Origin of the sequence: Pseudomonas sp. GGS8, assembly GCF_024168645.1 — a bacterium.
Classification (GTDB): domain Bacteria; phylum Pseudomonadota; class Gammaproteobacteria; order Pseudomonadales; family Pseudomonadaceae; genus Aquipseudomonas.
Genome location: NZ_JALJWF010000001.1, coordinates 1,195,288 through 1,310,630 on the forward strand (window position 1 = coordinate 1,195,288; position 115,343 = coordinate 1,310,630).

The following is a 115,343-nucleotide window of genomic DNA, read 5'->3' on the forward strand; positions in this document are numbered from 1 at the left end:
CAAGGCGACTTTTTATGCCCACTGCCCTTTACCGCTTCATTCTCGCCATCATGCTGTTATTGCCGATGGCCACCCACGCCGGCGACGCCGAAGACTTCGTCGCGGCCAATCCCGTGCAGCAAGCCAAGCTTCTGGAAACCTGGGCCGCGCAGCCCGATCCGATCCGTATCGAACTGATCAACGCCCTGCAACAAGGCGAACTGACCGTCGATGGCCAACCGAAAACCCTGCGCCTGAACAATCGCCTGCGCGGTCTGATCGACACCGCGTTGGCCAGCCACCAATTGCTCGCCGCCGACGCCAAAACCCGTCTGACCGCCGCGCAGCAATTGCAGAAAAGCGCCAAACCGGCGCAGTTGAAATTCCTCGACCAGCAACTGGCTGGCGAAAAAGACGAAACCGTTCACGCCGCCCTGAGCCTGGCGCTGGCCAATCTGCAACTGGTCGACACCGACCCGGCCGTGCGTCTTGCGGCGGTGCGTTTACTCGGCGAAACCGGCGACCCGCTGGCCCGCACCCGCCTCGAAGGGTTGCTGGAACCTGGCGTCGAAGCCGATGCCGGCGTGCGCACCGCCGCCGAAACCAGCCTGGCCCAGGTCAAACGCAAACTGCTGATCGGCGAAATGCTTGGGCAGGCTTTCAGCGGCATGTCTCTGGGTTCGATTCTGCTGCTGGCGGCGTTGGGGCTGGCGATCACCTTCGGCCTGCTCGGGGTGATCAACATGGCCCACGGCGAGATGCTGATGCTCGGCGCTTACTCGACGTACGTGGTGCAGTTGATGTTCCAGCGTTTCGCGCCGCAAGCCATCGAGTTCTATCCGCTGATTGCCCTGCCGGTAGCATTTTTCGTCACCGCCGCCATCGGCATGGCGCTGGAGCGTACGGTGATTCGTCACCTCTACGGTCGCCCGCTGGAAACCCTGCTCGCGACGTGGGGCATCAGCCTGATGCTGATCCAGTTGGTGCGCCTGGTGTTCGGCGCGCAGAACGTCGAGGTGGCCAACCCGGCGTGGTTGTCGGGCGGGATTCAGGTGCTGCCCAATCTGGTGCTGCCGTACAACCGCATCGTGATCATCGCCTTCGCCTTGTTTGTGGTGGTGCTGACCTGGCTGCTGTTGAACAAGACCCGCCTTGGTTTGAACGTGCGCGCCGTCACCCAGAACCGCAACATGGCCGCTTGCTGCGGCGTACCGACCGGGCGTGTGGACATGCTCGCTTTCGGCCTCGGCTCCGGCATTGCTGGCCTCGGCGGCGTGGCGCTCAGCCAGATCGGCAACGTCGGCCCGGACCTCGGCCAGAGCTACATCATCGACTCGTTCCTGGTGGTGGTGCTCGGCGGTGTCGGTCAACTGGCCGGTAGCGTGCTCGCCGCCTTCGGGCTGGGGATAGCCAACAAGATTCTCGAACCGCAGATCGGTGCGGTGCTGGGCAAAATCCTGATCCTCGCGCTGATCATTCTGTTCATCCAGAAACGTCCGCAAGGCCTCTTCGCACTGAAAGGACGGGTGATCGACTGATGAACCAGCCTCTGCTCGTTACCGCGACAAAAAAAGCCGGCCCCAAAGTCACCATCGCTGTTGGCGTGGTGATCCTTGTCTTGCTGTTGGCGTTGCCACTGCTGTCGCTGTTATCGCCCGTCAGCGTTTTTCACGTCTCGGCCTACACGCTGACGCTGGTGGGCAAAATCCTTTGCTACGCCATCGTCGCCCTGGCCCTCGATCTGGTCTGGGGCTACGCCGGTCTCTTGTCCCTCGGTCACGGTCTGTTCTTCGCCCTCGGCGGTTATGCGATGGGCATGTACCTGATGCGCCAAGCCTCGGGTGATGGCTTGCCAGCGTTCATGACGTTCCTGTCGTGGACCGAATTGCCATGGTACTGGACCGGCACCAGCAGCTTCCTCTGGGCCATGTGCCTGGTGGTATTGGCGCCGGGATTACTGGCGCTGGTGTTCGGTTTCTTCGCCTTCCGCTCGCGGATCAAGGGCGTGTATTTCTCGATCATGACCCAGGCCCTGACCTTCGCCGGAATGCTGCTGTTTTTCCGCAACGAAACCGGGTTTGGCGGCAACAACGGCTTCACCAATTTCCGCAGCATTCTCGGCTTTGGCATCACGGAACCAGGGACTCGCGCGGTGTTGTTTTTCGCCACGGTGCTGTTGCTGGTGGCGAGTCTGTTCATCGGCTGGCGGCTGGCGCAAAGCAAGTTCGGTCGGGTGCTGACCGCATTACGGGACGCGGAAAACCGCCTGATGTTCTGCGGCTACGACCCGCGCGGCTTCAAGCTGTTTGTCTGGGTATTGAGTGCGGTGTTGTGTGGCCTGGCGGGGGCGTTGTATGTGCCGCAAGTCGGGATCATCAACCCGAGCGAAATGTCGCCGACCAACTCGATCGAAGCGGCTGTCTGGGTTGCCTTGGGGGGGCGCGGCACGCTGATCGGGCCGCTGCTCGGTGCCGGCGTGGTCAACGGCATGAAGAGCTGGTTCACCGTGGCGTTTCCGGAATACTGGCTGTTCTTCCTCGGCGCGCTGTTCATCGTCGTGACGTTGTATCTGCCTAAGGGTGTGATCGGTCTGCTGAAGAAAAGGGGCGAACAATGAGGATCACTGCAACGGCTGAATTCATGCTCGAACCGGTCTTTTTTCCACCAGAGCCCAACAAGGACGCCGGCAGCAGCCGCGATGCCATCGGCCTCGGCCAACGCGTCGGCCCAGGCCTGAATACGCGTCACGGCACCATCCTGACCCTGGAAGACATCAGCGTCAGCTTCGATGGCTTCAAGGCCCTGAACAATTTGAACCTGTACATCGGCGTCGGCGAATTGCGCTGCATCATCGGCCCCAACGGCGCGGGCAAGACCACGCTGATGGACGTGATCACCGGCAAGACCCGCCCCAGTCACGGCAAGGCCTGGTTCGGTGAAACCCTCGACCTGACGCAGATGAGCGAAGTGCAAATCGCCCAAGCCGGTATCGGTCGCAAGTTCCAGAAGCCAACCGTGTTCGAAGCGCTGAGCGTGTTCGAAAACCTGGAGCTGGCGCAGAAAACCGACAAGTCGGTGTGGGCCAGCCTTCGAGCTCGCCTGAGTGGTGAACAAAAAGATCGCATCACCGAAGTGCTGGAAACCATTCGCCTGACCAGTTCGGTCAATCGCCCGGCGGGACTGTTGTCCCATGGCCAGAAGCAGTTTCTGGAAATCGGCATGCTGCTGATGCAAGACCCGCAACTACTGCTGCTCGACGAGCCGGTGGCGGGCATGACTGATGCCGAAACCGAATTCACCGCAGAACTGTTCAAGCGCCTGGCGGGCAAGCATTCACTGATGGTGGTGGAACACGACATGGGCTTCGTCGGCTCGATCGCCGACCACGTCACCGTGTTGCACCAGGGCAGCGTACTGGCCGAAGGGTCGCTGGAGCAGGTGCAGGACAATGAACGGGTGATCGAGGTCTACCTCGGCCGCTAGACCAGCAAATACAAAACCTGTGGGAGCGGGCTTGCCCGCGATGAGGCCTGCACATCCAACATCTTTGTTGAATGACACACCGCCATCGCAGGCAAGCCAGCTCCCACAGGGTTCTGTGTGGAACAGAAGGAATTTTGAACATGCTGCAAGTCGACAAGCTGCACCAGTACTACGGCGGTAGCCACATCCTGCGGGGCCTGACGTTTGAGGTGAAGGTCGGCGAAGTCACCTGCCTGCTCGGGCGCAACGGCGTAGGCAAGACCACCTTGCTCAAATGCCTGATGGGTTTGCTGCCGGCCAAAGAAGGCGCGGTGAACTGGGAAGGCCAACCGATCACCACGTTCAAACCGCACCAGCGGGTGTATGCCGGTATCGCTTACGTGCCTCAGGGTCGGGAAATTTTCGGTCGATTGACCGTGGAAGAAAACCTGCTGATGGGCCTGTCGCGGTTTCCCGGCTCCGAAGCCAAGGAAGTCCCGGCGTTCATTTACGAGCTGTTCCCGGTGCTGCTGCAAATGAAACAACGGCGTGGCGGTGACTTGTCCGGTGGTCAGCAACAGCAGCTGGCGATCGGTAGAGCACTGGCCAGCCGACCACGGCTGCTGATTCTCGACGAACCCACCGAAGGCATTCAGCCGTCGGTGATCAAGGAAATCGGCGCGGTGATCAAAAAACTCGCGGCCCGTGGCGACATGGCGATTTTGCTGGTGGAGCAGTTCTACGATTTCGCCGCCGAGCTGGCCGATCAGTACCTGGTGATGTCCCGGGGTGAAATCGTGCAGCAGGGTCGTGGCGAAAATATGGAAGCCGAAGGTGTGCGCGGACTGGTTACGATCTAACCTGCAGTGTCCTGACGATAATTAGAAAATCATGAATTTACCTGCCCCTATCACGCTGTTCACCCCAAGCTGGCATGCCGAGCTGGAACTGGGCTACGCCCGTTTCGGCGATAGCACCCGCCCGGTGCAGCGCCGTCATAAAGGCCCGCTGCGGGTGCAGAAGCACTTGTATGCCGAAGGTCCCGAAGTGTGTCAGCACATCATCGTCCACCCACCGGGCGGGATTGCCGGCGGTGATCGGCTGGACATCTCGGCCAGCGTCGGCACGCACGCTTGGGCGCAAATCACCAGCCCCGGCGCCGCCAAGTGGTATCGCGCGGCCGGGCCGGCTTATCAGAAACTCGACTTGCGCGTGGCTGCCGGTGCTACGTTGGAATGGCTGCCGCAAGAGACGATTATCTTCAGCGCCGCTCAGGCTGAACTCAGCACGAGCATTGATCTTGAGGGCGATGCCCGGCTGTTCTACTGGGACGTGGTGGCGCTGGGTCGCCCGGCCAGTGGCGAACGCTTCGACCTCGGACACTTCCAGGCCCACCTGGACCTGCGCCGCGACGGCCAATTGCTGTGGCACGAACGCCAGCGCATTGTCGGGGCTGACGGTTTGCTCGATTCGCCGATCGGGCTGGATGGGCAACCGGTGTTTGCGACGTTGCTGGTGACCGGGGAGATTGATAGCGAACTGTTGGAAAAGTGCCGCTCGCTGCCCAATGAGGTGCGCGGTGATCTGACGCAATTGCCGGGGCTGTTGGTCGCCCGGTGCCTGGCCAGCGAGGCGTTGTTGGCACGGGGTTGGCTAATTGATTTGTGGCGATTGCTCCGGCCTGCGTTGCTCGGCCGCGAAGCCGTCCCGCCAAGAATATGGAGCACCTGATGTGTGCTTTTTGTGGGAGCGGTGGTGCGACGATTCGACTTGCCCGCGATAGCGGTCCTACAGTCAACATCTCTGCAAGATGTCATGGCCTCATCGCGGGCAAGCCCGCTCCCACAGGTTTTGTATTTACAGATCCGAATACCTTTTTATCTGCCCTGATGGATTTCTACGATGGACCTGACCCCACGCGAAAAAGACAAGCTGTTGATCTTCACCGCCGGCCTCGTGGCCGAACGGCGTTTGGCTCGCGGCGTGAAACTCAATTACCCGGAGGCCATGGCCTACATTTCCGCGGCGCTGCTCGAAGGCGCGCGTGACGGCCAGACCGTGGCCGAACTGATGCACTACGGCACCACCCTGCTCAGCCGCGAACAAGTGATGGAAGGCATCCCGGAAATGATCCCGGAGATCCAGGTCGAGGCGACGTTTCCCGACGGCACCAAACTGGTCACCGTCCACCAACCGATCGCCTGAGGCCGCGCCATGACTTACCACATACGTGATGCGCTGCACGCCGATCTGCCGGCGATCCGCGACATCTACAACGACGCCGTGGTCAACACCACGGCGATCTGGAACGAACAGGCCGTGGACCTGGGCAACCGCCAGGCCTGGTTCAGCGCCCGGCAAGCCCAGGGTTATCCGGTGCTGGTGATCGTCGACGGCGACAACAGCGTACTCGGCTACGCTTCATTCGGTGACTGGCGGCCGTTCGACGGGTTCCGCCACACGGTCGAGCACTCGGTGTACGTGCGCAACGACCAGCGCGGCAATGGCCTCGGGCCGCGACTGATGGAAGTGCTGATCGAACGCGCCAAAGGCTGCAACAAACACGTGATGGTCGCCGCCATCGAAAGCGGTAACGGCGCGTCGATCCGGCTACATGATCGGGCCGGTTTTGTCGTCACCGGCCAAATGCCGCAGGTGGGTACCAAGTTCGGCCGCTGGCTGGACCTGACCTTCATGCAACTGATCCTCGACCCGGGCGCAATGCCACCTGGTCCCCACAAGGAGTGATACGCCATGAACGCCGCCCAACTGCGACGCGTCAATGTTGAAAGCTTTGCGCACTATCGTCAGGGATTGATTGATCTGCTGCTCGACGCCGTCGGCTATGGCGCCAGCGTCGGGTTCATGGCGGATCTGGACGCAGCGCAGGCCCGCGCCCATTTCGATGAAGTCCAGGACAACCTGAACAAAGGCAACGTGCTGCTGTGGGTGGTGGTCAAGGACGAACAGGTGCAGGCCAGCGTGCAACTGAACCTGTGCCAGAAAGCCAATGGGCTGAACCGCGCCGAAGTGCAGAAACTGTTGGTGCGTGAACATGCCCGTCGTCGCGGCCTGGGCCAACAGATGATGCATGCCGTTGAGCTCGCCGCCCGCCAGCACAAGCGCGGCATGCTCTACCTCGACACCGAGGCCGGCTCCCCCGCCGAAGACTTCTACAAGGCCCTGGGTTACACCCGTGCCGGTGAAATCCCCGACTACGCCTGCGACCCGAGCGGCCACTACAAACCGACCGCCCTCTACTACAAGATTCTCCAAGGAGCCCATTGATGATTCCCGGTGAATACCAGATCCAGCCCGGCGACATCGAACTCAACGTTGGCCGCCGCACGCTCAGCCTGAAGGTGGCCAACAGCGGCGATCGGCCGATCCAGGTCGGCTCGCATTATCACTTCTTCGAAACCAATGACGCCCTGACCTTCGACCGCGCCGCCAGTCGCGGCATGCGCCTGAACATCCCCGCCGGCACCGCGGTGCGCTTCGAACCGGGGCAGAGCCGCGAGGTCGAGCTGGTCGACCTGGCCGGGCATCGCCGGGTGTTCGGGTTTGCCGGCAGGATCATGGGTGAGCTCGACTGACACCGTCCCTGTGGCGAGGGGGCTCGCCCCCGTTCGGCCGCGCAGCGGTCGTAAAACCTGCCACCCCGGTTCATCAGACAAAACCTCATCAATTAGATTGCGAGCGCTTCGCACTCGAACGGGGGCAAGCCCCCTCGCCACAATAAATTTGTGCAAGGAATTCCAATGAAGATTTCCCGTCAGGCCTACGCCGACATGTTCGGTCCCACCGTCGGCGACAAGGTCCGTCTGGCCGATACCGAGCTGTGGATCGAAGTGGAAAAAGACTTCACGACCTACGGCGAAGAAGTGAAATTCGGCGGCGGTAAAGTCATCCGCGACGGCCAGGGCCAAAGCCAGTTACTGGCGGCCGAAGTTGTCGACACGTTGATCACCAACGCGCTGATCGTCGACCACTGGGGCATCGTCAAAGCCGACGTCGGCCTCAAGGACGGCCGCATCGCCGCCATCGGCAAGGCCGGCAACCCGGACATCCAGCCCAACGTCACCATCGCGGTCGGCGCCAGCACCGAAGTGATCGCCGGTGAAGGCATGATCCTCACTGCCGGCGGCATCGACACGCACATCCACTTCATCTGCCCGCAGCAGATCGAAGAAGCGCTGATGAGCGGCGTGACGACCATGATCGGCGGCGGCACGGGACCTGCCACCGGCACCAACGCCACCACGTGTACTTCAGGGCCGTGGCACCTGGCGCGCATGCTTCAGGCCGCCGACGCGTTCCCGATGAACATCGGCTTCACCGGCAAGGGCAACGCGAGCCTGCCGGAACCGCTGATCGAACAGGTCAAGGCTGGCGCCATCGGTCTGAAGCTGCACGAAGACTGGGGCACCACGCCCGCGAGCATCGACAACTGCCTGACAGTGGCCGACCAATACGACGTCCAGGTCGCCATCCACACCGACACCCTCAACGAGTCCGGCTTCGTCGAAACCACCCTCGCCGCCTTCAAGGGCCGCACGATTCACACCTACCACACCGAAGGTGCGGGCGGCGGTCACGCGCCGGACATCATCAAGGCCTGTGGCTTTGCCAACGTGTTGCCGAGTTCGACCAACCCGACCCGGCCGTTCACCCGCAACACCATCGACGAACACCTCGATATGCTGATGGTCTGCCACCACCTGGACCCGAGCATTGCCGAAGATGTGGCCTTCGCTGAAAGCCGCATCCGCCGCGAAACCATCGCCGCCGAAGACATCCTTCACGACCTCGGCGCGTTCTCGATGATCAGCTCCGACAGCCAGGCCATGGGCCGCGTCGGCGAAGTCATCACCCGCACCTGGCAAACCGCCGACAAGATGAAAAAACAGCGCGGTCCGCTGCCACAAGATGGCGAAGGCAACGACAACTTCCGCGCCAAACGCTACATCGCCAAGTACACGATCAACCCGGCGATCACCCACGGCATCAGCCATGAAGTGGGCTCGGTCGAAGTGGGCAAGTGGGCGGACCTGGTGCTCTGGCGTCCAGCGTTTTTCGGGGTAAAGCCAACGCTGATCCTCAAGGGCGGTGCCATTGCGGCCAGCCTGATGGGTGACGCCAACGCGTCTATTCCAACGCCGCAACCGGTGCACTACCGCCCGATGTTCGCCAGTTACGGCGGTTCGTTGCATGCCACCAGCCTGACCTTTATCAGCCAGGCCGCGCAGGAGGCGGGCTTGCCTGAAGCCTTGGGGTTGAAGAAGAAAATCGCGGTGGTCAAAGGCTGCCGCGAGGTGCAGAAAACCGATTTGATTCACAACGATTACCTGCCGAACATCGACGTCGATCCGCAGACTTATCAGGTCAAGGCCGACGGTGTGCTGCTGTGGTGCGAGCCGGCGGATGTGTTGCCGATGGCTCAGCGTTACTTCCTGTTTTGATATTCGGCCAGGTATAAAAAACCGGCACGAAGCGCGTCAGTCTTCGTGCCGGTATGGTTATTGGTCAGGTCAATCAGTTACTCGGTTCGACCGTAAAGGGAATCTCTACCCTTTGCAGCTTTGCCCGATCCATCGCCTGCTGGGTCAGGGTCTTCATCAGCGTTTTCATCTCGGTGTTGATCGCATCCAGCTCGGCGGCATAAGCCTCGTCTGTCATGACCGCTCCCGGAGCAATCGCGCTTTCCGGTTTACCCAACTCTGCGGCGAGGACCCTCAATTCTTCTTTAACAGAAGCCTTTGCCTTGACCGATAGATTCGGTTCGGTCGCGCGCTTATCAAGCGCCATGTAAAACTCCGTCGTCGCATCGATTCGGCGCCTGAAGACTTTGAAGGCGCTTCGATTCAAGCGCTGGATGAACGTGTCCCAGAACGGCTGTTCGATGATCGAATCACGCAACAAGTCGCCGGCTTCCAGAGCCAGTACCCGCTGATAGGCACTTTCGATCATCTCGGGGGTGACACCTGTGTGCGTGCGAAATTGCAAGTCACGGGATTGCCAGGGCAGATCCAGCCGTTCGGCCAGGTCCGTCATGTAAGCCAGGTGGACCTCGACCTCATCGATACTTCCCGAGGCTCGGCCGTTGGCATCGAGAACCCTGAATTGCTCACCGTTCTGCAGTCGCTCGGCGACCTCCTTGTGGGCAATCCGGCTCAACTCATCCAGTCGGGATTTACCTCTGGCCAACTGCACCAGTTCCGCCTCCACCAGAGCCGGATTGCCCAGCGCATAGGCCTCGTGGATCAGCACCTCAACCCCCATCGCGTTGAACAGCTGTGCCCCGGCATCAACACAAAGGGTGACCTCATCCTTGCCCATGACAAAAAGATTGCGCCGCAGTTCGCTGTCCTTGGACATCGCTTCCAGCATTCTCCAGACCTTGCTCGTCATGTCCGTCCTGAATGCGAGGTCGTGCTTGAAATGGCTGGACTGGGTCAGTTGCCTGATCTTGTTGAAAAAAGGTACTGAACCGAACTCATCCTCAACGCTGTTCCAAACATCCTGTTTGGCCACCCACTCAGGTCGCGTCAAGCCTTCCTCCCAATCAAGGCTGTCGCGCACACCACGAGGCGGATACGGGCGATCGGGGTCCAGGCCGACGGACCTGATGTAGTTTCTGAGCGTGTCCAGATTCTCCGGCGACAGCCATGGCTGCTCACGATTCAATACCGTTCGCGCCACCAGCTCCGCCTCCACAGAGCCGGCCGTAACCTGAGGGATGACCGTCAACAAATTGCGCTGCAGGTTCAAGTAAAAATGTCTGAACCGGGGTTGAGAAAACAATCCGTCCGGCCAGGTATTTATACCGGTCTCACCCAGCATCACCGTATGCAACATGCGCATACCGCCGATATCCGGCACTCGCCCTAACGGGTTTCCCTGCAAATCGATACTTTGAAGTTGGGTAAGCCATCTAAAGTACGAAGCTCCCTGCATATCCAGCACAATCCGGTTATCGCCGAGATACAACTCCGTCAGCCCCCGCATTCGCCTCACGGCACGAGGAAATTGCGTGAGCTGGTTGCCGGTAAGGTTGAGCGAACGGAGTCTAGGGAAATGATCAAGAAAGGCGGCGTGTGCGTCGGTCATTTCAGTGCCCAGCAAGTTCAGGCTGGTCACGTGCTGAAAATTGGCGTCCAGAGGGGGCATGGTCCCCAAGTGCCGCCCCAAGGGCATATTTCTGAGGTCAAGCACCGTCCCCTGTAGATTCCCGAAAGAGTCCACATCCCTGGGCGCGGTTTGCTGCCAGCACTGCCGAATGGCCTTATACAGTGAGTTTCTGGACTGCCACTCAGCCCTCCCGGCCGCGCTATACCTGAAGGCTTCGGTCGGCGAATCCAGCCAGCGCCGGAAATTGGCGTTGAGGCGATTGAATTCGGCTTCAAGTGCACTTGCTCGCTGCTCTGGATGGCTGCCCTGACCGCCTGCATCCAGATAAGCCTGAGCTTCGGCCTCCGTCCAACCCGGTCGCACACTCCTGACCCGTTCCTGTGGGGTCAGTCGCCCGGTGAGTCGCTGAATGCCTGAAGAAGCTTGCATACCACCGCGCAGCTTCATCGTCTCGGGATCGTAGGCGGGCTTGCGCAAAGGATTTTCCACCAGCATCGGACGCAGCTTGTCACGCGCCAACGGTGCATTTTGAACAGTGCGCTTGAGCGTCGCGCCCTGATTGATTTCATAGCCCAGTGCTCTGCGCTCAACGTCAGGCAAGGCGTGCAGTACCGATGAAAACAGGTCATCGACGCCATGCAGATGGTGATCATCAGCATCCCGCGCTTCATAACCCTCGTCCGTGCTGATCAGCACTTTGCGCACCTGCGCATCTTCAGGGCCAACACTGTCGCGCAGACGGCCGGTCAGCGAATGCTCGCGGATTTCGATGCGCACATCGCTCGGCCAGTTCGGCAAGGTTTCCAGGGTGTGTAGCGCCAGCCTCTCTGTGTCCAGAGCATGCAGTGAATCAAGGAAAAGCCCTTCATAGGCACGCGCCAGACGCAACTCCAGCAAAGCGGCTCGCACCTGTTGCTGCAAGTGCAACCCAATGCGCTTTTGTTCGGCAAGCGCCTTCAAGTCAGCCGGTTCAGCGGTGCTCAGCAGTTCCTCGGCCATGTGGGCGGGCAATTGGGTATAGGCGTCCTGAAGCACCAGCGCGCCGGCATTGCTTGAGCGTGGCAGACCATTCGCGGGCAGCTTTCCCGTGTCCGTCCATGTTTTGAACCGGTTGATCTCGTCGATCAGCAATGCTGGCGGCGCTTCGTTTTCGACATGCAGCTGACGCAACATCGCTTCTTCAACACCACTGGCAATACGGATGTGCTCAAGCATCGCATCATCGAACGCATCGACTATTGCCCCCAAGCCTCGCATGAGCTCGGTCTTGGTCCATTCAACGGGGCGGTCGAACTCGGTGTGCCAGGTGCCAGCATTGTTGTGCTCGAGTTTTGGCTTGTACGCCGTCGGCCGGCCGGGATGCTGGATTCGCGATTGCCCCGTCTGCGGATCGTCTTGTACGGCGAAGTATTTGCCATCGCGTGACAGAAACTCCTGATCGTCATGCCGATGCAAGCCTCGCTCGTTAAGCGCTGAATCCGGAGCCAAATCAACCTGACGCTCGTAAGGGCTCAAGTCAGGATTCCACAAACGGGTCTTGCCATCGTCAAGCACGACCGGCTTCAATTGGTCGACAAACGTCGAAGGCTTGACCGCTGCCGCCGCGCCCGTTGGTAGAACATGCCCTGCCGCCATGATTGCCAGCTGGGCAGCATTGATCAGGACACCGCTCAGGAGTGCTGCCGCTTCATCCTTGTCTCCCTTGCTCCAGTCTTCGATGCCCTCCATGGTTTCGAGCACCATTTGCCCGACCATGATGCCCAGCATGGCCTCTCCCAAACCCGGCACCAGCATCGCGCCGAAGTTGAATACGTTCCAGCCGATGCTCGCGTAACTGTTTAGTCGTGCCCAACGGGCATTGGCATCTTCATCGTCAGTGGGAACGGCGATATTTCGCGCATCGGCGATGGCCTTGTCGCACCGCCATTGACTGAGCTGAGGCCAGAGCGCGCCTTCAATCACGTTGGTGATCGGCTCTGCATCGGGGTTTTCCACTGCAGTTTCCCGCCACCATGGCCCCATGCTCAACGGATCCCGCTGCTGCCAGGTGAAAGTGCTGAAGCGTTCCCTGACGCGTGCGAAAAACCTGCCCTTGTCTTTTTGCGGTACGAACCGACTGAAGAACTGCTGATAGTCCGACGAGCGCAATTGGCTCGTCAGCTCCTTCATGAAATCGGTGAAGGACGGGTATTCCTTCAAAGGATGTTCAGGGTCTTCAGGTACGTAGGCGATCAAGGCGCCATCGAGCCGGCTCTGCGTGAAAATATCGTTCCTACCCTGTATCTCGTCGACCACACCGCTTGGCCCGTTGGCAAAAAAGGCCTTGAGTAGTTTGAATTGATCAAACTCCTGCCCGGGCAAAATGGCCAGTTTGCGCGACCACTCCATCATTGTTCGTTGGTGGGTCGGAACCAGGCTATTGTAGATTCGCTTTACTTGTGTTGAATCAGCCACTGCACTGAACAACACGATACCCGACAGTTTCACACCCAAAAGAGACAGTCGATGAGACTGTAACGGGCGATTGCCCATCGTGACGTTTTCCTGATTATCCCGAAGTTGCTGCAACTTGCCGTATGCATAAGAAGTGATATCACTCTTCAAATAGGCAATCAGCGCTGCCTCAGCGAACGCAGCCTTTTCTGTCCCGATGAAGTGCTGCTCAAGTGAGGCCTTGGCATCAACCGCCGAAGGGGCCAGCAACCCTTTGATGTGTCGCTGATATTGCGCACCGAGATCCAGCTCCCTGCAAAGACTCGCAAAACTTTCGATGGTCAATGAATGGCGCTTCAGGGCTCCTTCGGCGTCGGTAATGAAAATGCCGGAGCCATCACGAAAGGCGCCAGCACGGGTTTCAGACTCCTCGAAGTTATGGAGTGCGGCCTCCAGCAGCGTTGACCGCCTGAGCCGACTGGCATTGGTGTCGATGCCAAAACCCAGAAGGGCCGGAATATAAAGCCGTACCGATGTCGCATGAACATCCAGATCCAGGTTCAGCTTTTCTTTCAGGGCCTGAACAAGCAAGGGTTCGGCGAACTTATTGATGTCCTTTTGTAAATTGCCCAGTGTGTCATCCAGACTGTCCTGCAATCGCCAGCGCTCACTCATGAGTTCCTTGAGATACTGACGGTCGATAGCGCTGGCCTTGACGTACCACTCTGGAAAGTCGGGTGGCTGGATTGCATTTGATACAAGTTTTGATACCGAGGGTTTATTTATTAACGCCGGGACTTTGGTTGCAAGATAATTCAGATAAATGTTTTCACCGACAGCGAGCACTGGAGAAGTGCCCGAAACAGATCCTTCTGATATTTCATTCATTACGCATGTATCCCTATGCGATCAACAGAACGCCCAGCTTATTCAATGACGACAAAAATAAAAGCTCAAATAGTTAGGAAAAAGCGATAAAACCAACAACACCACTCAACTTGAGAATCTAAAAAATAATTAAATACCACCCGCAAAACTCGCAAGCCTGATCCGCCTTGTCAGCGGTAGTTTTTACCCGTCGGCAAAGGGGCTAAGATGCCAAGAGTTTCCAGTCAGGTGTGCCGGCCATGCGCTTATCCGAATTCATCAGGCAACACGTGGACCGCATCGTCGATGAATGGGAGCAGTTCGCCAGAACGATCACCCCGGCGGCCGAGTGCATGGATCGAGCAGCCTTGCGCGACCACGCCAAGGCGATTCTGCTAGCCGCCGCGCGAGACATGACCACTGCACAAACCGCCAGCGAACAACATGCCAAAGCCAAGGGTGAAGGCCCGGAGAAGACCCCAAGCCTGGACGAGGCCGGCGCCAGCCATGGAGAACTGCGCCATACCGTGGGTTTCGACCTGGTGCAGATGACCTCGGAGTTCCGTCATCTGCGTGCGTGCGTGATCCGCCTGTGGGTCAATAGCCTGGACGCCCCCGACATCGCCTATTTTCAGGACATGATCCGTTTCAACGAAGCCATCGACGAAGCCCTGGCCGAATCCACCGAGGCTTATGCCGAGCAGGTCAATCGTTCCCGGGACATCTTTTTGGCGATCCTCGGCCATGACCTGCGCGCACCGCTGCAAGCAGTGAGCATGTCCACGGAATTGCTGCTACGCAAAGCCGCTCTCGAAGGCGACGCGCTGACGTGCGCAATCCATATCCAACGTGGCGCTCGGCACATGGCGGTGATGGTCGGCGATTTGCTGGAGCTGGTCCGCAGTCGCCTGGGCAAGCGCCTGCCGATCGAGCCGGCGCCCATGGACCTGGCCGAAACGGCGCGCGAAGCGATTGCCCAAGCCTGCGCTGCCCATCCGCAATGCGATCCGACGCTGAGCGTTGAAGGCGATACCCAAGGTGTATGGGATGGCCGAAGGCTCGCTCAAATGCTGCAAAACCTGATCGGCAATGCGTTACAACACGGTTCGAACCACCGCGCGGTCAAACTGACCCTCAGGGGTGAAACGGACAGCGTTCACCTCACCGTGCACAACGACGGTACGCCGATTCCACCCGAGGTGATCGGCACGATCTTCGATCCGCTGGTACGCAGTGCCGACGAAGAGCTCGGCGGGCCGAGCACCAGCCTCGGTCTGGGGCTATTCATCGTCAAGGAAGTGGTTGATGCCCATGAAGGGACGATCGAGGTCAGTTCCAGCGCCGAGCAGGGCACGCTGTTTACCGTGGTGTTACCCAGGAAGGTGTGACGGCGCAAGACCGCGTTGTGGCGAGGGGGCTTGTCGGAACGGCGCATGAGGTCAGCCTGAAGAGCCGCAATGCGCGGACTTGGGGTCGCTACGCAACCCAACGAGGGCAAGCCCCCTCGCCACAGGTTTAGTGTTTACAGCTACTCGATCACTAGCCGCCCCAACCGCTGCTTGAGCATGCGGTTCTCGGCCCGCAGTTGCTGGACCTCGTCAAGCAGGTCCAGCGCCAGGGCGACGCCTTCCCATTCCAGCTCCAGATCGCGCCGCAGCTTGGCGGCGCGCTTGGCCAATGTCAGTTCGTAGTCGGTGAAACGCCAATCCCTGGGCTCTGTCCCCTGTGGTTCGAGGATGCCGTGTTCAACGATCTCGATCACATGCACGTCCGACAACTCGGTCGCCTCACAGAATTCTGCCAGGTCCAATAGAACGATCACGGGGTCGCTCATGATTGGGCTCCTCCTTATCTTGGTATCAAAAATTCTCTCGCGGATCGAAAGCGGCTTTTTTCGCCAACTCCTCCCACAACGCCTTGACGTCATGGTCGAGTTTTTTCGGCATCACCGCCTTGAGCTGCACGAACAGGTAACCACGGTGGCCGGCCTTGTGCATCAGGCCGTGGCCCTTGGCGCGCATACGCTGGCCATTCTGGCTGCCGGCCGGCACCTTGAGGTTGATCTTGCCGGTCAGGGTCGGCACCGCGACTTCGGTGCCTAGCGCCAGTTCCCACGGCGCCAGCGGCAAGGTGATGATCAGGTTCTCGCCCTCGACATCGAATTTGGGGTGCGGCGCAAAACGAATGGTCAGGTACAGGTCGCCATTGGCCCCGCCACCGATGCCCGGAGCGCCCTGGCCCTTGAGCCGGATGCGCTCGCCGTCGGTCACGCCGGCGGGGATCTTCACGTTCAGGCTTTTGCTGGTATTGCTGACATGCTGGCCGGCAGCGTTGTGCTGCGGCACCTGGAAGCTGACCTTTTTCGATTCGGTCGAGAGCGTTTCTTCCAGAAAAACCGGTAATTCCATTTCCACGTCTTGCCCTCGACGACCGGCGCTATGGCCCGACCGTCCACCACCACCGAAACCCGAACCACGGTTGCCGAAGATCGAACTGAAGAAGTCCGAGAAATCGCCCGTGTCCTGACCACCGCCACCGAAACCACCACGACTCTGCCATCCCGGTGGGCCCTGGAACGGCTGGCCGTGGTGACCGTATTTGCGCAAGTCGTCGTATTCGGCACGCTTGTCGGCGCTCTTCAGCGCTTCATAGGCTTCCGACGCGTCCTTGAACTTGGCCTCGGCGTCCTTTTCCTTGCTGACATCGGGGTGGTATTTGCGCGCCAGCTTTCGATAGGCGGCTTTGATCGCCTTATCGTCCGCGGTCGGCTCCACGCCGAGAATCTTGTAATAGTCTTTGAAGTCCATCGAGGGAATCACCATCCATTATCGAAATCGCGCCACTCGGTACAGCATGCTCTGGTTTACAGCGTCTTGATTGATCAATCTCAATTTTGTGACCGGGCAGCGCATCAGTAGTTTATCGGCAGCCGGGCGCAGTTCTTGCTGTCGCCCAAGGATTGCCAAACCTATGCAGGGAAGTTTGGGGGTGATGACGCATCTTTCAAGCGCAGATCAATGTGATTTAACAGATAGTCGGCCTTCGAATCTGCGTCGCACTGACATACACTGCGCGGCCGTTTTTTAACCGGAACTTGAAAGACATGAAAAACGCATCTCCAGCCCGTGCCTGTGGTATCGACTTCGGCACGTCCAACTCCACCGTCGGCTGGCTGCGCCCCGGCATGGAAACGCTGATCGCGCTGGAGGACGACAAGATAACCCTGCCCTCGGTGGTCTTCTTCAATATGGAAGAACGCCGCCCGGTGTACGGCCGGCTAGCGCTGCACGAGTACCTGGAAGGTTACGAAGGCCGGTTGATGCGCTCGCTCAAGAGCCTGCTGGGCTCCAAGCTGATCAAGCACGACACCAGCGTCCTCGGCACGGCGATGCCGTTCAAGGACCTGCTCGGGCTGTTCATCGGCCAGTTGAAAAAGCGTGCCGAAACCGCCGCCGATCGGGAGTTCGAGGAAGTGGTGCTGGGCCGTCCGGTGTTTTTCGTCGATGACGACGAGGTAGCCGACCAGGAAGCCGAGAACACCCTGGTGGACGTGGCCCGCGCCATCGGTTTCAAGGAAGTCTCGTTCCAGTACGAACCCATCGCCGCGGCGTTCGACTATGAGTCGACCATCGAAAAGGAAGAGCTGGTACTGATCGTCGACATCGGCGGTGGTACGTCCGACTTCTCGCTGGTGCGCCTGTCCCCTGAGCGACGCGGGCACGACAACCGTCATGACGACATCCTCGCCACCGGCGGCGTGCACATCGGCGGGACCGATTTCGACAAACAGCTGAGCCTGCAAGGCCTGATGCCGCTGTTCGGCTACGGCAGCCGGATGAAAAGCGGCGCCTACATGCCCACCAGCCACCACATGAACCTGGCGACCTGGCACACCATCAACTCGGTGTACTCGCAGAAGTCGACCCTGGCCCTGGGCAGCATGCGTTACGACATTGAAGACACCGGTGGCATCGATCGCCTGTTCAAGTTGATCGACCAGCGCGCCGGGCACTGGCTGGCCATGGAGGTGGAAGAAACCAAGATTCAGCTGACCCACGCCGACAGCCGCCATGTGCCGCTGGACCGCATCGAGCCGGGGTTGAGCGTGGAGTTGAGCCGGGCGCTGTTCGAATCGGCCATCGACAATCTGCTGGAGCGCGTGCGCAACAGCGTCACCCAACTGCTGAACGACGCCAATGTGCGGGTCGATCAGGTGGATACGGTGTTCTTCACCGGCGGTTCGAGCGGGATTCCGGCGCTGCGCAACAGCGTCTCGGCGATGTTGCCGAACGCGCAGCATGTTGAGGGGAATATCTTCGGCAGCATCGGTAGCGGGTTGGCGATCGAGGCGGCCAAGCGTTACGGCCCGATGGATTGACCTGAAACCCTGTGGCGAGGGGGCTTGCCCCCGTTGGACTGCGCTGCAGTCCCTTCTTTTGGAGATAAGGGGGGCCGCTTCGCGACCCAACGGGGGCAAGCCCCCTCGCCACTGTAGATCAACACTGGATCAAACCATCCCCACCTGCTTCAACTCACTCTTCAGATACGCGTAATAAATCGGCCCCGCCACCACCCCCGGCAGGCCGAATGCGGCTTCGAACACCAGCATCGCCAGCAGCAACTCCCACGACTTGGCACTGATCTGCCCGCCTACGATGCGCGCGTTGAGGAAGTATTCGAGCTTGTGGATAAAAATAAGATAACCCAGTGCCGCCACCGCCACCCAGATCGACAGCGACAGACCGACGATGGTGATCAGGGTGTTCGACATCAGGTTGCCGATCACCGGCAACAAGCCGAGCAGGAAGGTCAGCACGATCAGGGTTTTGGTCAGCGGCAGCTTGATCCCGAACATCGGCAGGACCACCGCGAGGAAAATCCCGGTGAAGAAGGTGTTGAGCAGCGAAATTTTGATCTGGGCGAACACGATGTTGCGAAACGCCTGGACCAACAGGTGCAAGCGGTCGAACAGCGCCGCGGCCAAGGGCTTGCGCTTGGTCAGGTCCGGCACGCGCTGCAAGGCGATGATCGCCCCCAGCACCATGCCGATCAGCAGCGTCACGAACATGTGCGCCGCGTCCTTGCCCACCAGTTGCAAGTCGCTCAGGTGCTTGCTCATCCACTCGCCGATGGCCACTCGGAACTCGGCGGCACTGGCCGGCAGATAAGCGTCGATGAACGGCGGCAGCTGCCCGCGTGCGCGGTCGACCACGCCCATGAATTTATCGAGGGAAGCACCGGGGTTTTCCGCCTCGTGCAGCAGAAAACTGATCGCACCGGCAAAGATCAGCGCCAGCACACTGACCACCAATGTCCCCAGCAATGCCACCGCCAACCAGCGCGCACGGCGGCCCTCGATCAGCCGTTGCAATTGCGGCGTGAGCATGTTGACCAGTTCGAACACCAACAACCCGGCCAGCAGGCTGGGCAGCAATCGCAGAGGAATCACCAGCAGCAAACCGCCAAAGATGATGACCCAACTGATGAGCAACAAGACCTGACGCTGAGAAAACGCTGACATACAGCCTCAAAACGAACGACGTGAAAGGATTGGCAGTCTGCCAGCGTTCCGGCGCCGAAGCGAGCGGATGACCCATAAGCGGCATCACCCCGAAAAGATCGCAACCTGCGGCAGCTCCTACAGGGAGCGCGATCTCATGCAGGAGCTGCCGCAGGCTGCGATCTTTTGATGTTTATTTTTTCTTCAGGCACTCGCTCATGAAGGCTTTGCGCGCATCGCCCTTGAGGGCCTTGGTAGCGGCATCGGCGTTACAGGTTTTCATTTTTTCTTGTTGAGGTGTCATGGGCTTGGTGGCATCGGCGGCCGGTGCGGCTTTGAGGCAGGTGCTCATGAAAGCTTTGCGCTCGTCGCCTTTAAGGCTCTTGGCGGTGGCGTCGGCATTGCAAGTGGTCATTTTGTTCTGTTGGGCAGTGGCGGCGAAACCCTGAGAGCAGAGCAGCAGACCGATCATCAACAACGGGGCACGCAACATCTTCATGGAGTTTTCTCCTTGTTACCGTACCGATGGGTACGGCCTCGCTCTGGAGTGTAGACAAAGCCTGTTACACGTTCATCTGCTATCGAGGTGGCTGCGCCGATACTGTTCCGGCGTGCACCCGGCCTGGCGCTGAAACATCGCGATAAACGCCGAGCCGGTGCTGTACCCCATGTCGAAGGCGATTTCCTGAATGCTGCGGTGGCTGTCCAGCGCGTCGATCGACGCCAGAAACCGCAATCGTTGCCGCCACTCGCCGAAACTCATGCCCAACTCGCGGACAAACTGCCGGGACAAGGTGCGTTCACTGACGTGAATCTGCCCGGCCCAATACGCCAACGGCCGGTTATCCCCAGGCGTGGCCTGCAAAGACTCAAGGATACCGAGTAATCCGGGACTGCTGGCGTAGGGCAAATAACACTCATGCACCGGAGCCTGCTGCAGTTGGTCCACCAGCACTTGAGCCAGACGGTTGTCCGCGTCGTGCTCGGGAATTTTCACATCGCGAGTGGCGAAGTCTTTCAGGATCGCCTTGAGGATGTCGCTGATCGCCAAGGTGCAGGCTTGTTGCGGCAGATTGCGGCACAACGCCGGCGCCAGGCAGACCGAGCGGTAGTTGATCGGCTGAAGGCTATAGAAACTGTGCTCGGTCTCGGGCGGCACCCACACCGCGTACTGCGGCGGTGACATGAAGCGGCTGCCGTCGACATCCATGTGCAACACACCATGGGCTGCGTACTCCAGCGTGCCCCACGGATGCCGGTGAGGCGCGGCGTATTCGTGGGCGTTGAAGTCGGCGTAGCGAAAATACACCGCCGACGGCAGTTCGCTGAAATCCAGCAGGTCGATGTGTTTACTGCTCATGCTGTCCGGAATCAGAGGCAGGTTGTCTGGATCGAAGTATAGGCTTTGATCCAGACAAGTGGATAATCGCCCTTCATTAACGTTCTGGCTTTTTCCCGATGCAATACGCATATCCCCTGCTGGCCATTTTCATTTGGGCCGGCAACACCGTGATCAACAAACTCGCGGTGGGCGCAATCTTCCCCGCCGAAATCGGCTTCTACCGCTGGCTGCTGGCCGGAATTCTGTTCACGCCTTTCATGTTTAAACCGGTGATCGCCCATTGGCCGGTGATCCGCCCGAACCTGGGGAGGATTTTCATCCTTGGTGTGCTGGGCATGGCGGTTTATCAGAGCCTGGCCTATTTCGCCGCGACGCTGACGTCGGCCACTAATATGGGGATCATTCTGTCGCTGATGCCATTGATGTCGCTGGCCATGGCCATGGTCAGCCTCGGGCAGCGCCTGACCGCCGGTGCCCTGGCCGGTGCAGTGCTGTCGTTTGCGGGGGTTTTGGTGGTGGTCTCGTCCGGCAGCCTTGGCGCGTTGCTGGAGCATGGGGTGAACCTGGGCGACGCGATGATGCTGATCGCCACGCTCGCTTATGCGGTTTACAGCACCTTGCTGAAAAAATGGCAGCTGCGCTTGCCGCCGCTGGTGTTGCTGTATTTGCAAGTGCTGGTTGCAGTGGTGGTGCTGTTTCCGCTGTTCCTCGCCTCACCGAAAATCGGCCCGACCCTGCATAACATTCCGCTGGTGCTTTACGCCTGTCTGCTGGCCTCGATGCTTGCGCCGCTGGCATGGATGCAGGCTGTGGTACGCCTGGGCCCGAGCCGGACCACACTGTTTTTCAACCTGCTGCCGTTGATCACCGCGCTGATTGCGGCGGTGGTGCTGCATGAGCAGTTGGCGCTGTATCACCTGGTGGGCGGGGTGTTGACGTTGGGTGGGGTGATTTTGTCGGAGCGGTGGACCACCGTGCTTGGCCGCAAGATCAGCGCCGCCTGACCGGACGCCTTCGCGGGCAAGCCACGCTCCCACAGGTTTGGCGTCGTGCTCATTGCCGGCGTCCGACACAAAACCTGTGGGAGCGTGGCTTGCCCGCGAAGAACGATAACGCGGTCTCACTGCCGTTCACACACCGGCCGCCTTCAACCGCGCCGCATGCTCGACAAACAACCGCACCGGCTCTGCGCCCTTGCCCACCAACCCCAACGATTGGTTGACGATATCGAAGTGATCCATGGGGTATTCATCGCCAATCACCGTCCCCAAATGCGAGCTGTAACGTCCGACCATCCCGTCGCAATGTCCTGCTTCACGCACGAAGGTTCTGGCAAACAACCGGCAACTGCGGTTGGTGCCGTCGAACAGGTTGCACCCGCGATCGGTCTTGCCCGGCTGCAAAGTCCCGGACCAGGAGTAATAACGCACGCCATTGACCACTTCCGGGCCGTGCCCACCCCAGGTGTCAGGCAGCCCCTGTGGATAACGCTGATTGAACAGCGCCACGCCGGCCGTGGTCAGCGATTGGTGCGAAGCCGGAATATCCACCGGCAGTCGCGGCCCGCGATAACCGGTTTCCAGCAGGCACATCAACGCGCTGATCAGCCACAGCAAAAAGCTGAGCAACCGGCCCCTGGCGCTGTCAGCCGGATAGTGATCGTGCAAGTAGTCCGCCAGTTCCGAACCGTGATTCGGCCCGGCCACCGAGGTCACCGACGCCACCTGGTCCGGGCGTTTTGCGGCGGCGTAACGGGCGGTGAGCGAGCCCTGGCTATGGCCGATCAGGTTGACCTTCTCGGCCCCGGTGTCGCGCAGGATTTCCTCGATTCGTGCCAGCAATTGCTCACCGCGCACCTCGGTTGAGTTGAGCGGCGAAACCTGCACCGCGATCACCGTCGCCCCATCCCGGCGCAATGCCGAAATGATCCCGAACCAATACGGATAGATCAGCAAACGGATAAACCCGAGCATCCCCGGGACCAGCACCAACGGGTAACGCGTGGCGGAGCCTTGCGACATGGATGAACATCCTTGTGATCGGTGAGATGAAGCAAGGCCGGATGCAAGGCATCAGCCAAGCATCGCCACCCAAGATGACAACTCGACGACCAGTCGATGACATCCACCCTACTTCAACCCCACCACGCCCGCCACAATCAGCCCGACCGACACCAGCTTGAGCGCGGTGAGGCTTTCGCCCAGTAGCGCAAAGCCGAGGAACACCGTGCCCAGTGAACCGATGGCGGTCCAGATCGGGTAAGCGATGCTCACCGGCAATTCGCGCATGGCCAGGGTCAGGAAATAAATCCCGCCGATCGCCGCCACCACGGTGATCACCGAAGGCCAGAACCGGGTGAAGCCTTCGGCGTACTTCATGCCCATGGCGAAGGTGACTTCGAACCCGGCGGCAATCAGCAAGAACAGCCAGGCCATCTAGAACTCCCTGGCCAGCGCCAGTAAACGCTGCTCGGCCTCGGCCACGGAAACCTGGAAGGTGCGCTCGGCGGATTCTTCGCCCTCGGCGGCGACGACCGTGACGTCAGTGATGCCGATGAACCCCAGCGCCGTGCGCAATAACGGATCGGCATGGTTCATCGCTTCAAGCTCGCCACCGGGGCCGAAGCCAAACCCGCCGCGACTGGTGACGATCAACGCTTTCTTGCCCCGCAGCAGCGGTTCGTACTGCGCGATGCCGTTGTCCAGGGTGTGATTGAACGTCAGCCCGAGCCGCACAATCTGGTCGATCCAGGCCTTGAGGCCGCTGGGCACGCTGAAGTTGTACATCGGCGTGGAAATCACCAGCAGATCATGGCCGAGCACCTCTCCCACCAACTCATCGCTGAGTGCCAGGTCGGCCTGCATCGACAGCGGTCGCGCTTGAGGCTCCGGATGAAAAGCAGCCGCTACAAAGGCTTCGTTGACGGCCGGAATCAACGTCCGGCCGACTTCACGACGGGTCAATTGCGACTGCGGGTTACGGACCTGCCAGGCCGAAATAAACACCTCGGCCAACCGCCGCGAATGAGAGCGTTCGCCACGGGGGCTGGAGTGAATGGCAAGAATTGTGCTCATCTGAATATCCTTAAGGGCTAAACTGAAACGGCTTGTGCTTGCAGCTTGAAGCGCATAGCCGCCTGCCTTCAAATGAGCAAAAATCAGTCTGGATGAATCTATTTCATCCATGGAGTTTTAAATGTTTGCCTCGTTGCCATTGACCGCCCTGCGCGCCTTCGAATCCGCCTCGCGCCTGCTGAGTTTCAAGGCTGCCGCCGAAGAGCTGTCCGTGACGCCGACGGCGGTTTCCCACCAGATCCGCTCCCTGGAAAACTGGCTCGGCGTGGCGCTGTTCGAACGACTGCCACGCCAGGTGCGCCTGACCGGGTGCGGCGAACGGCTGTTCCGCAGCCTGCATGGGGCCCTGCTGGAAGTGGCGCAAAGCGTCGATACCTTGCGCCCGCAACGCAGCGGCACGAGCCTGACGATCTCCACCACCGCCGCTTTCGCCGCCCTCTGGCTGGTGCCTCGGCTCGGACGGTTTTATGCCCGGCATCCGAACATCAACGTGCGGCTGGACACTCACTGCGAAGTCATCGATTTGCATCAGGACGCCAGTGTCGATCTGGTGCTGCGCTACAGCCTCGACGATTACCCGAACCTGTATGGCTTGTGCCTGTTCGACGAATCCTTCGGGGTTTATGGCTCGCCTGAACAAGTGGCCCTGGCGGCCAGTCGGACGCCGACGTTGATCAGCGTGCGCTGGCACAACTCCAAACTGTATGCCCACGGCTGGGAGGCCTGGTGTGCGCAGTCCGGCGAAACCTGGCTGACCGGGCAGCCAGCGGTGCGTGAATACGACGAAGAACATTACGCCCTGCAAGCCGCCATCGCCGGGCAAGGCTTGGTGCTGGCGAGCAATATTCTGGTGTCGGAGAGTGTGGCCAGTGGTTTGCTGGTGCCTTATCGGGGAGAGATTCAGGTCGATGGGGCTGGATACAGCGCACTGTGCGTACCGGGACGCGAGCGGCATCCGCCGGTCCGGGCGTTTTTTGCGTGGTTGCAGGAGGAAGCTCGATTGTCTGGTCTGTTGCCAAGATCGCAGCCTGCGGCCGCTACAGGGGAACGCATACCCATGTAGGTACTCTGTTCGCGGGCAAGTCCGCGAAGGCGTCATAACAAACGCCAATGTTTACTTGGTGGGCTTGACCGTCACCGGCGCCTTGCCCGCCTTCATTTGCTCCAGCAACGGCGCACACTGATTCGGCTCGCCAGCGCTCGGCGCGATCAGCGCCAGCAAACCCGCCGCTGGCGCGGCAATCACACCCAGTGCCACCATCCCGGCCCCCCGCAGCATCAGCGGCACCGGTTTCACCCCTGCGTCCGGCTTGATGAACTTGCCCCGTACATACAGCGGCGAACGCAGTGAAATCAAGCGCCAGCCCTTGGATTCCGGGCTGATGGTCAGGTCCAGTTGCTCAGTCGCCATGTTCGCCGTGCCATCGATGTAAACGATCGCGTTCTCGGTATCGAAGACGAACAACTGCGTGGTCGCCAAGCCCGACTTGATGTCGAAATTGGCCGCCGCGCAGTTGATCTTCACTTCCTTGTCGCCAAAGATTTTCCCGACCACATAGTTGCCAACGTTGAGCCCCGCCAGCTCCATCAACTCGCGACTGATCGCGCCATCATTGATCAGCATCTTCAAATTGCCATTGGCGGTGCCCAGCAGCTTGGCCACCGAGTTACCACGACCGACAAGGTCGGCGTCGCCATTGAGCTCACCGAAACTGGTTTTCATCCGCTCAATGGAGGGGAACAGCTGTTTGAGCTTGAATTTACGCGCAGTCAGTTTGGCCCGGCCTTCCAATGGCTCGGTGCGCCCGTTCAGACGGACCTGCGCATCCAGATTGCCACCCGCCACGCCGAAACGCAGGGGCTCAAGACTGAGCACACCGTCGGTCAGCACCAAATGGGTGTAGAGATCGTTGAACGGCAGTTTTTCGCTGTGGACGATGCGCTTGCCAGTGAACTCAACGTCGGCGTCCATATCGCGCCAGCGCTCGGTCTTGAATTCCTCGACCGGCAGTATCTTGTCCGCCGGCTGCTTGCTTTCACCGCCGCGGGCCTTTTGCTTGGCATTGGAGTCGGCGCCGATCAGTGGAGCCAGGTCGGTAAACAACAGTTGATTGGACACCAGCGACCCGCTGAGCTTGGGCCTTGGCTGACTCGCGACATAGGCCAAGTTGCCGTGGATGTCACTCTCGCCGATCTTGCCGTTAAAGTCCTCATAGCGGTACACCGCCCCGCCCGACTCATGCAACTTGGCAGTCAAATGCCCATCCGTGGCGTACGGCGGGGTATCCGGCAGGGTCACGCCGATCAGCGGATAGAGATTGCCCAGGTTGGCACCGGCCAGTTTCAGGCGCAGATCCAGGGCGCCGAGATTCAGTGGGTCGGTGAGCGTACCGGCCAGTTCGACGCTGGTGTCGGCAATCTTTATTTGCGCATGAAGCGGGAACGGCTTGGCGGCATCCTGTAAGGCCAGCAAACCACCGATTTTGCCTTGGCCGACCAGATTCTGGCCGTGGTATTGGCCTTTGACCTTCAACGCGAACGCGTAATCCTGCGGCGAACCGCCCTTCTCAAGCGCGGTTTTCGCCGCTTTGTCGCCGACGATGTCACTGAACGGAATCGGCTTGCCCAGCGGATCGATAAGCAAGTCGAGACGGGTTTTCAGGCTCTGGTCGTCGAGCGTGACATGGCCTTTGTCGAAGCCGATGGCACCGATGTCCAGCACCCAGTTCGACGGCTCGGCGTTCGGGTCTTTGGGGGCGAACTTGAACGTCCAGTTGGCGCGACCGTCGGCCAGACGTTGCAGGTCGGCATTGGGTTCGGTCAGGTCGATGCGCGGGATCACCACCCGCTGCGTCAGCAAGGCCAGTGGCGAAATGCGCAGTTCGACACGCTTGAGAGTGGCCATCTGCGGTGGCTTCGACCAGTCCGGGTTGCCCAGGCTCAGGTCCTCGGCCACCACATGTGGCCACGGCACCCAGGCGCGCCAGCCGCCTTCATCGGGCTCGCGCTGCCAGACCACCGTGAGGTTGCCATTGATGGCGAACGGACGATGCAGCTCTTCGGATACTTTGGCGTTCAGTGGCAGTTTGATCCGGTTCCAATCGAAGAACGCGATGATCAGCGCCAGGACGGCCAGCAGCACAACGAGGCTGGCGGAGGTCCAGGCAAGCATTTTACGAGTGCGCGTCATTGCACAGGGCTCCTGAATACGACTAAGCGCCCGGACAGCGACGCACTGATGAAACGTTAGGCCAGAACCGGCCTGCCATGAAATCTAGGACTGGGAAATGGCGCGCAGGTTTAACCGAATAGGCACTTAACACTCAAATAATCGGCCGGGGACACCCTGCTCCCTCATCCGGTGTTACCGCACCCGCACTTTTGCGAGGCGAGAGCGGGTCGAAAATACCCACCTCAGTGCAAAAAAGCTCGCCGGAAACGCCCGTTCTAGAGCGCTGCGGCCGAACAATCAATTCTGTTGATTATTACCATTGCGTTTATGAACTTTTGTATCGACTTATCGAGAGTAGCATTGCCCTCGTACCCACTTTATCGCCCTCCCAAGGAGCAACCCATCATGAAACGCGAATTACTGCTTAGCCTGACCCTTTCGATGTTAGCCAGCACCGCTTTTGCCTTGCCGGCCGCTGATCAGGCCACTCCACAAGTCAAAGACAGCCACTCGGTGTTCAGTCAGACCGTTGCCGAAGGCGGCAATGATCGCCTGAAAGAAAAAGGCCTGATCACTCAGGATGGTTCAGATCGCACTCCACAGGGCCAAACCCTGGCCGCTGACGGCACCGATCGCACTCCACAAGGTCAAACCCTGGCTGCTGACGGTACCGACCGTACCCCACAAGGCCAAACCCTGGCCGCTGACGGCACCGATCGCACTCCACAAGGCCAAACCCTGGCTGCTGACGGTACCGACCGTACTCCACAAGGCCAAACCCTGGCTGCTGACGGTACCGACCGCACTCCACAGGGTCAAACCCTGGCTGAAGGTGGTGGTGACCGTGTGATCGAACGCAACAGCGCTGTGAGCTAAGCCCATGGCGGCCTGGAAAAAAAGCCCAATCCCCGGATTGGGCTTTTGACTGTATAGAAGCCGTAATTCCCCGCGTGATCCCCCGATAGTCGTTCGACGCCAGCGAAGCCGATTTGCTAGAGTGCGCCGCTGTCCTTGTCCAGAAAACACCCTTGCGATGCTGCCCCGCGCCGAACAGAAACAACAGACCCGCAACGCCCTGATGGACGCTGCCCGCCACCTGATGGAAAGCGGCCGAGGATTCGGCAGCCTGAGCCTGCGCGAAGTAACCCGAACCGCCGGGATCGTGCCCACTGGTTTCTACCGGCACTTCGCCGACATGGACGAATTGGGCCTGGCGCTGGTGTGCGAAGTCGGCCAGACCTTCCGCGAAACCATCCGCCTGGTGCGCCATAACGAATTCGTCATGGGCGGTATCATCGATGCCTCGGTGCGGATCTTTCTCGACGTGGTCACGGCCAATCGCTCGCAGTTCCTGTTTCTTGCCCGCGAGCAGTACGGCGGCTCGCTGCCGGTGCGCCAGGCCATCGGCCGCCTGCGCGAGGACATCAGCTCGGACCTGGCGGCCGATTTGTCGCTGATGCCGAAACTGCAGCACCTGGACATCGCCGGCCTGAGCGTCATGGCCGATCTGATCGTCAAAAGCGTGTTCGCGACCCTGCCGGACATCATCGATCCGCCGGCCGAAGCGCTGCCCGAGCACCTGACACCACAGGCGAAAATCACCCAGCAGTTGCGGTTTATCTTTATCGGGCTGAAGCATTGGCAGGGACTCGGCAGTACCGAATAACCCGTTAGAAAAAGATCGCAGCCTTCGGCAGCCCCTACATGGATCGCAATCCTGCGCAGGAGCTGCCGAAGACTGCGATCTTTTTTGTGCGCCGCAAATTGGTGCGTAAAAAACCTCCACGCACCAACTTCAATCAAAGTCCTGCAACATTCTGAGTCTCCCCCTTCGCTCTGACAGGCATTTCCTACCCCTCACCCGATTGGCAAGCCCCTTGCTCTAGCCTGAGCATTGTTCATTGCTGGAAGCCTTCCGATGCTGGTGATTCATCGCAGAATCGACCCTCAACCCGTCTGGGCCGCCGAGCTGCACCTGACCTTCGAAGCCAGGAGCAAAAGCCGCTTGCGCTGTTTCAGTGCCGAGGGTGAAGACGTCGGCTTGTTTCTGGAGCGCGGCCAGCCGCCGCTGTATGACGGCGAATGCCTGCAAGCCGAAGACGGGCGCGTCGTTCGCGTCTGCGCGCGCCCCGAACAATTGCTGCACGTCACCTGCGCCAATGCCTTCGAACTGACCCGCGCCGCCTATCACCTGGGCAATCGCCATGTGGCCCTGCAAGTCGGCGACGGCTGGTTGCGCCTGCTCGACGATTACGTGCTCAAGGCCATGCTCGAACAGCTTGGCGCCAAGGCCGAGAACATCGAAGCGTCGTTCCAGCCGGAACACGGTGCCTACGGCGGCGGCCATCACCACTCGCGCCACGGTGACGAGGACTTCAACTACCCGCCGAAACTGCATCAGTTCGGCGTGCGTTTATGAACCCGGCCTGGGCGCTGCTGCGCCTGGCCAGTCCGCAGCTGCCGATTGGCGGCTATAGCTATTCACAAGGTCTGGAAATGGCTGTGGATAACGGCCGGGTCAATGATCCCGATAGCGCGCGACGCTGGATCAGTGATCAGTTGCTGTTGAACCTGGCGCGTTTCGAAGCGCCACTGCTGCTTGCCCATTGCACCGCCGCCGCCGAAGAAAACTGGGCCCAATTGCTGCAACGCTGCGAAGAGCATCGCGCCAGCCGCGAAACCCGCGAGTTGCATCAGGAGAGCCGACAGATGGGCTATTCGTTGCAGCAACTGCTCAACGGCTTGCCGGAACTGGATGCGCCAGCCCGCGCCTTTCTTGAGCAACGCCCTGAACCGCATTTGGCCCTCGGCTGGGCGCTGGCGGCTCGCGCCTGGAACATCAGCCCGCAAGACGCGCTGGCCGCCTGGCTCTGGAGCTGGCTGGAAAACCAACTGGCGGTGTTGATGAAAACCCTGCCGTTGGGCCAGCAAGCCGCGCAACGCCTCACCAGCGAACTGCTGCCGTTGCTGCAACAGGCGCAGCAAGACGCCACCCGAATCAATCCCGAACACGTTGGCAGCGCCGCTTTCGGCCTGTCCCTGGCCTGCATGGCCCATGAGCGCCAGTACAGCCGTCTGTTCCGTTCCTAGGGCCTTTTCATTTGGAGAATCACATGAACACACAACCCCTGCGCGTCGGCATCGGCGGCCCGGTCGGCTCCGGCAAAACCGCCTTGACCCTGGCCCTGTGCCTGGCCCTGCGCGAGCGCTACAACCTGGCCGTCGTGACTAACGATATCTATACCCGCGAAGACGCCGACTTTCTGGTGCGCAACGAAGCCTTGGCACCGGAGCGGATCATCGGCGTGGAAACCGGCGGCTGCCCGCATACGGCGATCCGCGAAGACGCCTCGATCAACCTCGAAGCCGTGGATCAATTGAACCGGCGCTTTCCGGGGCTGGATCTGATTCTGGTGGAGTCCGGCGGCGACAACCTCTCGGCGACCTTCAGCCCGGAGCTGTCCGATCTGACCATTTACGTGATCGATGTCTCCGCCGGCGACAAGCTGCCGCGCAAGGGCGGCCCCGGCATCTGCAAATCCGACTTGCTGGTGATCAACAAGATCGACCTGGCGCCGTTGGTGGGAGCCTCTCTAGAGATGATGGACAGCGACACCCAACGCATGCGCAACGGCAAGCCGTTTGTCTTCAGCAACCAGAAAACCGGCCAGGGCCTTGAAGAAATCATCGCCTTCATCGAACGCCAGGGCTTGCTGACTGCAGCCTGATCACACTTATCAACAAGGAAGCTTATTCATGACACTGAAACGCATTCTGGGCGCCATGGCCCTGCTGCTGACCCCAGCCATTGCCTTCGCCCACCCGGGCCATGGCGACAACGGCTTGATCGCCGGCATCAGCCACCCGATCGGCGGCCTCGATCACTTGCTGGCGATGGTTGCCGTAGGGTTGTGGGCAGCACAGCAAAAAGGTGCTGCGCGCTGGGCGCTGCCGTGCACGTTCGTCGGCACCATGCTGATCGGCGGTTTGCTGGGCTTTGAAGGGCTGGACCTGCCGGCGCTGGAAAGCGGGATTGCGGCATCGGTATTGGCGCTGGGCCTGGCGGTGGCGTTGGCAGTGCGTCCGCCGTTGAGCCTGGCGGTGGCGGCGACCGCGTTGTTCGCGCTGTTTCATGGCGTGGCGCATGGTCTGGAATTGCCGGACATGTCCAGTCCTTGGGCGTATGCCGCAGGGTTTGTGGCAGCGACAGCGGCGTTGCATGCCGCGGGTTATGCGGTGGTTCGCGTCTTGCCTCAGGCCGCGGCACCGTTGGTTCGGCTGGCGGGTGCGGCGTCGGCGGCAACCGGAGTCTGGTTGCTGGCGGGTTGATTCTCTAGCGTCTGAACTGGCCCCTTCGCGGGCAAGCCCGCTCCCACAGGACATTCGCTGCCGGACAGGTTGTGTGAATACCGAAGATCCCCGTGGGAGCGGGCTTGCCCGCGATAGCGTCCGATCAGACACCGCCTCTCTCAAGCCTGCCTCTCTGCTACCATGTCGCGCAATCGCCCCTGCCGTGACGACGCCAGCCAATGCCGCCTGTTTCCCGCTCTGCCTCCCAGCCTGAATTGACCACCCTGTTCGCCTCGGTGCAACAGCACTTCCAGAACGTGATCGTGCCGCTCTGGCAAGGCCCTGGCTGGAACGCCGACATGGCATTGCCTTATGAAGCGCTGGACGCCGAGCATCGACCACTGCCCCCTCAGCGCTACCGGGCCATGGCCTGCGCGCGGCAGCTGTACCTGTTCTCCAGTCTGATCGGCCAGGTGCCCCAGGCTGAAGCGCGCGCGGCGGCGCTGTTCCGTTCCTTGCAGCGGCATTTCCACGATGCCGAGCATGGCGGCTGGTTCTATAGCATCGACCCGCAAGGTACGCCGCTGGACCAGCGCAAAGACCTCTACACCCACGCCTTCATCCTGTTCGCCTGCGCCCATTATTGGGATAAGGTTCGCGAACCGCTGGTGGAGTCGGTACTCAACGCCGCGCTGGAAGTGGTGGCGCAGCGTTTCGCCACGGGCGACGGCCTGTATGAAGCCAGCCTGGACCGTGATTGGTCCTCGCTCGACTCCGGGCCACTGCAGAACCCTCTGATGCATTTGGCCGAAGCCTTCCTCGCCACCCTGTCGGTGCGCGAAGACGTGGCCGTACAGAAAGCCCTCATCGAGTTATGCACAGCCATGCAAAAGCGTTTTATCGACCCGCAACACGCGGTGTTGATGGAGAAGCCGCTCGGAGCTGTGGATAACTGGTTCGAGCCGGGCCATCAGTTCGAATGGTATTTCCTGCTGCAATCCTCGCCATTGCTGCGCGGCTCGACACTGCACGCCTCGCTGGAGCGCGCGTTTGCGTTCACCGAGCAACGGGGTGTCGATCAGCAGACCGGTGCTGTGCGCGCCATGCTGGAACTGGACGACCGCCCTCGCGACGCAACCCAACGCATCTGGGCTCAGGCCGAGTACCTGCGCGCCCTGACCTTGCGCCCGAGCAGCGAAGTATCGGTGCAACGCCAGTTGCAGGCGTTGCACCAGCGCTTTCTGCATGCGGGCGGTTGGTATGAGTGTCGCGATGAGCAGGGCGAAGTGAGCCGCAAGGACATGCCTTCGACCACGCCTTATCACTTGGCGACCTGTTATCGCGGGTTGCTCGAGTATCTCGGCTGAGTTTTTTGTGGCGAGGGGGCTTGCCCCCGTTGGGCTGCGCAGCAGCCCTAGTGTTTTATCAGTTGCATCGCAGGCGGCTGCTTCGCACCCGAACGGGGGCAAGCCCCCTCGCCACGGGCAAGCCCCTCGCCGCAATTACGCCTTGCCGCCATTACGCTCTATGGCAAAGCCGCTCCAGGTCTGGCTCACCGGCATCAGCTCGAGGCTGTTGATGTTGATGTGGGCCGGTGCGTTGAGCACCCAAAAAATGGTCTCGGCGATGTCTTGCGGCTGGATCGGATCGGCACCGGCGTAAGTGGCGTTGTAACGCTCCTGGTCACCGGCGAAACGCACCAGCGAGAACTCGCTCTCGCACAGGCCCGGCTCGATGTTGCTGACCCGTACGCCCGTGCCTTGCAGGTCGCAGCGCAGATTCAGGGAGAACTGTTTGACGAAGGCCTTGCTCGCGCCATACACGTGGCTGCCCGGGTACGGGTAGTTGCCGGCGATGGAGCCAAGGTTGACGATGCTGGCGCCACGACCATGGGCGATCAAACGCGGCAGCAGCAAGCGGGTGCTGTACATCAAACCTTTGATGTTGGTGTCGACCATGGTGTCCCAATCATCGAGATTGCACTTGGGCGCCGGGTCCACGCCCAGGGCCAGGCCAGCGTTGTTGATCAGCCCGTGCAGTTTGGCGAAGGACGGCGGCAGGCTGGCAATCGCCTCCTCCATGGCCTTGCGATCCCGCACGTCGAGCACCAGGCCATGGACCTCGGTCTGCTTCGACAACTCGGCACACAGGGCATTGAGGCGTTCTTCACGACGACCTGTCAGCACCAGCTTCCAGCCGGCCTCGGCAAAACGACGGGCACAGGCTTCACCAAAACCGGAGGTCGCACCGGTAATAAACAGGGTTTTGAACATCATGTTCTCCTTGCTTCGGCTGACAGTCAGCCCTTGGAATAGAAAATCAACCGGCAGCATGCCCGGCCTTGCCCACAGCGGCAACTATGGCAGAAACCGTACAAAAAACGATCAATGCTGGCAACGCCCCATGCCCCGTGGCTTGCAGCCATGTACACGCACCTTATCCACAGGCCGGTCCACAGTTTCCGGGGGCAAGTGGAAAAGCTGCAAGCCGCTATCCACAAGGCTTTGCGGGCAGAACAGAAAGTTTTTTTCTTGACCCTGAGGCACCCGCTGTGTAACCCAGGGCATTTTGCACGACCGAGCGGTCGGAGCAACGATGGCGCCAAGCCAGCAACCACGGCCCTCAGCCGAGTCTTTCCAGAGTTTAACCACAGACTTATCCACAGGCTTGTCCACCTTGATTCATACCGAGTTCGCTCATAACAAAAAGGTTGACAAAGCCGGCTTGAGGTTCGCCAAAAACACCTGATCAAAAAACAATCACCGCCCTGCAGGCCACGGATTCAAAGGCTTACAGCCAGCTACTCCCACGTTATTCACAGCCAGCTCCACAGCAAACGGGGACAAGTCAAAACCGTGACAAAACAGTAATTTGCAGCGGCTTTATGTCGCGCTTTGAGAGGTCTTGAATATTGTTTTCCACAATTTGCCGCAGTCCCTGTGGGAGCGGGCTTGCCCGCAAAGAGGGAGTGTCATTCGACATCAATGTTGCCTGGCACACCGCCTTCGCGGGCAAGCCCGCTCCCACAGGGTTGGTGGTGTTTTATAGATAGAAAAAAGCCCCGGCGATTGCTCGTCGGGGCTTGTTGTTGCAAGGCTGAACTCAGTGCCCGCCGAGGTAGGCGTTACGCACCTCCTCGTTCACCAGCAGCTCCTTGCCGGTGCCGCTGAGGCGGATCTGGCCGTTGACCATCACGTACGCCCGGTCCGACAGCTTGAGGGCGTGGTTGGCGTTCTGCTCCACCAGAAAGATGGTCATGCCCGTCTTGGCCAGTTCCCGCAGGGTCGCGAAGATCTGTTTCACCACAATCGGCGCCAGCCCCAGGCTCGGCTCATCAAGCAGCAACAGTTTGGGTCGGCTCATCAACGCCCGGGCGATGGCAAGCATTTGCTGCTCGCCGCCCGACATGGTCATGGCCCGCTGGGTGCGTCGCTCTTCAAGGCGCGGGAACAGCTCGAACATGCGCTGCATGTCTTCCTTGGCATACTTGTCACCGATCGGAATGGTGCCCATCAGCAGGTTTTCCTCGACGGTCATGTCCGGGAACACCCGCCGGCCTTCCGGCGATTGAGCGATACCGTTGGAGGCGATGTAGTGGGACGACTTGTGAGTGATATCCACACCCTGATAGACGATTTGCCCGTCAGCCGCCCGTGGCTGGCCAAAAATCGACATCAGCAGAGTCGACTTGCCGGCACCGTTGGAGCCGATCAGGCTGACGGTCTCCCCTTCATTGATGTGCAACGAGACTTTCTTCAGGGCCTGGATCGGTCCGTAGAACACGTCCAGCTCCTTGAGTTCGAGGATGGGTTTGGTCATACCACTTCCTCTTCATCGGCGCCCAGGTAGGCCGCAATCACTTTCGGGTCGTTGCGGATCGCTTCAGGGTCACCCTCGGCGATCACGTTGCCGTGGTCCAGCACCACGATGTGGTCGGAAATGCTCATTACCATGCCCATGTCATGTTCAATCAGCACCACGGTAATATCGTGGTCGTCGCGCAAATGTCGAATCATCGCGCTGAGCGCCTCGGTTTCCTGCGGGTTGAGGCCCGCCGCCGGTTCGTCCAGGCAGATGATCTTGGGCCGGGTGCACATGGCTCGGGCGATTTCCAGACGACGTTGCTGGCCGTAGGAAAGTTCACCGGCCAAGCGGTTGGCGCAGTCCACCAGATCCACCACTTCCAGCCAGTAGAAGGCATGGTCCAAGGCATCGCTCTCGGCCTTGCGGTAGTTCCTGGTGTTGAGCACACCGGACAGCAAATTACGGTTGACCCACATGTGCTGGGCCACCAGTAGGTTCTCGATGACTGACATTTCCCTGAACAGGCGAATGTTCTGGAAGGTCCGCGCCAGGCCGGCACGGTTGATCAGGTGCGTGCCACCGAACATCTTGTAGTGGAGCCGGCTGACGAAGCTCTTCGGCGAAACGAAATCGGTCGCCTTGAACGGTTCCCCGAGCATTTTGATAACGTCGGTTTTCACACCACGAGTGTCAAGTTCAATGTGCCCGCCGGTGGCCTTGTAGAACCCGGTCAGACAGTTGAACACCGTGGTCTTGCCCGCACCGTTGGGGCCGATCAACGCGAAAATCGAGTTACGCTTAACTTTCAGGCTGACGTCGCTCAGGGCTTTGATGCCGCCGAAATGCATCATCAGGTTCTCGACCTTTAGAACGATTTCTTCGCTCATGGCGCGGCCCTCTCAGTCAAGGCACCTTTACGCGGAGTCACACCGGTACGGCTGATACGAATCAGACCGCGCGGTTTCCAGATCATCATCAATACCATGAGGACGCCGAACAGCAACACGCGGTATTCGGCGAAGCTGCGCAGCAGTTCCGGGGCGACAGTCAGCACGAACGCCGCGATCACCACTCCGACCGTCGACCCCATGCCGCCGAGCACGACGATGGCGAGGATCAAGGCCGACTCGAAGAACGAGAACGAGGTCGGGTTGACGAAGCCTTGATAGCTGGCGAAAAACACACCGGCCAGACCGGCAGTGGAAGCACCCAGGGTAAAGGCCGACAGCTTGACCAGAACATGGTTGAGGCCCATGGCGCGACAGGCTATTTCATCTTCGCGCAAGGCCTCCCAGGCGCGCCCGACCGGCATGCGAGTCAGGCGATGCTTGATGTACAGCACCAGCATCACAACGAGGAACAGCACACCATAAATGAGCATGAACTTTACGTTTGGGTTGTATTCAGTCCCAAAGAATTGATGGAAGGGTATCCCGCCATCCTTCGCTATACGCCCGAACTCAATACCGAAAACCGACGGTGATGGCACCGGCATACCGTTAGGTCCTCCCGTGAAGGACAGCCAGTTGGTCAGTATCAAGCGAATGATTTCACCGAAGCCCAGAGTCACGATGGCCAGATAGTCACCATGCATGCGTAACACGGGAAAGCCGAGTATGCATCCGGCCATCGCCGCCATGAGTGCCGATAGCGGCAACATGGTCCAGAAACCCAGGCCAAGGTAGTGATAACCCAGTGCCAGGCCATAGGCGCCGATGGCATAAAACGCCACATAACCCAGGTCGAGCAGGCCAGCCAGACCGACCACGATGTTCAGGCCAAGGCCCAGCAACACATAGATCAATCCCAGTATCACCACCGTCAGCAAGTACTTGTCTGCGAAGATCGGAAAGACAATAGCGATCACGATCAAGACCGGAATGATCAAGCGCAGCCGCGACTTGTAATCAGGCGGCAGCACATGCACGCCTGAGCCGACGACTTCGAAGCTTTGCTGAACCTTCACACCCTTGGCGGTCTGCATAAACAGGCTCAAGACAAAACGCCCGATCATCACCGCCCCGACCATCCAGGCCACACGTGTCGGCTGCAGGTTGTAGCTATAACCCTCAAGAACCACGCCCACGATTGGGCCGAAGACAATCAGGGCAACCAACCCGGCCAGAACCGTGTCGACAAGGCTTTTTTTGACATCGATAGTGTTTTTATTAGTGTCGGACATACTTATACCTTCGCCACAAGTGGGCGACCCAACAGGCCTTGAGGACGGAAAATCAGGATCAGTACCAACAGCGAGAAGCTGAAGACGTCCTTGTAGTCAGAGTTGATCACGCCGGAAAACAGCGACTCGGAAACGCCGAGAAGGATCCCGCCGAGCATGGCGCCAGGCAGCGAACCAATCCCGCCGAGCACGGCAGCGGTGAAGGCCTTTATGCCGATCACGAAGCCTGCGTAGAAGTCGAAGGTGCCGTAGTTCACCGTGATCAAGACACCGGCCAGTGCAGCCATGGCGGCACCAATGATGAACACGTAAGAGATCACCCGGTCGGTGTTAATCCCAAGGATCGAGGCCATCTTGCGGTCTTGTTGGGTCGCACGACACATGCGCCCCAACTTGGTGTATTTGATGATGTAGGTCAGCAAGGCCATCCCGACAAACGCTGCGACCAGAATGAAGATCTTGGTGTAGGTGATCTGCACAAAACCAGTACCGACTTCGAATCTCAGTCCGCCGCTCAGCAGCGTAGGAATACCCTGCTGCCGTGAGCCTTGAGCGATCTGTGCGTAGTTCTGCAGAATCAGGGAAACGCCGATAGCACTGATCAGCGGTGCCAGTCGGGTGGAGTTACGCAGCGGTTTGTAAGCGATGCGTTCGATGACCCAGCCATACACACCGGTCACGAAGACAGTGAACAGCAGGGTACCAAGGATCAACAACGGAAAGGATTCGACACCGAAGTAAGACAGCAGAGCCAGGCTGATCGCCGCGAGGTACGCGGAAATCATATAAACCTCGCCATGGGCGAAGTTGATCATGCCGATGATACCGTAGACCATTGTGTAGCCGATGGCGATCAGGCCGTAGACCGATCCGAGAGTCAGACCGTTGATAACTTGTTGCAGGAAAATACCGTCCATCATGCACTCTCACTAACTTGAGAGGCCACCGCGAACCCGGTGTCGGAGAGCCCTTGTGAGGCGTACCTGGCCGGGTTCATGTGGCTCAGAAGAAAAATACCGGGTCGGCACGATTGCAGAACCCATGACCAAAGCCCGGCTTGCGTCCCACGATTTATGTCGAGAGACCCAGGCCTGGCGATGCGCTTATCTCACTTCTGTTTATCCAGCTGGTGGTATTTGCCTGCAGCATCCCACTGGTAAACCACGTAGTCGGAGACTTTCAGGTCGCCCTTGCTGTCCCATTCCTTCTTGCCCATCACGGTTTCCACCGGGTGCTCTTTCAGCCATTTGCTGGCGTCTTCACCTTTGTTCGACTTGGCGCCGTTGAAGCCGGCAGCCAGGGCTTGCACCGTGGCGTAGGCGTACAGGGTGTAGCCTTCAGGCTCGTAACCGGACTTGCGGAAGGTTTCTACGACAGCCTTGCTGTCTGGAATCAGGCGCGGGTCAGCGCCAAAGGTCATATACACGCCGTCGACGAACGGAGCGCCACCGGCAGTCGTCACCATTTCGTCAGTCACGATGCCGTCATCGGACATGAACTTGACGTCTTTCAGACCTTGCTCACGCAGTTGGTGGACCAGTGGACCGGCTTCCGGATGCAGGCCGCCGAAGTAAAGGACATCAGCCCCTACCGAACGGACTTTGGTGATCAGGGCGCTGAAGTCTTTCTCGCCACGGGTCAGACCCTCTTCAAGAACCGGTTTCACGCCACGGGCGGTCAACTGCTTGGCAGTCGCATCCGCCAGGCCTTTACCGTAGGTGTCCTTGTCGTTGATGACGGCAACTTTCTTGCCTTTCAGGACGTCGACAATGTAGTTGCCCGCGACGATACCTTGCTGGTCATCACGCCCGCACAAACGCAACATGGCAGGCAGGCCGCGCTCGGTGACCGCCGGGTTGGTAGAACCTGGAGTAATTGCGATGATGCCGGCGTCAGCGTAGACCTCAGAAGCCGGAATGGTCGACGACGAGCAAAAGTGCCCGACAACGCCGATAACCTTGTCCTGCACCATTTTGTTCGCGACAGCTACAGCCTGTTTCGGTTCGCAGGCGTCATCGCCCTGGACCAGTACAATTTTTTCGCCGTTGATACCGCCCTTGGCGTTGATTGCATCCGCCGCAGCTTGCGCGCCTTTCATGTATTGCAAGCCGAAGGAAGCGTTGGCACCTGTCATCGGACCCGCCACACCAATTTTGACATCAGCCTGAACAAACGAAGAAACACCCAATGCAGTAGCAACTGCGAGTGCCAGAAAACCTTTCCTGTAAAACGTCTGCGACATGTGATGGTGCTCCTGAGGTTTTTTTAGTTAGCACAGCTACTTCAGCGGAAGCTTTGATTCAGCTACAAACGCAGAGCAAGTGGCGTGCCATCGGTTTTTTATTCTGAAAAAAGTCGCTGCTTTCTTGTTATTTCGACTGTTTCGATCCCATTTTCATTGGGTGTGCAACCGTCTAAACCGCGGGAGGTGAAACCATTTTTTTCAAAAGGCGCAACCCGCATGCGCCATCATTGCAACCGCAGCGCCAAACGATGTGCAACCAGCCTGTAACAGCCCGCGTCACCGAACTGCACACTGCTGGTGCGCAACTGCTACAACCCGCACCATTACAGGCTAGCCGCTTCACTGAAAAGTGCTGCTTCCAGCAACATATTTCAACAGTCAGATCACGATCCGCAGGCACTGGCCCGCGTGATACAGAGAAAAACCAGCCTCATACAGGCAGCTTCGCAACCCCACACCCACCAATGGCTGCATGGGTGCGAAGGGAATCGGCAGGGCTTGAGGATTTCCGTTACACAAGTAGTCGGCGAAGGCTTTGCCGACCACTGTGCCGGTGGTCACGCCTCGACCGTTGTAACCGGTGACAGCCACCAGCCCCGGCGCCGGCTCGAACAGACGCATCAAATGATCGGGGGTGAAGGCGATGCAACCGGTCCAGGTGCATTCCCATTCCACGGGTTGCAGGTAGGGGAAATAATGTTGCTGAACCCGATCGGCCCAAGCTTTCAGGAACCAGGTCGGTTTTTGATTGCCATTGCCGAGGCTGCCGAGCAACAACCGCCCTTCGGCATCGCGACGGATGCTGCTGAGCACCTGCCGGGTGTCCCAGGAACCCTGACCACCAGGCAAAATCTGCTGCGCGGCGTCTTCGGTCAGCGGCACCGAGGCCACTTGATAGTAATAACCGGGGAAGAAGTTGCGACGCAGCTCTGTCCAGTCGCCTTCGGTATAAGCATTGGAGGCGATCACCACCTGCTCGGCCAGCACCGAACCCTGGGCGGTCTGCACCGACCAGCGCGGGCCCTGACGTTCGAGTCGGGTCACCGGGGAATGATCGAACAACTGACCGCCGAGGCCGATGGCCGCGTTGGCCAACCCCGTGGTGTAGGCCATCGGGTTGATCGTACCGGCACGCCGGTCGAGCAGCGCGGCGGCGATCTTTTTGGTGCCCGTGGCTTGCTCGCAGGCAGTTCCGGTCAACAGCTCCACCGGTGCCCCGCGACGCTTCCATTGCTCTTCGCGACTGCGCAGGTCCGCTTCGCCACGCGCGTTGTGCGCCATGTGCAGCGTGCCGTCACGGCGTAACTGACAATCGATTTTGTATTTGTCGACGAGGCTGAACACCAGCGACGGCGCCGCACCGAGCATGCGGTTGAGCTGACTGCCAACCGCCTTGCCAAAACCGGCTTCGATTTCGTCCGGAGGAATCCACATCCCGGCGTTCACTAGCCCGACGTTACGCCCCGAACCGCCATGGCCAGCGCGATGCGCTTCCAGCACACAAACACTTTTGCCCTGCTCCAGCAGATGTACCGCCGCCGACAGCCCGGTGAAACCGGCACCGATGACACAGACATCCACCGTCACCTCACCCTTGAGCGCCGCGTGGTCGGGCCTTTGCGGCGTCAGTTTTTCCCAAAGACACTCTTCGCGTAACGGCATTGCCAGACTCCGAAAATGAAACCTAACCAACACACCATTCCCCTGTGGGATCGCCGCACCGCCGCTCCCACAGTGTTCTTCATGGGTTCAAAGGATGCACTTAGTCGAACGTAATGCCCTGAGCCAACGGCAACTCCAGGGAATAGTTCACGGTGTTGGTCTGACGGCGCATGTACCCGCGCCATGCATCGGAGCCCGACTCACGACCGCCGCCCGTTTCCTTCTCGCCGCCAAACGCGCCGCCGATTTCCGCGCCGCTCGGGCCGATATTGACGTTGGCGATGCCGCAATCGCTGCCCACCGCCGACATGAACCGCTCGGCTTCACGCACGTCGGTGGTGAAAATGCATGACGACAGACCCTGCGGCACGGCGTTGTTCAGGCGCAGTGCCTCTTCGAAATCGGTGTAACCGATCACGTACAGAATTGGCGCGAAGGTTTCGTCGCGCACCACATCACTCTGTTCCGGCATTTCGACGATGGCTGGCGAAACGTAGTAAGCGTTGGGGAATTTGTCTTCCAGCTGACGCTGGCCGCCAAACACCCGGCCGCCTTCGCTCAAGGCTTGCTCCAGCGCGTCCTGCATGTTGTCGAAGCTGTGTTTGTCGATCAGCGGCCCGATCAGGTTACCCTCCAGCGGATGGCCAATGCGCACCTTTGAGTAAGCGGCTTTCAGGCGGGTGACGATTTCTTCTTTCACCGATTCGTGGGCAATCAGGCGACGCAAGGTGGTGCAACGCTGACCGGCAGTGCCGACGGCGCTGAACAGAATCGCCCGCACAGCCATGTCCAGATCGGCGCTTGGGCCGAGGATCATCGCGTTGTTACCGCCCAGCTCCAGAATGCTGCGGGCGAAACGGGCAGCGATTTTCGGCGCCACTTCGCGACCCATACGGGTGCTGCCGGTGGCGCTGACCAGCGCGACACGCGGGTCATCGACCAGGGCTTCGCCGGCATCGCGACCGCCGATAATCACTTGACTCAAGTGCGGAGGGGCGTCGCTGAAGTTCTTCAGAACGCGGTCGAACAGCGCCTGGCAGGCCAGCGCGGTCAGTGGGGTTTTCTCCGACGGTTTCCAGATCACCGGGTTGCCGCACACCAGCGCCAGCGCCGCGTTCCAGGCCCAGACGGCAACCGGAAAGTTGAACGCGCTGATCACGCCGACGATGCCCAGCGGGTGCCAGGTTTCGCGCATGTGGTGGCCAGGACGCTCGGAGGCGATGGTCAAACCGTACAACTGACGGGACAGACCGACCGCGAAGTCGCAGATGTCGATCATTTCCTGAACTTCACCCAGGCCTTCCTGAGTGATCTTGCCGGCTTCCCAGGAAACCAGCTCCCCCAGATCGGCTTTGTACTCGCGCAGGATGTCACCCAATTGACGCACCAGTTCGCCACGGCGCGGCGCCGGCACCTTGCGCCACAGTTCGAACGCATGATCTGCGCGACTGATGTGCTGCTCGGCTTCAGCGGCGCCTTCCCAGTTCACGGCAGCGATACGGCTGCCATCGATCGGCGAGTGCACCGGCACTTTGCCGTTCTGGTACAGGGCCGGGTTCACACCAAGACGATCAAGCAATGCGGCAACCATGGGTCACTCCTCGAGCAGAAACAGAAAACGTGCAGCCGGATTGATTCGACTGATCTGACTTGTAGTTTTAGCGCTCCCGAGGTTCTCCAACAAACGACGATTAAGCGAGATATCATTCCGTTTATTCATGCTGCGAATCTGCCGGTAACAAGCGTGCCACATAGAGAGACAAGAACAAGGAGAACCGATGCTGAATAAACGCTACTTGCCATCGATCACTGCGCTGCAGTGTTTCGAGGCCGTGACCCGGCATTTGAGCTTCACCCGCGCCGCCGAAGAACTGAACCTGACCCAGAGCGCCGTGAGTAAACAGGTCGCGCAACTCGAAGAGTTGTTGCAGCACCTGCTGTTCCGCCGGGTGCGCCGACGCCTGCAAATGACCCCCGCTGGCGATTTGTATTTGGTGGAGGTGCGAAAAATCCTCACCCAAGTCGAAATGTCGACCCATTATCTGCGCTCCTACGGCGGAGACACCGAAGTCTTGCGCGTCTCCACGCCTCCGACCTTCGGCGCGCGCTGGCTGGTACCCCGCTTGAAAGGCTGGCGCCTGCGTCATCCGTCAATCCATCTGGACCTGTGCAGCGAACAGGAAGCCGACGATCTGCTGCAAGGGCGCAGCGACCTGGCGTTCTATTTCGGCCAGGGCTCACGGCCCGGCACCGAATGCCTGAAACTGTTTGGTGAAGAGCTTGTTCCTGTGTGTGCACCGGGCAGTCTGCCAGACACGCCATTCACCGATCCTACGCAGCTTACCGACCTGGTCCTGCTGCAAAACGCTTCCCGCCCCCAGGCCTGGCACGACTGGTTCGACAGCCAGGGTTACCACACCGAACACAGCTACCACGGCCCGCGTTTCGAAACGTTCTACATGTGCATCCGCGCCGCCCAGGTCGGCTGCGGTGTGGCGCTGTTGCCGAAGTTTCTGGTGGAAGAGGAATTGGCCGACGGCAAACTGGTCATTCCCTGGCAGCATGCAATGCCCAGTACCGACGCTTATTACCTGGCGTATCCGGAGCATTCGGCGGAAGTGCCCAAGGTGCGGGATTTTGTGAAGTGGATGCTGGAGCAGATTGAGAGTCCGGACATGCAACCTGATTAGGGTTGCCACAGTCCCTGTGGGAGCGGCTGCGATCTAAAAAAGTGCTGGCAATCCTCACCGCTGATATGCGCCACTAGCCCCATTCATTAAAACAGCTGCAACGCCGTTGCCACAGACCGCGGCCAGCCTGGAGACCCGTTATGAGCGAGAGTGTGTTTGCCGATCGCATCGTGCAGAACCTGCTCGACACCGACTTCTACAAACTGACGATGATGCAGGCGGTGCTGCACAACTACCCTAACGTGGAAGTCGAATGGGAGTTTCGTTGCCGTAACAACGAGGATCTGCGCCCGTACCTTGCGGAGATCCGTTTCCAGATCGAGCGCCTGGCCGAGTTGAGCCTGAGCGCCGATCAATTGAGCTTCCTGGAGCGCATCAGCTTCCTGAAACCGGATTTCCTGCGCTTCCTCGGGCTGTTCCGTTTCAATCTGCGCTATATCCACACCGGCATTGAAAACGGCGAGCTGTTCATCCGCCTGCGCGGGCCGTGGCTGCACGTGATTCTGTTCGAAGTGCCGTTGCTGGCCATGGTCAGCGAAGTGCGCAACCGCTATCGCTACCGGGAAATCGTCCTGGAACAGGCCCGCGAGCAGCTCTATCGCAAGTTCGACTGGCTGACCGCCAACGCCAGCACCGACGAATTGTCCGAGTTGCAGGTAGCCGATTTCGGCACTCGCCGTCGCTTCTCGTACCGTGTGCAGGAGGAAGTGGTGAACGTGCTCAAGCATGACTTCCCCGGGCGTTTCGTCGGCACCAGCAACGTGCACCTGTCCCGCGAGCTGGACATGAAGCCGCTGGGCACCATGGCCCACGAATGGATCATGGCCCACCAGCAACTCGGACCACGGCTGATCGACAGCCAGATTGCCGCCCTCGATTGCTGGGTTCGCGAGTACCGTGGCCTGTTGGGGATCGCCCTGACCGACTGCATCACTTCCGATGCCTTCCTCAACGATTTCGACCTGTTCTTTGCCAAGCTCTTCGACGGCTTGCGGCACGATTCCGGTGATCCGGTGCTCTGGGCGGAAAAGGCCATCGCCCACTACCACAAGCTGGGCATCGATCCGATGAGCAAGACCCTGGTGTTTTCCGACAGCCTGACGTTGCCCAAGTCTCTGGAGATTTTTCGGGCATTGCGCGGTCGGATCAATGTCAGTTTCGGTATCGGCACTAACCTGACCTGCGATATTCCGGGTGTCGAACCGATGAGCATCGTGCTTAAAATGACTGCATGCAACGGCCAACCGGTGGCCAAGATTTCTGATGAGCCTGGCAAGACTCACTGCAAAGACCCGAATTTCGTCGCCTATTTGCGACACGTTTTCCAAGTACCTGCCACCCTTTCCAGTACATCAAGCAAGGAGTGAATTCATGCAAGCCGTACAGCGTGAGATTGCTGAACAGCTCAAGGTCCAACCACCGTTCGTGGATCAACTCGCCCTTGAGGCTGAAGTCGCCCGGCGAATCACCTTCATTCAGGATTGCCTGGTCAATGCCGGGCTCAAGGCCCTGGTGCTCGGTATCAGCGGCGGCGTCGATTCCCTGACCGCCGGCCTGTTGGCCCAACGCGCCATCCGTGAACTGCGTGAGCGTACCGGTGATAACAGCTACAAGTTCATCGCCGTGCGCCTGCCGTACCAAACGCAGTTCGATGAACACGACGCCCAGGCCTCGGTGGACTTCATCGCCCCGGACGAACGCCACACGGTGAACATCGGCCCGGCAGTCAAATCCCTGGCCAGTGAAGTGGCAGCCTTCGAAGGCAAAGAGGCAGTCTGGGTGGATTTCGTATTGGGCAATACCAAGGCGCGGATGCGCATGGTCGCGCAATACACCATCGCTGGCGCGGCTCATGGCCTGGTGATCGGCACCGACCACGCGGCAGAAGCCGTGATGGGTTTCTTCACCAAGTTCGGTGACGGCGCCTGCGACCTCGCGCCGCTGAGCGGCCTGGTGAAAAATCAGGTCAGGGCGATTGCCCGCAGCTTCGGCGCACCGGAGTCGCTGGTGGAAAAAATCCCGACCGCCGACCTTGAAGACCTGTCGCCAGGCAAGCCGGACGAAGCGTCCCACGGCGTGACCTACGCCGAGATCGACGCCTTCCTGCACGGCGAACCGGTGCGCGAGGAAGCGTTCAAGATCATTTGCGACACGTATAAAAAGACCCATCACAAGCGCGTGATGCCGTTCGCGCCATAAGGACGTCGGCGTCTGTACCGACGCCTTCGCGGGCAAGCCTCGCTCCCACAGGGCTTTGTCTCGGACACCGGTAATGGGCACGACGCAAATCCTGTGGGAGCGTGGCTTGCCCGCGAAGAACGATGACTCGGTCAACCGTCAGGCACAAAAAAAGCGTCCCAGGTGGACGCTTTTTTATGCGCTTGATTCTATTACTTCAGGGTCACAGTGCCTTTCATCATCGAGATGTGGCCAGGGAACGAGCAGAAGAAGCCGTATTTTCCGGCCGCATCGAGTTTCGATACATCGATGGTCAGAGAATCCTTTTCGCCAGCGCCGATGACTTTGGTGTGAGCGATGACGCGGGTATCACCTTCTTTCAGGTAATTCTTGTCGATGCCAGCCGACAGGCCGTCGGTGGCGATCGGCTGCATGTCAGCCTCTTTGCTGATCACCAGGTTATGGCCCATGACGTTTTTCGGCAGGCTGCCGGAGTGGGTCAGTTCAACGGTGAAGGTCTTGCAGCTTTTGTCGATTTCAATGGCCTTGGTGTTGAAGGACATCTGATCGGTGGAGTCGATGGTCGTTTTGCACTCGGCAGCCATCAATTGGCTGCTGGCCAGCGTCAGCAGGGATACCGCAACAAGTTTGGCAAACATGGTGAATCTCCAAGGCAGGGTTAACGAAAGTGCTAATGGACAGAAGACTGCCTGAAATCTTCGCAAGTTCCTATGACCTGAATCAAAAATTGTATACAACTTTCGGGCTATGACACTCATCGAAACAATCTACCAGCCAGACGTCTGGGACGGCCCTATCATCAGGGCCATCATTACTCACCTGGAGCGCCTGTCATGTCTTTCAGCAGCTTGTTGAGCAGTTTGTTGGCCGCCTACGCCTGTGGCGCCAGTGGCACTTACGAAACACCTGAGCGTGCGGTTTAACCCTTGGAACGATGCAAGCCTGCCTTTACTCTGTGGTCCTGATTGACCATGGAGTAAGGCATGTCTTTAGCGTCCGTTTGTGTATTTTGCGGTGCCAGCACCGGCACCAATCCGGCTTATCGTGAAGCGGCTGTCGCCTTGGGGCGAGCATTGGCCGGGCGCAAGCTGACCCTGGTCTATGGCGGCGGCGCTGTCGGGCTGATGGGGATTGTGGCGGACGCCGCACTGGCGGCCGGCGGCGAAGTGATCGGGATCATTCCGCAGAGCCTCAAGGACAAGGAAATCGGCCATAGCGGCCTGACCCGTCTGGAAGTGGTCGACGGCATGCATGCGCGCAAGGCGCGAATGGCCGAGCTCAGCGATGCTTTCATTGCCCTGCCCGGCGGCCTGGGCACGCTGGAAGAACTGTTCGAAGTCTGGACCTGGGGCCAGCTCGGCTATCACGGCAAACCGCTGGGCTTGCTGGAAGTGAACGGTTTCTACAGCAAGTTGACGTCTTTTCTCGATCATATCGTCGGCGAAGGCTTCGTTCGCGGGCAGCACCGTGACATGCTGCAAATGAGCGAGTCGCCGCAAACCCTGCTCGATGCACTGGACGCCTGGCAACCCTCGGTACCGCCAAAATGGACCGAGCAAAAACCCAGCTAACGGCTCGGTGCCGATACAGGGCAGAATATGCGCCGCTCAACCTCACCTTCGACCCCAGAGGATCGCCCATGGCTAAACCTAATTATTCCTTCGCCAAACGTCAGAGAGACTTGGCCAAGGAGCAGAAGAAAGAGGAAAAGCTTCAGCGCAAGAAAGCTACAGCTGAAGAAGAAGCAGCAGCACTGAACCCGGATGCAGAAGGTGAAGTGGCGGCAGAAGATGATGTTGAAGCACCGAAAGATCAGGCGCCCGACGCCTGAGACCCTCCGGGCCCGATGATCTGATCAGGCCCACCGGATCTGTGTCCAGGGTCAGCAACGATGTTGCTGACCCTCACAGTCCCATCTGAAAATCCCCCTCCAGAACTGACTTGCACATCCCCATGTGGGAGCGAGCCTGCTCGCGATGACGGCGGCACACTTAGCAATTATTTGACTGACACACCGCTATCGCGAGCAGGCTCACTCCCACACTGGATCGCCGTTACTCCAATGGCATCACGGTTACCCGAACCTCGGGATCATGGCTGCCGCCGCCCAGAATCACTCCGCGTAACGGCGACACATCGGAAAAATCCCGGCCCCAGGCCAGGGTGATGTGCTCCAGCGCCGGTTGCACATTGTTGGTCGGGTCAAAATCCACCCAGCCCAGCACCGGACAAAACACCGACACCCACGCATGCGACGCATCGGCGCCGATCAGCCGTGGCTGGCCTGGTGGTGGCTGGGTTAGCAGGTAGCCGCTGATGTACCGAGCCGCCAACCCACGGGAGCGCAGGCAAGCGAGCATCAAATGCGCAAAGTCCTGGCAAACCCCACGACGCCTCTCCAGCACTTCCACCAGCGGCGTCGCCACTTGGGTCGCCTCGGCATCGAAGGTGAACTCGCTGAAGATCTTCTCCATCAACGCTTGAACACCCAGCAGCAATGGCCGACCAGCAGGAAAGCAACTTTCGGAGAACTCGACGAAACTGCGCTTCAAATGCACGTAGGGCGATTCGAACCGGTAGCGGCAGGCTTCCAGCAATGCAGGCGAGAGTGGCTGACTGCTGTAGGTCAGCGCGTTGCAGGTCGCTTCCCAGGCCGGCGATTGATTGAAGTCCAGTGACGGCCGTTCCAGCACTTCGACGGTGAGTTGAGCGTTGACCAGCAATTCATCGTGGGGGCGCTCGAACGCCAACCGGGTCAGCGGATTGCCGAACACATCCAGTTCATCCCGGCGCGAAGTCGGCTCGGGACTGATCTGCAACTGCTGTTCGGTGCAGCGCTGCCAGGTACAGTCGCGCGGCCATAGATGCGCCAGTTGCTGGGCCAGGGACACCGGGCTGTCGTAGTGATAATGGGTGTCGTGGAAAATCTGGTAATGGGCGCTCATCAGACGGACACCGTGCGCTGGCTGACATCATCGACATGGGCGAAATGGCGCAAGGCCAGGCGATCCGACACCTGCCCGCTGGCATCGGCGATCTCTTGCAGCAGATCCGCCAGCCCCTCCACGGCGGCGTGAACACTGGCCTCGCCGAACAGCGAGTTCTCCAGGCAGCCCAGATCGAAGTGCGCCAGTCGCTCCACCAACTGCGGCAGACCTGTTTCACGTGGCGCACCAAAGTCATCGTTCAAGCGTTTCAACGTACGGGTCACCAGTTTCAACTGGAACAGCACCGCGTGCGGGTTCTGGTCATCGAGCAGCAACAGGTCGAGTACCGGGATCAATTGCGCCACCGCCAGGTACCGCGAGCGGTAGGTGATGCCGCTGTTACCCAGCTCCAGCAGCCATTCCAGCCCGGCCTGATCGAAAGCCCCGGCGCCGCGCAAAAACGCCGCCAGACTGCCGCTGAGAAATTGCAGCCGTTCGATCCGCCGACCGATCATCAGGAAACGCCAGCCTTCATCCCGGGTCATGTCGTCGAGGGCAAAACCGGACAGCGCCGCCAGCGACATTACCAATCGGTTGAGGAAATCCAGCAACTCGCCGAAATCCGGCTCTTCGGTTTCCAGCTCCATCGCATCACGCTGCAACTCCACCAGCGCTTGCCAGTTCTCTCGCGAGAGCTTGCCGCGTACTTGCGAAGCCGCCCACTGCAAACGCTGCAGATTGGAACGCAGGCTGAACGGCCAATCATCGCCGAGCAGCGCCGCCAGCAACCGCTGCGGCAACTTGCCCTCCTCCGGCAACAGATTCAAGCGTTCACCGAGATCGACCGCCGCCTCCAGGGCTTGCGGGTCATCGCCATCGACATAGCGCGCCAGCATGACCCGCAGCAGCCGCGCGCTGTCATCGCAACGCTCGCAGTAACGACCGAACCAGAACAGGTTCTCGACCACCCGCGATGGCAGATACGGATCACGGCGCACCAGATCGTGAACGCCAATGTTGCGCTGGGCTTTCCATTGTTCGCCGCTGGGTGGGCGATCGCCCAACACCCAGGTGTCCTTGCTCGCGCCGCCGCGTTGCATCGACACCGCTTCAGCGTCAGCCTCGGCGGCAACCCGGGTCAGGCCACCGGGCAACACTCGATAGCCGTCCCGACTGGCCACTGCATACACGCGCATGCCGATGGCTCGTGGTTGCAACTGCCCGCCTTCGGCCTGCCAGATCGGCGCCTGGGACAGTTGCGCCAATTCTTGCGCAACATAGGCATAAGGCCGTGCCTGCATGCGCTCGGCCAGAGCCTGGCGCTGTTTTTCACTCAAATCACGTCCAAACACCGGTGCAAAGCTCTGCGACGGAAATGCCGGTTTGATCAACAGTTCCGGCAGCTTTTCCAGGGCCTGGGCCAGCACCGGCGCTTCGCCGCACCACCAGGTTGCGATGGACGGCAGGATCAACTCTTCGCCAAACAGGAATTGATTGATCTTCGGCAGGAAGCCCAGCAAACCCGGCGACTCCAGCACACCGCTGCCGAGGGCGTTGGCCACCAGCACCCGGCCCTGACGCACGGCTTCGAGCAGCCCTGGCACGCCAAGGGCCGAGTCAGTGCGCAGCTCCAGCGGGTCGCAGAAATCATCGTCGAGCCGACGCATGATCGCGTGAACCCGGCGCAGACCGCTCAAGGTCTTCAGGTACACCGTGGCATCGCGCACGGTCAGATCGCCGCCTTCCACCAGCGGATAACCGAGCTGACGAGCCAAGTACAGGTGTTCGAAATAGCTTTCGTTGAAACGCCCCGGTGTCAGGAGGACAACCAATGGCGCTTCATCGTCGCTCGGCGCCTGCCGGGCGAGTGTTTCCTGAAGTGTGCGGAAGAATCCGGCCAGGTGCCGCACCTTCAAGTCACGGTACAACTCGGGGAAGGCCCGGGACACGATGGTGCGGTTTTCCAGGGCGTAACCGGCACCGGATGGCGCTTGAGTCCGGTCTGCGGTCACCCACCAGCGACCGTCAGGCGTGCGCGCCAGATCCACGGCATACAGATGCAGAAAAGTCCCGTCGGGCGGTGCAATGCCCTGGCAAGGCCAGAGGAAGTTGTTATGACCGAACACCAGTTCAGCCGGCAGCAGGCCTTCGGCGATCAAGCGTTGAGGACCGTACAGGTCTGCCAGCACAGCATTGAGCAAACGCGCCCGTTGAGCGATCCCGGCGGATAACTGCTGCCACTCATCGGCTGCAATCACATGCGGCAACAAATCCAGTTCCCACGGCCGATCGGCGCCCTTGGGGTCGGCGTAGACGTTGTAGGTCACGCCGTTTTCCTGGATCTGCCGGGTCAGCAGTGCCTGACGCTGCACCAGTTGCGCTGGCGTGCTGCGTTGCAATTGATCAAACAGCCGCCGCCAGTGCGGGCGCACGGCGCCGCTGTCGTCGAGCAGTTCGTGGTAAGTGCCCGCGGTCAACGGGTAGCGGTCAAGCAGGTCAGGCATGGAAAGCTCGGCAGACAGCAAAGAACGGTCAGACTAACGCAGGCTCATGACGCCCGGATAGACGAAAAATCCGAGCGTCGCGTACGGTTTAAAAACGTCGCAAATCGAGCGTCATCGGCAGCTCGTCGTTGATTTCCAGGTTCGGTATCGGAAGTTTCCCAGGCGTATGTCCGATGCGGAAGAAACGCGCCATCCGCCGGCTCTCGGCCTCATTGGCGTTCACCGGCAGACTGTCGTAGTTGCGCCCACCTGGATGGGCGACATGGTACTGACAGCCGCCCAGCGAACGCCCCATCCAGGTGTCGAGCAAGTCGAACACCAGCGGTGCGTGGACCGGGATAGTCGGTTGCAGACAGTTGTACGGTTGCCAGGCACGGAAACGTACACCCGCGACGAACTCGCCGACCCGACCGGTAGGTTGCAACGGCACCGGGATGCCATTGCAGGTCAGCAGATAGCGTTGCGGCGGCAGCCCCGTAAGCTTGACCTGCAAGCGTTCCAGGGACGAATCCACATAACGCACCGTACCACCCGCGCTGCCCTCCTCGCCCAACACATGCCAGGGCTCCAGCGCCTGACGCAATTCCAGTTCGATGCCGCTGACGGCGTAGTCGCCGACCTTGGGAAAACGGAACGCCAGATGCGCGGCGAACCACTCGGCCCGTACCGGATAACCGGCGGCATTCAGATCAACGATGACGTCAGCGAAATCCTGCTCGATAAAGTGCGGCAACAGGAACCGATCGTGCAGCTCGGTGCCCCAACGCGCCAGTTTCGGCGGCGCATAAGGCTCGCGCCAGAACCGTGCCACCAGCGCCCGCAGCAACAACTGCTGAGCCAGGCTCATGCGCGCATGGGGCGGCATTTCAAAGGCTCGCAGTTCCAGCAGGCCGAGGCGTCCGGTGGCGCCGTCCGGCGAATAGAGCTTGTCGATGCAGAACTCGGCGCGGTGAGTGTTGCCGGTCACGTCGATCAGCAAATTACGCAGCAAGCGATCCACCAGCCATGGCGGGCACTCTTCACCCGGCTTCGGCATCTGCGCAAAAGCGATTTCCAGTTCATACAATGAATCGTTGCGCGCTTCGTCCACCCGCGGTGCCTGGGATGTCGGGCCGATGAACAGGCCGGAAAACAGGTAGGACAAGGACGGGTGGTTATGCCAGTAGCTGATCAGGCTGCGCAGCAGGTCGGGACGGCGCAGAAACGGTGAGTCAGCCGGGGTCGCGCCCCCCAGGACGAAATGGTTACCGCCACCGGTGCCGGTGTGCCGGCCATCGATCATGAATTTCTCGGTGGTCAGCCGAGTCTGGCGCGCCTCTTCGTACAGAAATTCGGTACGTTCCACCAACTCGTCCCAGGTGGCGGACGGCTGGACGTTGACCTCGATCACGCCCGGATCCGGGGTAATGCGGAAGTTGCTCAGGCGCGGATCGCTCGGTGGCTCATAGCCTTCCAGCAGAACCGGGCAATGCAGTTCCTCAGCGGTGGCTTCGATGGCGGCGACCAGTTCCAGGTAGTCCTCGACCCGCTCCAGCGGCGGCATGAACAGGTACAACCGACCTTCGCGTGCTTCGGCGCAGAACGCGGTGCGGGTCAGCCAGTCGGCGGACTGGTCGATCTCGGGCACACGTTCGTCGGCCGTTTTCGGTTGAGCGTGATTTCGTAGCTGGTCGGTGCCCGGCAGCTCAGGGAAATCCTGATTCGGGTCCGTGGGGTGAATGAACGGGTACTCCGCGGCTTTCACCCATGGCTGCGAACCGAGCGGCAAGCGATACCCCAGTGGTGAATCCCCCGGCACCAGCCGGCAGTGCTCTTCGCGCAGGTACCAGCGACCGCTCTGCCATTGATCGCCCTTGGCGGTACGCGCCAGCGGCAGGACCTGACCGATGACTTTGTCCAGCCCTTGGCTGAAGACTTTGCGCAGGCGCGCACGCTCCAAAGGCTCTTCCAGGCGAGAGTCTTCAGCGCTGACGTTCTGCGGTAAAGCGCCTTCGCGCCAGAGGTAATAGAAATTGTCTTCGTAGGCCGGGAACACAAAGCGCGTCGGAATTTTCAAGCGCTCGGCGACACTTGCCAGAAAACGCCCGGCCAGTTCGCCATCGGCGCCGTAATCTTCCCGCTCGTCGGCAATCAGCGCGTTGTTGTGCCAGATCGGCACGCCATCGCGGCGCCAGTAGCAATTCAGCGACCAGCGCGGCAATTGCTCGCCGGGGTACCACTTGCCCTGGCCGAAATGCACCAGACCCTTGGGCGCGTAATGTTTGCGCATGCGCTGGAACAGTTCGGCAGAGAGGCGCCGTTTGTCTGGACCGAGCGCGGCGGTGTTCCACTCGGCGCCGTCCGGATCATCGATGGAAACGAATGTCGGCTCGCCGCCCATGGTCAGGCGCACGTCGCCCTCGAGCAAATCGGCATCGATCTGTCGGCCCAATGCCTGAATCGCCTGCCATTGGTCTTCGGTGTAGGGTTTGGTAACCCGCGGTGCTTCCCAAATCCGCTCGACCGACATTTCGTGGGTGAATTCGCACTCGCACGGTTCCACCAAACCACTGATCGGCGCCGCAGAGGACGGGTCGGGACTGCACGCCAACGGAATGTGTCCTTCACCGGCAAACAGCCCTGAGGTTGCGTCCAGGCCGATCCAGCCCGCACCGGGCAGATAGACTTCACACCAGGCATGCAGGTCAGTGAAATCCACTTCGGTGCCCGAGGGACCGTCGAGGCTTTTGACGTCGGCGGTCAGCTGGATCAGGTAACCGGAAACGAATCGCGCCGCCAGGCCGAGGTTGCGCAGCAATTGCACCAGTAACCACGCCGAGTCACGGCAGGAGCCGGAGGCCTGTTCGAGGGTGTATTCCGGGGTCTGTACGCCCGGCTCCATACGAATCAGGTAACCGATGTCTTCGCTCAGGCGCTGGTTGAGTGCGACGAGGAAATCCACGCTGGGCAGCGGCGTGCGGTCGATGCCGTCCAGATAGGCCTTGAATGTCGGCGTCAGGGGCAAGGTTTCCAGATACGGCGCCAGCTCTTTGCGCTCATCCGCCGCGTAGGCGAAAGGGATCTTCTCGGCGTAGGGCTCGAGGAAGAAGTCGAACGGATTGAAGACCGCCATCTCGGCCAGCAGGTCGACCTCGATCCGCAGTTCATCGGTTTTCTCCGGGAACACCAACCGCGCCAGGTAATTGCCCTGGGGGTCTTGCTGCCAGTTGATGAAATGTTGCTCGGGCGAGACTTTCAGCGCATAGGACAGTATCCGCGTGCGGCTGTGGGCAGCCGGGCGCAGGCGAACGATCTGCGGACCGAGCTCGACGGCGCGGTCGTAGCGGTAATGCGTAACGTGGTGCAACGCGACATGAATCGACACGGCGGCCTCCTGCGAGCCAGGGCATAGACACAAAGCGCGCAAGACTTATGCCAGAGCGGCGGTCATTGCGCTTTATCAACAGACCCCGGTGCAGTACAGCACCAAAACGGCGCCGTGGCTGCGGTTATAGTGCGAGGGCTGCACATATTTGTGGCGCACGTGTGAGAGGCGGGTGCTGAATCTACCCAACTAACGGGCTTTGTGCTTTGCAATAACAGCTTGGCGCAAGTGACGTACTTCAAGCAGCTTCTGGCGCATCTCGCGGTGACGTTTGCTGTTGAGCAGCAATAGCGCCAGCAGTGGGAACAGCAACGTCACAGCATAAATCAGGGGATTTACCTCATATGCAATGGTGGGCAATACCCCAAGAAAACAAAGGGCCAGGAGTACGACCAGAGGCCGCACCCATTGCGGGCGACCGCGCGCGACCATGAAATGGCAGTGCACGACGATGAGGGTCAGCGCGATCCCCCCGAAAAAAGAGTACTTGGCGTTGTCAGCCAACGGAAGGTTTCGAAAATAGCTTTCGAAAAACAAAGGCACCGCAAAGACCAGGGTAAAAATTGACGCGAATATTGCCCCCATGAAGACCGGGAAATACTTCGATAGAAAATAGCGAGTGCTGGGCAGCTCATTCATTGCTCAGCCTCCTCGTACAGGCCTACGGCAATGGTGCGGACATTCCCCGAAATTGCACTGCCGGTAAAACCGATAGCGGCGCCCAAGGCGTCTTTTATCTGAGTGACCGTTGCATGCTTGACCTCGGTGGGTGTGAAACGCTTGGGCAATTCACCCGACAACTGCTTCAACTTGATCATCTTCGACGTCAAGCGCGGGTCGTTGATGCTCAATAGTTCTTTGGTCAGTTTGGCACGTTCCTGTCGATTCAGCCCCCTGAGCACTTCCCTGACACTTTTCCCGGTCGTGGCCTTATTCAGCCTGACCAGTTTGAGTGTTGTCAGCGTGGATGCGCCTACCCCGACCAAGGACGCAGCATCCAGCGCAATCATGGTGTACTGGTACCACTCTTCGCTGTCGAGCTCATCGTTACGGGCAGGGTTGACGATCTCATTGCGGGTCCGATAGCCGCTGGCAAAACACTGCACTGAGCTGGCAGCCGCAGCGGTATAACCGAGCGCAGCGACCACCGTACTTGCCCCTGCCGAAAACGGAATAGCCACGGAGCCGCTGAGCACTACGATCCAGCCGATCACTGCACCCGCGCAGGACAACGTGGTATTGATTGCCTCTCCGACCAGTCGCGACTCTCTGGGATTGTCCTGAACCTGTTGGACAAACTGCGCAGGCGCAATGTACTTCTGCGCCTCGCGCAAAATGATCCGCTTGGGCGTGATGCTGCAAATCGGCTTGAACTCGCGCAGGGTCACTACGTTGAATTCAGCGTCAATGTACACCACGCCCGCGCCGACGATTCCGGGGTCGGCATCGATGGCGGCGAACAGGCGTGGCAGGTTGATCTGGCTTTCGATGCGTTGGCGGGCCATGAACTGGGAGGGGCTGTAGTCCATGCCGATGCCCGGTAAGGGGTTGCTCATGTGAATCGTCCTTGAGAATCGGGGGTGAATCTTTATGCCTGTGCCGCCGTCATCGCGGGCGAGCCCGGCTCCCACAGGATTGGGCGTTATACAGGTAAATCGGTTGTCCGCGCAGCCATTGAAGTGCGCGTCACCTTAGCAAACAGGCCGCACACTCGCTAGAAAACAAAACGCCAGCACTTAGGCTGGCGTTTTGCGATATGGCGCGCAGATTAACGCGGCACAACCGGCTTGCGCGCAGGCTTCGGCCCCTTGCCTTTAGCCGCATCCTTGCGCTCTTTGGCCGCCTGCTGGTTGCGGGCGAACGCCGCTGCCTTGGCCTGCTCCCGCTTGTCCCACGGATTGCCGCCATCGCTGGCACGTGGTGGCAGGCCCGTATGCTGGGTCAGGATCTTGGTGGTCTTTTCCCCTGCAACCTTGTGGCTGCCGGCCGGTGTCGAGTTCTTGCGACGGGCGCTCTGGTAGCTGTCGGTCGCCGGCTGATGCAGCGGGATCAACTGGTTCTTGCCCGGCCCGATCAGGTCGGCGCGGCCCATGCGGGTCAGCGCTTCACGCAGCATCGGCCAGCCTTTCGGGTCGTGGTAACGCAAGAACGCTTTGTGCAGGCGACGCTGCTCTTCGCTCTTGACGATGGTCACGCCGTCGCTCTTGTAAGTGACCTTGCGCAGCGGGTTCTTGCCCGAGTGGTACATCGCGGTGGCGGTGGCCATCGGCGATGGGTAGAACGCCTGCACCTGGTCAGCACGGAAACCGTTGCCCTTGAGCCACAGGGCCAGGTTCATCATGTCTTCGTCGGTGGTGCCCGGGTGAGCGGCGATGAAGTACGGAATCAGGTACTGCTCTTTCCCGGCTTCCTTGGTGTACTTCTCGAACATGCGCTTGAACTTGTCATAGCTGCCGATGCCCGGTTTCATCATCTGGTTGAGCGGACCTTCCTCGGTGTGTTCCGGGGCAATCTTCAGGTAACCACCGACGTGGTGGGTCACCAGTTCCTTGACGTATTCCGGCGACTCAACCGCGAGGTCGTAGCGCAGGCCGGAGGCGATCAGGATCTTCTTCACACCCGGCAAGGCTCGGGCGCTGCGATAGAGCTGGATCAGCGACGAGTGATCGGTGTTGAGGTTCGGGCAAATGCCTGGGAACACGCATGAAGGCTTGCGGCACGCGGATTCGATTTCTGGGGTCTTGCAGGCGATGCGGTACATGTTCGCGGTCGGGCCGCCGAGGTCGGAAATGACGCCGGTAAAGCCCGGGACCTTGTCGCGGATCTCTTCGATTTCGCGAATGATCGACTCTTCGGAACGGTTCTGGATGATCCGGCCTTCGTGCTCGGTGATCGAGCAGAAGGTGCAGCCGCCGAAGCAGCCACGCATGATGTTGACCGAGAAACGGATCATCTCGTAGGCCGGGATCTTTTCCTTGCCGTACGCCGGGTGCGGAACGCGCGCATAGGGCATGCCGAACACGTAGTCCATTTCTTCGGTGGTCATCGGAATCGGCGGCGGGTTGAACCAGACATCCACCTCGCCATGCTTTTGCACCAGTGCGCGGGCATTACCCGGGTTGGTTTCCAGGTGCAGCACGCGGTTGGCGTGGGCGTAAAGCACCGCGTCGCCGCGGACTTTCTCAACCGACGGCAGACGAATCACGGTCTTGTCGCGGGTCATTTTCGGGCTGGCCAGGATCTGCACGACCTTGGCTTCGCTTGGGTCTTCAACCGGCCCCTTTTCCTGCTCGATGGCGCAAGCCTGGGTGTCTTGGGTGTTCACGTACGGGTTGATGATCTTGTCGATCTTGCCCGGACGGTCGATGCGCGTGGAATCGACTTCGTACCAGCCTTGCGGCGTATCACGGCGAATGAACGCGGTGCCGCGTACATCGGTGATGTCTTCGATCTTGTGACCATAGGACAGGCGCTGGGCGACTTCGACGATCGCACGCTCGGCGTTGCCGTAGAGCAGGATGTCGGCGCAGGCGTCGATCAGGATCGAGTTGCGCACCCGGTCCTGCCAGTAATCGTAGTGGGCGATGCGGCGCAGAGACGCTTCAATGCCGCCGAGCACGATCGGCACGTGCTTGTAGGCTTCCTTGCAGCGCTGGCTGTAAACCAGGCTCGCGCGGTCCGGACGTTTGCCCGCCAGGCCACCAGGGGTGTAGGCGTCGTCGGAACGGATTTTCTTGTCGGCGGTGTAGCGGTTGATCATCGAGTCCATGTTGCCGGCCGCGACACCGAAGAATAGATTCGGCTCGCCAAGCTTCATGAAGTCGTCTTTGGACTGCCAGTTAGGCTGCGCGATGATCCCGACGCGGAAGCCCTGGGCCTCAAGCAGCCGGCCGATGATCGCCATGCCGAACGACGGATGGTCGACGTAGGCATCACCGGTGACGATGATGATGTCGCAGGAATCCCAGCCGAGCTGATCCATCTCCTCCCTGCTCATCGGCAGGAATGGCGCTGGCCCGAAACATTCGGCCCAGTACTTGGGATAGTCAAATAACGGCTTGGCTGCTTGCATGTCGATAACCGGTGTTGGCTTTCATTGAATTTCGCGGGCGCGGAATATAGCACAAATTTTGACCAATTCCGACGGCTATGGTCGGAAATTGCGGCGACCCCATCGCGGGCAAGCCCGCCCCCACAAGTTCGGTGTAATCCCTGTGGGAGCGGGCTTGCCCGCGATGAGGCCCGATCAGGCGATGTAGATATTACTCATCGTCGTCGAAGTTGTAGCTACCCGGCGCCAGGTTTTCAAATCGGGTGTATTTGCCGATGAAGGCCAGGCGGATAAAGCCGATCGGGCCGTTCCGCTGCTTGCCGATAATGATTTCGGCAATGCCTTTGTGTTCGGTTTCCGGGTGATACACCTCGTCGCGGTAAACGAACATGATCACGTCGGCGTCCTGCTCGATCGCACCCGACTCCCGCAAGTCGGAGTTCACCGGGCGCTTGTTCGGGCGCTGTTCCAGGGAACGGTTGAGCTGGGACAGTGCCACTACCGGGCAGTTGAATTCCTTGGCCAGCGCTTTCAGGGACCGGGAGATCTCGGAAATCTCGTTCGTCCGGTTATCACCGCTGGAACCCGGGATCTGCATCAGTTGCAGGTAGTCGATCATGATCAGACCAATCTCACCGTGCTCACGCACCAGACGACGGGTCCGGGCGCGCATTTCCGAGGGGCTGATACCCGCCGTGTCGTCGATGAACAACTTGCGATCGTTGAGCAGGTTGACCGCCGACGTCAGGCGCGGCCAGTCGTCGTCTTCCAGGCGACCGGCCCGGACCTTGGTCTGGTCGATACGACCGAGGGACGACAGCATACGCATGATCAGCGATTCACCTGGCATCTCGAGGGAGTAAACCAGGACAGCCTTCTCGCTGCGCAGCACGGCGTTTTCCACCAGGTTCATCGCAAAGGTGGTTTTACCCATCGATGGACGGCCGGCGACGATGATCAGGTCGGACGGTTGCAGACCGCTGGTCTTCTCGTCGAGGTCGGTATAGCCGGTAGACAGGCCGGTAATGGCGTTGTCGGTGTTGAACAAGGTGTCGATGCGGTCGATGGCCTTGGTCAGCAGGTCGTTGACGCTGACCGGGCCGCCGGTTTTTGGACGAGCCTCGGCAATCTGGAAGATCTGCCGTTCGGCCTCGTCGAGAATCTCGGCGGCGGTGCGGCCTTCAGGGTTGAAAGCGCTGTCAGCGATTTCGGTACTGATGCCGATCAACTGGCGCAGGGTGGCCCGCTCGCGAACAATCTGGGCATAGGCCTTGATGTTGGCGACGGACGGCGTGTTTTTTGCCAGTTCGCCAAGGTAACCGAGACCGCCGACCTGGGACGTCTGACCTTCCTTGTCCAATTGCTCGGCCAGGGTCACGACGTCGATTGGCTGGTTCTGGTCCGCCAGCTTGGCGATGGCCCGGAAGATCAGGCGGTGGTCATGCCGATAGAAATCACCGTCGGAGACTTGATCGAGCACGCGCTCCCAGGCGTTATTGTCCAGCATCAGACCACCGAGCACAGCCTGTTCGGCCTCGATGGAATGCGGCGGCACCTTCAGGGCAGCGGTTTGCAGATCGTATTGCTCGGGAGCGGAGATATCGTTCATGGCCACTTGGTTTGTTTAGGAAAAGCAGGGGTTGTGAAAATCAGGAACCGCAGAAAGACAAAGGGCACGACCTGTAAACAGGATCGTGCCCGATGTTACCGGCAAGCACCCAAGGGTGCCAGCCGACAAGTGCTGCTTAAGCTGCTACCACGACAACGCGTACGGTGGCTTCAACTTCGGCGTGCAGGTGCACGGCTACGTCGAATTCGCCTACGTTGCGGATGGTGCCGTTCGGCAGACGAACTTCGCTTTTTGCAACTTCAACGCCAGAGGCGGTCAGTGCATCAGCGATGTCGTGGGTGCCGATCGAACCGAACAGCTTGCCTTCGTCACCAGCGGTGGCAGTGATAGTCACTTCCAGCTCAGCCAGTTGGGCAGCACGGCTTTCAGCCGATGCTTTACGGTCTGCTGCGGCTTTTTCCAGCTCAGCGCGACGCTCTTCGAACGCAGCCAGGTTGGCTGGGGTCGCAGCGGTAGCTTTGCCGTAAGGCAGCAGGTAGTTACGACCGTAACCAGCCTTAACGTTCACTTTGTCACCCAGGTTGCCCAGGTTGGTGACTTTTTCCAGAAGGATCAGTTGCATGTGAAAATCCTCTTAACTTTTAACCTTCACCGTTCGCGCTATCGGCATCTTTCGGTGCCGAACGACCGCGAAAATCAATCAGGCTGTCGACGATGGCCAAGACCACCAGCAACGGATAGATCAGCTGCATGAACAGCAACAGCGTGACGTACAACCCCACCAGCCAGAACTTGGCCAGTCGCTTTTGCGCCACCAGCCCGTGAATCAGGGCCAGCCCGGCGAACACCAGCGGTACACTGCACAACGGCGTCAACATGGCCATCTGCGGGCCAAGATTTGGCCCCAGAAGCATTAACGCCAGCAGCAACATCGCCGGCCCCAGCGGGATTCGGATGGCGCGAAACTCGCGACCAAAACCACCCGGGTTGTACAACAACGCCTGCCAGTAGCGCCCGACAATCAGGCTCAGCACACTGACGATTTGCAACAAGGCCGCAATCAGGCCGGTCAGGACCGGTGCAATCAGGGACGCAAAGCGCGCTTGCTCGTCTACCGACAATTGCTGGTAGACCTCACCGAGTAGCGACGGCATAACTTTTATCAAAGCCTGCGCCAGCATCTCGATCTGGGGCGCAAAAGCCGCCCCCAGCACCACTGAAAACACCAATCCCATCGCTATGCTGACCAGCAGCACGCGGCTCCAGGACTCGCTTGCGCGCAAAACCAACGCAAGGCTCGAAGACCCCAGCAGCACCAGAAGTGCCCGAGGGTCGTCGGAGTAAAGCCACCAGATCAACGCCGGCAGCAGCCCCAGAGCAAGTACGCCAACGGCGTCCTTCAATCCGCGCCGCAGGAGCACAAGGCATCCGGCGGCAGCACCCAACCAATACAACAACGGCAATGTTGCGCATCCGGCCACTACCAGAGTGGCCTGCATACGGCCGCGCATGATGAACTCAGCTAAGGCGCGCATGCATTCAATCCTTTGCTACGTGTCGACTGCCCGGTCTCAGCGGCCGTGGCTGTCGGTGTAGGCCAGCAGGGCCAGGAAGCGGGCGCGCTTGATAGCGGTGGCCAGCTGACGCTGATAACGTGCTTTGGTACCGGTGATACGGCTTGGAACGATTTTGCCGGTCTCGGATACGTAAGCTTTCAGAGTGTTGAGATCTTTGTAATCGATCTCTTTCACGTCTTCAGCGGTGAAGCGGCAGAATTTACGACGACGGAAGAAACGTGCCATGTAATAGGCTCCTCAAAAGGTCCGTGGATTACTCGTCAGCGTTATCGCTGGCGTCGCTGTCATCACCATCAACGCTATCGGCGTCGGAGTGCTCAGGACGGTCGCGACGCTCACGGCGCTCACTGCGGTTTTCTTCAGCCTTGAGCATCTCGGATTGGCCGGTAACGGCTTCTTCGCGACGGATGACCAGGTTACGGATCACTGCATCGTTGTAGCGGAAGTTGTCTTCCAGCTCGGCCAGGGCCTTGCCAGTGCACTCAACGTTCAGCATCACGTAGTGAGCCTTGTGAACATTGTTGATTGCGTAGGCCAGTTGACGACGGCCCCAATCTTCCAGACGGTGGATTTTGCCGCCGTCTTCTTCGATCAGCTTGGTGTAACGCTCAACCATGCCGCCGACTTGCTCGCTTTGATCCGGGTGGACCAAAAAGATGATTTCGTAATGACGCATGAATGCTCCTTACGGGTTGTAGCCTGCCGCTCAAAAGCGGTCAGACAAGGAGTGAATGACACTAATGGACTTGCCAGCGATAGACACATGCGTGCCTGCCGTCACAGCAAGGGGCGCAATTGTAGAGAAGGGTCGAGGGAGGCGCAAGGCAATTGGTGATTATTTGAACAATCACCAATCTTCGTCCAAATACAAAACACTGTGGGAGCGAGCCTGCTCGCGATGGGGGCGTAACATTCAACATTGATGCTGAATGACACTCCGCTATCGCGAGCAGGCTCGCTCCCACAGGGATTACAACCGGATCAGGACTTTTTGGCGGCCCCGGCGGCTTTGACGCCGCGCTGGCGCAGCGCTTCGAACAGGCAGACGCCAGTGGCGACGGACACGTTGAGACTGCTGACGCTGCCGGCCATCGGCAGGCGTACCAGATAATCGCAAAGGTCACGAGTCAGGCGGCGCATGCCGCTACCTTCGGCCCCCATGATCAGGATGGTCGGACCCGTCAGGTCCTGCTGATACAGATCCTGCTCAGCCTCGCCCGCCGTACCGACGACCCACAAGCCACGCTGTTTGAGTTTTTCCAGGGTGCGCGCCAGATTGGTCACGGCGACCAACGGAATCACTTCCGCCGCACCACAGGCAACTTTTCGAACCGTCGGCGTCAGGGTGGCTGATTTGTCCTTCGGCACGATCACCGCCAGCGCGCCGGCCGCATCGGCCGAACGCAGGCAAGCGCCGAGATTGTGCGGATCGGTCACGCCGTCGAGCACCAGCAACAGCGGTGCGCCTTCGGTGCGATCGAGCAGTTCGTCGAGCATCGCCTCGCCCCAGACCTGGCTCGGGCTCACGTCCGCCACCACGCCCTGGTGCACGCCTTCAACCCAGGCATCCAGCTCACGGCGCTCAGCCTGACCGACGGCCACGCGATTTTCGGCAGCGAGCTCGATCAGCGTCTGAACCCGCGGATCACTGCGACCCTCAGCCAGCCAGATCTGCTTGACGCGTTTTGGGTGATGACGCAGCAACGCTTCTACCGCGTGCACGCCGTAGATCTTTTCCAACTGACTCATGACTTGGCCTTAGGTTTACGCGCCCCGCCGCTTCTGGCGGCTGGAGCGGAACCCGCTTTGGGCGGGCCTTTACGGTGTTTGCTCGGTTTGGCTGGCTTGCCGCCGGAGGCCTTGTCAGGCGCCGACCGCCCGCCCTTTCCCCCAGACGCCGCTTTACCGCCGCTTTTCGCTTCAGACAGCAACGCCTGTTTCATTTCACGACTTTTGCGCAACTCGGCATTTTTTACAGCAGCATCGCTCGGGCGATAGGCCTCGATGGCCTTTTCCTTGGCAGGACGACGCCCGGCTTTGACTGGCGCGGGCTCGACTGCTGTTTTGGCAGCAGGCGCAGCGGTTTCAGTGCCGCGTTTCTTGCGACCGATCGGCGCGCTGATGGTTTTTTCGGCCATCTCGAAGTCGATCTTGCGCTCGTCGAGGTCGACGCGCATCACGCGCACTTCAACGGTATCGCCCAGACGGAAGCTGCGACCGGTACGCTCACCGGCGAGGCGGTGGTGCACAGGATCGAAGTGGTAGTAGTCGCCCGGCAGCGCGGTGACGTGCACCAGGCCTTCGACGTAAATATCGGTCAGTTCGACGAACAGGCCGAAACCGGTCACGGCGGTGATCACACCCGGGAACGATTCGCCCACGCGGTCTTTCATAAACTCGCACTTGAGCCAGTTCACTACGTCGCGGGTCGCTTCGTCGGCACGGCGCTCGCTCATCGAGCACTGTTCGCCAAGCTGTTCCAGGGTCGCTTCGTCGTACGGATAGATCCGTGCTTTCGGAATGGTCATCGCACCAGCACGGCGAACGTGCGGGGTGTCCATTTTCGAATGGATGACGCTGCGAATTGCCCGGTGCGTGAGCAAGTCCGGGTAGCGGCGAATCGGCGAAGTGAAGTGGGTATAGGCTTCGTAATTCAGGCCGAAGTGGCCCTGATTATCGGCGCTGTACACCGCCTGGCTCAACGAGCGCAGCATAACGGTCTGGATCAGGTGGAAATCCGGACGATCCTTGATACCCGCGAGCAAAGCCTGGTAATCCTTCGGCGACGGGCCGTCCTTGCCTTTGTGCAGGGACAGGCCGAGCTCACCGAGGAAGGCGCGCAGTTTTTCCAGACGCTCTGGTGGCGGACCATCGTGAACGCGATACAGCGCAGGGATTTCGTGCTTTTTCAGGAATTCGGCGGTGGCCACGTTGGCCGCCAGCATGCATTCCTCAATCAACTTGTGAGCATCGTTGCGAACGGTCGGACGGATTTCAGCAATCTTGCGCTCGGAACCGAAGATGATTCGGGTTTCCTGAGTTTCGAAATCGATCGCGCCACGCACATGACGGGCCGCCAACAGAACCTTGTACAGCGCATACAGCTGTTTGAGGTGCGGCAGCACGTCGGTGTATTCACCACGAAGCTGACGCGCTTCGGTGGCTTTCGGCGTTTCCAGCATGGCACTGACCTTGTTGTAGGTCAGGCGGGCATGGGAGTGAATCACCGCTTCATAGAAGCAGTAGTCGGTCATCTCGCCGGACTTGGAGATGGTCATCTCGCAAACCATGGCCAGCCGATCAACGTGCGGGTTCAGCGAGCACAGGCCGTTGGACAACTGCTCAGGCAGCATCGGCACCACACGCTCGGGGAAGTACACCGAGTTGCCACGAACCTGGGATTCGTTATCCAGCGCCGAACCGATTTTCACGTAGCTGGAAACGTCGGCGATCGCCACGTACAACTTCCAGCCGCCGGAGAACAGGCGCAGCTTGCCCGGCTTGGCTTCGCAATAGACCGCGTCATCGAAGTCGCGCGCATCTTCGCCGTCGATGGTCACGAACGGCAGATGACGCAGGTCGATGCGCTTCTCTTTGTCTTTCTCTTCGACTTCAGGCTTGAGCTTGGCGGCTTCTTTCAAGACCGCTTCAGGCCAGACGTGCGGAATATCGTAGGTGCGCAGGGCGACATCGATTTCCATGCCCGGCGCCATGTAGTTGCCCACGACCTCGACCACGTCGCCTTGCGGCTGGAAGCGTGGCGTCGGCCAGTGAGTGATCTTCACTTCAACGAACTGACCGATCTGCGCGTTGGCGTTACGGCCCGGAGTCACCAGCACTTCTTGCTGGATCTTGGGGTTGTCCGCAACGACGAAACCAATACCGCCCTCTTCGAAGTAACGACCGACGATGCTCTCGTGGGCACGAGACACCACTTCGACGATCATGCCTTCACGTCGACCGCGACGGTCGAGGCCGGAAACACGTGCCAGGGCACGGTCGCCATCGAACACCAGGCGCATTTGCGCCGGGCTCATGAACAGGTCGTCACTGCCGTCGTCCGGGACCAGGAAGCCGAAGCCGTCACGGTGACCGCTGATGCGGCCTAGGATCAGGTCGAGCTTGTCCACCGGCGCATAAGTGCCGCGACGGGTGTAGATGAGTTGAGCGTCGCGCTCCATGGCGCGCAGGCGGCGGCGCAGGGCTTCGATCTGGTCCTCTGTGGTCAGACCAAACTCTTCGACCAGTTGCTCGCGGTTAGCAGGCGAACCTCGATCAGCAAGGTGCTGAAGGATCAGTTCGCGGCTAGGAATAGGGTTTTCATATTTTTCCGCTTCACGAGCGGCCTCGGGATCGAGGGACTGCCAATCGGCCATTAGAGAGTTTTCACCTTGTCTATATGCGGGTTAGTTTGGCATAGGCGTAATGAAACGGGAAATTTCAGGCTATGACAGCCCATCTAAAGCCCTTTATCGACACCGCAAAGCTGATTTGAATGCCGTCGGTAAAATTTTCCAAGTTTTTTTGATGACAGGGGTTTACAGTTAAAAAGACGCTCCGTATAGTGCGCGCCATCGACGACGCACTAGCGCTGCCGATACTGCCCAGATGGTGAAATTGGTAGACACGCCAGCTTCAGGTGCTGGTGACCGCAAGGTCGTGGAAGTTCGAGTCTTCTTCTGGGCACCAATTTCGAGCTTGAGATTAGATCAATTTCAAGGCTCACACAAAAACCCGCGAAAGCGGGTTTTTGCATTCTAAGCCTCTGAAATATTAAAACCAAATCAGGGGTTTACAGATCAAAATGCTCTCCGTATAGTGCGCCACATCAACAGCGGCAACGCTGAAGATCATGCCCAGATGGTGAAATTGGTAGACACGCCAGCTTCAGGTGCTGGTGACCGCAAGGTCGTGGAAGTTCGAGTCTTCTTCTGGGCACCAATTCAAATTCAAGGTCACGTTCTTGAATTTCACAGAAACCCGCGAAAGCGGGTTTTTGCGTTTCTGGCTTTCGAAAACCCCAAGCCATTACTTCTCCTGTAGCAAGGGAGCTTGCTCCCGCCGGGGCGCGAAGCGGCCCTCTCCATTCTTCCAGCCACACCCTATTGCCCAGTTTTGCGACTGCTCCGCAGCCGAACGGGAGCAAGCTCCCTCGCCACAAAACCACGCACCATTCCCTCTAGCAAAACCCTCACCCGCTCTGCCAGGCGCACTTGAGAAACAATATCGTTTATCATTGTTTCAAGTTTTTGCAATGCGCCAGTGAGGAACCCTGCGAATGATGCTTCGAAATACCCTGCGCCGCGGCCTGACCATCACCCTGCTCGGCCTGACACTCGCCACGCCCCTCACCCAAGCCGCCGACCCGGTCTCCCTGACACTCTATAACGGTCAACATAAGGAAGTCGGCGACGCCGTCGCCAAAGCCTTCGAAGCCAAGACCGGGATTCACGTCAATGTGCGCAAGGGCAGCAGCAACCAGCTCGCCAGCCAGATCGTCGAAGAAGGCGATCGCTCTCCCGCCGACGTGATCTACACCGAAGAATCGCCACCACTGAACAAGCTCGGCGAACAAGGCCTGCTGGCGAAAGCCGATACCGCCACGCTTGAAGTCCTGCCCAAGGACTACGTTGCCGGCAACGGCACCTGGATCGGCATCACCGCGCGGGTCCGGGTCGTCGCCTTCAACCCCAAACTGATCGACGAAAAAGACCTGCCCAAGTCAGTGATGGAGTTCTCCGAGCCGAAATGGCAAGGCAAGGTCGGCTTCGTACCTTCCAGCGGCGCCTTCCAGGAACAGGCCGTGGCGATTATCAAGGTCCACGGGATGGACGCTGCCGAAGAATGGCTGACCGGCCTGCGCGCGTTCGGCAAAACCTACAGCAACAACATGGTTGCACTGAAAGCCGTGGAAAATGGCGAAGTCGCCACCGTGCTAGTGAACAACTATTACTGGTTTGCCTTGCAGCGTGAAAAAGGCCAGCTCGATTCGAAACTGCATTACTTCACCGGTGGCGACGTCGGCGGACTGATCACCGTGTCCAGCGCTGCCGTACTGAAATCCAGCAAACATCCAAAAGAAGCCCAGCAATTGCTCGCTTACATGGCCAGCGAAGAAGGTCAGCGCGTGATCACCCAGACCACCGCCGAATACCCGCTGCACAAGGGCATGGCATCGGATCGCGGCCTCAAGCCGTTCAGTGAACTGCAAGCGCCGAACGTCACCCCAGCCGACCTCGGCAACGCCGAAGAAGCCCTGGACCTGGAACGTGATGTTGGCTTGAACTGATGAGCGCCTCGTTATCCGCCCCCGACGCGCGCAGGAGCTACACGCCACGGCGCAAGCGGCCATCGATCTGGCTACTGCTACCGGTTCTGCTGCTGGTGGTACTCAGCCTGTTGCCGCTGGCCTATGTCGGTCTCAAAACCTGGCAAGCCGGCTGGGCCGAGGCACTGCATCTGTTGTGGCGGCCCTACGTGTTTGGCCTGCTGCGCAATACTCTGGCGCTGATGCTGGGTGTCACATTGGCCTGCGGTGTAATTGGCTTGTCACTCGCCTGGCTGCTGGAACGCAGCAATCTGCCGGGACGGCGGTTATGGGGTGTGATCCTGTGTCTGCCGTTCGCGGTGCCGGCATTTGTCAGCAGCTTCACCTGGGTGTCCCTGAGTGCTCACTTCGAAGGGCTGGGTGGGGCGATTCTGGTGATGACCCTGTCCAAGTACCCGCTGATCTTTCTGCCGGTCGCGGCAACGCTGCGCAATCTCGACCCCTCTCTTGAAGAGTCTGCCCGGACCCTGGGGCAGAATCGTTGGGGTGTATTCTTCAAAATCACCCTGCCCCTGCTCTGGCCGTCACTGCTGGCCGGCTCGCTGCTGATTGCGCTGCACATGCTGGTGGAGTTCGGCGCACTGTCGATCATCGGCCTGCAAACCTTTACCACGGCGATCTATCAGCAGTTCGAACTGGAATTCAGCAACGCCAACGCGGCGATGCTTTCTGCGGTGTTGCTAGCGCTGTGCCTGGTGCTGCTATGGCTTGAGTTGCGAGTGCGCGGCAAAGGCCGACACGTACGCACCGGCCAGGGCGCTGCGCGGCATGCGGAGCTGGTTCGGCTGGGGCCGTGGGCGACAGCCGGGCAGCTTTACTGCTTGCTGCTGGCGATCATCGGCAGCGGCATCCCACTGGGAATGCTGGCGTACTGGCTGATGGTGGGTTCATCGGCAGCGTTCCCGGTGGCCGCCATCAGCGAAGCATTGCTGTCATCGCTGGCGCTGTCGCTCGGTGGAGCAGCGTTGTGCCTGGTGCTGGCAGTACCGGTGGGGTTGCTGGTGGTGCGCCATAAAGGCCGACTGGCAATCTGGGCCGAGCGCTTGCCGTATCTGCTGCATGCACTGCCAGGATTGGTGATTGCACTGACCCTGGTGTATTTCGCCCTGCATTATGTGCCAGTGCTGTACCAGACCTCGGCGCTGCTGCTGATTGCCTATGCGCTGTTGTTTCTGCCACTGGCGCAGGCACCGATTCGCACCGCGCTGAACAAGGCCGCGCCGCAACTGGAAGAGGCAGCGCGCACACTGGGGGCGTCGTCCTTCAGCGCGTTTTGTCGGGTGACGTTGCCCATCATCTTTCCCGCCCTGGGCGCAGCGTTTGCGCTGGTGTTTCTGGATGCGATGAAGGAACTGACGGCGACGCTGCTGCTGAGCCCCACCGGGCTCAATACATTGGCGACGGAAGTCTGGGCGCACACCGCGAATGTGGAGTTTGCGGCGGCGGCGCCTTATGCGGCGTTGTTGATTGTGGTGTCGGGGTTGCCGGTTTATCTACTAACGACTCGGATGTATTTGAGTCGCTGAGATCGCTATCGCGGGCAAGCCCGCTCCCACAGTGTCTTCTGTTACGCACAAAATTGTGAGTTCACAGAAGTACCTGTGGGAGCGGGCTTGCCCGCGATGGCGTCCGCACAAACAATACAAAACTTAAGCCCTGAACTGCCCCAGGCTCGCCTTCAACTGCGCCGCCAACCCATCCAGCACCTTGCCACTGGCCGTGGTCTCCACTACCGCCTGAGCTGCTTTCTCAGCTTGAGCATGAATGGTCTCAACCCGCCCACGCACCGCCTGCGCACCTTGCGCCTGATGCGCCGCGGCCTGGGTCGCCAAACCGATCGCCGCATGCACCTGCTCGACCGACGCCTGCACCGACTGCTGCAGCCGCGCACTGTCGCGCAACACCAACAAACCCTCACTGGCCTGACGCCCAGCCTGCCCGATTGCCGCAACGGCCTCGCGCGCACCCTGCTGCAGCGCAACGATGTGCGCCTGAATGTCACCAGTGGAGCTCTGCGTCTTGCTCGCCAGCGCCCGCACCTCGTCCGCCACCACGGCAAACCCGCGACCGGTCTCGCCGGCACGCGCAGCCTCGATGGCCGCGTTCAGTGCCAGCAAGTTGGTTTGTTCGGCGATCCCGTGAATTACCGTCAGCACCACTTCAATCTGCTCGCTCTGCTGCGCCAGCCGCTCAATGACTTTCGCGCCGGTGTCGACTTGTCCGGCCAATGCCTCGATCAAGCTGCCGACTTTCGCCGAAGTCCGGGTGTTCTCATCCGTGGCCTGACGAATGTCCACCACCTGCCGCAAAGCGGCCTGCATGGCATGGCTTTCAGACTGGGCCTCGTCAGCCATTTGCGACAATGCACGCAAGCTTTCGGCCACTTCATCGCGCTGCATGCCAGCCGCTGCATCGGCACCGGCATTGCGCAGGGTCATGGCGCCGATTTCCACGCCGGTACGCTGGGCCACATCGCCCGCCTCACGCACGATCGGCTGCAATTTATCCACAAAGCGATTGACCGCCGAGGCCATGTCGCCGATCTCATCCTGACTGTTGATCTGTACGCGTTTGGTCAGGTCACCCTCACCCGCGGCCAGGTCATCCATCGCGACAATAAGCATTTTCAGGCGATTGACCACTCGACGCCCCAGTACCACAGCCAGCAACAGCAGCACACCGAAACCCACCACCGCCAGGCCCATGCCGATGCGCCAACGCAAAGCCCCCGCGGCTTCCTGCACAGCGCCCGTGGTGTTGGCTTTCATTTCAGAAGCGGTGGACTGCGCCGACTGCAGACGCCCGCGCATCGCCGTTGCGCTGTCGGCGGCTGCGCCTTTGAGGCTGTCACCCACCAATTGATCGCTGCTGGCGATCAGCGCCGAGAAGCGCTTGTCCAGCGCCGCCAGATCGGTTTCCACGGAGGCGGTGGAGACACCCATCACGACCTTGCCGATTTCCACTCCATTGGGGTTGATCGAGGCTTCGAGGTAGTAGACCGACGGATCGCTCTTCGCTGCATCCAGCACCTTGTCCAGCGCCCGCTCGCCCTGGCCTTTCTCCAGAAGCGCCTTGTTGATCGGGTTCTCCCGGTTGAGGTAGCGCGTCAGGTGCTGGCCCGTGGCGTCGTCATAGACCACGAACAGCACGTTGGGATTGCGCTGGGCGCGGCGAGCGAATTCAGACAGGGTGGGAATGTCGCTGTCCCACATGGCGCGGGGTGCGACCGAGGCCAGAAGTTGCGCCATGTCGTTGGCCGATTCCTTCAGATCCTTCTCCAGCGTCGCACGCAGTTGAGCCTGCTCGCCCTTCAGGCGCGAAGACAGCCCGGCGGTCAGGCGCTGACGGGTACTGCTGGACAGGTTATCCAGGCTCGACGTGACTTCACGCCCGGCTTGCTCAAGCTCACCGGAGAGCTTTTGGCTATCGGCGCTCAGGCGCACGCCCAAATCAGTTTCCAGTGCTGTCACTGTGCTCCGGGTCAGAGCAACAGCCACCAGCACTTGCACCAGAAGGGCGATACCAAGGGTAACGAACACAGGCCGCAGGAGACGGCTTTGTAACAATGAGAGAACGGCCGACACGAGAAATCCCTCCGCTTGGGCGCCACTAAATTAGTGGCACACCAGAAGGCGATAATCACAGCAAAGGTCATGCCGTGCGACAGGCATAAACGACAAAGGCCCCGATCAAGGGGCCTTTGCGTTTTACATCAACAACTTATTAAGCAAACGGGTGACGCAGAACGATGGTTTCGTTGCGGTCCGGGCCCGTCGAAATAATGTCGATCGGCGCGCCGACCAACTCTTCGATGCGCTTGATGTAGTTGCGTGCGGCTTGAGGCAGCTCTTCCAGGGTCTTGGCACCCAGGGTCGACTCGCTCCAACCCGGCATCTGCTCGTACACCGGCTCCAGGCCGATGTAGCTGTCGGCGTCGGTCGGTGCGTCGATCACGGCACCATCCTGGTTCTGGTAGCCCACGCAGATGTTGATGGTTTCCAGGCCGTCCAATACGTCCAGCTTGGTCAGGCACAGGCCCGAAATGCTGTTCACATCGATGGCGCGACGCAGGATCACGGCATCGAACCAGCCGCAACGACGAGCACGACCGGTGGTGGCACCGAACTCGTGACCACGCTTGGCCAGGAACGCACCGACGTCGTCGAACAGCTCAGTCGGGAACGGACCGGAACCGACGCGCGTGGTGTAGGCCTTGGTGATGCCGAGGATGTAGTCCAGGAACATCGGGCCAACACCCGAACCGGTGGCGATGCCGCCAGCGGTGGTGTTGGAGCTGGTGACGTACGGATAGGTACCGTGGTCGATGTCCAGCAGGGAGCCTTGGGCGCCTTCGAACATGATGTCCTTGCCGGCGCGACGCAGATTGTGCAGCTCTGCGGTGACGTCGAGCATCATCGGCTTGAGCAGCTCGGCGTATTCCATGCACTCGTCGAGTGTTTTCTGGAAGTCGATCGCTGGCTCTTTGTAGTAATTGACCAGTACGAAGTTGTGGTAATCCAGCAACTCGCCCAGCTTGGCGGCGAAACGCTCACGGTGGAACAGGTCACCGATGCGCAGACCGCGGCGGGCAACCTTGTCTTCGTAAGCCGGGCCGATGCCGCGACCGGTGGTGCCGATCTTCAGCTCGCCACGGGCCTTTTCACGGGCCTGGTCCAGCGCTACGTGGTAGGACAGGATCAGCGGGCAGGACGGGCTGATACGCAGGCGCTCACGCACCGGAACGCCTTTCTCTTCCAGCTTGTTGATTTCCCGCAGCAGGGCATCAGGTGCAACCACCACGCCGTTACCGATCAGGCACTGCACGCCTTCGCGCAGCACGCCAGACGGGATCAGGTGCAAGACGGTTTTTTCGCCGTCGATCACCAGGGTGTGACCAGCGTTGTGGCCACCTTGGTAGCGCACTACGGCGGCAGCATGTTCGGTCAGCAGATCAACGATCTTGCCTTTGCCCTCATCACCCCATTGGGTGCCCAGGACTACGACATTCTTACCCATAACACTTGTCCTCATTCGCGCAAACTTGGTGCCGGCGGCGGCCGGCAGGAAAACTCAAGAAGCCAGTGGCGATACTTGCCAAAGCCCGTTCTGCTGAATCAATTGCCGGTCGCAGTCCGCTTCACGGGCGGCGGCCAAAGGTTGCCCAGGCAATGCCTGAACAACACGCTGACCCTCACTGCGCAACTGGCAAACCTGCTGCCAGAGTGCTGCATCCGTACTGTCAGGCATCCAGATACCGCCAGACGGTAACTCGATCTCAGCACGCCCCAGGGTCACCAGGGTTTTCAAATCGGTAGAGAAACCCGTCGCCGGACGGGCGCGACCGAAGTCGGCGCCGATGTCGTCGTAACGACCGCCCTGAGCGATGGACTGGCCAACACCCGGTACGAACACAGCGAACACCACACCGGTGTGGTAGTGGTAGCCGCGCAACTCGCCCAGGTCGAAGTACAACGGCAACTCCGGGAAACGTGTGGACAGGCGCTCGGCGATGGCCAGCAAGTCGTCCAGCGCCGCCAGAACAGGCGCCGGCGCATTGGCCAGACGCTCGCGGGCAGCACTCAACACTTCACGACCGCCACACAGGTCAACCAGCGCCCGCAGCATGCCCGACAAATCGGCAGGCAGGCCTTCGGTCAAGGTAATGACCTCATCGATGGCTTTACGTTGCAATGCATCGAACAACTGTTGCTCGACTTCGCCGGACAAACCGGCGGCACGGGCCAGGCCACGGTAGATGCCGACATGACCGAGGTCCATGTGCACATCCGGCACATCGGCCAGTTGCAGCATGGCCAGCATCAGACTGATGACCTCTACGTCGCTGCTCGGACTGGCATCGCCGTACAACTCGGCGCCCAGTTGAATCGGGCTGCGCGAGGACGACAACGCACGTGGCTGAGCATGCAGCACGCTACCGGCATAGCACAAACGGCTCGGGCCTTCGCGACGCAGGGTGTGCGCATCAATGCGCGCCACTTGCGGCGTGATGTCGGCACGGAAACCCATCTGCCGGCCCGACTGCGGGTCAATGACCTTGAAGGTGCGCAGATCAAGGTCCTGGCCTGCGCCGGTCAGCAGGGATTCCAGGTACTCGATATGGGGAGTCACGACAAACTCGTAACCCCAGCTCTGGAACAGATCCAACACCTGGCGACGCGCAACTTCAATGCGCGCAGCCTCCGGTGGCAGTACTTCTTCGATGCCATCTGGCAGCAGCCAGCGGTCTACCGTTGCCATTACGCCATTCCCCTATGATCCGGGCAGCAAGCCTTTGGGCAAGCCTTGAGTGAAGCAGAAAATGATTGGCTCATGCGTATAAACCACGCGCATGAACAACGGGGCGAAAAGCCTGAAACCGGCTTCGCCAACCACTTTCCTCGAAAAACCTGTCGAGTCATTCAACTCGGGCGCCTGCATAAAAACAGCAATCAAACGTGCAGACGCAAAAAAGCCGGGAATTTCCCGGCTGCCGCATCATACACACGTTTTCCCAAAGGATCACCCCGCCCGAGGCTTTAGCCGCCAGGCGGGGGATGATTCAGGTCAACGTCGTATCAAGGCTTGGCTTTTTCCAGGTAGCGGAAGAAGTCACTGCTCGGGTCCAGGACCATGACGTCGGATTTGTTCGCGAAGCTTTCACGGTAGGCGCGCAGGCTACGGTAGAACGCGTAGAACTCCTGATCCTGGCCGTATGCCTTGGAGTAGATCGCAGCCGCCTGGGCGTCACCGTCACCGCGAACCTCTTCGGATTCACGATAGGCTTCAGCCAGCAGCACGCGGCGCTGACGGTCGGCGTCGGCACGGATGCCTTCGGCCAGCTCGTTACCCTTGGCGCGGTGCTCGCGAGCTTCACGCTCACGCTCGGTGCTCATACGCTCGAACACGCTGCGGTTCACTTCCTTCGGCAGGTCGATGGCTTTGACCCGGACATCGACAACTTCAATGCCCAGCTCTTTCTCTGCCATCTTGTTCAGCGAAGCGGTGATGTCCGCCATAAGCGCATCACGCTCACCGGACACCACTTCGTGCAGGGTGCGCTTACCGAACTGGTCACGCAGGCCCGACTCCAGACGACGGGACAGACGCTCGTCGGCAATCTGCTTGAGGCCGGAAGTCGCGGTGTAGAAGCGCTCGGCATCTTTCACGCGCCACTTGGCGTAGGCATCGACCATCACGGCTTTCTTTTCCAGCGTCAGGAAGCGCTGTGTCGGTGCGTCCAGCGTCATCAGGCGCGCGTCAAATATGCGCACCTTGTTAACGTAAGGCACTTTCACATGCAGGCCTGGCTGAACATCGGCCTGGACCACGCGACCGAACTGCAGCAACACCGCGCGCTCGGTCTGAGCCACGATGTAGAAGCAGTTCCAGGCAACGATCGCCACGACGACGCCGACAATAAGGGCGATCAGCGATTTATTGCTCATCAGCGACTCTCCCTGGTACGTGCTTGCTGTTGCTGCAGATCGGCTGCCGAACGCACATTCACTTCATTGCTGCTGGCTGCTGCGCCGGTCACCGGAGTACTGGTGCGGCGACCATCCTCGACCATCTTGTCCAGCGGCAGGTACAGCAGATTGCTCTGGCCATTCTTGTTGCCGGTCACGAGAACCTTGCTGGTGTTGCTGAAGATTTCCTGCATGGTGTCCAGGTACAGACGCTGACGGGTAACTTCAGGCGCCTTGCGGTACTCGGCCACCAGCTTGGTGAAGCGGTCAGCCTCACCCTTGGCGCGGGAGACGGTCTCGTCGCGGTAACCATTGGCATCCTCGAGGATGCGCTGGGCCTGACCACGGGCTTCCGGCACGACACCGTTGGCGTAGGTTTCAGCCTGGTTACGCGAACGCTGCTCGTCTTCACGGGCGCGGATCACGTCATCGAAAGCTTCCTGGACTTCACGCGGTGCGGCTGCGCTCTGTACGTTGACCTGGGTGACGGTGATACCAGTACGATAGGTATCGAGGAAACGTTGCAGACGTTCCTTGATTTCGCTGGCCATCAATTCACGACCTTCGGTCAGCACCTGGTCCATGGCGGTGGAACCCACCACGTGACGCAAGGCACTGTCGGTCGCATGCTGCAGGCTGGTTTCCGGCTGATCGACGTTCAGCACGAAGTCCTGCAGGTTGCTGATCTTGTACTGCACGGTCAGCGGCACTTCGACGATGTTTTCGTCTTCAGTCAGCATTTGACCCTGCTTGGTATAGGCACGCTCACGCGTGACGTTTTCCAGGTACTTGCGATCGATCGGCGGGAAATAGATGTTCAGGCCCGGGCCGACGGTTTCATAGTATTTGCCGAAGCGCAGCACTACGGCCTGCTCCTGCTCGTCGACCACGTAGACAGCGCTGTACAGCCACACGGCTGCCAGCACGGTCAGACCGATGCCGAGCAGGCCGCCAAAGCCGCCACTCTTGCCCGGACCACCGCCCTCGTCACCGCGTTTCTTGCCACCACCGAACAACCCGTTCAGGCTTTCCTGCAGCTTTCGGAAGGCCTCGTCGAGATCCGGTGGTCCCTTGCGGTCGCCGTTATTGCGGCGCTTGCCACCCCAAGGATCCTGATTATTCGAGTTGCCACCCGGCTCATTCCAAGCCATAGCGCTCTCCATCTGATAAAGCAAAGACGCACCCACGGCGCGCCGACCAATGCTACAGAATGCCTGTCACCGCGGCACAACCGCTTTCTCAGGCTTTTATTGCAAAGTGTGTTGCTCGATGAATTCCATCGGTTGCAGACCTTCACGGCTCACGAGTCGATTCAATTCGATCCGTGGCAAGCGAACGGCCAGCAGGCTGATGCCTTCTTCGTCGTGTTCTTCTTTTTGCACCGCACCGAGTTCGAAAAACTGCGCACGCAGTCGAGCAAAACGTTGCGGCAAGCGCAAGGTGCCAACAAACAAATCGCTGCCCAACAGTTCCGCCACTGCCTGCTTGAGCAGGTCCAGGCCGGTACCGTCCTTGGCCGACAACCAGACCCGCTGCGGCTTGCCATCGGCATCGCGCTGGATCTGCGGCTCAACCCCCTCGAGCAAATCGAGTTTGTTGTATACCTCAAGGATCGGCAAGTCTTGTGCCCCGATCTCCCCGAGCACCACCATGACCTGTTCGATCTGGGCCATACGATCAGGCTCGTGCGCATCGATCACGTGCAGCAGCAGGTCGGAGTTGCTCGACTCTTCGAGCGTAGCCCGAAATGCCTCGACCAGCTTGTGCGGCAGGTGACGAATGAAACCCACGGTGTCGGCCAGAACGATCGGCCCGAGGTCATCGAGCTCGAGTCGGCGCAAGGTCGGGTCGAGGGTCGCAAATAGCTGGTTGGCGGCGAAGACGTCGGAATCGGTGACCGAATTGAACAGCGTCGATTTGCCGGCGTTGGTATAACCCACCAGTGAAACCGTCGGAATGTCAGCACGTTTGCGCCCGCGACGAGACTGCTCGCGCTGGCTGCGGACCTTTTCCAGGCGCCCCTTGATCTGTCGCAGACGAATCCGCAACAGGCGCCGGTCGGTTTCCAGCTGAGTTTCACCCGGCCCGCGCAGACCGATACCACCCTTCTGCCGCTCAAGGTGAGTCCAGCCGCGAACCAGTCGCGTACTCATGTACTCAAGCTGGGCCAGTTCGACCTGGAGCTTGCCTTCATGGGTGCGAGCGCGTTGGGCGAAGATATCGAGAATCAGACCCGTGCGATCGATCACGCGACACTCGAAAATACGTTCGAGGTTACGTTCCTGACTGGGCGTGAGGATGTGATTGAAAATCACCAGATCGACCTGTTCGGCTTTGACCAGGTCGCGTAACTCTTCGACCTTGCCGCTGCTGATCAGGGTTTTGGCGGTTGGCCGATGACGCGGCACGTTGAAAAACGCGACGGTCTCGGCACCAGCCGAAATTGCCAACTCCTGAAACTCCTGCGGATCTTCGCGCGCCTCAGGGTCCTGACCATCCAAGTGAACGAGAATTGCCCGTTCACCACCACCGTGGCGCTCAAAGAACAAAGGAGACTCCTATCAGGCGTTACCTGGCTCAGCGTCACCTGCTTCGGATTCGGTTGCGCTAGGCAGACGAATTGGACGAACTGGCACCACTGTAGAGATAGCGTGTTTGTAAACCATCTGGCTGACGGTGTTTTTCAGCAGGATAACGAACTGGTCGAAAGACTCGATCGTGCCTTGCAGTTTGATCCCGTTGACCAGGTAGATGGAAACCCCCACTTTCTCTTTACGTAAAGTATTCAAGTAAGGGTCTTGTAGCGAATGCCCTTTTGACATGTGCCGCACTCCTTTAAGGATTCAATATAAAAAATAGGTAAACAGATGGCTTGGGGCCGTCACACCCCCAAGGATAGACGGCAATTGCAAGGACTCAGCTCAATATGGAGATGGTCCCGAGGTATTTCAAGGCGCGCGGCAGATTGTCGCAATCGAGGCTGTCCAACCAGTGTAAATCAGCCCAACTGCGCAGCCAGGTGAACTGGCGCTTCGCCAATTGGCGCGTGGCAATGATTCCACGCTCCTGCATCTCGGCTTGCGTCAGCTTGCCATCCAGGTAATCCCAGACTTGTCGATAGCCTACAGCACGTATAGACGGTAACCCTGAATGCAGGTCACCTCTATCTCGCAGGGCTACGACCTCGTCTATGAATCCCTGTTCCAACATATTTGTGAATCTTTGTTTAATGCGCTCGTGCAGTACTTGGCGATTTGCCGGAGCGATGGCCAAGTTCGCGACAGTATAGGGCAATTGTTGCAGTCCCGAAGCGGCTGCTTCAGTACTTTGCGCAGATTGTCGCAAGCGTAGCTCAGTCATGCTCTGACCGCTGACGCGATAAACTTCCAGTGCACGACTGAGGCGCTGCGGATCGTTCGGGTGAATTCGCGCCGCGGATTGCGGATCAATCACCGCCAATTGATCGTGCAGGGCTTGCCAGCCAAGGCGTGCAGCCTCTTCTTCGATTTGCGCACGAACGTCCGCATCGGCCGCCGGCATGTCGGCCAGACCTTCGAGCAAAGCCTTGTAATAGAGCATTGTGCCGCCCACCAGCAGCGGAATATTGCCCCGCGCGGTGATCTCGCTCATGGCTTGCAACGCATCGCGACGGAAATCCGCGGCGGAATAACTCTCGGCCGGGTCGAGAATGTCGATCAGACGATGCGGGAATTCGGCCAGAATCTCTTTGGAGGGTTTGGCGGTGCCGATGTCCATACCGCGATAAACCAGCGCCGAATCGACACTGATCAGCTCGCAAGGCAGGACCTTGGTGAGTTCGATGGCCAGGTCGGTCTTGCCGGCGGCCGTCGGCCCCATCAGGAAAATCGCGGGAGGGAACTGGCTCATCAACGACCGCGCAAGAACAGTTTGTCCAGATCGTCCAGGCCCAGTTGGGTCCAGGTCGGTCGGCCATGGTTGCATTGACCGCTGCGTTCAGTGTTTTCCATGTCCCGCAGCAGGCCGTTCATTTCCGGCAAGGCCAGGCGCCGATTCGCGCGAATCGCGCCGTGGCAGGCCATGGTGCCGAGCAGTTCGTTCAGGTGCGCCTGAATCCGGTCGCTGGTGCCGTATTCCATTAAATCCGCCAGCACATCGCTGACCAGTCGGTTGGCCTCGGCCTGTTTCAGCAACGCGGGGATTTGCCGGATGGCCAGGGTTTCCGGGCCAAGGCGCTGCAATTCAAAGCCCAGGCGCTGGAACCAGGCAACGTTTTCTTCGGCGCAATCGGCTTCGCGCTGGCTGACCGCCAGGGATTCCGGCACCAGCAATGGTTGGCCGCTCAACCCCTCGCTGGCCATGGCGACTTTCAGGCGCTCGTACATGATCCGCTCATGGGCGGCATGCATGTCCACCAGCACCAGGCCTTGGGCGTTTTCCGAAAGAATGTAGATGCCCTTGAGCTGCGCCAATGCGTAGCCCAGCGGCGGAATGTCGTCCTGCCCGGCCGGCAGCGCGACCGCATTGGCCTCGGGCAACGGCGCGAAGAACTCGCGATAGGCTGCCTGCGCTTCGGCAACGGGCACGCCGGACTGAGGCCGCGGCGTGTATTGATACTGATAACCGGCACCGGCGCCAGAACCCGCCGAGGTATTGAAGGACGGCTGGGCCTGAGGTTGCTCCAGCAGCGCATTGGCCGCCAGACGCATCTCGCCCTGCGGCCCGAACTCGCCGGCTTCGATACCGGTCGGCCGGACCATGGCCGTCGCGACAGGCGCGGCCAACTGGTCTTCCGGACGCACATCGCCCAGGGCGCGGTGCAAGGTGCCGTAAAGGAAGTCGTGAACCATGCGCCCGTCACGGAAGCGCACTTCGTGCTTGGTCGGGTGCACATTGACGTCGACGCCCGCCGGATCGACTTCGAAAAACAGCACGAATGTCGGGTGCCTACCATTGAACAGTACATCGCGATAAGCCTGACGCACCGCGTGCGCCACCAGTTTGTCGCGCACGGCACGGCCATTCACGAAGAAATACTGCAAGTCCGCCTGGCTGCGGTTGAAGGTCGGCAACCCGACCCAGCCCCACAAATGCAGACCATTGCGCTCGATTTCGATCGGCAGCGCCTGCTCCAGAAAACCCGCCCCGCAGATCGCCGACACGCGCCGGGCGCGGGCCGCGTCATCATGGGCTTCGTGCAGACTGAGGATGGTTTTGCCGTTGTGGCGCAGATGGAACGCCACATCGAACCGCGCCAGCGCCAGACGCTTGATCACTTCTTGCAGGTGATCGAATTCGGTTTTTTCGGTCTTGAGAAACTTGCGACGCGCCGGGGTATTGAAGAACAAATCACGCACTTCCACCGAAGTGCCCACCGGATGGGCCGCCGGTTGCACGCGGGGCGCCATGTCCCGACCTTCGGTTTCCACCTGCCAGGCCTGATCGGCATCGCGAGTGCGGGAAGTCAGGGTCAGACGCGCCACGGAACTGATGGAGGCCAGCGCCTCACCGCGAAACCCCAGGCTCATGACCTGTTCGAGGTCTTCCAGGTTGCGAATCTTGCTGGTGGCGTGACGAGCCAGGGCGAGGGGCAGGTCATCGGCGGAAATGCCGCTGCCATCGTCGCGCACCCGCAGCAGCTTGACGCCGCCCTGCTCTACATCGACATCGATGCGCCTGGCGCCGGAGTCGAGGCTGTTTTCCAGCAACTCCTTGATCACCGAGGCCGGGCGTTCAACCACTTCACCGGCGGCAATCTGGTTCGCCAGCCGCGGGCTGAGTAACTCGATACGCGCCGTGTTGGTCAACACCTGATTCATTCTTTGGCCGCCAGTTCTGTGCCGGGAATGGTCAACGTCTGACCAATCCTCAGCTCGTCACTTTGCAAGTTGTTGGCACTGCGCAAGGTGGCCGCAGACACCTGATAACGCACGGCGATCATCGCCAAGGTTTCACCGGGGCTCACGCGATGATCACGCGGGCCTTGGGCGATCTTGCCGGAATCGCGCAGCCAGGCAATGTAAGTGCCCGGCGGCGGGTTCTGCTGGAAGAACTGCCGCACGCCGCTGCTGATGGAGCGTGCCAGTGCCTGCTGGTGGCTCGATGCCGCGAGTTTCGAGGCTTCGTTGGCGTTGGAGATGAACCCGGTTTCCACCAAAATCGACGGGATGTCCGGCGACTTCAGCACCATGAACCCGGCTTGCTCCACGCGCTGTTTGTGCAGCGGCGTGACGCGACCGATGTTGCTCAAGACTTTCTGGCCAACGTTCAGGCTGGAAGTCAGGGAAGCGGTCATCGACAGGTCGAGCAGCACGCCGGCGAGCATCCGGTCCTTGTCGTCGAGGCTGACGTTGCCGGCACCGCCGATCAAGTCGGAACGGTTTTCGCTGTCGGCCAGCCAACGGGCGGTCTCCGACGTTGCGCCGCGGTCGGACAGGGCAAACACCGACGCACCGAACGCGGCCGCTGAAGGCGCGGCGTCGGCGTGGATCGAAACGAACAGATCGGCGCCCTTCTTGCGGGCGATTTCGGTACGGCCGCGCAATGGAATGAAGTAGTCGCCGGTACGCGTCAGTTCGGCGCGGAAACCTTTCATGCCATTGACCTGACGCTGCAGTTCACGGGCGATAGCCAGCACCACGTCTTTTTCACGCTGGCCGCGAGAGCCCGAGGCGCCAGGGTCTTCGCCACCGTGGCCGGCATCGATCACCACAATAATGTCGCGTTTGCCAGCCGGAGCGGGCGGCAGCTTGATCGAAGGCTCGGACGGCGTGACGGGCACTGCGGGCACCGTGGCCACAGACGGCGTTGGCGCAGGCGTTGGTGCGGCGTCAGCCGCGTTGTCGAACAGGTCGACCACCAGACGATTGCCGTACTGGGCGTTCGGCGCCAGGGTGAAGCTTTTTGGCGTGACGGCTTTTTTCAGGTCGATGACTACCCGCAAATCGGTCGGCGTACGCTGAGCCGAACGCATTGCCGTGATCGGTGTGTTGGCAGTGGAGACGTTCAATGGCGAGCCGAGCGTCGCCCCATTGATGTCGATCACCAGCCGATCCGGTGCAGTCAGGGTGAAGACGCTGTGCTGGACAGGCCCCGTCAGGTCGAACACCAGTCGCGTGTTGTCCGGCGCCCGCCACAGGCGAACACTGTTGACCTTCGTCTCGGCCACAGCGTCGACGGTCACCGCCAAAAACAATACCCCTACGGCAGCAACCAACGCGCGAAAGCGCATACCTAACCCCATCATCTATTTGGATTCCAATGCCAAAACGGCACACCACGACTCGCCACGCGAGCCCTGTGGCAAAATTTTCAGCGAGCGTCCGCTGTCATGGGGGCTAATGGTAATGGTCAGGTCGGGCTTTGGCAAAAAGCCTGCACCCTTCTGGGGCCATTCGATCAGGCACAGTGCGTCGTCTTCGAAATAGTCGCGAATGCCGAGGTACTCCAGCTCCTCGGGGTCGACCAATCGATACAGGTCGAAATGGAAGGCGCGGATGGCGCCGATCTCGTAGGGCTCGACCAGGGTGAAGGTCGGACTTTTTACCGCGCCGGTATGCCCCAGGCCACGGATGATGCCCCGGGACAGCGTGGTTTTCCCCGCGCCCAAATCCCCCTCAAGAAAAATCAGACCGTGCCCTTCGGTGGTTTTGGCGATACGTGCGCCAAAATCGCTCATGGCCTGCTCATCGGCCAGGTACAGGGTTACTTCAGACACGGTGCTTGCTCCTCCAACAACTGACGAATGGCTGGAATCAGATCACTGGCCGCCAGCCCGCGGCCGATTTTACCTTGTTGCTCGCCGGCATTGGCGTGCAGCCAGACCGCCAGGCAGGCCGCGTCATACGCGTGCATGCCCTGAGCGAGCAAGGCACCCACCAGACCGGCCAGCACATCACCCAAACCTGCGCTGGCCATGGCCGGATGGCCCTGATGGCACAGCGCCAGACGCCCATCGGGGCTGGCGATCAGACTGCCAGCGCCCTTGAGCACCACCACCGCTGTGTATTTTTTGCTCAACGCATGGGCCGCGGCCGGGCGGTCAGCCTGTACGGCGGCTGTCGATATCCCCAGCAATCGTGCCGCTTCGCCCGGATGCGGCGTGATGACACTACCTGCGGGCAAGCTCACGCCACCTTCGGCCAACAGGTTCAACGCATCGGCATCCCAGACTTGTGGCTGCGACGCATTGGCCGCGGCCGACAACAGACTGCGTCCCCAGGCGGCCTGCCCCAGCCCCGGACCGACGACCAGCACCGTGGCTTTCTCCAGTAGGCCCATCAGTTGATTGGCCGACGACGTGCCGAGCACCATGGCTTCCGGCAAACGCGCAAGCGCGGCCGGAACATGCTCGCGGCGCGTGGCCACGGACACCATGCCGGCACCGCTGCGCAGGGCACTTTGTGCACTGAGCAGGATGGCGCCGCCAAAACCGCGATCACCGCCAACGAGCAATACGTGACCAAATTTGCCTTTGTGGGCAGTTGGAGCGCGGCCGGTCAGACGCGGCACATTACCGGCCGTCAGGCGACGAGCACTGATCTGGGCCCCGATAAATGTCTCGGGGGCGACGTGCAGATCGTTGAATACCAAATCGCCCACCACATCCGCCGCGTCACCGGTGAACAACCCCACCTTCAAACCGATGAACGTCACCGTCAGATCAGCTTGAACCGCAGTGCCGAGCCGGCGCCCCGTATCGGCGCACAACCCCGAGGGGATATCCACCGCCACAACCGGTAGCCCGCTGGCATTGATTGCGGCGATGACACTGGCGTACGGCTCGCGAACTTCACCCGTCAAGCCGGTGCCGAGCAAGGCATCCAGCACAATGCCACGTAATTCGGAGTGCGGGCTCCAGCCTTGAATGGCCACGCCTTCGGCCACCGCCTCGGCATGCGCCGACGCGGCATCACCCTGTAAACGCCCAGGGTCGCCGGCGGCCAACACCCGCACATGCCAGCCGGCACGTCGGGCCAGCACGGCCACCAGGTAACCGTCGCCCGCGTTATTGCCGTGACCAGCCACCACGCTCAATTCGTGCCCGGCCGGCCAATGGCGGACCAGCGCACGCCAGGTCGCCCGCGCCGCACGCTGCATCAATTCGAAGCCCGGTGTACCGGCCGCGATCAGGCTCGCATCGAACCCTCGGACTTGCGCGGCGCTATACAGTGCGTCGGGTAATTCATCTTTAGTGTGCGGCATGCGTCTTCAGGCTCCGATGTCTGGCAGAATTATACGCATCTCAGCTCCGGTTTCTCTCGCCTCATGCCCGCTATTACCACAGACCTGCCCGCTCTCGCACAATCCATCAAGGACTGGGGCCGCGAGCTGGGCTTTCAGCAAGTCGGCATCAGCGGCCTCGACCTGGCCGAGCATGAGCAGCACCTGGAGCGCTGGCTCGCCGCCGGCTACCACGGCGAAATGGATTACATGGGCGCCCACGGCAGCAAACGCTCACACCCGGAAGAACTGGTGCCGGGCACCCTGCGCGTGGTTTCCCTGCGCATGGACTACCTGCCGGGCGACACGCACATGGCACAACAGCTCGCCCAACCGGAAAAAGCTTACGTCTCGCGTTATGCCTTGGGCCGCGATTACCACAAGTTGATCCGCAAACGCGTGCAACAACTGGCGGAAAAAATCCAGGCAGTGATCGGCCCGTTCGGCTACCGCGCCTTTGTCGACAGCGCCCCGGTGCTGGAAAAGGCCATCGCCGAACAGGCTGGCCTGGGCTGGATCGGCAAAAACACGCTGGTCTTGAATCGCAAGGCCGGCAGTTACTTCTTCCTCAGCGAACTGTTCGTCGACCTGCCACTGCCAGTGGACCCGCCCCACGCCAGCGAACACTGCGGTCGCTGCACAGCGTGCCTGGACATTTGCCCGACCAATGCCTTCGTCGGTCCCTATGTGCTGGACGCCCGTCGCTGTATTTCGTACCTGACCATCGAACTGAAAAGCGCGATCCCTGAAGATTTAAGACCGCTGATCGGTAATCGCGTGTTCGGTTGCGATGACTGCCAGATCGTCTGCCCATGGAACCGCTTCGCGCGACCTTCCGGGGAAAGCGATTTCAAGCCACGGCACAACCTGGACAACGCCGAACTGGCCGAACTGTTCATGTGGGACGAAGCAAAATTCCTCAGCAGCACCGAAGGTTCGCCGTTACGTCGGGCCGGCTACGAGCGCTGGTTGCGCAATCTGGCGGTCGGCCTGGGCAATGCGCCGTCGAGCATTCCGGTGCTGGAGGCACTGAAGGCCCGGCGGGACTATCCGTCGGAACTGGTGCGCGAGCATGTCGAATGGGCCCTGAAACAACACGGACTTATGTAGCCGCTGCCGAAGGCTGCGTTCGAGGCCGCAGGACTCGCGACGGATCTGAACATCTACGACTGCTTCGGCAGCGGCTACAGGGACTGCGTGTAAATCAGGCTTCGTCGTTATAAACGAACTTGGGCATTTCCCAGTGGAAACGGATCGCCAGCAAGCGCAGCAGGAAGCCGCCGAACAGGGTGATCAGGATCGCCTGCTCACCCGGCAATTGCAGGTAGACGCAAAATAAATAGCACCATGCCGCGGCAAACGAGACGCTGGCGTAGAGCTCGCGGCGGAAGATCAGCGGGATATCGTTGCAGAAGATGTCCCGCAGGATGCCGCCAAACACCCCGGTGATCACGCCACTGACCGAGGCCACCAGCATGCCGTGACCCATTTCCAGAGCGGTCATGCAGCCGATCAGGGTGAACGCCACCAGGCCCACGGCGTCGAGCACCAGAAACAGCGAGCGCAGATGGCGCATCCAACGGGCGATGAAGATCGTCAGCATCGCCGCGACGGAGGTCAGCACCAGGTATTCCGGGTGCTTGACCCAGGTCAGCGGGTAATGTCCGAGCAACACGTCGCGCACCGAACCGCCGCCCAGCGCCGTGACGCACGCAATCAGCACCACGCCAAACCAGTCCATGCCGCGACGCCCCGCAGACAGGGCGCCAGTCATGGCTTCAGCGGTAATGGCGATCAGGTAGAGCATCAGCAACATGGTGGCGGTCCTTACAAGAAGGCGCGCAGTCTACTCACTTCACTGAAGCACCAAAAGAGCGCACCCAAGAACTTTCACCTCGCACGATCACAGGGTGACTGGGCGGACGCTATCGCGGGCAAGCCCGCTCCCACAGGGTCGGCGAGCAACCTTGTGGGAGCGGGCTTGCCCGCGATGAGGCCAGTGCAGGCCCCGCGGAATCAGAACTTGATGAAATTCTTGCGGTAGTGCTGCAGCTCGGCGATCGATTCGCGGATGTCGTCCAGGGCCAGGTGGGTGCTGCCCTTTTTGAAGCTGTCGCGTACGTCCGGTGCCCAGCGCGCGGCCAACTCTTTGAGGGTCGACACGTCGAGGTTGCGGTAGTGGAAGTAGCTTTCCAGCGACTTCATGTGGGTATAAAGGAAGCGACGGTCCTGGCAGATGCTGTTGCCACAAATCGGCGACTTGCCCTTCGGCACCCATTTCTCCAGGAAGGCGATGGTCTGGGCTTCCGCTTCGGCCATGCTGATGCGACTGTCGCGAACCCGTTGGGTCAGCCCGGAGCCGCCGTGCTGACGGGTATTCCACTCGTCCATGCCGGCGAGGATCTCGTCGCTGTGATGGATGGCGATCACCGGGCCTTCGGCCAGAGTGTTCAAATCACTGTCGGTAACAATAGTGGCCATCTCGATGATAACGTCGGTATCAGGATTCAGACCGGTCATTTCCAGGTCGATCCAGATCAGATTCTGCGGATTTTGCATTGTGTCGGCTCCTAGGCAATGGTGCGCAGTTTAGCTTAGGCCGGCGGCCGGGCGTGCTAAACTCGCGGCCGTTTTACCTAATCGCTGCATTCTTCATACGGAACACCCATGGCCAAACGCCAACTCAATCGTCGTCAAAACTGGCGCATCGAAAAGATTCAGGGCGAGCGCGCTGCCCGCGCCGCCAAACGCGAGTCCTCGGCTGTCGAGGCACTCGAAGGGGGCGACCTGGGTCCGGAACAGACGGGCCTGGTGATCGCGCACTTCGGTGTCCAGGTCGAAGTCGAGGCCCTCGATGGCGAATTGGCCGGCCAGGTATTCCGCTGCCACTTGCGCGCCAACCTGCCGGCGCTGGTGACCGGCGATCAGGTCGTGTGGCGTGCCGGCAACCAAGGCATCGGCGTGATCGTGGCGCAACTGCCGCGCAAAACCGAGCTCTGCCGTCCGGACAGCCGTGGCCAGCTCAAACCGGTGGCGGCCAACGTCGACATGATCGTCATCGTCTTCGCCCCGCTGCCCGAGCCTCACGCCAACCTGATCGACCGTTATCTGGTGGCCGCCGAACACGCAGGTATCCGGCCGTTGCTGCTGCTGAACAAATTCGACCTGATCGACGAACAGAACGCCCCGGCACTGAATGCCTTGCTGGCGGTTTACCGCACGCTGGGTTATCCGGTGCTGGAAGTGTCGGCGCACCACGGCAACGGCATGGAGCAACTTCAAAAGCTATTGGATGGGCACATCAGTGTGTTCGTCGGACAGTCCGGCGTCGGCAAGTCGTCGCTGGTCAACAGCTTGCTGCCGGAAGTCGAAACCCGCGTCGGCCCGCTGTCCGAGCTATCGGGCCAGGGCACCCACACCACCACCACCGCGCGGTTGTTCCACTTCCCCGGCGGCGGTGAATTGATCGACTCCCCGGGTATTCGGGAATTCGGCCTGGGCCACGTCAGCCGCGCCGACGTCGAAGCCGGCTTTATCGAGTTCAACGACCTGCTCGGTACCTGCCGCTTCCGCGACTGCAAACACGACCGCGAGCCGGGCTGCGCCTTGCTCAAGGCCCTGGAAGACGGCCGCGTGCAGCAGCAACGGATGAACAGCTATCGCTCGATCATCGCCAGCTTGCCTGAAAACAGCTATTAAACAGACGCGCCAGCCGCCCCGACATTAATGGGACGGCTGGTCGGCAGGATGGGGGACGCCGTCATTCACCGGGACTTCGGCGACGTCGAATCTGTGGGGAGTGGGTCGGATCATCCTTGGCCCAACTGTTGGAAGGTGCGACTGCCCAAGCCAGGGCCAAGACCGCAGTCAAATATTTTATCAAGACAAACTCCAGTAGTTTGCGCGGTCGGTTTGATAGTTCACACCTGGCTCATTGAAATAGCAGACAAAAAAGCCGCGATGATCGCGGCTTTTTTTTGACCTCAGGAAACCGCTGCCGGCGGTTTCGGTTCGACTTTCTTCAGCTCAGGCTTCTGAAACGGGTACAAGTGCTGGCGCAGAATACCGCCTGGCAAGTCCTTGCCAAAAACCCCGTAGCGCGTCGGCCACTCCTTGGGTGGCAACTTGAAGGTGCCGAACAGCATATCCACCAGCGGCGTATGGATCGCATAGTTCTTGTAGATGTAATCCTTGTGCCGGGCATGATGCCAATGGTGATAGCGCGGCAGGACCATCACATAATTCAGCCAGCCGCCGTTGATCCGCACATTGGCGTGGGCCAGCACGGCCTGTATGCCGACCAGAATCACGTAGGCGTTCAACGCCTGGGGCGCAAAACCCAGCAGCATCAAAGGCACCAGCACGCCGGTGCGAGTCAGCAGAATCTCGATGAAGTGAACACGCGAACCGGCGAGCCAATCCATATGCGTGCTTGAGTGATGCACGGCATGGACGCGCCATAACCACGGTACGACGTGATACAGCCGATGCAGCCAGTACTGACCGAGATCCGCCACCAGCACCGCCAGAAAAAACTGCACAACGATCGGCAAGCTTTGTACGCGGGCCTGCAAGTCCGTCGACACCGCCCAACCGGCCACATAGCTCGACGAGGCGGTGATGAAAATCAGGATGAACTGCACCAGCATATGACTGACGAAAAAGTAGGTCAGGTCAGTTCGCCAGTGTGGACGCAGAATGTTTTGCTCGGGGTCCTTGGAATAGAGTTTTTCCAGAGGGATAAAGACGATGGCCGACACCAGCAGAGCCAGGACGAACCAGTCCAGCCCCAGCGAATACGGCGTCTGTCCTATCGAGCTGATCTGCACATTGGTACCGCCGAGAAACACCGCCAGACCCGAGGCGACAAGTCCGGTGATCCCCAGGCGCTTGCGCTTGTTGAGCAGGATATTCAGGGTGCCCAGGCTGAAAGACAGTACCAGCCCGAGCAATAGCGTGGTGCGCGCAAACTGTTCGTCGTACACCTTGCGCAGTTCGGCGGTGGTCAGCCATTCGGGAAAGAGAAAGCAGAATACCGCCAGCAGGCTCAATAGCCCGAGTGTGGCCGAGATGTAGCCACTGACCCGCCCCTCACCAAACTTGAAGGGTGCGTTGCCATGTTGCTGAAAATAGGACTTGAGTCTTTCCATTACTGATCTTCCGTGATTCCGAAAACAAACTTGCAGTGAGTCGAGTCATTGCGACGCTGCAGTGACGCAGCCAGAAACAGAAAAGCCACTCATGGTGGCTTTTCCGCAGGTTATTGCTTGGGCGGTACAGCGGGTTTGGGCGGCTCGCCCGGCTTCGGCGCCGGATTATCAAACAGATTCAAACGCTCACGAAGCTCGTGTGCCGGCAGCGGTTCTTTATCCGCCGGCAATGCGTTCGGATCGGCTGGAGGCGCATGCACTTCGCCCGGGCCGCCCTGCCCTTGCGTCGGCACTGGCGCCGGCTCGGCACCTTGTTCGCCTTCAATGGCCCGCTGGGCTTTTTTGGTCAGCACCACGATGTCGATGCGGCGGTTGACCGGATTGAACGGGTTCTCCCTGTCAAACAGCGCCGAGGAGGCATAACCGACGACTCGTGCGACCTGAGCGTCCGGATAACTGCCGGCGACCAATGCACGGCGAGCCGCGTTGGCGCGGTTGGCCGAGAGTTCCCAGTTGCCGAAATCGCCGGTGCCCGAGTACGGCTTGGCATCAGTGTGGCCGCTGATGCTGATCTTGTTCGGCACCGCTTTGATGGTGTCGGCCATGGCCAGCAGGATGTCTTCGAAATACGGTTTCAGACGCGCACTGCCGGAGTCGAACATCGGGCGGTTTTCAGCGTCCATAATCTGGATGCGCAAACCGTCCTGGGTAATCTCGAAGAGGATCTGGTCCTTGAATTTCTGCAACTGCGGATTTTCATCAACCTTGTTCTGCAACTCTTGCAGCAACAGCTCCAGGCGTTCCTTCTCGACCTGCTCGGCCATGCCTTCGACCTGTTCGGAGTCGATCGTCACCTTGTCCGGCTGAGGCTGGGACTTGACCTCGGGGTTGAGGGTGCTCTCCGGCGCCAGGGTCGGCGTACCGCCCAGATCGATGATGTACGGCGTGCCGCTTTCGGAAAAACCGACCGGGTCCTTGAAGTAACCGGCGATGGCGATCTTCTGTTCCGGCGTTGCCGTGGACAACAGCCACAGCACCAGGAAGAACGCCATCATCGCCGTCGCGAAGTCCGCGAAGGCGATTTTCCAGGCGCCCCCGTGATGCCCTCCGGCGATGCGCTTGACGCGCTTGATGATTATCGGCTGGTTATTTTCCATGACTTAACGACCGCGAACCGCTTGTTCCAGCTCAGCGAAGCTAGGACGGTGCGCCGGGTACAGAACCTTGCGACCGAACTCCACCGCCAGCGACGGCGGCATGCCGGAAGCCGAAGCCACCAGCGAAGCCTTGATGGCTTCGTAGGTGTTCAGTTCTTCCTTGGCATCGTGAGCCAGGGAGTGGGCCAGCGGACCGAAGAAACCGTAAGCCGCGAGAATACCGAAGAAGGTACCCACCAGTGCCGCACCCACGTGCAAACCGATGGATTTCTGATCGCCTTCACCAAGGGAGGCCATGGTCACCACGATACCCAATACCGCCGCAACGATACCGAAACCAGGCATGGCATCGGCGATGCCGTTCACCGCGTGGGACGGGTGCTCGAGGTCTTCCTTGAGGCTGTAGAGTTCCATGTCGAACAGGCCTTCCAGCTCATGAGGAGCCATGTTGCCGGAGGACATGATGCGCAGGTAATCGCAGATGAACGCGGTCATGCGTTCGTCTTTGAGCACCGCCGGGTACTTGGCGAAGATTGGGCTCGCGGCGGCATCTTCGATGTCGCCCTCGATCGCCATCATGCCTTCGCGACGGCTCTTGTTGAGGATCTCGTAAATCAGGCCCAGCACTTCAAGGTAGAAGGTATGGTTGAAACGTGAACTGAACATGCCCAAGGATTTCTTGAGCACATGCATCGTCATGTAACCAGGGTTGGCCTGCAGAAATGCGCCAAGAGCCGCCCCCCCGATAATCATCACCTCGAAAGGCTGGATGAGAGCGGCAATCTTGCCGTGGGAAAGCACGTATCCGCCGAGCACGCTCGCGAATACGACGATGATGCCGATAATTTTAGCCATAGGTAGGAGAGCACTTACTGAGTCGGGTTCAAGGTCATATTCGGAAGTTAAAAAATCTCTTCTTCTACTTATCGGCAAAACTGCGCCAGACTATAGCCAGTTAAGGCGAAAAGCTAATTTGACCCGTTCAGGGCATAGGTAAAGCAGACGATGATCGCGTCCAGACATGGCTAACGAAACGAACGTCCCAACGCCAAAACCAACCACGCTTGAAGACTGGGTCAAGCTTCTCGATGGCGTACGCCTGCCGGTTCCGCAAGCCAGCCACGACCGTGTCTGCAAAGCCATCCGCGATAACCGCAGCTCGCTGCGCGACATCGCCGACCTGATGCAGGAAAGCCCGGCCCTGGCCTTGAGCGTGATTCGCGAAGCCAACCGTCACACCCATGGCAGCATGACCGAGCCTGCTGAAAACCTTGAGGTGGCGATCAATCGCCTCGGTTTGAAACGCACTGAAGAATTACTCGAGCGCTTGCCCGCCGAACCCCAATCGCAGATCCCCGTCGCCCTGCGCCAGCTTCAACTGATCAGCCAGCACGCCACTCAACAGGCCAACGGTTTTTTCGCCAGTCGTCTGGCACGGCTGTGGCAAGACATCCACTGGGGCAGCCTGCTGTTTCTCTCGCCACTCTGGCCCATGGCGTTGACCCATCCGCAGTTGCTTGAAGAGTGGGAGCTGCGGGTCATCCATAAAGGCGAGTCGGCGCGCAAAGTCGAGAAGCAATTATTCGGTGTTCGCCTGCTGGATATCTGTCTGGCGCTGGTGGACACCTGGCACTTGCCGATCTGGGTGCAGCAAGGTTATCGGCTGCTGCGCAGCGAACAACGTGAACTGGTGAAAGTCCTGCGCATCGCACGCGACAGTGATCACCCGCTGCGGCAACAGAACCGCCTCGATGATGACCCGACGTTGCGCCGCTGGCTCAATCAGCCCGCCAATACCGTACTGCTGGCCAACGGTCTGGCGCTGTCGTCACAACACGCCTGGGACAGTCCCCACTGCGAGCGCTGGCAATACCTGACTAGCCTTTACCTGCAAATGCCTATGGAGGAGGTGCAGCAACAATTGCACCAGCAGGCCGCCAACAGCGCTCGTCAACACGCCATGCCGGACCTCTGGCACTCGGCCGAGTCGCTGATCTGGCCACCGGGCGCGAACCGCGTTCACGCCGGTTTGTTGCCCGCCCCGGCGCCGACCGCCGAAGACTTGGCGAAGTGGCGCAAGCAATGCGCCGAATTGCTGGTGGAGCCGAGCCGTTTTACCAATGCCATGCATTTGACTACATCGGCCCGGGATGCCTTGGTGGCGTGTGGCATGCGGCGGGTGATGATTCTGATGGCCGACCGCACACACGCCAATTTGCGTGTGCACCAGACCGCCGGGCTGCCCAAGGAAGTGGCCGGCCTGAACCTGGTGGTCAGCCAGAGCACCGTACTGCAACGCCTGCTCGCGCAACAGGCCCAGGTGCGCCTGACGCCGGCCAACAACGCACAATTCTCGGCCCTGCTGCCAGCCAGCCTGCGTCAATCGTTCAGTGGCGAACACCTGCTGCTGCGCTCACTGGTCAACAACGGCCGGGTGATCATGATCGTGGTAGCGGATCAGGGCGGCGGGCCATTCTCGGAAATCACCGTGCAAGCTTTCGGCAAAACCGCGCAATGCATCGAAAAGGCCCTGCACAGCTTTAGCCACCGCTAGGGCCGTGTAGCAGCCTTCGACAGCTGCTACGGATCGCATTGCGGCTTGACTGACCGGCATTAACCACCAGAGCCTGTTTACCGTTATTTCCTGCCCCAAAATAACTGATAACAGGCGCTCATGACGCTGCGCTACAATCCTCCCCTTTGTGCTCTGGAGACCTCACATGTCTGACTTCTCTGGCTTGGCGCTGGTGATCGAACCGAGCGACCTGCTCACGCGTCTCGACTCCCGCGAACTGATTCTGGTGGACCTGACCAGCAGCGCCCGCTATGCCGAAGGGCATATCCCCGGTGCACGCTTTGTCGATCCAAAACGCACTCAGCTGGGTCAGGCACCTGCGCCGGGCCTGTTGCCGAGCCACGCCGCGCTTGAAGCATTGTTCGGCGAACTGGGGCACAACCCTGATGCGGTCTACGTCGTCTATGACGACGAAGGCGGCGGTTGGGCCGGGCGCTTTATCTGGTTGCTGGATGTCATCGGCCACAGCAAGTATCACTACGTCAACGGCGGCCTGCCGGCCTGGCTGGCAGAAGGCTTGCCAATGTCGATCCAGATCCCGCCGGCAGTCGGCGGCCCGGTCGCCCTGACCCTGCACGACGAACCTGTCGCCACCCGCGAATACCTGCAAAGCCGCCTCGGTGCTGCTGACCTGGCGATCTGGGATGCACGCGGCCCGCTGGAGTACTCCGGCGAGAAAGTGCTGGCGGCCAAGGGCGGGCACATCCCCGGCGCAGTCAATTTCGAATGGACCGCCGGCATGGATCAGGCACGCAACCTGCGTATCCGCACCGACATGCCGAAAATCCTGGAACAACTCGGCATTACCAAAGACAAAGAAGTCATTACCCACTGCCAGACACACCATCGTTCTGGCTTCACCTATCTGGTGGCCAAGGCGCTCGGTTATCCGCGGGTCAAAGGCTACGCCGGCTCCTGGGGCGAATGGGGCAACCACCCTGACACGCCCGTAGAGATTTAAGTTTTTTCAAGGACAGTTAATGAATAAGCGTTTGTTTATCCTCAGCCAATACCTGCTGCCCCATCACTTGCTCTCGCGACTGGCTGGCTGCATTGCCGAATGCCGCGTGCGTTGGTTCAAGAACGCCTTTACCGCCTGGTTCGCCAAGCGTTATCAAGTGGACATGTCCCAGGCGCTGGTCGAAGACCTGACCGCTTACGAGCACTTCAATGCGTTCTTCACCCGTGCCTTGAAAGACGGCGCTCGCCCGCTGGACCCAACCCCGGGCGCGATCCTCAGCCCGGCCGACGGTGCCGTCAGCCAGCTCGGTCCGATCGAACATGGTCGCGTTTTCCAGGCCAAGGGCCACAGCTTCAGTGTGCTGGAACTGCTGGGTGGCGACGCGGCCAACGCAGCGCCCTTCATGGGCGGCGATTTCGCCACCATTTACCTGTCGCCGAAAGACTACCATCGTGTGCACATGCCGCTGGCCGGCACTCTGCGCGAAATGGTCTACATCCCCGGCCGCATCTTCTCGGTCAACCAGACCACCGCTGAAAACGTTCCGGAACTGTTCGCTCGCAACGAGCGTGTAGCGTGCATTTTCGACACCGAGCGCGGGCCGATGGCCGTGGTGCTGGTGGGTGCGATGATTGTGGCGTCGATCGAAACCGTCTGGGCTGGCTTGGTCACACCGCCAAAACGTGAGCTGAAAACCTTCCGCTACGACGAAGCCGCCCGTGCGCCAATTCATCTGGAGAAAGGCGCGGAACTGGGTCGTTTCAAGCTCGGTTCTACGGCAGTCGTGCTGTTCGGACCGGATCAAGTGAAATGGGCCGAAGGGCTGGGCGCCCTTTCGCCAGTGCAGATGGGCCAGGGCATCGGTCTGCCAACCGCCTGATCCCTCGATCCGATCCCACGAACACCTTTCGTGGGGTCGGACATTTCCTCCCGCTGCGCCCCCTCCTCCAACGCTCATAGCTGCTACAGTCAAAGTCATTCGTTGCCCATTTCCCGGTCGGAGTTTGTCCACGGCATGAATGAGACCAATCCTGTCCTGCTGCTACGCGCACCGATCCCGACGCAATCGCGCCTGTCTTTCTGCGAAGCCACACCACGCGACCTCAAGCGCTGGATCGCCAACCTGCCCAAAGCCAACATCGGCGAAACCGCTCGCCAGTTGTATCAAGGCTTGAGCGAACTCAACCAACTGCTCACACCCAGCGACAATCGCCTGCCATTGCTCGAACTGCTACGGCCCGAGGTGAATTACGTCTGCAAGCACCTGGAGCGGCATTTCCTGCATCAGGCCATTGTGCTCGACGAACGTTCGCGCAAAATTGCCAACCTTTGCCAGGCGCTGCAGAGCCACTTGGCGATTGGCTACAAACAGATCGTCGTCCGCATCGCCCCGCGTTTCAACAAAGACCGCGCACCGCTGCTGACCCAGGCGCTGCAACGGGCGATCCATTGCCTGAACGGTGCGTTGATCCGCGCCACTGAACTCTATTGCCCGGTGCCCGAAGGCCTGTGGCTGGAACTGCATCAGCTGTACCGGATCGGCTGCGAACATCAGCTGCAACATCAGAACGTGCGCGATGAACTGGTCAGCCAGACGCAAAGCCTGAGCATCGAGCACGCCTACGTCGCCGCCCTCCTGCTGGGCGCTTCACGCTGCAATCAACTGCGTCAGAACCAGATCGCCCGGCTCGCCGAGGTGCTGGAGCCCTGGAGCCAATGGATCAAGCTGCAACCAGACAAACCGGACAACGGGCTGTTTGCCGTCGCCCCAGACCTCGACAGCGGCCCGCGTTATCGCGTCAAGTTCCCTGCCGAACAACAGGAACGCTTGTTGGGGATCGACCCGCAGCCCCTGGTCGCAGCCATCGAAACCCATCTGCAACAATCGGCCGACAAGGCATCGCCGCTGCCGGTTCCGACGGGGCTGAATCTGGATACGCTGCAACACCTGCATGCCGCCTGGGGCCAGGCCTCCGAGCGCGGTTTCCAGCGCACCGTCGGCCACGGCACATTGACCCTGTGCGTGGGCATGAGCGCCCTGCACTTTTATCTCGGCGGCAAACGTCCGTTCAACGACATCCTGAAAAAACCCGGCGCCCGTCCCGCGCAGTTCTCGGCAGCCGAGCCGGCAGGACACGCCAAGGACCAATGGAAACAGGCCTTCGACGCCGCCCCCCATGGCACCTCGGACACGCTGCTGCCCTACGAAGAGATCGAATATCCACACCTTCAGAAACATGACAGACACGAGACGTCCGACCGCCAACAGCATTTTCCGACCTACGCGCTACCGGTGATCAATCACAGTCCTGGTGGTTATTGCCTGGCCTGGCCCAACGCAGTGCCTGCCGAGCTGCAGGCCGGCGAAATGGTCGGTATCGAGGATACTGCCGGTCAAGGCTGGAGCGTCGCCGTGGTGCGCTGGATCCGCCAGGTACGGGGCGGCGGCACGCAGATGGGTATCGAGCAAGTTGCGCCGTACGCCGAACCCTGCGGCCTGCAACTGATTCGCTCCAGCGACGAACACAGCCAGTACTTGCGCGGGCTGTTACTGCCCGCCATCAGCGCCATCGACCTGCCGGCTACCCTGCTCGCGCCACGCCTGCCGTTCCAGAAAGGAAATAAGGTATTGATCAACACCAATGGCCAGGAACGCCCCGCCGAGTTGGAGCGACGGGTAACGAGCACCAACAGCTTCAATCAGTTTGCCTACCGTTCGCTGGAGGTAGCCAGAAACGAAAACGCCGCGGAAGGCGGCGTGGTCGGGGTAGCGCAAGAGTTTGATTCGTTGTGGAAGTCGCTTTGATTGTCAGGCATTAGTCGGCGGTGATGCCTTCGCGGGCAAGCCTCGCGCCTACAGGAGCGAGGCTTGCCCGCGAAGAGGCCCGCCTGAGCGACCTGAAACTCAGAGCTGCCCGTCGCGATCCCGGAAGCCCAGCAGATACAGCACGCCATCCAGCCCAAGAGTGGAAATCGCCTGCTTCGCCGATTGCTTGACCAGCGGTTTGGCACGGAACGCTACGCCCAGCCCGGCAATCGCCAGCATCGGCAGGTCGTTGGCACCGTCACCCACGGCAATCGTCTGCTCCAGACGCAAACCTTCCTTATGCGCCAGTTCACGCAGCAAATCCGCCTTGCGTTGCGCATCGACAATCGGCTCGACCGCCACGCCAGTGACCTTGCCGTCGACCACTTCCAGTTCGTTGGCGAACACATAGTCGATGCCCAGCTTGGCCTGCAATTGCTTGGCAAAGTAGGTGAAGCCGCCCGACAGAATCGCGGTCTTGTAGCCCAGGCGCTTGAGTTCGGCGAACAGGGTTTCGGCGCCCTCGGTCAGGCGCAAGGAAGCGCCAATGGAATCCAGCACGCTGACGTCCAGCCCTTGCAACAAGGCCAGGCGCTCCTTGAAGCTGGCGCGGAAATCCAGCTCACCGGCCATCGCCCGCTCAGTGATCGCCGAAACCTGCTCGCCCACACCCGCGGCCTTGGCCAGTTCGTCGATGACCTCGGCTTCAATCAGCGTGGAGTCCATGTCGAACACCGCCAGACGACGGTTACGGCGGAACAACGAGTCTTCCTGGAAAGCGATGTCGACGTTCAGTTCTTGCGCGACGCTGAGGAATTCGGCCCGCAGCGCTTGCGGGTCAGCCGCCTCACCGCGCACGGAAAACTCGATGCAGCCCTTGCCCTTGTCGGCCGGGGTGTCCAGCGGCATGCGCCCGGACAGGCGATCGATGTGGTCGATGTTCAGACCATATTTGGCGGTGATCGAGCTCACACGTTGCAATTGCTCGGCGGTCACTTTGCGGGTCAGCAGGGTGACGATATGGCGTTTCTTGCCCTGGTTGCCGACCCACTGCTGGTAATCCTCTTCGGACACCGGCGTGAAACGCACCTGTTGCTCAAGCTCATAGCCTTTGAACAGGATGTCCTTGAGCACTGAGTTACCTTGCTCGGTGTCGGGAATTTCAACCAGGATGCCGAACGACAGCGTGTCGTGGATCACCGCCTGACCGATGTCGAGAATGTTCACACCACCCTGGGCCAGAACGCCGGTTATGGCCGCAGTCAGACCCGGACGGTCGACTCCCGTGATGTTTATCAGGACGATTTCGCGCAAGGCGCACCCCCGCAGGTGGAAAAAAACCGCATTCTACCCATTTTCAGTGACCATCGGGCACCGCGAGCGCTTTGACGGCCTAGGGCCTGTCGCTATACTGCGCGTCAACTTCACGGACAAAGAGCCGAGCTCAAGTGAACCGGCCCACGCCAGTAAAAACCGATAACTTCTTTCTGCTGATCTTCCGGGCACTGCGTCATCGCCGTGTACCGATCGCATTGCGCATTGCCAGCCATAACGTGATCCTGGTCGCTCTGGCCCTGGTGATCTATGCCTGTGTGATGGGTTTGCAGTTCAAGCAGGCCATGCACGAGCAGGCGGATGCCCTGGGCGAAAGCCTGACCACCCAGACGGCTACGTCGGCCACAGAGCTGTTGGTGTCCAACGACATCCTCAGCCTGAATGTGCTGCTCAACAACCTGACCAAGAACAAGCTGGTGGCTCACGCTGCCATCTACAGCGTGGATAACCGCATCCTCGCCGAAGCCGGTCAGCGTCCCAAGCACGGCCTGCTGGGCGAAGCCGAAGGCATGTACCAGAGCAAGATCACCTTCCAGGACGTGACCGCCGGGCAACTGCGCATCAGCCTGGACATGGATCAGTTCCAGCAGCCGATGACGATCAGCCTGCAAAGCATGGGCATTCTGAGCGCGATTCTGCTGGCCCTGTCCCTGGCCTTGAGCCTGCGCCTGGGCCGCAATATCTCCACGCCGCTGCTGCAATTGCGCGTGTGGCTGCGCAATATCGACGAATACACCCCGGCCACCGAGCGTCAGGATGAAGTCGGCGATCTCGCTCGTCAGCTGCACGCCAATTTCGCGCCGGAGCCGGCCGAACCCGAGCCCGTTCCGGAGCCCGAGTTCAACGACAGCGATGACGACGAAGAGACCGATCCGGCCTTCGAAGTTCGCAACCTGCGTGATCCAAGCTTCGATGAAACCCGACCGGTGGCAGGCCTCAAGCCCGCGCCGCGGCGCATTGTCAGCACGGTCGAAGATGACGAGGACGACGAAGATCCGTTTGCCGATCTGCGTGACGATTCGACAGACAATGCGCCAAAACCCGTCGCAAAGCCGCAGGTATCGAACGTACCTCAACACAGCGCGGTACTGGCGGTACAATTGGGCGCACAGGATCAACTGCGTCGCCTGCCCCGCGCACGTCTGGAAGAGCTGCTCAAACGCTACCGCGATTGCCTCGATCAGGCGGCGTCGCTCTACCAGAGCGAACTGCACACTCTGAACGATGGCAGCACCCTGATGCTGTTCCACACCGAAGACAGCGGCGATGACTACCTGACCAACGCCATCTGCTGCGGTGAGTTGCTGCGCGCCCTGGGCCATCAATTGCAGATCGAAGTCGCCGACAGCGGCATCACCCTGCAATTGCAGTTGGGCCTGACACTGGGCGACGAACTGTTCGGCTTGAGCCAGATCGACCTGCTGCTAACCGAAACCGCTCAGGATGCACTGGCCCTGTCGCAACACAGCCGCAACCTGCTGCTGGTGGAACGCAAGATCAGCGACGACGCGCTGATTCGCCAGCGCGCGCGGATCCGCCCGATTGCAAGCCCTGAGGGTGCGTGCTGCGTAGAACGCCTGATGGAGCCTTATCCGTCGATGCTGGAGCGGCAACTGGCGCGGATGCACGAACGCCGGGCGTAAACACTAGCCCCGCTGTAAAGAAGCCCGCAGACGAGTGATTGTCTGCGGGCTTTTTGTTGCCTGCACGGACGCTATCGCGGGCAAGCCTGCTCCCACAGTGCCTGTGTCGTACACAAGTTTTGTATTCGCAGAGATCATGTGGGAGCGGGCTTGCCCGCGATGAAGCCAGAGCAGGCACCAGAGATATCTAACCTGCAGAAACAACAAAGCCCGCACAAGGCGGGCTTTGCTTTGGATCAATCCAGGCTCAAAACCTGAACACTTCCATATCCGTACGAATCGGCGAAGCCATCGGGATCTTCGGTTGCTTCTCTGGTTCCGCCGCCGGTGCTACCGGTTTGGCAGCCGGTTTGCGCGGTGCCTCAGCGATGGGTGGCTGGTTGGCCAGTGGCTTGAGCGCTGTCGACAGTTGCTCGGCCAGACGCTGCAGCAACACACCCTGGGCCTGAACCTGAGCAGCCGTGCCGCCGGCGTGTTGTTCCTGCAGATGAATGATGCGGTTATCACGCACCTGACCACGACGGTCGATCAGGCGCCATTGCGCATCCAGGATCGCCGGTTGCGACTCACCCGAGTCCAGACGCGTGATCGTCAACAGAACCTGGACATCCGGCGTGAAACCTACCGTTGCAGGCGCCAGGACAACGCGCTGGCTGTCCAGATGACCGGCGACCTGACGCAGCAACAGCTGATCGATGTCCGACGACAGGCTACCCGCCCAACGACCGTCGGCCGATGCTTGAAGACTGCCATCCGGCTGACGCTGCAACAAGGTTTCGCGTTGCAGGTAGTCCGCAACCGTTACCGGGCCCAACAAGACCGCCATGCCCGCGCTTTGCGCAGGCTGAGCCGGACTTCCGCTGTCCAGCTGATACAGCGACACCGGCTGGTGCACGCTGCAACCCGCCAGGCCAAGAACGCCAGCGAGCATCAAAATAAAAGGAAGGCGCAGAGCAGTCATCGTCCCATCCAGGTGGTAGCCACAAGGCTCACCACAGTGAAAATACTCAAAAAATATGAAGAACACTCGGCTACGCCGGCGCTTGAAAGGCCATATCATCCGTGAATATGCGTTCCGACTCCAGCGCCAAAGCGTCGATCTACGCGTTAAATCGTAGATCGAGCGCTCTAGGACGCTTAATTGAGGTTTTCGACGAACAGCGCATCCACCCTCTGGAAGCCCCGTGGCAGCTTGTTACCGCGACGCCCACGCTCACCTTTATAGTGTTCGAGGTCGTCCGCCTTCAGTGACAGGGTACGTTTCCCGGCTTGCAGCACCAATGTTGCACCTTCCGGCAAAACAGCAATGTCCGTGACATATTCTTCGCGACTGGCAACACGCTCACCGGAAATCCCGATGATTTTATTACCTTTACCTTTACCTAATTGTGGCAGATCGCTGATTTTGAAGATCAGCAGGCGACCCTCGGTGGTCACCGAGGCCAGCCAGTTCTGCTCACGATCGGCCACCGGACGCGGCAGAATGACCTTGGCGTTGTTCGGCAGGCTCAACAGGGCCTTGCCCGCCTTGTTCTTGGCTTGCAGGTCTTCGCCCTTGACCACGAAACCATAACCGGCGTCGGATGCGATCACGTACAGCGCGTCGTCTTCAGGCATCAGCACACATTCGAAGCTCGCTCCTGGCGGCGGTGTCAGACGGCCGGTCAGCGGTTCGCCCTGGCCACGGGCCGATGGCAAGGTGTGGGCCGCGACCGAATAACTGCGACCGGTGGAGTCGATAAACACGGCAAACTGGTTGGAACGCCCGGCAGCCGAGGTCTTGAAGCCATCCCCGGCCTTGTAGGAAAGACCGGTGGCGTCGATGTCGTGACCTTTGGCGGAGCGAACCCAGCCTTTTTCCGACAACACGACCGTCACTTTCTCGTTCGGCAGCAGATCGTGCTCGGTCATCGCCTTGGCTTCGGCGCGCTCGACGATTGGCGAACGACGGTCGTCGCCATAGGTTTCGGCATCCTTGATCAGCTCGCTGCGTACCAGCTTCTTCAGTTTGGCTTCGCTGCCCAACAGGGCTTGCAGCTTGGCCTGTTCCTTGAGCAGTTCATCCTGCTCGGCACGCAGCTTCATTTCTTCCAGCCGCGCCAACTGACGCAGACGGGTGTCGAGAATGTACTCGGCCTGGATTTCGCTCAGGGCGAAACGCTCGATAAGGCTGGCCTTCGGGTGCTCCTCGGTACGGATGATGTGGATCACTTCATCCAGGTTGAGGTAGGCAATCAGCAAACCGTCCAACAGGTGCAGACGACGCTCGACCTTGTCGAGGCGGAATTGCAGGCGCCGACGCACGGTCCGCACGCGGAATTCCAGCCACTCCACCAGCAACGCACGCAGGTTCTTGAGCTGCGGCTTGCCGTCCAGACCAATGATGTTGATGTTGACCCGGTAGCTGGATTCCAGCTCGGTGGTCGCGAACAGGTGCTGCATCAGCGCTTCGTGATCGACCCGGCTGTTGACCGGAATAATTACGATGCGGCAAGGGTTCTCGTGGTCCGACTCGTCGCGCAAGTCCGCGATCTGCGGGGCTTTCGACGGTTTGGCCTGCATCATCGCGGCGATCTGTTCGAGCACTTTGGCGCCAGAGACCTGATGCGGCAGCGCCGTCACGATGATGTCGCCATCCTCGACGTGGTAAACCGCGCGCATGCGCACCGAACCGCGACCGGTTTCGTAGATTTTCAGCAGGTCGGCACGCGGCGTGATGATTTCCGCTTCGGTCGGGTAATCCGGGCCCTGAATGTGTTCGCAGAGCTGCTCGACCGTAGCTTTGGGCTCGTCCAGCAAACGCACGCAAGCGGTCGCGACTTCGCGCAGGTTATGCGGCGGGACGTCGGTGGCCATGCCCACGGCGATACCGGTGGTGCCGTTGAGCAGGATGTTCGGCAAACGGGCCGGCAACACCAGAGGTTCTTCCAGGGTGCCGTCGAAGTTCGGGCCCCAGTCCGCGGTGCCCTGGCCCAGTTCGCTGAGCAGCACTTCGGAATAACGCGACAGCCGCGCTTCGGTGTATCGCATGGCCGCGAAGGACTTGGGATCGTCCGGCGCACCCCAGTTACCCTGGCCGTCGACCAGCGTGTAGCGGTAGCTGAACGGCTGGGCCATCAGCACCATGGCTTCGTAGCACGCCGAGTCGCCGTGAGGGTGGAATTTACCGAGCACGTCACCGACGGTACGCGCCGACTTCTTGTGCTTGGAATCGGCGTCCAGCCCCAACTCGCTCATCGCATAGACGATGCGTCGCTGTACCGGTTTCAGGCCGTCGCCGATATGCGGCAAGGCACGGTCCATGATCACGTACATGGAGTAGTTGAGGTAGGCATTTTCGGTGAAGTCAGCCAGTGACCGGCGTTCTACACCGTCCAGGCTGAGATCAAGGGAGTCGCTCATGCGGGCCTCATTATTTCGTGGTCTGGCGCAGCAGCATGGTGCCACCGCGCTGGGTAAATTCAAGTTTGTTCAGTGCGCTCATGCCGAGCAGCACTTGATTGCCGTGCAAACCGGGCGCCACTAGCGCGCGAACGTCACGCAGCACGATGGCGCCCAGTTGCAGCCGGTCGAGGCGGGTTCGATAGCCCTCGCTCAAGCCATTGGCCGTGCTCAGGGTCACCCCGAAGCCTTTTTCCAGTTTCAAACGTTCAGCCATTTCGGCCGGGATCGACACATCGGTCGCGCCGGTATCGAGCATGAACTCCACGGGCTGGCCGTTGATCTGGCCGGTGGCGACAAAATGCCCCTGGCTGTTACCGATCAGCTTCACTTCGATAAAACCTTGACCCTGCTCAGAGCTGACGACGGTGTTGGGATTCTGTTGACGCTCCTCCCATTGACCGAAGAACCGCGTCGCCAGAAACAGCGCGGCGCCCCAGGCCAGCACCATCAACACCCGACCGGCGCGCTTGCCCGGCGGCTGTTGACTCATGGCTTGGCACTCCAGCCACCTTCAGGCGCGGCAAAGCGCCACACAATCGGCCGTACTTCACCGTCGGCGCGCGCACCGTTGTTGTTGTCGATACCGATCCAGGCACCGTCTACGTCCACGATCAACGCTTCCGCCAGCCCAAAGGGCTGTGAATAACGACGGTTTTCCTGCAAGGCTTCGGCAGCAAACGACCAGCAGCGCTCGACCTTGGTCGTCACCGCATCACGGCGACAGATCTGAAAGGCGTTGCGCTCAAGGGTAAACAGCTTGCCGTCGAACAATGACAGGTCGGCAAAATCCCGAGGGCGCGCTCTGGCGTGGGGAAATTGCGCCGGCTGCATTTCCGCCCCGCCTTCACTCAGCAGCACACAGCTACCGTCGCAGTCCCACACTGTTTGCTGGCGCTTGATCAGCAGCAAACCGCGGCGCTCACGTTCGGCGGCCAGCCACAGCGTGTCACCGGCCGGATTGATCGCCAGACCTTCGAATAATGCATTGAAGTGCATCAACAGGCCGCTGGCCCGCGCTTCGCGAACCAGCATCGGCGAGATTTTCAGCCAGGACGCAGGCCCGGTTGGCGGTACTTGCAACACCGCGGCGTGGCCTTCGCTGACGATGTAACGATTGCCCGCGCTGTCACAGGTGATGCCTTCGAAATCCAGATCCCCGCCCCGCACGAACGATGCCGCCCAAGTCCGCGCACGCAAGCCCCAAGGCAAACCGGTGTCGGGTACCAAGGGTACGTCGATGTGCAGGGTTTCGGCTTGCCAAGTGGTGGCGCGCGTGTCGAGGCGATAGATTTGATCATCGTCGCGATCCGAAACGGTCCACAGCTCCTTGCCACACTGGGCCAGCCCCGACAGATTGCCGCCGCGCATGCCATCGACGGCATGTTCGGACAATAGGCGCAGCTCTGGCGCGGGCTCCGCGCAAATCGTCACCGAGGTCAGCAGCAACGCACACGCCAAGGCCCAGCCAAACCGCATCAGCCCAGAACCTCGGCCAGGTTGCCTTTGGATTCCAGCCAGGTCTTGCGATCACCTGCGCGTTTTTTCGCCAGCAGCATGTCCATCATTTCCGAGGTCTCGGCGAAATCTTCACCCAGCGTCAGTTGCACCAGACGCCGCGTGTTCGGGTCCATGGTGGTTTCGCGCAACTGCGGCGGGTTCATTTCACCCAGGCCTTTGAATCGGGTGACCTGCGGCTTGCCGCGTTTCTTCTCGGCCACCAAGCGATCGAGAATGCCATCGCGTTCGGCCTCGTCGAGGGCGTAGTAGATTTCTTTGCCCAAGTCGATGCGGTACAGCGGCGGCATAGCGACGTAGACGTGACCGGCATCCACCAACGGGCGGAAATGCTGGACGAACAAGGCGCAAAGCAAGGTTGCGATGTGCAGACCATCGGAGTCGGCGTCGGCGAGGATGCAGATCTTGCCGTAACGCAACTGGCTCATGTCCGCCGCACCGGGGTCGACACCAATCGCCACAGCGATGTTGTGCACTTCCTGGCTGGCCAGCACTTCGCTGCCGTCGACTTCCCAGGTGTTCAGGATCTTGCCGCGCAAAGGCAGGATCGCCTGAAACTCTTTGTCTCGCGCTTGCTTGGCCGAACCACCGGCGGAATCACCTTCCACCAGGAACAGTTCGGAACGCATCGGGTCCTGCCCGGCGCAGTCAGCGAGTTTGCCCGGCAATGCCGGCCCTTGGGTGATGCGTTTACGCTCGACCTTCTTGCTGGCCTTCAGACGGCGGCCGGCGTTGTTGATTGCCAGCTCGGCCAGCAACATGCCGGTTTCCGGGTTGGCGTTAAGCCACAGGCTGAAGGCATCCTTGACCACACCGGAAACGAAGGCGGCCGCTTCACGCGATGACAGGCGCTCTTTGGTCTGACCGGAGAATTGCGGTTCCTGCATCTTCATCGACAGCACGAACGCGATACGCTCCCAGACGTCTTCTGGCGCCAGCTTCACACCACGCGGCAACAGACTGCGGAATTCGCAGAACTCGCGCATGGCATCGAGCAAACCCTGACGCAGACCATTGACGTGAGTACCGCCCTGGGCGGTCGGGATCAAGTTGACGTAGCTTTCCTGAACGCTGTCGCCACCTTCCGGTAACCACAGCAGCGCCCAGTCAACCGCTTCCTTGTTACCGGCCAGGCTGCCGCAGAACGGCTCGTCCGGCAGGCGTTCAAATTCGCTGACGGCGTCGACCAGATAGGAGCGCAGACCGTCTTCGTAATGCCATTCGACTTTTTCGCCGGTGGCCTTGTCTTCAAAACTGACCAGCAACCCCGGGCACAGAACGGCCTTGGCCTTGAGTACGTGCTTGAGGCGGCTGATGGAGAATTTCGGCGAATCGAAATACTTCGGGTCCGGTGCGAAGAACACGCTGGTGCCGGTATTGCGCTTGCCGACGGTGCCGATGACTTCCAGCTCGGTTTTCTTGTAACCGTCGGCGAATGTCATCTGGTATTCGTTGCCGTCACGTTTTACACGCACCCGGACTTCGGTCGACAAGGCGTTGACCACGGAAATACCCACCCCGTGCAAACCGCCGGAAAACTGGTAGTTCTTGTTGGAAAACTTGCCGCCCGCGTGGAGTTTGGTGAGGATCAGCTCGACACCCGACACCCCTTCTTCCGGGTGAATGTCCACCGGCATGCCACGGCCGTCATCGCTGACTTCCAGGGAGTGATCGGCGTGCAGGATGACCTGCACCGACGTCGCGTGCCCGGCCAAGGCTTCATCGACGCTGTTGTCGATGACTTCCTGGGCAAGGTGGTTCGGCCGACTGGTGTCGGTGTACATGCCGGGGCGTTTGCGCACCGGGTCGAGGCCCGAGAGGACTTCGATGGCGTCTGCGTTATAAGAGCTAGCGCTGGGAGTGGCCATGGGGTCTCGTCGTCAGTGTTCCAGTGAAAAAGAGGCAAGGACTCACAGTGCTGTGAAATCGATTGCCTGATACAAATCTGCGCCGATGCCGGCAAAACTCAGTATGGCCGGCAGTTGCGCGGCAAAACCCTGGAAACTATGGTCGCCGCCGGCCTGAATGCGCAAGGCACAGGCCCGGTAATACTGCTGGGCGAGGCGATAATCCAGCGTTTCATCACCAGTCTGCAACCACACCTGAAACCGCTGCGGATCCTGGGGCGCCGGCACTTCCAGCTCGGCCAGGGCCGTCACGTGGTCGTGGGTCATTTCCCAGGTCTCACCGGTATACAGGTTTTTCTGCGTCCCCAGAAATCCGTCGAACATCCGGTGCGGGCTGACGGCAGGGTTGATTAACAGGGCTTTCAAGCCATGGCGCTCGGCCAAGTGAGTCGCATAGTAGCCGCCGAGTGAGCTGCCGACCAGCAGTGGCCGCCCCAGCTCGGCAATCGCCTGCTCCAGCTGACCGATGGCCTCGCGAGGATGGTGATGCAAGGCCGGCACACGCAACTGATCGCTCAAGCCCTGCCGCTCCATCACATTCATCAACTGACAGGCCTTTTTCGATGCAGGCGCGCTGTTGAAACCGTGGATATAAAGGATCGAACCAGACATTTGAGCTCCCTGTGCGTCGGGTAAAGAAGGCGGAGTTTACAGGGAGTCGGGGGAATCGGGGATATGCGTGGGATTCATGTTGCCTGAGCCGACGCCATCGCGGGCAAGCCCGCTCCCACACGGATCTGAGGTGCTCACAAATCCCCTGTGGGAGCGGGCTTGCCCGCGATGGCCGCGCCTCGGCCTTTGAAAATGACAAAGAAATCAGTAGCCGTTGGAACCGTAATCAATCTGGAAATCGAACCCGGTCACGCGCTCAACGCCAGTTTCAAGCTGCCCATCTGGCAACAGCCGCAACCACCGATACCCCGGTGCCTGCTCACTCACCTTGAAATCGTCGCTGCCCGGCTCGAACTGGATGCAGGTCGAGGGCGATGCGAGCAGGCGAACACCGTTGCGCACTTGATCAACCTCCTGATGAACATGCCCCCAAAGCACCGCACGCACCTGCGGAAATCGATCCAGCACCGCGAACAACGCTTCTGGATTGCGCAATCCAATGGGCTCCATCCACGCACACCCGATCGACACCGGATGATGATGGAAGCACACCAGATGATGCCGCTGCGGCGCTTCGCTCAACGAGCGGGCCAGCAATTGCAATTGCTCATCCTGCAAATACCCCGGCACCGACCCCGGCACCGCCGAATCGAGCAATGTAACCCGCCAGTTGCCGATATCCACCACCGGCTCCAGCAGCGCACTCTGCACCGCCGCCTCGGCCATGATCCGCGGCTCATCATGATTACCGGGAATCCAGCGCGCCGGGGCATCGATCTGCCGGGTGAGGTCGCGAAACAGCTGGTATGACTCCAGCGTCCCGTCCTGGGACAGATCGCCAGTGGCAATCATCAGATCGATCTGCGGTTGCTGCTTCAATACCAGCTCGATCACCTGTTGCAGGCTGTCACGGGTATTCATGCCCAGCAACGTCGCGTCCGCCTCGGCAAACAGATGACTGTCGGAGAGTTGCACCAGCAACGCCGGATCGGCGGTGGTCAAAGTGGATACGCTCGGCAAGGCGTTCTCCCAGGGCGTGATCACGGGATTGGAAAGTGCCGCAATTATGCTGGGGGACGATCAAAAGAGGAAACCTGTGAACCTGAAGCAGTTCACAACTACACAGCACTCTTAGCGCACAACGGCGTACTCGTGTCCGCAAGCCAGACAATGACTCAGCCATTCCCCCAGGAACAGATTGAGTTGAGCCTTTTCGTCTGGCTGATGCATCGCGGCGTTCGGGTAAGGATAGATGCCGCGAAAGCGTCGTGCATGTTCGGCGCTGATAACTTCGGCCATGCGCGCGTCGTGATACACCTGCACTTCCAGTTGCGGCACCGGCAACCAGGGCAGGCTGTGTTCCTGACGCACTTGCAGGGTGGTGGTGTATGGACAGGCTTGCAGCACTTCCAGGGCCAGCACGCCAAGCATCTGATCACCCTGGGTCACGGCAATGCGCCGGGCCGCCGGATCGTTGCGCATGTCCGGCAGTAGCCGCATCAGGCGCGCGTAGTTGGCCTCGCAAGAAGCTTGCAGCCCCGCGAGGTCGACCCGATAGCGATCGCGCAGCTTGTTTACGACCATAACCCCCTCACTTCCACGCGGTTCAAAGCCAGCCACTGCAAGGCAATGATGCTCGCCGCGTTGGCAATACGTCCGTCGCGCACGGCTTGCAGGGCATCTTCGAAAGCCCAGACCGTGACGCGAATATCTTCTGCCTCTTCCTCCAGCCCATGCAGGCCGCCAACCCCGGCACTGTCACAACGCCCCAGGTACAAATGCACAAACTCGTTACTGCCGCCCGGCGATGGAAAATATTTGGTCATCGGCCAGAGCGCCCCGAATACAAGTCCAGCTTCCTCCTGCGCTTCGCGGTGAGCAACTTCTTCCGGTATTTCATCCCTGTCGATCAGACCGGCGACCAGTTCGATCAGCCACGGATTGTCGGTCTTGCCCATGGCGCCGACGCGAAACTGCTCGATCAGCACCACTTCGTCGCGCTGTGGATCATAAGGCAGCACACACACTGCATCGTGGCGCAAGAACACTTCACGATTGATCTCGCGACTCATGCCGCCGTCGAACAATTCGTGGCGCAAGTGCACGCGGTCGAGTTTGTAGAAGCCCTCGTAGCACTTTTCGCGCCGAACGATATCAACGGCGGTCGGAATGGCGTTGGCAAAATCAGTCATGACAATCCTCGTTTACTGCAAATCCGTTACGAGGCTCCTTTTTGTTACTTGCAACCTCGACTTCGCGCCATCCTAACGCGCCCGCGATGTTTGATGCAGCCCCTTTACAGTCAGCGGGATAGACGGTGAGGGCGAAACCAACTCTAATTAGCTTAGTGGCGAACTGACTGCTTCGTTGAGAGTCGAAGCCGGTAACTTTTCGCCTTCCCCTGCTTCATTAAGGACGCCCATGTCGCTTTTCAAGATCGCCTCCGTGGCCGCCATCGCCCTGACCCTGGGTGCGTGCCAGAGTCTTTTCCAGCCCAATTACCGGGCGCCGCTGGAAACCACCCGCGACGCTTCCGAACAGTTGAAACCGGGTTGCACCAACCCTGACTGCCCACTGGTGAACATCGATACGCTGCGCTTCCCGGCTGAGCCTGCGCTTGACGGCATCATCGAAAAACGTTTGCTGCAAATGACCCGCACCTCGCCCGACACCCCTGCAGCACCGACGCTGGCAGCGTATCGCGAGCAGTTTTTGAACAGCGCCGAACCGCGCTACAGCAGCTACTTGCAAGCCAAGGTACGTGAGCAGCATGACGGCTTGGTGATCATTGAATTGTCCAGCTACCTGGACAACGGCGGTGCCCATGGCACGCCGGGCCGCGGCTTCATCAACTACTCGCGTCAGCAGCATAAGGTGCTGACGCTATCGGACATGGTGATCCCGGGGCAGGAAGAAGCGTTCTGGAAAGCGGCCCAAGTGGCGCACAACAGCTGGTTGATCAGCACCAAACTCGATCAGGAGCCGGAGTTCGTCAAGAGCTGGCCCTTCGTGAAAACCCAGAACGTGGCGCTGACCTACGGCGGGGTGATCCTCAAGTACGAAGTGAGCACCCTCGCGCCTTACGCGCTGGGCCACGTCGAACTGAAGATCCCCTACCCACGCCTGAACGGCATTCTCAAGCCTGAGCTGTTTCCCGGCCGTAGCTGAAGGCTCGACCGAGCAGCAGTTGCAGCAGCCCTGCCAGTACCAGAGACGGCAGGGTTGCGCCAATGTCCGGATAGAGATTGGCCAGCAAGTGATAGGTGCTCACCCCGCCCAACCAGGCGAGCAACGCCGGCCAGCGCAAGGCAGCCGATGCCACACGAGCACTGCGTTTGCGCAGGATGAAGTGGTCCACCAGCACCACACCGAACAGCGGTGCAAACACCGAACCGATCAGCAGCAGAAAATTCTGGTACTGGGCCAATGGCGCCAGGCAAGCGATCAGCGTGCAGATCACACCGATGGCCAAGGCCAGATGTTCGACTTTCAAACGCAGCAGAATCCCGCTGGACACCGCCGCCGAATGAATATCGGCAAAAGCATTTTCTGATTCATCCAACAGAATCAGCAGCAGCGGAATCCCCAGGCCCGCACCGGCCAGCGCCAACAGCAAGGCATTCACTTCACCGCTCGGCGCGAACGCCAGGGTGTACGCCACGCCCAGGCTCATCAGCCAGAAGTTACCGATAAAGAAACCCAACGCCGTACCGCCGAACACATTCTTCGCACGCTTGCCGAAGCGTGAGTAGTCGGCAATCAGCGGCAGCCAGGACAGCGGCATCGCGATCGCAATGTCGAAGCCCACGGCGAACGGCATCGAACCATCACCGGCCTGCGCCCACAACGCTGCCAGATCGGCCTTGGCGAACAGGTTCCAGGTCAGCCAGATGCACGCGGCCAGCAACAGCCAGATGCCCCACTTGCGCAGGATCTTGCGCACGAAAGTCAGCGGGCCGCTGACCGCCAGCAAGGTGGCCAGCGCACCGAAGAACAGCGTCCATAGCAGCGGATTCGACCACAGGCTGCCCTCGCTGAATGCACGGGCGCCGAGCAGGCTGGCGGCGTCGCGCATCACGATGATTTCGAACGAACCCCAACCGATCAGTTGCAGCAGATTAAGCACCGCCGGAAGGCTCGCGCCTTTTGCACCGAGGCTGAGTTTGAGTGCGGCCATCGCCGACAGGCCGGTGTCACTGCCGATCACACCGACAGCGGCCAGTAACAGCACACCAACCAGCGTGCCGAGAAAAATCGCCAGCAATGAGCCGGACAGGCCCAGACCCGGAGCGAGCAGCGCGCCGGTCTGCAACACCATCAGGCCGATGCCGAGGGAGAACCACAGGGAAAACAGATCACGGCCGCCGAAGACACGTTTGTCGGTCGGCACCGCGGTATCCGGGGAGTAAGTGCTGGGTTGAATGCTCAAGGGGTGTTATCTCAGAGGAACATTTGTTGTTTTTTTGATCGCTATCGCGAGCAAGCCCGCGATGGGGCCCTCTCAGGCCCCGACCTTTCGGATCAGATCAAACCTTCTTGTACAGCTGACTACCTTCCTGCTTGAACCGCTCAGCCTGCTCCGCAAGTCCCTTGGCGACGTCGGCATCGACGGTTTCGATCCGCTGGTTGGCCGCGTATTCACGGACTTCCTGGGTGATCTTCATCGAGCAGAATTTCGGCCCGCACATGGAGCAGAAGTGCGCGACCTTGGCCGAATCCTTCGGCAGGGTTTCATCGTGGTACGAGCGTGCGGTATCCGGATCGAGACCCAGGTTGAACTGGTCTTCCCAACGGAATTCGAAGCGCGCCTTGCTCAAGGCATTGTCGCGAATCTGTGCACCCGGATGCCCTTTGGCCAGGTCGGCGGCGTGAGCGGCGATCTTGTAGGTGATGATCCCGGTCTTCACGTCATCCTTGTTCGGCAGGCCCAAGTGTTCCTTCGGCGTCACGTAGCAAAGCATGGCGCAACCGAACCAGCCAATCATCGCCGCACCGATGCCGGAGGTGATGTGGTCGTAACCCGGCGCGATGTCGGTGGTCAGTGGGCCGAGGGTGTAGAACGGCGCCTCGTCGCAGCACTCCAGCTGCTTGTCCATGTTCTCTTTGATCAACTGCATCGGCACGTGGCCCGGGCCTTCGATCATGCACTGCACGTCGTGCTTCCAGGCGATTTTGGTCAGTTCGCCGAGGGTTTCCAGCTCACCGAATTGCGCTTCATCGTTGGCGTCGGCAATCGAGCCCGGACGCAGGCCATCGCCCAGCGAGAAGCTGACGTCGTAGGCCTTCATGATTTCGCAGATGTCTTCGAAATGGGTGTAGAGGAAGTTTTCCTTGTGATGCGCCAGGCACCACTTGGCCATGATCGAACCACCACGGGAGACAATGCCGGTCACGCGCTTGGCAGTCAGCGGTACGTAGCGCAGCAACACGCCAGCGTGGATGGTGAAGTAGTCGACGCCCTGCTCGGCCTGTTCGATCAACGTGTCGCGGAACAGCTCCCAGGTCAGGTCTTCGGCGACGCCATTGACCTTCTCCAGCGCCTGATAGATCGGCACGGTACCGATCGGCACCGGCGAGTTACGGATGATCCATTCGCGGGTTTCGTGAATGTGTTTGCCGGTGGACAAGTCCATGACCGTGTCCGAACCCCAGCGAATGCCCCAGGTCAGTTTCGCCACTTCTTCTTCGATGGACGAACCCAAGGCACTGTTGCCGATGTTGCCGTTGATCTTCACCAGGAAGTTACGGCCGATGATCATCGGTTCCAGTTCGGTGTGGTTGATGTTGGCCGGAATGATCGCGCGACCGCGGGCGATCTCTTCACGGACGAATTCCGGGGTGATGATTTTCGGTACGCTGGCGCCGAAGCTGTGGCCGGCGTGTTGCTGGTCCAGCAGGCCGGCGGCGCGGGCCACCTCGAGCTTCATGTTTTCGCGGATGGCGACGTATTCCATCTCGGCGGTGATGATGCCTTTACGGGCGTAGTGCATCTGGCTGACGTTGGCACCCGGCTTGGCGCGGCGCGGGTTGTTGACGTGGGCGAAACGCAGCTTGGTCAGTTCCGGATCGGCGAGGCGTTCCTGGCCGAAATTGGAGCTCAGGCCGGACAGGCGCTCGGTGTCGCCACGGGACTCGATCCACGGCGACCGCACATCGGCGAGGCCTTTGCGCACGTCGATGATGACGTTGGGGTCGGTGTACGGGCCCGAGGTGTCATACACCACCACCGGCGCGTTGATTTCACCGCCGAAGTCGGTCGGGGTCACATCCAGGCTGATTTCGCGCATTGGCACGAGGATGTCCGGGCGTGTGCCCTGAACATAGATTTTTTGCGAGCGGGTAAACGGCTGAACCGATTGCTGATCGACCTTGGCCGAGTCACTCAGGTTGGTTGCGATTTTTGATTTTGTAGTCATCACGGGCTCTCCAGACACACATCCAGGCAGTGGATTTTTGTCGGAGCGAACCTGTAAACGAATGGACGCACGGGCGCTGGAGATTCCAGCAGGTGCTGTGCTCGATGCTCGAGGGGTGTTCGATGGTCGAACAACATCCCGGACGAAGCACAAGAGGACTCGCCGGGTGACGAGAAATCTTGTTCCCTACGCAGGCGCTAACCTGATCAGGTTCAACGGGATCCGAAATTATTCGATCTCAGCCTCATAGCAAGGCACCCCGACAAGAACTCGGCCAGTCTAGACATAACCGGCAAAGAACGCCAATACCGCGGTAAACACCATGATGAATGGCGCAATTAGCGGATTGTTGTCGTACGTACGTGCAACTACACTCGCTACGCCGCGCCGCGCCTTGACGCTGCAGGGCGCCGCGCCGTAGCCTTGGCGCTCAAATTATCAGCGTAATTTTTAGGGATGGCCTCATGCTGCGCAAACTCTCACTGGCCCTTGCCGTGTCTTGTGCGTCCAATGGAATGGCTTGGGCAGCAGAAGCGCCCTTATCGACCAAGACCGACCTGGTCAGCGTCTATCAGGAAGCGGTGGATAACAACGCCGATATTGCCGCCGCCCGTGCCCAATACGGCGCCCAGAAGGAAGTCGTACCTCAGGCCCGCGCCGGGCTGCTGCCCAACCTGTCGGCCGGTGCCGATATGAACAACACCCGTACCGCGCTCGATCAGCCATCGGTGACCTCGACCCGCAGCGGCACGGTGTATCAGGCAACCCTGTCACAACCGATTTTCCGCGCCGACCGCTGGTT

Annotated in this window: 98 protein-coding genes, 2 tRNA genes and 1 riboswitch (1 of these 101 running past the window's edge); of the genes, 39 read left to right on the forward strand and 61 right to left on the reverse strand. The window is 60.1% G+C overall.

All coding sequences use genetic code 11. The annotated features are described in order from the left end of the window. Nucleotides 1–14: 14 nt before the first annotated feature. The 10 genes from urtB to ureC all read left to right on the forward strand — a co-directional run bounded on the left by urtB (nucleotide 15) and on the right by ureC (nucleotide 8,903). A complete protein-coding gene (urtB, locus tag J3D54_RS05260) occupies nucleotides 15–1,517 on the forward strand; it encodes an urea ABC transporter permease subunit UrtB (protein ID WP_253416979.1) in 1,503 nt (500 codons plus the stop codon). Beyond that, complete coding sequence (urtC, locus tag J3D54_RS05265; protein WP_253416980.1) at nucleotides 1,517–2,596, forward strand: urea ABC transporter permease subunit UrtC; 1,080 nt, start codon at nucleotides 1,517–1,519, stop codon at nucleotides 2,594–2,596. Before urtB ends, urtC begins: the two co-directional genes overlap by 1 nt. Nucleotides 2,597–2,619: 23 nt before the next feature. Next, nucleotides 2,620–3,462, forward strand: a complete 843-nt coding sequence (urtD, locus tag J3D54_RS05270; protein WP_253426505.1) for an urea ABC transporter ATP-binding protein UrtD — start codon at nucleotides 2,620–2,622, stop codon at nucleotides 3,460–3,462. Between the two features lie 140 nt (nucleotides 3,463–3,602). Next, on the forward strand, nucleotides 3,603–4,301 hold the full coding sequence (urtE, locus tag J3D54_RS05275) for an urea ABC transporter ATP-binding subunit UrtE (protein ID WP_253416981.1): 699 nt from the start codon (nucleotides 3,603–3,605) through the stop codon (nucleotides 4,299–4,301). Between the two features lie 31 nt (nucleotides 4,302–4,332). Next, nucleotides 4,333–5,172 (forward strand): urease accessory protein UreD, encoded by an 840-nt coding sequence (locus J3D54_RS05280; RefSeq protein ID WP_253416982.1) that lies wholly within the window; start codon nucleotides 4,333–4,335, stop codon nucleotides 5,170–5,172. Nucleotides 5,173–5,343: 171 nt separating this feature from the next. Further along, complete coding sequence (gene ureA / locus J3D54_RS05285) at nucleotides 5,344–5,646, forward strand: urease subunit gamma (RefSeq protein ID WP_007937143.1); 303 nt, start codon at nucleotides 5,344–5,346, stop codon at nucleotides 5,644–5,646. Between the two features lie 9 nt (nucleotides 5,647–5,655). Then, the gene (locus tag J3D54_RS05290; protein ID WP_253416983.1) at nucleotides 5,656–6,189 is read left to right on the forward strand and encodes a GNAT family N-acetyltransferase; all 534 of its coding nucleotides are present in this window, start codon (nucleotides 5,656–5,658) and stop codon (nucleotides 6,187–6,189) included. Nucleotides 6,190–6,195: 6 nt separating this feature from the next. Beyond that, nucleotides 6,196–6,729, forward strand: a complete 534-nt coding sequence (locus J3D54_RS05295; RefSeq protein WP_253416984.1) for a GNAT family N-acetyltransferase — start codon at nucleotides 6,196–6,198, stop codon at nucleotides 6,727–6,729. Beyond that, on the forward strand, nucleotides 6,729–7,037 hold the full coding sequence (locus tag J3D54_RS05300) for an urease subunit beta (RefSeq protein WP_253416985.1): 309 nt from the start codon (nucleotides 6,729–6,731) through the stop codon (nucleotides 7,035–7,037). The genes J3D54_RS05295 and J3D54_RS05300 overlap by 1 nt, the downstream gene beginning before the upstream one ends. 165 nt (nucleotides 7,038–7,202) lie before the next feature. Beyond that, on the forward strand, nucleotides 7,203–8,903 hold the full coding sequence (ureC, locus tag J3D54_RS05305) for an urease subunit alpha (protein ID WP_253416986.1): 1,701 nt from the start codon (nucleotides 7,203–7,205) through the stop codon (nucleotides 8,901–8,903). A 73-nt stretch (nucleotides 8,904–8,976) separates the two neighbouring features. Here the strand turns inward: ureC and J3D54_RS05310 are convergent, their stop codons facing one another. Beyond that, entirely contained in the window at nucleotides 8,977–13,893 is a 4,917-nt protein-coding gene (locus J3D54_RS05310; protein WP_253416987.1) for a DUF6543 domain-containing protein, read from the reverse strand. Nucleotides 13,894–14,132: 239 nt separating this feature from the next. On the opposite strand from J3D54_RS05310, the gene J3D54_RS05315 reads away from it, so the two are divergent. Then, nucleotides 14,133–15,260, forward strand: coding sequence for a sensor histidine kinase KdpD (locus J3D54_RS05315; protein ID WP_253416988.1), 1,128 nt, complete (start codon nucleotides 14,133–14,135; stop codon nucleotides 15,258–15,260). A gap of 140 nt (nucleotides 15,261–15,400) precedes the next feature. Here the strand turns inward: J3D54_RS05315 and J3D54_RS05320 are convergent, their stop codons facing one another. Both J3D54_RS05320 and J3D54_RS05325 read right to left on the reverse strand, forming a co-directional pair. Further along, nucleotides 15,401–15,706 (reverse strand): chaperone modulator CbpM, encoded by a 306-nt coding sequence (locus J3D54_RS05320; protein ID WP_253416989.1) that lies wholly within the window; start codon nucleotides 15,704–15,706, stop codon nucleotides 15,401–15,403. Nucleotides 15,707–15,731: 25 nt separating this feature from the next. Further along, nucleotides 15,732–16,679, reverse strand: a complete 948-nt coding sequence (locus J3D54_RS05325; protein WP_253416990.1) for a DnaJ C-terminal domain-containing protein — start codon at nucleotides 16,677–16,679, stop codon at nucleotides 15,732–15,734. A 296-nt stretch (nucleotides 16,680–16,975) separates the two neighbouring features. On the opposite strand from J3D54_RS05325, the gene J3D54_RS05330 reads away from it, so the two are divergent. Next, nucleotides 16,976–18,250, forward strand: a complete 1,275-nt coding sequence (locus J3D54_RS05330; RefSeq protein ID WP_253416991.1) for an Hsp70 family protein — start codon at nucleotides 16,976–16,978, stop codon at nucleotides 18,248–18,250. 129 nt (nucleotides 18,251–18,379) lie between these two features. Here J3D54_RS05330 and J3D54_RS05335 read toward each other — a convergent pair whose 3' ends face one another. The 3 genes from J3D54_RS05335 to J3D54_RS05345 form a co-directional block, all read right to left on the reverse strand. Further along, the gene (locus J3D54_RS05335; RefSeq protein WP_018928460.1) at nucleotides 18,380–19,393 is read right to left on the reverse strand and encodes an AI-2E family transporter; all 1,014 of its coding nucleotides are present in this window, start codon (nucleotides 19,391–19,393) and stop codon (nucleotides 18,380–18,382) included. Nucleotides 19,394–19,565: 172 nt separating this feature from the next. After that, nucleotides 19,566–19,871 (reverse strand): PsiF family protein, encoded by a 306-nt coding sequence (locus tag J3D54_RS05340; protein WP_253416992.1) that lies wholly within the window; start codon nucleotides 19,869–19,871, stop codon nucleotides 19,566–19,568. 72 nt (nucleotides 19,872–19,943) lie between these two features. Further along, a complete protein-coding gene (locus J3D54_RS05345) occupies nucleotides 19,944–20,732 on the reverse strand; it encodes a helix-turn-helix transcriptional regulator (RefSeq protein WP_253416993.1) in 789 nt (262 codons plus the stop codon). 98 nt (nucleotides 20,733–20,830) lie between these two features. Here J3D54_RS05345 and J3D54_RS05350 point away from each other — a divergent pair, with 98 nt between their 5' ends. Next, nucleotides 20,831–21,718, forward strand: a complete 888-nt coding sequence (locus tag J3D54_RS05350) for a DMT family transporter (RefSeq protein WP_253416994.1) — start codon at nucleotides 20,831–20,833, stop codon at nucleotides 21,716–21,718. A gap of 126 nt (nucleotides 21,719–21,844) precedes the next feature. On the opposite strand, the gene J3D54_RS05355 is transcribed toward J3D54_RS05350, so the two are convergent. The 3 genes from J3D54_RS05355 to J3D54_RS05365 form a co-directional block, all read right to left on the reverse strand. Then, the gene (locus tag J3D54_RS05355; RefSeq protein WP_253416995.1) at nucleotides 21,845–22,735 is read right to left on the reverse strand and encodes a triacylglycerol lipase; all 891 of its coding nucleotides are present in this window, start codon (nucleotides 22,733–22,735) and stop codon (nucleotides 21,845–21,847) included. Between the two features lie 108 nt (nucleotides 22,736–22,843). Further along, nucleotides 22,844–23,149 carry a multidrug efflux SMR transporter gene (locus J3D54_RS05360; protein WP_253416996.1) on the reverse strand — a complete coding sequence of 102 codons (306 nt, stop codon included), beginning with the start codon at nucleotides 23,147–23,149 and terminating at the stop codon, nucleotides 22,844–22,846. Continuing rightward, nucleotides 23,150–23,788 carry an FMN-dependent NADH-azoreductase gene (locus J3D54_RS05365; RefSeq protein ID WP_253416997.1) on the reverse strand — a complete coding sequence of 213 codons (639 nt, stop codon included), beginning with the start codon at nucleotides 23,786–23,788 and terminating at the stop codon, nucleotides 23,150–23,152. It lies immediately after the preceding gene. 121 nt (nucleotides 23,789–23,909) lie between these two features. Here J3D54_RS05365 and J3D54_RS05370 point away from each other — a divergent pair, with 121 nt between their 5' ends. Beyond that, nucleotides 23,910–24,851 (forward strand): LysR substrate-binding domain-containing protein, encoded by a 942-nt coding sequence (locus J3D54_RS05370; RefSeq protein WP_253416998.1) that lies wholly within the window; start codon nucleotides 23,910–23,912, stop codon nucleotides 24,849–24,851. A 51-nt stretch (nucleotides 24,852–24,902) separates the two neighbouring features. Here J3D54_RS05370 and J3D54_RS05375 read toward each other — a convergent pair whose 3' ends face one another. Beyond that, nucleotides 24,903–26,978: an AsmA family protein gene (locus J3D54_RS05375; RefSeq protein ID WP_253416999.1), complete on the reverse strand. Its 2,076-nt coding sequence runs from the start codon at nucleotides 26,976–26,978 to the stop codon at nucleotides 24,903–24,905. 387 nt (nucleotides 26,979–27,365) lie between these two features. Here J3D54_RS05375 and J3D54_RS05380 point away from each other — a divergent pair, with 387 nt between their 5' ends. From J3D54_RS05380 to J3D54_RS05410, 7 genes are all read left to right on the forward strand, one after another. Further along, nucleotides 27,366–27,836 carry a hypothetical protein gene (locus J3D54_RS05380; RefSeq protein WP_253417000.1) on the forward strand — a complete coding sequence of 157 codons (471 nt, stop codon included), beginning with the start codon at nucleotides 27,366–27,368 and terminating at the stop codon, nucleotides 27,834–27,836. 157 nt (nucleotides 27,837–27,993) lie between these two features. Beyond that, a complete protein-coding gene (locus J3D54_RS05385) occupies nucleotides 27,994–28,626 on the forward strand; it encodes a TetR family transcriptional regulator (RefSeq protein ID WP_018928469.1) in 633 nt (210 codons plus the stop codon). Between the two features lie 252 nt (nucleotides 28,627–28,878). Then, a complete protein-coding gene (ureE, locus tag J3D54_RS05390; RefSeq protein ID WP_253417001.1) occupies nucleotides 28,879–29,379 on the forward strand; it encodes an urease accessory protein UreE in 501 nt (166 codons plus the stop codon). Further along, nucleotides 29,376–30,050, forward strand: coding sequence for an urease accessory protein UreF (locus J3D54_RS05395; RefSeq protein WP_253417002.1), 675 nt, complete (start codon nucleotides 29,376–29,378; stop codon nucleotides 30,048–30,050). The genes ureE and J3D54_RS05395 overlap by 4 nt, the downstream gene beginning before the upstream one ends. Nucleotides 30,051–30,073: 23 nt before the next feature. Beyond that, nucleotides 30,074–30,688: an urease accessory protein UreG gene (gene ureG, locus J3D54_RS05400; protein ID WP_018928472.1), complete on the forward strand. Its 615-nt coding sequence runs from the start codon at nucleotides 30,074–30,076 to the stop codon at nucleotides 30,686–30,688. A 28-nt stretch (nucleotides 30,689–30,716) separates the two neighbouring features. Continuing rightward, nucleotides 30,717–31,289 (forward strand): HupE/UreJ family protein, encoded by a 573-nt coding sequence (locus J3D54_RS05405; protein WP_253417003.1) that lies wholly within the window; start codon nucleotides 30,717–30,719, stop codon nucleotides 31,287–31,289. A gap of 200 nt (nucleotides 31,290–31,489) precedes the next feature. After that, nucleotides 31,490–32,617, forward strand: coding sequence for an AGE family epimerase/isomerase (locus J3D54_RS05410; protein WP_253417004.1), 1,128 nt, complete (start codon nucleotides 31,490–31,492; stop codon nucleotides 32,615–32,617). A 135-nt stretch (nucleotides 32,618–32,752) separates the two neighbouring features. Here the strand turns inward: J3D54_RS05410 and J3D54_RS05415 are convergent, their stop codons facing one another. From J3D54_RS05415 to J3D54_RS05450, 8 genes are all read right to left on the reverse strand, one after another. Next, a complete protein-coding gene (locus J3D54_RS05415) occupies nucleotides 32,753–33,523 on the reverse strand; it encodes an SDR family oxidoreductase (RefSeq protein WP_253417005.1) in 771 nt (256 codons plus the stop codon). Between the two features lie 829 nt (nucleotides 33,524–34,352). Next, nucleotides 34,353–35,069 (reverse strand): ABC transporter ATP-binding protein, encoded by a 717-nt coding sequence (locus J3D54_RS05420; protein ID WP_253417006.1) that lies wholly within the window; start codon nucleotides 35,067–35,069, stop codon nucleotides 34,353–34,355. Then, a complete protein-coding gene (locus J3D54_RS05425; protein WP_253417007.1) occupies nucleotides 35,066–35,941 on the reverse strand; it encodes an ABC transporter ATP-binding protein in 876 nt (291 codons plus the stop codon). Before J3D54_RS05425 ends, J3D54_RS05420 begins: the two co-directional genes overlap by 4 nt. Continuing rightward, a complete protein-coding gene (gene livM / locus J3D54_RS05430; protein ID WP_253417008.1) occupies nucleotides 35,938–37,236 on the reverse strand; it encodes a high-affinity branched-chain amino acid ABC transporter permease LivM in 1,299 nt (432 codons plus the stop codon). The genes J3D54_RS05425 and livM overlap by 4 nt, the downstream gene beginning before the upstream one ends. 2 nt (nucleotides 37,237–37,238) lie before the next feature. Then, nucleotides 37,239–38,153 carry a branched-chain amino acid ABC transporter permease LivH gene (locus J3D54_RS05435; RefSeq protein ID WP_253426508.1) on the reverse strand — a complete coding sequence of 305 codons (915 nt, stop codon included), beginning with the start codon at nucleotides 38,151–38,153 and terminating at the stop codon, nucleotides 37,239–37,241. A gap of 191 nt (nucleotides 38,154–38,344) precedes the next feature. After that, the gene (locus J3D54_RS05440) at nucleotides 38,345–39,478 is read right to left on the reverse strand and encodes an ABC transporter substrate-binding protein (RefSeq protein ID WP_253417009.1); all 1,134 of its coding nucleotides are present in this window, start codon (nucleotides 39,476–39,478) and stop codon (nucleotides 38,345–38,347) included. Between the two features lie 381 nt (nucleotides 39,479–39,859). Further along, a complete protein-coding gene (locus tag J3D54_RS05445) occupies nucleotides 39,860–41,143 on the reverse strand; it encodes an FAD-binding oxidoreductase (RefSeq protein ID WP_253417010.1) in 1,284 nt (427 codons plus the stop codon). A 100-nt stretch (nucleotides 41,144–41,243) separates the two neighbouring features. Then, complete coding sequence (locus J3D54_RS05450) at nucleotides 41,244–42,734, reverse strand: aldehyde dehydrogenase family protein (protein ID WP_253417011.1); 1,491 nt, start codon at nucleotides 42,732–42,734, stop codon at nucleotides 41,244–41,246. A 187-nt stretch (nucleotides 42,735–42,921) separates the two neighbouring features. Here J3D54_RS05450 and J3D54_RS05455 point away from each other — a divergent pair, with 187 nt between their 5' ends. The 3 genes from J3D54_RS05455 to nadE all read left to right on the forward strand — a co-directional run bounded on the left by J3D54_RS05455 (nucleotide 42,922) and on the right by nadE (nucleotide 46,032). After that, nucleotides 42,922–43,833 carry a LysR family transcriptional regulator gene (locus J3D54_RS05455; RefSeq protein ID WP_253417012.1) on the forward strand — a complete coding sequence of 304 codons (912 nt, stop codon included), beginning with the start codon at nucleotides 42,922–42,924 and terminating at the stop codon, nucleotides 43,831–43,833. Between the two features lie 140 nt (nucleotides 43,834–43,973). Beyond that, nucleotides 43,974–45,200 (forward strand): nicotinate phosphoribosyltransferase, encoded by a 1,227-nt coding sequence (gene pncB, locus J3D54_RS05460; RefSeq protein WP_253417013.1) that lies wholly within the window; start codon nucleotides 43,974–43,976, stop codon nucleotides 45,198–45,200. 4 nt (nucleotides 45,201–45,204) lie between these two features. Continuing rightward, nucleotides 45,205–46,032 carry an ammonia-dependent NAD(+) synthetase gene (gene nadE / locus J3D54_RS05465; protein ID WP_253417014.1) on the forward strand — a complete coding sequence of 276 codons (828 nt, stop codon included), beginning with the start codon at nucleotides 45,205–45,207 and terminating at the stop codon, nucleotides 46,030–46,032. 191 nt (nucleotides 46,033–46,223) lie between these two features. On the opposite strand, the gene azu is transcribed toward nadE, so the two are convergent. Beyond that, a complete protein-coding gene (gene azu / locus J3D54_RS05470; RefSeq protein ID WP_253417015.1) occupies nucleotides 46,224–46,670 on the reverse strand; it encodes an azurin in 447 nt (148 codons plus the stop codon). A gap of 345 nt (nucleotides 46,671–47,015) precedes the next feature. On the opposite strand from azu, the gene J3D54_RS05475 reads away from it, so the two are divergent. Next, nucleotides 47,016–47,603, forward strand: coding sequence for a TIGR00730 family Rossman fold protein (locus J3D54_RS05475; RefSeq protein ID WP_253417016.1), 588 nt, complete (start codon nucleotides 47,016–47,018; stop codon nucleotides 47,601–47,603). Between the two features lie 68 nt (nucleotides 47,604–47,671). Next, on the forward strand, nucleotides 47,672–47,863 hold the full coding sequence (locus J3D54_RS05480) for a hypothetical protein (RefSeq protein WP_018928487.1): 192 nt from the start codon (nucleotides 47,672–47,674) through the stop codon (nucleotides 47,861–47,863). A gap of 223 nt (nucleotides 47,864–48,086) precedes the next feature. On the opposite strand, the gene J3D54_RS05485 is transcribed toward J3D54_RS05480, so the two are convergent. From J3D54_RS05485 to rnr, 13 genes are all read right to left on the reverse strand, one after another. After that, entirely contained in the window at nucleotides 48,087–48,977 is an 891-nt protein-coding gene (locus tag J3D54_RS05485; RefSeq protein ID WP_253417017.1) for a transglutaminase family protein, read from the reverse strand. Continuing rightward, nucleotides 48,977–51,463 carry a circularly permuted type 2 ATP-grasp protein gene (locus tag J3D54_RS05490; RefSeq protein WP_253417018.1) on the reverse strand — a complete coding sequence of 829 codons (2,487 nt, stop codon included), beginning with the start codon at nucleotides 51,461–51,463 and terminating at the stop codon, nucleotides 48,977–48,979. Before J3D54_RS05490 ends, J3D54_RS05485 begins: the two co-directional genes overlap by 1 nt. A gap of 88 nt (nucleotides 51,464–51,551) precedes the next feature. Next, a complete protein-coding gene (locus tag J3D54_RS05495; RefSeq protein ID WP_253417019.1) occupies nucleotides 51,552–54,827 on the reverse strand; it encodes a transglutaminase family protein in 3,276 nt (1,091 codons plus the stop codon). A 189-nt stretch (nucleotides 54,828–55,016) separates the two neighbouring features. Beyond that, on the reverse strand, nucleotides 55,017–55,466 hold the full coding sequence (locus J3D54_RS05500; protein WP_253417020.1) for a hypothetical protein: 450 nt from the start codon (nucleotides 55,464–55,466) through the stop codon (nucleotides 55,017–55,019). Further along, nucleotides 55,463–56,383 (reverse strand): NAD synthetase, encoded by a 921-nt coding sequence (locus J3D54_RS05505; protein WP_253417021.1) that lies wholly within the window; start codon nucleotides 56,381–56,383, stop codon nucleotides 55,463–55,465. The genes J3D54_RS05500 and J3D54_RS05505 overlap by 4 nt, the downstream gene beginning before the upstream one ends. 212 nt (nucleotides 56,384–56,595) lie before the next feature. After that, nucleotides 56,596–58,899 carry a YgiQ family radical SAM protein gene (locus J3D54_RS05510; protein ID WP_253417022.1) on the reverse strand — a complete coding sequence of 768 codons (2,304 nt, stop codon included), beginning with the start codon at nucleotides 58,897–58,899 and terminating at the stop codon, nucleotides 56,596–56,598. 190 nt (nucleotides 58,900–59,089) lie between these two features. Beyond that, nucleotides 59,090–60,487 (reverse strand): replicative DNA helicase, encoded by a 1,398-nt coding sequence (gene dnaB / locus J3D54_RS05515; protein ID WP_253417023.1) that lies wholly within the window; start codon nucleotides 60,485–60,487, stop codon nucleotides 59,090–59,092. A gap of 136 nt (nucleotides 60,488–60,623) precedes the next feature. Continuing rightward, nucleotides 60,624–61,070: a 50S ribosomal protein L9 gene (rplI, locus tag J3D54_RS05520; protein ID WP_007939577.1), complete on the reverse strand. Its 447-nt coding sequence runs from the start codon at nucleotides 61,068–61,070 to the stop codon at nucleotides 60,624–60,626. 19 nt (nucleotides 61,071–61,089) lie between these two features. After that, nucleotides 61,090–61,983 (reverse strand): hypothetical protein, encoded by an 894-nt coding sequence (locus tag J3D54_RS05525; protein WP_253417024.1) that lies wholly within the window; start codon nucleotides 61,981–61,983, stop codon nucleotides 61,090–61,092. 36 nt (nucleotides 61,984–62,019) lie between these two features. Further along, nucleotides 62,020–62,250 carry a 30S ribosomal protein S18 gene (gene rpsR, locus J3D54_RS05530; RefSeq protein ID WP_002551829.1) on the reverse strand — a complete coding sequence of 77 codons (231 nt, stop codon included), beginning with the start codon at nucleotides 62,248–62,250 and terminating at the stop codon, nucleotides 62,020–62,022. A 28-nt stretch (nucleotides 62,251–62,278) separates the two neighbouring features. Beyond that, nucleotides 62,279–62,701 carry a 30S ribosomal protein S6 gene (gene rpsF / locus J3D54_RS05535; protein WP_095052890.1) on the reverse strand — a complete coding sequence of 141 codons (423 nt, stop codon included), beginning with the start codon at nucleotides 62,699–62,701 and terminating at the stop codon, nucleotides 62,279–62,281. A gap of 305 nt (nucleotides 62,702–63,006) precedes the next feature. Next, nucleotides 63,007–63,774: a 23S rRNA (guanosine(2251)-2'-O)-methyltransferase RlmB gene (rlmB, locus tag J3D54_RS05540; protein ID WP_253417025.1), complete on the reverse strand. Its 768-nt coding sequence runs from the start codon at nucleotides 63,772–63,774 to the stop codon at nucleotides 63,007–63,009. After that, nucleotides 63,771–66,401 (reverse strand): ribonuclease R, encoded by a 2,631-nt coding sequence (gene rnr, locus J3D54_RS05545; RefSeq protein WP_253417026.1) that lies wholly within the window; start codon nucleotides 66,399–66,401, stop codon nucleotides 63,771–63,773. Before rnr ends, rlmB begins: the two co-directional genes overlap by 4 nt. A 226-nt stretch (nucleotides 66,402–66,627) precedes the next feature. Here rnr and J3D54_RS05550 point away from each other — a divergent pair. The 4 genes from J3D54_RS05550 (at nucleotide 66,628) to J3D54_RS05565 (ending at nucleotide 69,879) form a co-directional block, all read left to right on the forward strand. Further along, nucleotides 66,628–66,714 (forward strand) — tRNA-Leu (locus tag J3D54_RS05550). Between the two features lie 165 nt (nucleotides 66,715–66,879). Further along, nucleotides 66,880–66,966: transfer RNA gene (locus tag J3D54_RS05555), tRNA-Leu, on the forward strand. Between the two features lie 337 nt (nucleotides 66,967–67,303). Continuing rightward, nucleotides 67,304–68,314, forward strand: coding sequence for an extracellular solute-binding protein (locus tag J3D54_RS05560; RefSeq protein WP_253417027.1), 1,011 nt, complete (start codon nucleotides 67,304–67,306; stop codon nucleotides 68,312–68,314). After that, nucleotides 68,314–69,879: an iron ABC transporter permease gene (locus J3D54_RS05565; protein WP_253417028.1), complete on the forward strand. Its 1,566-nt coding sequence runs from the start codon at nucleotides 68,314–68,316 to the stop codon at nucleotides 69,877–69,879. Before J3D54_RS05560 ends, J3D54_RS05565 begins: the two co-directional genes overlap by 1 nt. 123 nt (nucleotides 69,880–70,002) lie before the next feature. Here J3D54_RS05565 and J3D54_RS05570 read toward each other — a convergent pair whose 3' ends face one another. The 12 genes from J3D54_RS05570 to J3D54_RS05625 form a co-directional block, all read right to left on the reverse strand. Further along, nucleotides 70,003–71,937, reverse strand: a complete 1,935-nt coding sequence (locus tag J3D54_RS05570) for a methyl-accepting chemotaxis protein (RefSeq protein ID WP_253417029.1) — start codon at nucleotides 71,935–71,937, stop codon at nucleotides 70,003–70,005. A gap of 139 nt (nucleotides 71,938–72,076) precedes the next feature. After that, entirely contained in the window at nucleotides 72,077–73,369 is a 1,293-nt protein-coding gene (locus tag J3D54_RS05575; RefSeq protein ID WP_007939587.1) for an adenylosuccinate synthase, read from the reverse strand. A 54-nt stretch (nucleotides 73,370–73,423) separates the two neighbouring features. Continuing rightward, nucleotides 73,424–74,611: an ATP phosphoribosyltransferase regulatory subunit gene (locus J3D54_RS05580; protein ID WP_007939588.1), complete on the reverse strand. Its 1,188-nt coding sequence runs from the start codon at nucleotides 74,609–74,611 to the stop codon at nucleotides 73,424–73,426. A 317-nt stretch (nucleotides 74,612–74,928) separates the two neighbouring features. Continuing rightward, nucleotides 74,929–75,798 (reverse strand): protease modulator HflC, encoded by an 870-nt coding sequence (gene hflC, locus J3D54_RS05585; RefSeq protein WP_007939589.1) that lies wholly within the window; start codon nucleotides 75,796–75,798, stop codon nucleotides 74,929–74,931. After that, nucleotides 75,798–76,970, reverse strand: coding sequence for an FtsH protease activity modulator HflK (gene hflK / locus J3D54_RS05590; protein WP_253417030.1), 1,173 nt, complete (start codon nucleotides 76,968–76,970; stop codon nucleotides 75,798–75,800). The genes hflC and hflK overlap by 1 nt, the downstream gene beginning before the upstream one ends. Before the next feature lie 96 nt (nucleotides 76,971–77,066). Continuing rightward, nucleotides 77,067–78,368: a ribosome rescue GTPase HflX gene (gene hflX / locus J3D54_RS05595; RefSeq protein ID WP_253417031.1), complete on the reverse strand. Its 1,302-nt coding sequence runs from the start codon at nucleotides 78,366–78,368 to the stop codon at nucleotides 77,067–77,069. Between the two features lie 12 nt (nucleotides 78,369–78,380). After that, on the reverse strand, nucleotides 78,381–78,641 hold the full coding sequence (gene hfq, locus J3D54_RS05600) for an RNA chaperone Hfq (RefSeq protein ID WP_007902656.1): 261 nt from the start codon (nucleotides 78,639–78,641) through the stop codon (nucleotides 78,381–78,383). 94 nt (nucleotides 78,642–78,735) lie between these two features. Continuing rightward, nucleotides 78,736–79,707: a tRNA (adenosine(37)-N6)-dimethylallyltransferase MiaA gene (gene miaA / locus J3D54_RS05605; protein ID WP_253417032.1), complete on the reverse strand. Its 972-nt coding sequence runs from the start codon at nucleotides 79,705–79,707 to the stop codon at nucleotides 78,736–78,738. After that, a complete protein-coding gene (gene mutL / locus J3D54_RS05610) occupies nucleotides 79,707–81,605 on the reverse strand; it encodes a DNA mismatch repair endonuclease MutL (RefSeq protein WP_253426511.1) in 1,899 nt (632 codons plus the stop codon). The genes miaA and mutL overlap by 1 nt, the downstream gene beginning before the upstream one ends. A gap of 8 nt (nucleotides 81,606–81,613) precedes the next feature. Continuing rightward, nucleotides 81,614–83,041, reverse strand: coding sequence for an N-acetylmuramoyl-L-alanine amidase (locus J3D54_RS05615; RefSeq protein ID WP_253426514.1), 1,428 nt, complete (start codon nucleotides 83,039–83,041; stop codon nucleotides 81,614–81,616). A gap of 3 nt (nucleotides 83,042–83,044) precedes the next feature. Further along, entirely contained in the window at nucleotides 83,045–83,515 is a 471-nt protein-coding gene (gene tsaE / locus J3D54_RS05620) for a tRNA (adenosine(37)-N6)-threonylcarbamoyltransferase complex ATPase subunit type 1 TsaE (RefSeq protein ID WP_253417033.1), read from the reverse strand. Continuing rightward, nucleotides 83,503–85,002, reverse strand: a complete 1,500-nt coding sequence (locus J3D54_RS05625; protein WP_253417034.1) for an NAD(P)H-hydrate dehydratase — start codon at nucleotides 85,000–85,002, stop codon at nucleotides 83,503–83,505. Before J3D54_RS05625 ends, tsaE begins: the two co-directional genes overlap by 13 nt. A 63-nt stretch (nucleotides 85,003–85,065) precedes the next feature. Between J3D54_RS05625 and queG the strand changes: the two genes are divergently transcribed. Next, entirely contained in the window at nucleotides 85,066–86,130 is a 1,065-nt protein-coding gene (gene queG / locus J3D54_RS05630) for a tRNA epoxyqueuosine(34) reductase QueG (RefSeq protein ID WP_253417035.1), read from the forward strand. Between the two features lie 94 nt (nucleotides 86,131–86,224). On the opposite strand, the gene J3D54_RS05635 is transcribed toward queG, so the two are convergent. Together J3D54_RS05635 and orn are read right to left on the reverse strand one after the other, a co-directional pair. Next, nucleotides 86,225–86,836, reverse strand: coding sequence for a trimeric intracellular cation channel family protein (locus tag J3D54_RS05635; RefSeq protein ID WP_253417036.1), 612 nt, complete (start codon nucleotides 86,834–86,836; stop codon nucleotides 86,225–86,227). Between the two features lie 200 nt (nucleotides 86,837–87,036). Then, a complete protein-coding gene (gene orn, locus J3D54_RS05640; protein ID WP_253417037.1) occupies nucleotides 87,037–87,579 on the reverse strand; it encodes an oligoribonuclease in 543 nt (180 codons plus the stop codon). 108 nt (nucleotides 87,580–87,687) lie between these two features. On the opposite strand from orn, the gene rsgA reads away from it, so the two are divergent. Next, nucleotides 87,688–88,719, forward strand: a complete 1,032-nt coding sequence (gene rsgA, locus J3D54_RS05645; protein WP_018928510.1) for a small ribosomal subunit biogenesis GTPase RsgA — start codon at nucleotides 87,688–87,690, stop codon at nucleotides 88,717–88,719. A 284-nt stretch (nucleotides 88,720–89,003) separates the two neighbouring features. Here the strand turns inward: rsgA and J3D54_RS05650 are convergent, their stop codons facing one another. The 3 genes from J3D54_RS05650 to motA form a co-directional block, all read right to left on the reverse strand. Continuing rightward, entirely contained in the window at nucleotides 89,004–90,170 is a 1,167-nt protein-coding gene (locus tag J3D54_RS05650) for a sterol desaturase family protein (RefSeq protein ID WP_253417038.1), read from the reverse strand. 110 nt (nucleotides 90,171–90,280) lie between these two features. Next, complete coding sequence (motB, locus tag J3D54_RS05655) at nucleotides 90,281–91,327, reverse strand: flagellar motor protein MotB (protein ID WP_253417039.1); 1,047 nt, start codon at nucleotides 91,325–91,327, stop codon at nucleotides 90,281–90,283. A 3-nt stretch (nucleotides 91,328–91,330) separates the two neighbouring features. Then, complete coding sequence (gene motA / locus J3D54_RS05660) at nucleotides 91,331–92,182, reverse strand: flagellar motor stator protein MotA (protein ID WP_253417040.1); 852 nt, start codon at nucleotides 92,180–92,182, stop codon at nucleotides 91,331–91,333. Nucleotides 92,183–92,348: 166 nt separating this feature from the next. Here motA and J3D54_RS05665 point away from each other — a divergent pair, with 166 nt between their 5' ends. The 4 genes from J3D54_RS05665 to J3D54_RS05680 all read left to right on the forward strand — a co-directional run bounded on the left by J3D54_RS05665 (nucleotide 92,349) and on the right by J3D54_RS05680 (nucleotide 97,669). Continuing rightward, nucleotides 92,349–93,881, forward strand: a complete 1,533-nt coding sequence (locus J3D54_RS05665; RefSeq protein ID WP_253417041.1) for an HDOD domain-containing protein — start codon at nucleotides 92,349–92,351, stop codon at nucleotides 93,879–93,881. 166 nt (nucleotides 93,882–94,047) lie between these two features. Next, nucleotides 94,048–94,863, forward strand: coding sequence for a thiosulfate sulfurtransferase (gene rhdA, locus J3D54_RS05670; RefSeq protein WP_253417042.1), 816 nt, complete (start codon nucleotides 94,048–94,050; stop codon nucleotides 94,861–94,863). 19 nt (nucleotides 94,864–94,882) lie between these two features. Next, nucleotides 94,883–95,743, forward strand: a complete 861-nt coding sequence (asd, locus tag J3D54_RS05675) for an archaetidylserine decarboxylase (RefSeq protein WP_253417043.1) — start codon at nucleotides 94,883–94,885, stop codon at nucleotides 95,741–95,743. Nucleotides 95,744–95,878: 135 nt separating this feature from the next. Then, a complete protein-coding gene (locus tag J3D54_RS05680; RefSeq protein ID WP_253417044.1) occupies nucleotides 95,879–97,669 on the forward strand; it encodes a molecular chaperone in 1,791 nt (596 codons plus the stop codon). Nucleotides 97,670–97,768: 99 nt separating this feature from the next. On the opposite strand, the gene serB is transcribed toward J3D54_RS05680, so the two are convergent. Next, a complete protein-coding gene (gene serB, locus J3D54_RS05685; protein ID WP_253417045.1) occupies nucleotides 97,769–98,983 on the reverse strand; it encodes a phosphoserine phosphatase SerB in 1,215 nt (404 codons plus the stop codon). Between the two features lie 134 nt (nucleotides 98,984–99,117). On the opposite strand from serB, the gene J3D54_RS05690 reads away from it, so the two are divergent. Then, a complete protein-coding gene (locus J3D54_RS05690; protein ID WP_253417046.1) occupies nucleotides 99,118–100,647 on the forward strand; it encodes an AhpA/YtjB family protein in 1,530 nt (509 codons plus the stop codon). A 247-nt stretch (nucleotides 100,648–100,894) separates the two neighbouring features. On the opposite strand, the gene J3D54_RS05695 is transcribed toward J3D54_RS05690, so the two are convergent. The 9 genes from J3D54_RS05695 to J3D54_RS05735 all read right to left on the reverse strand — a co-directional run bounded on the left by J3D54_RS05695 (nucleotide 100,895) and on the right by J3D54_RS05735 (nucleotide 110,317). After that, the gene (locus J3D54_RS05695) at nucleotides 100,895–101,608 is read right to left on the reverse strand and encodes a membrane integrity-associated transporter subunit PqiC (protein ID WP_253417047.1); all 714 of its coding nucleotides are present in this window, start codon (nucleotides 101,606–101,608) and stop codon (nucleotides 100,895–100,897) included. Between the two features lie 176 nt (nucleotides 101,609–101,784). Next, the gene (gene parC / locus J3D54_RS05700) at nucleotides 101,785–104,049 is read right to left on the reverse strand and encodes a DNA topoisomerase IV subunit A (RefSeq protein ID WP_253417048.1); all 2,265 of its coding nucleotides are present in this window, start codon (nucleotides 104,047–104,049) and stop codon (nucleotides 101,785–101,787) included. 10 nt (nucleotides 104,050–104,059) lie between these two features. Next, complete coding sequence (locus J3D54_RS05705) at nucleotides 104,060–104,581, reverse strand: TIGR02281 family clan AA aspartic protease (protein WP_018928522.1); 522 nt, start codon at nucleotides 104,579–104,581, stop codon at nucleotides 104,060–104,062. Then, nucleotides 104,578–105,567 (reverse strand): esterase-like activity of phytase family protein, encoded by a 990-nt coding sequence (locus J3D54_RS05710; protein WP_253417049.1) that lies wholly within the window; start codon nucleotides 105,565–105,567, stop codon nucleotides 104,578–104,580. Before J3D54_RS05710 ends, J3D54_RS05705 begins: the two co-directional genes overlap by 4 nt. Beyond that, entirely contained in the window at nucleotides 105,567–107,474 is a 1,908-nt protein-coding gene (parE, locus tag J3D54_RS05715) for a DNA topoisomerase IV subunit B (protein ID WP_019582186.1), read from the reverse strand. Before parE ends, J3D54_RS05710 begins: the two co-directional genes overlap by 1 nt. Before the next feature lie 42 nt (nucleotides 107,475–107,516). Continuing rightward, complete coding sequence (locus J3D54_RS05720) at nucleotides 107,517–108,125, reverse strand: YqiA/YcfP family alpha/beta fold hydrolase (protein WP_253417050.1); 609 nt, start codon at nucleotides 108,123–108,125, stop codon at nucleotides 107,517–107,519. A gap of 204 nt (nucleotides 108,126–108,329) precedes the next feature. Next, a complete protein-coding gene (gene cpdA / locus J3D54_RS05725; protein WP_253417051.1) occupies nucleotides 108,330–109,145 on the reverse strand; it encodes a 3',5'-cyclic-AMP phosphodiesterase in 816 nt (271 codons plus the stop codon). Between the two features lie 111 nt (nucleotides 109,146–109,256). Continuing rightward, nucleotides 109,257–109,709, reverse strand: coding sequence for a DUF1249 domain-containing protein (locus J3D54_RS05730; protein ID WP_253417052.1), 453 nt, complete (start codon nucleotides 109,707–109,709; stop codon nucleotides 109,257–109,259). After that, nucleotides 109,700–110,317 carry an NUDIX domain-containing protein gene (locus tag J3D54_RS05735; protein ID WP_253417053.1) on the reverse strand — a complete coding sequence of 206 codons (618 nt, stop codon included), beginning with the start codon at nucleotides 110,315–110,317 and terminating at the stop codon, nucleotides 109,700–109,702. Before J3D54_RS05735 ends, J3D54_RS05730 begins: the two co-directional genes overlap by 10 nt. 229 nt (nucleotides 110,318–110,546) lie before the next feature. Between J3D54_RS05735 and J3D54_RS05740 the strand changes: the two genes are divergently transcribed. Beyond that, complete coding sequence (locus J3D54_RS05740; RefSeq protein ID WP_253417054.1) at nucleotides 110,547–111,293, forward strand: RsiV family protein; 747 nt, start codon at nucleotides 110,547–110,549, stop codon at nucleotides 111,291–111,293. Here J3D54_RS05740 and cytX read toward each other — a convergent pair. Together cytX and thiC are read right to left on the reverse strand one after the other, a co-directional pair. Continuing rightward, nucleotides 111,262–112,554, reverse strand: a complete 1,293-nt coding sequence (gene cytX / locus J3D54_RS05745) for a putative hydroxymethylpyrimidine transporter CytX (RefSeq protein WP_253417055.1) — start codon at nucleotides 112,552–112,554, stop codon at nucleotides 111,262–111,264. The genes J3D54_RS05740 and cytX overlap by 32 nt on opposite strands. Before the next feature lie 97 nt (nucleotides 112,555–112,651). Next, nucleotides 112,652–114,541, reverse strand: a complete 1,890-nt coding sequence (gene thiC, locus J3D54_RS05750) for a phosphomethylpyrimidine synthase ThiC (protein WP_253417056.1) — start codon at nucleotides 114,539–114,541, stop codon at nucleotides 112,652–112,654. Nucleotides 114,542–114,707: 166 nt separating this feature from the next. Beyond that, a riboswitch (TPP riboswitch) is annotated at nucleotides 114,708–114,813 on the reverse strand. Nucleotides 114,814–115,005: 192 nt separating this feature from the next. On the opposite strand from thiC, the gene J3D54_RS05755 reads away from it, so the two are divergent. Continuing rightward, nucleotides 115,006–115,343: the 5' portion of a TolC family outer membrane protein gene (locus J3D54_RS05755; RefSeq protein WP_253417057.1), read on the forward strand. 1,105 nt of this gene lie beyond the right edge of the window; only the first 338 of its 1,443 coding nucleotides appear in the window; the start codon lies at nucleotides 115,006–115,008; the stop codon falls past the right edge of the window.

Excerpts from the sequence above, each read along its gene's own strand:
- ureC (WP_253416986.1), top strand. The coding sequence starts at position 7,203 with ATGAAGATTTCCCGTCAGGCCTACGCCGACATGTTCGGTCCCACCGTC.
- J3D54_RS05480 (WP_018928487.1), top strand. The coding sequence starts at position 47,672 with ATGGCTAAACCTAATTATTCCTTCGCCAAACGTCAGAGAGACTTGGCC.
- motA (WP_253417040.1), bottom strand. The coding sequence starts at position 92,182 with ATGGCTAAAATTATCGGCATCATCGTCGTATTCGCGAGCGTGCTCGGC.
- J3D54_RS05410 (WP_253417004.1), top strand. The coding sequence starts at position 31,490 with ATGCCGCCTGTTTCCCGCTCTGCCTCCCAGCCTGAATTGACCACCCTG.
- thiC (WP_253417056.1), bottom strand. The coding sequence starts at position 114,541 with ATGACTACAAAATCAAAAATCGCAACCAACCTGAGTGACTCGGCCAAG.
- livM (WP_253417008.1), bottom strand. The coding sequence starts at position 37,236 with ATGTCCGACACTAATAAAAACACTATCGATGTCAAAAAAAGCCTTGTC.
- J3D54_RS05440 (WP_253417009.1), bottom strand. The coding sequence starts at position 39,478 with ATGTCGCAGACGTTTTACAGGAAAGGTTTTCTGGCACTCGCAGTTGCT.
- rnr (WP_253417026.1), bottom strand. The coding sequence starts at position 66,401 with ATGGCCGATTGGCAGTCCCTCGATCCCGAGGCCGCTCGTGAAGCGGAA.
- J3D54_RS05290 (WP_253416983.1), top strand. The coding sequence starts at position 5,656 with ATGACTTACCACATACGTGATGCGCTGCACGCCGATCTGCCGGCGATC.
- J3D54_RS05375 (WP_253416999.1), bottom strand. The coding sequence starts at position 26,978 with ATGACGCGCACTCGTAAAATGCTTGCCTGGACCTCCGCCAGCCTCGTT.
- urtC (WP_253416980.1), top strand. The coding sequence starts at position 1,517 with ATGAACCAGCCTCTGCTCGTTACCGCGACAAAAAAAGCCGGCCCCAAA.
- J3D54_RS05510 (WP_253417022.1), bottom strand. The coding sequence starts at position 58,899 with ATGCAAGCAGCCAAGCCGTTATTTGACTATCCCAAGTACTGGGCCGAA.
- motB (WP_253417039.1), bottom strand. The coding sequence starts at position 91,327 with ATGGAAAATAACCAGCCGATAATCATCAAGCGCGTCAAGCGCATCGCC.
- J3D54_RS05310 (WP_253416987.1), bottom strand. The coding sequence starts at position 13,893 with ATGAATGAAATATCAGAAGGATCTGTTTCGGGCACTTCTCCAGTGCTC.
- J3D54_RS05445 (WP_253417010.1), bottom strand. The coding sequence starts at position 41,143 with ATGCCGTTACGCGAAGAGTGTCTTTGGGAAAAACTGACGCCGCAAAGG.
- J3D54_RS05450 (WP_253417011.1), bottom strand. The coding sequence starts at position 42,734 with ATGGTTGCCGCATTGCTTGATCGTCTTGGTGTGAACCCGGCCCTGTAC.
- J3D54_RS05435 (WP_253426508.1), bottom strand. The coding sequence starts at position 38,153 with ATGGACGGTATTTTCCTGCAACAAGTTATCAACGGTCTGACTCTCGGA.
- J3D54_RS05350 (WP_253416994.1), top strand. The coding sequence starts at position 20,831 with ATGCAATACGCATATCCCCTGCTGGCCATTTTCATTTGGGCCGGCAAC.
- rsgA (WP_018928510.1), top strand. The coding sequence starts at position 87,688 with ATGGCCAAACGCCAACTCAATCGTCGTCAAAACTGGCGCATCGAAAAG.
- J3D54_RS05490 (WP_253417018.1), bottom strand. The coding sequence starts at position 51,463 with ATGCCTGACCTGCTTGACCGCTACCCGTTGACCGCGGGCACTTACCAC.
- nadE (WP_253417014.1), top strand. The coding sequence starts at position 45,205 with ATGCAAGCCGTACAGCGTGAGATTGCTGAACAGCTCAAGGTCCAACCA.
- J3D54_RS05740 (WP_253417054.1), top strand. The coding sequence starts at position 110,547 with ATGTCGCTTTTCAAGATCGCCTCCGTGGCCGCCATCGCCCTGACCCTG.
- J3D54_RS05575 (WP_007939587.1), bottom strand. The coding sequence starts at position 73,369 with ATGGGTAAGAATGTCGTAGTCCTGGGCACCCAATGGGGTGATGAGGGC.
- J3D54_RS05345 (WP_253416993.1), bottom strand. The coding sequence starts at position 20,732 with ATGAGCAGTAAACACATCGACCTGCTGGATTTCAGCGAACTGCCGTCG.
- J3D54_RS05485 (WP_253417017.1), bottom strand. The coding sequence starts at position 48,977 with ATGAGCGCCCATTACCAGATTTTCCACGACACCCATTATCACTACGAC.
- parE (WP_019582186.1), bottom strand. The coding sequence starts at position 107,474 with ATGGCCACTCCCAGCGCTAGCTCTTATAACGCAGACGCCATCGAAGTC.
- urtB (WP_253416979.1), top strand. The coding sequence starts at position 15 with ATGCCCACTGCCCTTTACCGCTTCATTCTCGCCATCATGCTGTTATTG.
- J3D54_RS05650 (WP_253417038.1), bottom strand. The coding sequence starts at position 90,170 with ATGGAAAGACTCAAGTCCTATTTTCAGCAACATGGCAACGCACCCTTC.
- J3D54_RS05560 (WP_253417027.1), top strand. The coding sequence starts at position 67,304 with ATGATGCTTCGAAATACCCTGCGCCGCGGCCTGACCATCACCCTGCTC.
- J3D54_RS05735 (WP_253417053.1), bottom strand. The coding sequence starts at position 110,317 with ATGACTGATTTTGCCAACGCCATTCCGACCGCCGTTGATATCGTTCGG.
- J3D54_RS05280 (WP_253416982.1), top strand. The coding sequence starts at position 4,333 with ATGAATTTACCTGCCCCTATCACGCTGTTCACCCCAAGCTGGCATGCC.
- J3D54_RS05370 (WP_253416998.1), top strand. The coding sequence starts at position 23,910 with ATGTTTGCCTCGTTGCCATTGACCGCCCTGCGCGCCTTCGAATCCGCC.
- hfq (WP_007902656.1), bottom strand. The coding sequence starts at position 78,641 with ATGTCAAAAGGGCATTCGCTACAAGACCCTTACTTGAATACTTTACGT.
- miaA (WP_253417032.1), bottom strand. The coding sequence starts at position 79,707 with ATGAGCCAGTTCCCTCCCGCGATTTTCCTGATGGGGCCGACGGCCGCC.
- J3D54_RS05475 (WP_253417016.1), top strand. The coding sequence starts at position 47,016 with ATGTCTTTAGCGTCCGTTTGTGTATTTTGCGGTGCCAGCACCGGCACC.
- J3D54_RS05680 (WP_253417044.1), top strand. The coding sequence starts at position 95,879 with ATGAATGAGACCAATCCTGTCCTGCTGCTACGCGCACCGATCCCGACG.
- rhdA (WP_253417042.1), top strand. The coding sequence starts at position 94,048 with ATGTCTGACTTCTCTGGCTTGGCGCTGGTGATCGAACCGAGCGACCTG.
- dnaB (WP_253417023.1), bottom strand. The coding sequence starts at position 60,487 with ATGAACGATATCTCCGCTCCCGAGCAATACGATCTGCAAACCGCTGCC.
- ureE (WP_253417001.1), top strand. The coding sequence starts at position 28,879 with ATGCTGGTGATTCATCGCAGAATCGACCCTCAACCCGTCTGGGCCGCC.
- rpsF (WP_095052890.1), bottom strand. The coding sequence starts at position 62,701 with ATGCGTCATTACGAAATCATCTTTTTGGTCCACCCGGATCAAAGCGAG.
- asd (WP_253417043.1), top strand. The coding sequence starts at position 94,883 with ATGAATAAGCGTTTGTTTATCCTCAGCCAATACCTGCTGCCCCATCAC.
- J3D54_RS05665 (WP_253417041.1), top strand. The coding sequence starts at position 92,349 with ATGGCTAACGAAACGAACGTCCCAACGCCAAAACCAACCACGCTTGAA.
- J3D54_RS05335 (WP_018928460.1), bottom strand. The coding sequence starts at position 19,393 with ATGTCAGCGTTTTCTCAGCGTCAGGTCTTGTTGCTCATCAGTTGGGTC.
- J3D54_RS05455 (WP_253417012.1), top strand. The coding sequence starts at position 42,922 with ATGCTGAATAAACGCTACTTGCCATCGATCACTGCGCTGCAGTGTTTC.
- pncB (WP_253417013.1), top strand. The coding sequence starts at position 43,974 with ATGAGCGAGAGTGTGTTTGCCGATCGCATCGTGCAGAACCTGCTCGAC.
- parC (WP_253417048.1), bottom strand. The coding sequence starts at position 104,049 with ATGAGCGACTCCCTTGATCTCAGCCTGGACGGTGTAGAACGCCGGTCA.
- J3D54_RS05300 (WP_253416985.1), top strand. The coding sequence starts at position 6,729 with ATGATTCCCGGTGAATACCAGATCCAGCCCGGCGACATCGAACTCAAC.
- azu (WP_253417015.1), bottom strand. The coding sequence starts at position 46,670 with ATGTTTGCCAAACTTGTTGCGGTATCCCTGCTGACGCTGGCCAGCAGC.
- rpsR (WP_002551829.1), bottom strand. The coding sequence starts at position 62,250 with ATGGCACGTTTCTTCCGTCGTCGTAAATTCTGCCGCTTCACCGCTGAA.
- J3D54_RS05360 (WP_253416996.1), bottom strand. The coding sequence starts at position 23,149 with ATGGCCTGGCTGTTCTTGCTGATTGCCGCCGGGTTCGAAGTCACCTTC.
- J3D54_RS05705 (WP_018928522.1), bottom strand. The coding sequence starts at position 104,581 with ATGAGTCAACAGCCGCCGGGCAAGCGCGCCGGTCGGGTGTTGATGGTG.
- hflK (WP_253417030.1), bottom strand. The coding sequence starts at position 76,970 with ATGGCTTGGAATGAGCCGGGTGGCAACTCGAATAATCAGGATCCTTGG.
- J3D54_RS05425 (WP_253417007.1), bottom strand. The coding sequence starts at position 35,941 with ATGAGCGAAGAAATCGTTCTAAAGGTCGAGAACCTGATGATGCATTTC.
- J3D54_RS05365 (WP_253416997.1), bottom strand. The coding sequence starts at position 23,788 with ATGAGCACAATTCTTGCCATTCACTCCAGCCCCCGTGGCGAACGCTCT.
- J3D54_RS05325 (WP_253416990.1), bottom strand. The coding sequence starts at position 16,679 with ATGGACTTCAAAGACTATTACAAGATTCTCGGCGTGGAGCCGACCGCG.
- J3D54_RS05315 (WP_253416988.1), top strand. The coding sequence starts at position 14,133 with ATGCGCTTATCCGAATTCATCAGGCAACACGTGGACCGCATCGTCGAT.
- J3D54_RS05720 (WP_253417050.1), bottom strand. The coding sequence starts at position 108,125 with ATGTCTGGTTCGATCCTTTATATCCACGGTTTCAACAGCGCGCCTGCA.
- J3D54_RS05330 (WP_253416991.1), top strand. The coding sequence starts at position 16,976 with ATGAAAAACGCATCTCCAGCCCGTGCCTGTGGTATCGACTTCGGCACG.
- ureA (WP_007937143.1), top strand. The coding sequence starts at position 5,344 with ATGGACCTGACCCCACGCGAAAAAGACAAGCTGTTGATCTTCACCGCC.
- J3D54_RS05580 (WP_007939588.1), bottom strand. The coding sequence starts at position 74,611 with ATGGCAACGGTAGACCGCTGGCTGCTGCCAGATGGCATCGAAGAAGTA.
- J3D54_RS05625 (WP_253417034.1), bottom strand. The coding sequence starts at position 85,002 with ATGCCGCACACTAAAGATGAATTACCCGACGCACTGTATAGCGCCGCG.
- J3D54_RS05565 (WP_253417028.1), top strand. The coding sequence starts at position 68,314 with ATGAGCGCCTCGTTATCCGCCCCCGACGCGCGCAGGAGCTACACGCCA.
- J3D54_RS05635 (WP_253417036.1), bottom strand. The coding sequence starts at position 86,836 with ATGTTGCTGATGCTCTACCTGATCGCCATTACCGCTGAAGCCATGACT.
- J3D54_RS05320 (WP_253416989.1), bottom strand. The coding sequence starts at position 15,706 with ATGAGCGACCCCGTGATCGTTCTATTGGACCTGGCAGAATTCTGTGAG.
- J3D54_RS05615 (WP_253426514.1), bottom strand. The coding sequence starts at position 83,041 with ATGGGGTTAGGTATGCGCTTTCGCGCGTTGGTTGCTGCCGTAGGGGTA.
- J3D54_RS05525 (WP_253417024.1), bottom strand. The coding sequence starts at position 61,983 with ATGCGCGCCTTAGCTGAGTTCATCATGCGCGGCCGTATGCAGGCCACT.
- queG (WP_253417035.1), top strand. The coding sequence starts at position 85,066 with ATGCCCGCTATTACCACAGACCTGCCCGCTCTCGCACAATCCATCAAG.
- urtD (WP_253426505.1), top strand. The coding sequence starts at position 2,620 with ATGCTCGAACCGGTCTTTTTTCCACCAGAGCCCAACAAGGACGCCGGC.
- rlmB (WP_253417025.1), bottom strand. The coding sequence starts at position 63,774 with ATGAGTCAGTTGGAAAAGATCTACGGCGTGCACGCGGTAGAAGCGTTG.
- J3D54_RS05340 (WP_253416992.1), bottom strand. The coding sequence starts at position 19,871 with ATGAAGATGTTGCGTGCCCCGTTGTTGATGATCGGTCTGCTGCTCTGC.
- J3D54_RS05500 (WP_253417020.1), bottom strand. The coding sequence starts at position 55,466 with ATGAATGAGCTGCCCAGCACTCGCTATTTTCTATCGAAGTATTTCCCG.
- rplI (WP_007939577.1), bottom strand. The coding sequence starts at position 61,070 with ATGCAACTGATCCTTCTGGAAAAAGTCACCAACCTGGGCAACCTGGGT.
- J3D54_RS05385 (WP_018928469.1), top strand. The coding sequence starts at position 27,994 with ATGCTGCCCCGCGCCGAACAGAAACAACAGACCCGCAACGCCCTGATG.
- J3D54_RS05415 (WP_253417005.1), bottom strand. The coding sequence starts at position 33,523 with ATGTTCAAAACCCTGTTTATTACCGGTGCGACCTCCGGTTTTGGTGAA.
- ureG (WP_018928472.1), top strand. The coding sequence starts at position 30,074 with ATGAACACACAACCCCTGCGCGTCGGCATCGGCGGCCCGGTCGGCTCC.
- J3D54_RS05380 (WP_253417000.1), top strand. The coding sequence starts at position 27,366 with ATGAAACGCGAATTACTGCTTAGCCTGACCCTTTCGATGTTAGCCAGC.
- urtE (WP_253416981.1), top strand. The coding sequence starts at position 3,603 with ATGCTGCAAGTCGACAAGCTGCACCAGTACTACGGCGGTAGCCACATC.
- hflC (WP_007939589.1), bottom strand. The coding sequence starts at position 75,798 with ATGAGCAATAAATCGCTGATCGCCCTTATTGTCGGCGTCGTCGTGGCG.
- J3D54_RS05695 (WP_253417047.1), bottom strand. The coding sequence starts at position 101,608 with ATGACTGCTCTGCGCCTTCCTTTTATTTTGATGCTCGCTGGCGTTCTT.
- orn (WP_253417037.1), bottom strand. The coding sequence starts at position 87,579 with ATGCAAAATCCGCAGAATCTGATCTGGATCGACCTGGAAATGACCGGT.
- J3D54_RS05730 (WP_253417052.1), bottom strand. The coding sequence starts at position 109,709 with ATGGTCGTAAACAAGCTGCGCGATCGCTATCGGGTCGACCTCGCGGGG.
- J3D54_RS05395 (WP_253417002.1), top strand. The coding sequence starts at position 29,376 with ATGAACCCGGCCTGGGCGCTGCTGCGCCTGGCCAGTCCGCAGCTGCCG.
- J3D54_RS05420 (WP_253417006.1), bottom strand. The coding sequence starts at position 35,069 with ATGACCAAACCCATCCTCGAACTCAAGGAGCTGGACGTGTTCTACGGA.
- J3D54_RS05505 (WP_253417021.1), bottom strand. The coding sequence starts at position 56,383 with ATGAGCAACCCCTTACCGGGCATCGGCATGGACTACAGCCCCTCCCAG.
- J3D54_RS05405 (WP_253417003.1), top strand. The coding sequence starts at position 30,717 with ATGACACTGAAACGCATTCTGGGCGCCATGGCCCTGCTGCTGACCCCA.
- J3D54_RS05295 (WP_253416984.1), top strand. The coding sequence starts at position 6,196 with ATGAACGCCGCCCAACTGCGACGCGTCAATGTTGAAAGCTTTGCGCAC.
- J3D54_RS05710 (WP_253417049.1), bottom strand. The coding sequence starts at position 105,567 with ATGCGGTTTGGCTGGGCCTTGGCGTGTGCGTTGCTGCTGACCTCGGTG.
- J3D54_RS05355 (WP_253416995.1), bottom strand. The coding sequence starts at position 22,735 with ATGTCGCAAGGCTCCGCCACGCGTTACCCGTTGGTGCTGGTCCCGGGG.